This is a genomic window from Pseudomonas sp. GM78, assembly GCF_000282475.1.
Taxonomy (GTDB): domain Bacteria; phylum Pseudomonadota; class Gammaproteobacteria; order Pseudomonadales; family Pseudomonadaceae; genus Aquipseudomonas.
On sequence record NZ_AKJF01000125.1, the window covers coordinates 1 to 86,119 of the forward strand.

The window sequence follows — 86,119 nt, forward strand, 5'->3', positions numbered from 1 at the left end:
CCCCCGCCGTAACGGCTGCTCGGGTCTGACGCCGCCATGAGCCTGCAATTGAGTTTCGCGCAAGCCAGCGCCATCGGTCCACGCGATGAGAATCAGGATGCCTTGCGCCTCGTCACGCCGGCCCCGGCGCTGGCAGCCAGCAAAGGCTACCTGTTCGCCATCGCCGATGGCGTCAGCCAGTGTGCCGACGGTGGCCTGGCGGCTCGCTCGACCTTGCAGGCCCTGGCACTGGATTACTACGCCACGCCGGAAACCTGGGGCGTGGCCCAGGCACTGGATCGCCTGCTGCTGGCGCAAAACCGCTGGCTGCAGGCCAACGGCGCAGGCCAACCGTTGCTGACCACCGTCAGCGCCCTGGTGCTGCGTGGCCGGCGTTTTACCCTGGCCCATGTCGGCGATTGCCGGGTGTATCGCTGGCACGCCGAGCAGTTGCAGCGGGTCAGCGAAGATCATGTATGGGACCAACCGGGCATGCAGCATGTGCTCAAGCGTGCACTGGGTCTGGATCAGCACCTGGTGCTGGATTTTCTCGATGGCGAATTGCGCATCGATGAAAGCTTTCTGCTACTCAGTGACGGTGTATGGGCGGTCCTGGGCGACACCGCCATTGCGGCGATCCTGCGTGACCAACCGGACCTGGACAGCGCCGCGCAAACCCTGGTCAACGCCGCGCACCTGGCGGGCAGTCAGGATAACGCCAGCGCACTGCTGGTGCGGGTCGATGCCCTGGGTGAAGCGAACATCGGCGATGCATTGATCCATCTGCAGCAATGGCCGCTGCCCCCGGCACTGAAACCGGGCCAGGTGTTCGAGGGCTGGCAGATTGAAGGGATTCTCGGCCAGAGCCAGCAGTCGTTGCTCTATCGGGTACGCGACAGCCAGCAGCAGCCCTGGCTGCTGAAAACCCTGCCTCCTCGCCTGCATGACGATCATCAGGCCGGGCAAGCGTTGCTGTCCGAAGAGTGGTTCCTCAAGCGCGTGGCCGGGCGGCACTTCCCTGAAGTGCATGCGGCCAGCCAGCGCCAGCATCTGTACTACGTGATGCGTGAGTATTCGGGCTCGACCCTTGCGCAAGTGCATGAACAGATCGGACCCATGCCCCTGGCCCAATGGCGGGACGTGGCTGAACGCCTGCTGCGAGCGGTCGGCATGCTGCATCGACGGCAGATCCTGCATCGCGATATCAAGCCGCAGAACCTGCTGTCGGGGGACGACGGCGAGTTGCGCCTGCTGGATTTCGGCCTCGCCTACTGCCCTGGCCTGTCTGAGGACCAACCCAGCACCCTGCCCGGAACCCCCAGCTATATCGCCCCGGAAGCCTTTCGCGGCGATGCACCGACGGCGCAACAGGACCTGTATGCGGTGGGGGTGACTTTGTATTTTCTGCTCACCGGGCAATTTCCCTACGGTGAAATCGAAGCCTTTCAACGCCCTCGGTTCGGCGTTCCGGTCAGCGCCAGTCGCTACCGCCCCGACCTGCCGGAATGGATTGCGCAAAGCCTGGAACGCGCGGTGGCCGCAGACCCGGCGCAACGCTTTGAAACTGCCGAGGAGTGGTTGCGGCTGCTGGAACAGGGGGAGCGACGCAGTTTAAGCGTACGCCCCAGGCCATTGCTGGAGCGCGAACCGCTGAAGGTTTGGCGGACATTGGCCCTGCTGTCGCTGCTGGCGAACCTGGCGTTGCTGTTCCTGGTGTTCCATGGCTGAGCCTGCATTGCCGTTAAAACCGATCATCGTCATTTCGTGAGGAAAAACACTATGAACGCAAAAGTCTGGCTGGTGGGTGCAGGTCCCGGCGATCCTGAATTGCTGACCCTCAAGGCGGTGCGCGCATTGAAGGAAGCGGACGTGGTGCTGATCGATGACCTGGTCAATGGCGCGATACTCGAACACTGCCCTGAGGCGCGGGTCATTGCGGTGGGCAAACGCGGTGGTTGCCGCTCCACGCCGCAAGCGTTCATCCATCGCCTGATGTTGCGTTACGCCCGGCAGGGCAAATGCGTGGTGCGGCTCAAAGGGGGCGACCCGTGCATTTTCGGGCGCGGTGGCGAAGAGGCCCAGTGGTTGCGCGAGCGCGGGGTGGAGGCCGAGCTGGTCAATGGCATCACTGCCGGGCTCGCCGGCGCCACCCAATGCGATATTCCACTGACCCTGCGCGGTGTGGCGCGCGGCGTGACACTGGTCACCGCCCATACCCAGGACGGCAGCAGCCTGAACTGGCAGGCACTGGCCCAGGGTGGAACGACCCTGGTGATCTACATGGGCGTGGCCAAGCTCAGCGAAATCCGCGAGCAACTGTTGGCCGGAGGGATGGCGGAGGATACGCCGGTGGCGATGATCGAAAACGCTTCACTGCCCCATCAGCGTGAATGCAGGAGCGATCTGACGGCCATGGAGGAAGATGCCTACGCCTTCGAGCTGAAAAGCCCGGCCATATTGGTGATCGGTGCGGTTGCGGCTGGTGAACAGATCAAAGGATCGGAGCTTTTGCAGGATTCTGCGGAAACTGCGGCCTAGGCACACCGCAGGGTTTGGTCCACCTGTAGGAGCCAGGCTTGCCGGCGAACCAGACGCTGCGGTATGCCTGCTGCACCGCGTCATCGTTCTTCGCCGGCAAGCCTGGCTCCTACAGGGGCTCAAATCGCAGGCAAAGAAAAGCCCGGCCTGAGCCGGGCTTTTCTCAAAGCTGCGGGCTAATTACTTAGCTTGAGCTTCAACCTGCGCTTCTACGCGACGGTTTACAGCACGGCCAGCGTCAGTAGCGTTGTCAGCAACTGGGCGGGATTCGCCGTAGCCAACAGACTGAACGCGGGACGATTCAACACCGTACTGGTTGGTCAGAACTTGCTTAACGGCGTTTGCACGACGCTCGGACAGTTTCTGGTTGTAAGCGTCAGGACCGACGGAGTCAGTGTGACCTTCAACAGTGGTGCTGGTGGATGGGTACTGCTTCATGAAGTCAGCCAGGTTCTTGATGTCGCCGTAGCTGTTAGGCTTGACTACCGACTTGTCGAAGTCGAATTTCACGTCCAGCTCAACACGAACAACTTCAGCAACTGCTGGGCAGCCATCAGCGTCAACAGTTACGTTGGCTGGGGTGTCCGGGCACTTGTCAACGTTGTCGCACACGCCATCGTTGTCGCTGTCGGAGCAGACTTCTGGTGCTGGAACTGGAGCAGGAGCTGGCTTGGAGCCGCCACCGAAGTTCACACCGATACCGACGCTAGGAGCCCACTCGGTGTTGCCCTGGTCGATGTTGTACTGAGCTTCAACGCCAGCACGGGCGTAGAAGTTGTCGGTGAAGTACAGCTTGGCGCCGCCACCAACGTTGGCGAAGGTGGAACGGTTACGACCGTTCGAACCGTTCTGGTCGATGCTCTGGTCGGAGAAACCGGCCGAGACGTACGGACGCAGCATGTCGCCCGGGTTGTTGAAGTGGTACAGAGCATCCAGAGCGGTGTCCGCGCCTTTGATGTTCTGGCCAGAGTCGGAACGTACGTTGTGCACTTCGTCGTAAGCCAGACGCAGTTCAACGTCGTCGGTCAGGAAGTAACCAACAGAACCACCGAACAGATTGCCGTCGTTTTTGAAGTTACGGTCGCTGTCATAGTACTCTTTCTTTGCGAAGCCTTCGATTTCAACTGCGCCTTGGCCCTGTGCCAGAGCGCCGATCGAAGTGGCGGCAATAAGAGAACCAATGGCCAAGCCCAAGGTGTTTTTCAGTTTCATCCGTTAAATCCCCATCTGGTGATTGTGAAGCAGTCCCGCAAACCGGGGGACAACTCGGCGGCAAGTCTATCAGAACTTGCCTACACGTAAGAGATATTTGCGCCGAACTAAGTTTCAGCAATGCCTGCAAATTTCTCACGCAATTTATCTAGAGCGCGTTTGTACCGCATTTTTGTGGCGCTCAAGCCCATGTGCATGATGTCTGCGATCTCCTGAAACTCCAGCTCTGCGACAAATCGTAGCACCAGAATTTCGCGGTCAATCGGGTTCACATACACTAACCAGCGATCAAGTCCACCCTTCTCCTCGGGTTTCGGCGCCTTTTCTTCAGACGCTTCCTCGAGGGGGTCAAGACTCAAGGCGTCCATCAAGCGACGCTTTCGCCGTTCCTTCCGATACTGCGTAATGCACTCGTTGTACGTGATGCTATATAGCCATGTCTTGAACTTCGATTTGCCCTCGAAGTTCTTCAGGCCATACAGCACCTTCAACATGACCTCCTGACAGACATCATCAGCGTCGCGATCGTTCCCGAGATACCGTGCACAGACGTTAAATAATGTTCGTTGGTAACGCCGCATCAGTTCTTCATAGGCGCGCGTTACGTGAAACAGCTCGGTATGCGAGCGCGCGACCAACTCCTCATCAGAGAGCTCGCGGGGGTCGTAGCGCATGGATAGCGATTGGGCTTTATTCAAAACAAGTCGTGCCGACAGTCAGGTCAATGTCCGCCGCAGCCAGCATCAGGCGGCATTTTGCGGGGGCATACATTAGCAGGGTTTGCCGGGTTAGCGGCTACTCACATGCTGCTCGAGGAGGATCCGATTGGAAAGAGAGACTAGCTCACCCTCATCGGTCAGCAATGTAGTTTTAACCGTGCCGATCTCTTCGATCTGCCCTTCGACCTCTCCAACTCGCACTTGTTGCCCAACCTGGTACAACTCACGCACATAGATTCCCGCAAGAATCTGACCGGCAATTTCCCGGCTTCCCAACCCCATGGCCAGCGCAACCGCCAGACCAACGGTAATCAATACGATCACGATCACGTGGTTGAGCAGGTCAGTCTTGACCTCCAACTGACTGATCGCGACCGAAATACTGATGATGATCACCAGGCCCTGGGCAATTCTCCCAAGCCCCGAAGCGTAGTCCAGGCCTACGCCTTCTGCCGCTCCGCGCACCAGCCCATTGGCCAATTGCGCGAGCAAGACACCCACCAGCAGCACCAGCGCCGCGCCGAATACTTTCGGCAAATACAACGCAAGCATATCCAGCGTAGCTGAAACTCGCTCAAGTCCAAGGGATTCTGCGGCAGAAACCAGAAAAATCAGCAGAACGAACCAATAGACGATTTTGCCGATCAGCGTGGAGATAGGTACCTGAAGTCCCGCGCGGGACAACAATTTGGTCAAGCCGGTACCGCCCATCAAGCGATCCAGGCCCAATTTTGCGAGCAATTTCGACAGCAGGGTGTCCAGCAGCTTGGCTACGACAAAGCCGAGCAGGAGCACGACCAGTGCGCCAAACAGATTCGGAATGAAGTTCGCAACCTTGGTCCATAACGCAGTCATTGCAGTGACGAGGCTCTGTGTCCAGAGATCAAGTTCCATATTCAATCAGCCTTATCAGCGGTGCGAGCGGTAGGTTTACGAAGACGGGAGACCGGCGCGACATGGGCCGAACTGTTATTGAGGGCGATCATCAGGGCGGGCAACCAGCGGCCCAGCAGGCTGAACAAATCACCGGCGCCAACCTGGCGATTGGCGGTTTTCAGGACACGTCCCAGGCACGCATCGTCGTCCCGGGTGGACGGTGATGCCTTGAGCATGTCGCGCAAAGACTGTTCAAACGGATCGTGCATACGCACCTCTCGTGATGTCTGTGAAAGACGCGGTCAAATTTACCTGGGTCACATGGCGCACATTCAAACCCAGCGCAAACGTCGGAATAACCACCACTGCCCGAGCGCCACCGAGATCATCAGCAGGCAGGCGACGAGGAAGCCATAGGGGCTTTCTGAAAATGGAATGCCCCCGACGTTGATCCCCAAAAGACCGGTCAAAAAACTCATCGGCAAAAAAATCCCGGTGATGATGCCGAAGCGATACATGGTGCGGTTCATGCGCACGCTCAATCGTCGGTCTTCGGTCTCCAGGACCAGCCCCACGCGCTCCCGGGTTAATTCCAGCTCCTCGAGATAGCGGGTCAGGCTGTTGTTCAATTCGTTCCAGTAATCCCCATCGTCCTCGACGAACCAGGGCAATTTGATTCGTGTCAGCTGACCAAAAATGTCCCGCTGCGGAGCGAGAAACCGCTTCAACGCAGCAGCCCGGCGACGGATCTGCAAAACGGCACCGTGCTCGGGAGTATACCGTTCGTCGGAATCCAGCCTTTCCTCTTCCTCATCGACCACTTCCGAGAGGCAACTGACCAGGTCCTGCACCTTGTTGGTGAGGTACTGGGCCATGTAGAGAATGAGTTCGGAGGCGGTTTTCGGCCCCTTGCCTGCCTCCAGTTGCACCAGCAGTTCTTCAGTGGCACGCAACGGACGCAAACGCAGGGAAATCACCCGCTGGGCGGAGCCGAAGATGCGCACCGACACCATGTCTTCTGGCTCGGCCCCCGGATTGAGGTTTACCCCGCGCAAAAATAGCAGCAGCTCGCTGTCGGAAAGCTGTAGAAGACGCGGACGGGTGTTTTCTTCCAGCAGGAGGTCGCAGCTGAACTCACTCAGTCCGCTGGATTTGCGCAGCCAGGTCTGGGTTTGCGGGTGACTGCGATCCCAATGCAGCCACAGGCTTTCGTGGGCCTGCAGCTGCAATTCGTCGAGTTCTGTCCGGGCTATCGAACGCGCACCGCCTTTACCGTCCAGCACCAGGGCATGTACCAGCCCCCATTGCGCGTTTTCTTCCTCGAACATCCGCATTCCATTCTTCAAAAAAATCGGCTGAATCTTACTCAGGCATCTTCAGTGGGCTCGGCGAGACGATCACGCCGTTGTTGTCCGCATAAATGTAATGGCCGGGATGAAAGGTCACGCCGGCGAAGGTCACGGCAACATTCAGGTCGCCGATACCGCGCTTGTCGGTTTTCATCGGGTGGCTGGCCAATGCCTGGACCCCCAGGTCGGTTTGCGCGATGACGTCGACGTCACGGATGCAACCGTAGATCACCAGCCCTTCCCAGCCGTTTTTTGCGGCTTTCTCGGCGATCATATCGCCCAGCAACGCCCGGCGCAGGGAGCCTCCACCATCGACTACCAACACTTTGCCATTACCCTTGAGCTCGGCTTGCTCCTTGACCAGCGAGTTGTCTTCGAAGCACTTGATGGTCACGATCTCGCCGCCGAAGGAGTCCCGGCCACCGAAATTGCTGAACATCGGTTCCAGCACCTGCACCAGTTCAGGGTAGGCGTCGCACAGGTCAGGGGTGAGGTAATGGTTCATCGAGAAACTCCTGTAAAGAGGAAGAAAGCACGAACATCACTACTGATTCAGTCACGGAAAATGACCAGAACAGCTCAATGCGTCATATCTTAGCCGCAACCCGACCAGAGCGAAATGCCCTTGATAGAGCGTCCAGCTTAGATCGCCGCGGCCAAATCCGCTTGATCACCGAGCAACGGCGTCTGCTGATCCACCAGCCAGCGAGCGACCAACGGCCAGACTTCAGCCTGGGCAGCTTTGCTTACCAACATTTCCACATGACCGAAATTATCGGCAAAACCCTGCTCGCGTCCCAGGTTGATGAATTGCTTGTGCTCGGAACCCAGCTGGTCGAACAACTTGCGACAAGCCCAGGCCGGGTCCTGATGATCGCCCGCGGCGCTCACCGCCAGCACTGGCATCCTGACCTCGGCCAGGCCCGCCCACCAGTCCTTGTCGGCATCGCCAAAGCGCCCGAACAGACCGTACCAGCGCATGCTTTCCAGGGCCAGGCCAATCGGCTCGTCCTCCGGGCCACGCTTGAGCCGTGAACCGGACAGCTGGGCAAAGCGCTTGAGGATGAAACGACCACTCCATTCCACCGGTGGAATCTTCAGCGGCCAGTAGGTGCGGCTGACTTGCGTGCCAAAGAACGCCGCGGACGCGACCACGGGCTCGCCAATGTGTTGGCCGCCCAACGCCGCCGCCAGGGTGATACCGCCCAGCGAATGGCCGATCCAGTGCGGGACCTGGCCGCTTTGCTCGCGCACGAACGCGCCAATGGCGGGCAGATCGTAACGCGCGTAGTCGGCAACACGGTTCTTGCGATAGTTCTGGTTGCGCCGGGACAGGCCGTGACCGCGCATTTCCGCGATCCAGACATCGAATCCCAGGCGCGTCAGATAGGCTCCCAGGCCCAACCCCTTGGGGGAGAACCAGAAACGCCGATTGGAAAAACTGCCGTGCAACAGGATCACCGGCACGCCACGGGAGGCCGATTCATCAGCCATGCCAAGGCGCGTCACCGCCAATTCTACGGTGCCGTCGGGGCTGTTACCGGGTTTCAACCGGTAGACATCTTCGCTCAGATCACCGCGCCGCTCGGCGCTGATCAGGGCGACAGGAAACAGGTTGCTGCTGCTTTGCATAATCTCTTGCACAAAAAAGGGCGGCATCCGAAGGAGCCCGCCCTGCTTGAATCTCCAAGAACAGCCTACCCCTTGTAGGAGCACAGCTTGCTGGCGATGGCGATCTTGAAAACGCCATCGCGGGCAAGCCTCGCTCCTACAGGGAGTGAGCCGTTCACACCATCAAGCTTGCGCTTGACCTTCCGCCAGGAAGAACCAGGTTTCCAGTACGGAATCGGGGTTCAACGAAACGCTTTCGATGCCCTGCTCCATCAGCCACTTGGCCAGGTCCGGGTGGTCCGAAGGGCCCTGACCGCAAATACCGATGTACTTGCCAGCCTTGTTGCAGGCGGCAATGGCGTTGGCCAGCAGCTTCTTGACCGCAGGATTTCGCTCGTCGAACAGGTGCGCGATGATCCCGGAGTCACGGTCCAGGCCCAGGGTGAGCTGGGTCAGGTCGTTGGAGCCGATGGAGAAACCATCGAAGAATTCGAGGAATTCTTCAGCCAGGATCGCGTTGGACGGCAGTTCGCACATCATGATGACGCGCAGGCCGTTGTCGCCACGGGCCAGGCCGTTTTCGGCCAGCAGGTCCACTACCTGGCTCGCTTCGCCCAGGGTACGGACGAACGGCACCATGATTTCGACGTTGGTCAGGCCCATCTCGTTGCGCACGCGCTTCAGAGCACGGCACTCGAGCTCGAAGCAGTCGCGGAACGACTCGCTGATGTAACGCGAGGCGCCACGGAAGCCCAGCATCGGGTTCTCTTCTTCCGGCTCGTAGAGCTTGCCGCCGATCAGGTTGGCGTATTCGTTGGACTTGAAGTCCGACAGGCGCACGATGACCTTTTTCGGATAGAACGCGGCCGCCAGGGTGCTGATGCCTTCGACCAGTTTCTCGACGTAGAAGCCGACCGGGTCGTTGTAGCCGGCAATGCGCTTGTCGACGCTTTCCTTGATGTCCTGCGGCAGGCCGTCGTAGTTCAACAGCGCTTTAGGGTGCACGCCGATCATGCGGTTGATGATGAACTCCAGGCGGGCCAGGCCCACACCGGCGTTCGGCAGCTGCGCGAAGTCGAAGGCGCGGTCCGGGTTGCCGACGTTCATCATGATCTTGAACGGCAGATCAGGCATGGCGTCCACGGAGTTCTTCTTGATGTCGAAGCCCAGTTCGCCTTCGAAGATGAAACCGGTGTCGCCTTCAGCGCAGGAAACAGTCACGCCCTGGCCGTCTTTCAACAGCTGGGTGGCATTGCCGCAACCGACCACGGCCGGGATGCCCAGCTCACGGGCGATGATCGCCGCGTGGCAGGTACGGCCGCCACGGTTGGTGACGATGGCGCTGGCGCGCTTCATGACCGGTTCCCAGTCCGGGTCGGTCATGTCGGAGACCAGTACGTCGCCTGGCTGAACCTTGTCCATCTCGGACACGTCCTTGATGATGCGCACCTTGCCGGCGCCGATGCGCTGGCCAATGGCACGACCTTCGACCAGCACGGTGCCGGTTTCCTTCAACAGGTAACGTTCCATGACGTTGGCCTGGGTGCGGCTCTTCACGGTTTCCGGACGGGCCTGCACGATGTACAGCTTGCCGTCATCACCGTCCTTGGCCCACTCGATGTCCATCGGGCACTGGTAGTGCTTCTCGATGATCATCGCCTGCTTGGCCAGCTCGCTGACTTCGGCGTCGGTCAGGCAGAAACGCGCACGTTCGGCCTTGTCGACATCGACGGTCTTGACCGAACGACCGGCCTTGGCCTCGTCGCCGTAGATCATCTTGATGGCCTTGCTGCCCAGGTTGCGGCGCAGGATCGCCGGGCGACCGGCGGCCAGCGTGCCTTTGTGGACGTAGAATTCATCCGGGTTCACCGCGCCTTGTACGACGGTTTCACCCAGGCCGTAGGCGCCGGTGATGAACACCACGTCACGGAAGCCCGATTCGGTATCGAGGGTGAACATCACGCCAGCGGTGCCGGTTTCGGAGCGGACCATGCGCTGTACGCCGGCCGACAGGGCTACCAACTTGTGGTCGAAGCCCTGGTGCACGCGATAGGAAATCGCGCGATCGTTGAAAAGGGAGGCAAACACTTCCTTGGCGGCGCGAATGACGTTTTCGACACCACGGATGTTCAGGAAGGTTTCCTGCTGACCGGCGAAGGACGCATCAGGCAAGTCTTCGGCGGTAGCGGAAGAACGCACGGCCACGGCCACGTCGGGGTTACCGGCGGACAGCGCGGCGAACGCGGTGCGGATCTCGGTGTTCAGTTTTTCCGGGAACTCGGCTTCCATGATCCATTGGCGGATCTGGGCGCCGGTCTTGGCCAGGGCATTCACGTCGTCGACGTCCAGGGCATCCAGGGCGTCATGAATCTGCTGGTTCAGGCCGCTCAGTTCCAGGAAATCACGATATGCCTGAGCGGTCGTGGCGAAGCCACCGGGTACCGATACACCGGCACCCGCAAGATTGCTGATCATCTCGCCCAGGGATGCGTTCTTGCCCCCCACATGCTCAACATCGTGTTTGCCGAGCTTATCGAGGGAAACTACGTACTCTACCAAGGTGATCTCTCCACTAACTGTGTTGGAAAAGCTCAGAAGCCGGCTGCTCGGGGGAGCGTTTGCCAGCTGTATGGCCTGGACCTGGAAAATAAGTGAGAATGCGGGCCATTGGCGGCCGGCAAATCGCGCCTATCATATCCAAGAATCGTCACTAGCTTAAGGCCCAAGGTGCAAATGAAACGATCTGCTTTCTTTATCTCCGATGGCACCGGCATTACCGCCGAAACCCTCGGCCAAAGCCTTTTGGCGCAGTTCGAAAACATTACCTTCAGCAAATTCACGCGGCCGTACATCGACAGCGTGGATAAAGCGCGGGCCATGGTACAACAAATCAACAAAGCCGCCGAAACCGACGGCTTCCGTCCGATTATCTTCGATACCATCGTCAATCAGGACATTCGTGAGATCCTCGCGACTTCCAATGGTTTCATGATCGACATTTTCTCGACCTTCCTGGCGCCACTTGAACAGGAACTGACCGAGCATTCCTCCTATACCGTGGGCAAATCCCACTCCATCGGTGCCAACACCAATTACATGGAGCGTATCGAGGCGGTGAACTTCGCCCTCGACAACGACGACGGTGCCCGCACGCATTATTACGACAAGGCCGACCTGATCCTGGTGGGCGTATCGCGCTGCGGCAAGACCCCGACCTGCCTGTACATGGCCATGCAATTCGGCATCCGCGCGGCCAACTACCCGCTGACCGAAGACGACATGGAGCGCCTGCAACTGCCCAGCGCCCTGCGCGCCCACCAGCACAAGCTGTTCGGCCTGACCATCGACCCGGACCGTCTCACCGCGATCCGCAACGAGCGCAAGCCCAACAGCCGCTATTCGAGCTACGCCCAGTGCGAATTCGAAGTGCGCGAGGTGGAAAACCTGTTCCGCCGCGAGAACATTCCGAATATCAACTCCACGCATTTTTCGGTGGAAGAGATTTCCGCGAAAATCCTGGTGGAGAAAGGTGTGGAGCGGCGCTTCAAATAAATCTCTATCGCCTGTTCCGGCCTCATCGCCAGCAGGCTGGCACAGTTGATTTGTGCTCACCGCATATCCCCTGTGGGAGCCAGCCTGCTGGCGATTGAACGATAACGCGGTCTCCTAGATAACAAACATATCCACAAACCGGTTCACGGGCGTTGCCTCAAGCCGCGCCTGATCCTTGCACAACGCAAAAATCTCCTCGCTACGCTGCCCGGTAAATCGTGTCAGCAGGTTCGCCCTGAACTTCTCCTCCAACAACGGAATGCCCTCGGGACGGCGCCGACGGTGACCAATCGGGTACTCCACAATTGCGTTCCCGGTGCTGGTACCGTCCTTGAAAATCACCTCGATTGCATTGGCGATCGAGCGCTTGTCGGCTTCCAGGTATTCACGGGTGTAATCCGGGTTTTCGACGATGACCATCTTGTCGCGCAGCACATCGATGATCGGATGCGCCTTGTGAAAATCATCTTCGTAGTGCTCGGCTACCAGATTGCCGAAGGCCAGTGGCACCGCCGTCATGTACTGGATGCAATGATCGCGGTCGGCGGCATTGGCCAGCGGGCCGACCTTGGAAATGATACGGATCGCCGATTGATGGGTGGTGATGACGATCCTGTCGATTTCGTGCAGGCGATTGCGCACTTGCGGGTGCAGGGTCACCGCGGCTTCACAGGCGGTTTGCGCGTGGAATTCGGCGGGAAAACTGATCTTGAACAGCACGTTTTCCATCACATAACTGCCGTATGGCCGCGAGAAGCTGAACTGGCGCCTGTCTTGCGGCTTGAGCGCCAGGTCGTTGTTGGTGTGGCTGAACAGCACATCGTAAAAGCCCCACTGTTTGGCACTCAACACACCGGGAATGCCCATCTCGCCGCGCATGGCGATGTCCGCCAGGCGCACACCACGACTGGAGGCGTCGCCCGCCGCCCAGGACTTTCGCGACCCGGCATTCGGCGCATGGCGGTAGGTGCGCAATGCCTGGCCATCGGCAAAAGCGTGGGACAACGCCGAGAGCATCTGCTCACGATTGGCGCCCATGAGCTTGGCGGTGACCGCGGTGGAGGCGACTTTCACCAGGATGACGTGATCGAGGCCGACGCGGTTGAACGAGTTTTCCAGCGCGATCACGCCCTGAATCTCATGGGCCATGATCATCGCTTCGAGCACCGTACGAACGGTCAGCGGCGCCTCGCCATTGGCCAGGCGCTTTTGCGACAGGTGGTCAGCCACCGCCAGAATGCCGCCAAGGTTATCCGACGGATGGCCCCACTCGGCGGCGAGCCAGGTGTCGTTGTAGTCGAGCCAGCGCACGATGCAGCCGATGTCCCACGCGGCCTTGACCGGATCGAGTCGATAACTGGTGCCGGGGACCCGGGCGCCGAATGGCACGACGGTGCCTTCGACCACAGGCCCCAGGTGCTTGGTACATTCGGGAAAACGCAGGGCCAGCAGGCCGCAGCCCAAGGTATCGATCAGGCAATTGCGCGCGGTATTTAGCGCCTCTTCGGATTCGATCCTGTAGTTGAGGACGTAGTCGGCAATGTCCTGCAGGACCTGGTCGTAGTCGGGGCGGTTGTTGAGGTCGACGTTGGCGCTCATGTTCGATTCACTCGGCAAGTGGTTCGTTGATGGGACCTCGGTACAGGGATCGATCTCGGTTGCTGACAAGATTCTTATTGTTGAAATGCAGTCCACTGTGGGAGCGGGCTTGCCCGCGATGGCGGTACATCAGCCAACTTAAATGTTGAATGTGAAGGCCTCATCGCGGGCAAGCCCGCTCCCACAGGGATTTGTGGTGATGTCTGAATTTACGTTAGAACGAATCACCCGGCACGCGGACGAAACCTTCCATCAACACCCGTGCACTGCGGCTCATGATGGCTTTGTTCACGGTCCATTCGCCGTTCACCAGGCTGGCCTCGGCGCCGACGCGCAAAGTGCCCGATGGATGACCAAAGCGCACCGCGTTACGTTCCACACCGCCGGCCGCGAGGTTGACCAACGTGCCGGAAATCGCTGCCGCGGTGCCGATGGCCACTGCCGCCGTGCCCATCATCGCGTGGTGCAGCTTGCCCATGGACAGCGCGCGCACCAGCAGGTCGACATCGCCCGCCGCCACCGCTTTGCCGCTGGACGACACGTAATCCGCCGGTTTGGCGACGAACGCCACCTTCGGCGTGTGCTGTCGCTTGGCCGCTTCGTCGATGTTGGAAATCAGGCCCATGCGCAGTGCGCCGTAGGCACGGATGGTTTCGAACATCAGCAGTGCTTTCGGATCGCCGTTGATCGCGCCTTGCAGCTCGGTGCCCTTGTAGCCGATATCTTCGGCATTGACGAAGATGGTCGGGATGCCGGCGTTGATCATGGTTGCCTTGAAGGTCCCGACGCCGGGCACTTCCAGGTCATCCACGAGGTTGCCGGTAGGGAACATCGAACCGCCACCGCCCTCTTCTTCCGCTGCCGGATCGAGAAATTCGACCTGCACTTCCGCCGCCGGGAAGGTCACGCCGTCGAGTTCGAAATCACCGGTTTCCTGCACTTCGCCGTTGGTGATCGGCACGTGGGCGATGATGGTCTTGCCGATGTTGGCCTGCCATACGCGCACCACGGCAATGCCGTTGTGCGGAATGCGGCTGGCGTCCACCAGGCCGTTGCTGATGGCGAAAGAGCCAACCGCCGCGGTCAGGTTGCCGCAGTTGCCGCTCCAGTCGACGAATGGCTTGTCGATCGACACCTGGCCGAACAGGTAATCGACGTCGTGATCGGCCTTGGTGCTTTTCGACAGGATCACGGTTTTGCTGGTGCTGGACGTCGCGCCGCCCATGCCGTCGATTTGCTTGTCGTAGGGGTCGGGGCTACCGATCACGCGCAGCAACAGGGCGTCGCGGGCCGGGCCTGGTACCTGCGCTACTTCTGGCAGGTCTTTCAGGCTGAAGAACACGCCTTTACTGGTGCCGCCGCGCATGTAGGTAGCGGGGATCTTGATTTGCGGTGCGTGAGACATGAGTGCTCCTTCAAAAACAGGCACGGGACCCGAAGTCCCGTGCCTGCAAGCCTGTGTTAAACGGCAACCGCCGATTCTTCGAGGAAGTCCTGGGCGAAGCGTTGCAGCACGCCACCGGCCTCGTAGATCGACACTTCTTCAGCGGTGTCGAGGCGGCAGGTCACCGGCACATCGACGCGTTCGCCGTTCTTGCGATGGATCACCAGCGTCAGCTCGGCACGCGGGGTGCGATCGCCGATCACGTCGTAGGTTTCGCTGCCGTCGATGGCCAGGGTGTGACGGTTGGTGCCCGGCTTGAACTCCAGCGGCAACACACCCATGCCCACCAGGTTGGTGCGGTGAATGCGCTCGAACCCTTCGGCGGCGATCGCTTCCACACCCGCCAGGCGCACGCCTTTGGCTGCCCAGTCGCGGGACGAACCCTGACCGTAGTCGGCGCCGGCGATGATGATCAGCGGCTGCTTGCGATCCATGTAGGTCTCGATGGCTTCCCACATGCGCATCACTTTGCCTTCCGGCTCGACACGGGCCAGGGAGCCCTGCTTGACCTTGCCGTTTTCCACAACCATTTCGTTGAACAGTTTCGGGTTGGCGAAGGTTGCACGCTGCGCAGTCAAATGGTCGCCCCTATGAGTCGCGTAGGAGTTGAAGTCCTCTTCCGGCAGGCCCATTTTCGCCAAGTACTCACCCGCCGCACTATCAAGCATGATCGCGTTGGATGGCGACAGGTGATCGGTGGTGATGTTGTCCGGCAGCACCGCCAGCGGGCGCATGCCCTTGAGCGGACGCGCGCCAGCCAGTGCGCCTTCCCAGTACGGCGGACGGCGGATGTAGGTGCTCATTTCGCGCCAGTCGTAAAGCGGCGCGACTTTCGGGCCGGTGTCTTCGTGGATGGCGAACATCGGGATGTAGACCTGGCGGAACTGCTCCGGCTTCACCGAGGCTTTCACCACGGCGTCGATTTCTTCGTCGCTCGGCCAGATGTCTTTCAGGCGGATTTCCTTGCCGTCGACCACGCCCAGCACGTCTTTTTCGATGTCGAAGCGGATGGTGCCGGCGATGGCGTAAGCGACCACCAGTGGCGGCGAGGCCAGGAACGCTTGCTTGGCGTATGGGTGAATCCGCCCGTCGAAGTTGCGGTTGCCGGACAACACAGCGGTGGCGTACAGGTCACGGTCGATGATCTCTTGCTGGATCACCGGGTCCAGTGCACCGGACATGCCGTTGCAGGTGGTGCAGGCAAAGGCCACGACGCCGAAACCGAGTTGCTCCAGCTCATCCGTCAGGCCGGCTTCGTCGAGGTACAGGGCCACGGTTTTCGAGCCCGGCGCCAGGGACGACTTGACCCACGGCTTGCGGGTCAGGCCCAGCTTGTTGGCGTTGCGCGCCAGCAGGCCGGCGGCAATCACGTTGCGCGGGTTGCTGGTGTTGGTGCAGCTGGTGATGGCGGCGATGATCACAGCGCCGTCCGGCATTTGGCCTGGCACGTCTTCCCACTGGCCGGAGATGCCTTTGGCGGCCAGATCCGACACTGCCACACGGGCGTGCGGGTTGCTCGGGCCGGCCATGTTGCGCACCACCGAAGACAGGTCGAAGGTCAGGCCGCGCTCGTACTGCGCGCCCTTCAGGCTGTCGGCCCACAGGCCCGTGGTCTTGGCATAGTTCTCGACCAACTGCACCTGCTCGTCTTCACGGCCGGTGAGCTTGAGGTAGTCGATGGTTTGCTGGTCGATGTAGAACATCGCCGCGGTGGCGCCGTATTCCGGGGCCATGTTGGAGATGGTCGCGCGGTCGCCCAGGGTCAGGGCCGCGGCGCCTTCGCCGAAGAATTCCAGCCAGGCACCGACGACTTTTTGCTTGCGCAGGAACTCGGTCAGCGCCAGCACCATGTCGGTGGCGGTGATGCCCGGTTGCAGCTTGCCGGTGAGCTCGACGCCGACGCTTTCCGGCAGGCGCATCCACGATGCGCGGCCAAGCATCACGCTTTCGGCTTCCAGGCCACCGACACCGATGGCGATCACGCCCAGCGCATCGACGTGCGGGGTGTGGCTGTCGGTGCCGACGCAGGTGTCAGGGAACGCCACGCCGTCGCGCACCTGGATCACCGGAGACATTTTCTCCAGGTTGATCTGGTGCATGATGCCGTTGCCCGGCGGGATCACGTCGACGTTCTTGAACGCCTTCTTGGTCCAGTTGATGAAGTGGAAACGGTCTTCGTTGCGACGGTCTTCGATGGCGCGGTTCTTCTCGAACGCCTCCGGATCGAAGCCACCGCGCTCGACGGCCAGGGAGTGGTCGACGATCAGTTGCGTCGGCACCACCGGGTTGACTTGCGCCGGGTCGCCGCCCTGTTGGGCGATGGCGTCACGCAGGCCGGCGAGGTCCACCAGCGCGGTCTGGCCAAGAATGTCGTGGCACACCACACGGGCCGGGAACCACGGGAAGTCGAGGTCGCGCTTGCGCTCGATGAATTGCTTCAGGGATTCGGTCAGCGTGGCCGGGTCACAGCGACGCACCAGGTTTTCCGCCAGCACGCGGGAGGTGTACGGCAGGGTGTCATAGGCGCCGGGCTGGATGGCCTCGACCGCCGCGCGGACGTCGAAGTAATCCAGGTGGCTGCCGGGCAGCGGTTTACGGAATTCTGTGTTCATCGGTCAGGACTCGGTCACGGTAGTTTCAAAGGGTGGGGCCTGGCTAAGAGTTTGAATTGCACACTATCCACTGTGGGAGCGGGCTTGCCCGCGATGACTGAGTCACAGCCGACATAGTTGTCGACTGACCCACCGCTATCGCGGGCAAGCCCGCTCCCACAGGGATCTGCGTTGAATTCAGACCCCGGCTTCAGCCACCACCATTCAGCGTTGTTCGATTGGCACGAACTTGCGCTGTTCGACGCCGGTGTACTCGGCGCTCGGGCGGATGATGCGGTTGTTGGCGCGCTGTTCGTACACGTGGGCCGCCCAGCCGGTCAGGCGCGAGCAGACGAAGATCGGTGTGAACAACTTGGTCGGGATGCCCATGAAGTGGTACGCCGAGGCATGGTAGAAGTCGGCGTTCGGGAACAGCTTCTTTTGCTCCCACATGGTCTTGTCGATGGCTTCGGAGACCGGGAACAGCACCTTGTCACCCACTTCGTCGGCGAGTTTTTTCGACCAGCCCTTGATCACCTCGTTGCGCGGATCGCTGTCCTTATAGATCGCGTGGCCGAAGCCCATGATCTTGTCCTTGCGCTCGAGCATGCCGAGGGTGCCCTTGATCGCGTCTTCCGGCGAGCTGAAGCGTTCGATCATTTCCATCGCCGCTTCGTTGGCGCCACCGTGCAGTGGACCGCGCAGCGAGCCGATGGCCGCGGTGATGCAGGAGAACAGGTCGGACAGGGTCGAGGCACACACGCGCGCGGTGAAGGTCGAGGCGTTGAATTCGTGTTCCGCGTAGAGGATCAGCGAAACGTTCATCACCTTGACGTGCAACTCGCTTGGCTTCTTGCCGTGCAGCAGGTGCAGGAAGTGGCCACCGATGGACTGCTCGTCGCTCACGCAATCGATACGCTTGCCTTCGTGGCTGAAGCGATACCAGTAGGTCATGATCGCTGGGAACGCGGCCAGCAGGCGATCGGTCTTGTCGTGTTGTTCGGAGAAATCGTTCTCCGGCTCCAGGTTGCCCAGGAACGAGCAGCCGGTGCGCATCACGTCCATCGGGTGGGCGTCGGCGGGGATGCGTTCCAGCACTTCCTTGAGCGCTTGCGGCAGGTCGCGCAGCTTGCTCAATTTGCTGATGTAAGCGGCCAGTTGTGCCTTGGTCGGCAGTTCGCCGTACAGCAGCAGGTAAGCGACTTCTTCGAATTGTGCGTCAGCCGCCAGTTCGCGGACGTCGTAGCCGCGATAGGTCAGGCCTGCGCCCGACTGGCCCACGGTGGACAGTGCGGTTTGCCCGGCAACCTGGCCACGGAGCCCGGCGCCACTGAGTACTTTTGCTTCGGCCATTTCTGCCTCCAATTTTTAATTTTGTTAGGGAGTTATCCGACTTACTTCTTCGCCGCAAACAACGCATCGAGCTTCTGCTCGAAGGTGTGGTAGTCGATGCGATCGTAAAGTTCCATGCGGGTCTGCATGGTGTCGATGACGTTCTGTTGCGTGCCGTCGCGGCGGATCGCGGTGTAGACATTTTCCGCGGCCTTGTTCATGGCGCGGAAGGCCGACAGCGGGTACAGCACCAGGGACACGTCGGCAGCGGCGAGTTGCTCGGTGGTGTACAGCGGTGTTGCGCCGAATTCGGTGATGTTGGCCAGGATCGGCGCTTTCACACGGCTGGCGAACAGTTTGTACATCTCAAGTTCGGTGATGGCTTCCGGGAACACCATGTCGGCGCCGGCCTCGATGCACGCGGCGGCGCGATCCAGTGCCGATTCCAGGCCTTCCACCGCCAGGGCGTCGGTACGGGCCATGATCACGAAGCTGTCATCGGTACGGGCATCGACCGCCGCCTTGATGCGATCGACCATTTCCTGCTGGGTCACGATTTCCTTGTTAGGACGGTGACCGCAACGCTTGGCACCGACCTGGTCTTCGATGTGAATCGCCGCCGCGCCAAACTTGATCATCGACTTGACGGTACGGGCGACGTTGAACGCCGAGGAGCCGAAACCGGTGTCCACGTCCACCAGCAGCGGCAGGTCGCAGACGTCGGTGATGCGGCGCACGTCGGTCAGCACGTCATCCAGGCCGGTGATGCCCAGGTCCGGTACGCCGAGGGAGCCTGCAGCCACCCCGCCACCGGACAGGTAGATCGCCTTGAAACCGGCGCGCTTGGCCAGCAGTGCGTGGTTGGCGTTGATCGCGCCGACCACTTGCAATGGATGCTCGCTGGCGACCGCATCGCGGAAACGCTGGCCTGGTGTGCTCTTGTTCAAACTCATGACTCACCTCGTTTGGCTGTCGGGTTAGCGCCGTCCTGGTAATGACGGGCGATATTGCGTTTGGAGGCGCCGATGTGACGGCGCATCAACAACTCGGCCAGTTCACCGTCACGGTCGGCGATGGCATCGAGAATTCGGTGGTGTTCGGCAAAGGCCTGGTGCGGGCGATTGGGCGTGGTGGAAAACTGGATGCGGTACATGCGCACCAGTTGATAAAGCTCGCCGCAGAGCATTTGCGTCAGGGTGCGGTTACCGCTGCCCTGGATAATCCGGTAGTGGAAGTCGAAATCGCCTTCCTGCTGGTAGTAGCCACGGCCGGCCTGGAAGGCTTCGTCGCGTTCGTGGGTTTCAAGGACCCGGCGCAGTTCGTCGATTTCCTCGACGCTCATGCGCTCGGCGGCCAGGCGACAGGCCATGCCTTCGAGGGATTCGCGGATTTCGTAGAGCTCCAGCAGCTCGGCATGGTTGAGCGATACCACCCGCGCACCGACGTGCGGCACGCGCACCAGCAGGCGCTGGCCTTCCAGGCGGTGGATGGCTTCGCGCAACGGGCCACGGCTGATGCCATAGGTACGGGCCAGCTCCGGCTCGGAGATTTTGCTGCCCGGGGCGATCTCACCCTTGACGATGGCCGCCTGAATGCGCCGGAAGACGTTTTCGGAAAGCGTTTCCGAGTCGTCCTGGGCGGTAAGCGGGGGAGCCAGTTGATCCAGCATATTGTCGACACCTTGAAAGCTAGTGCGGCAAAAACTAACCAAAACTGCCGCCGCCGTCAAAGGATAATTAGATATTGTCGACAATCGTCTAATAACCGCCCGCACCATAACCAAGCAAAGCCCTATGCCCATCGCCGCCCGGCAGCGCTGGCACCATCAACCTGCCGTGCTAGAATGCCGCCCGCATTTGTTTGTCACATCTGCACTGTCTGTCATAAATAGCTGATAGGCATACGAGGAGCTTGCGCAGCGATGCCAGGGTCTTGAATCAAAGAACAGACCGCTGCGCACCAGGATTTATGAGACTCAAGCCCTTCCCGATCTTCCTTTTTCTTCTTTGCCTGCCCGGCTTTGCCGCCGCAGGGGAAAAGACCGTGTACGGCCTCAATGAATACGCATCGCTGGGCGGCATCGACCTCGAAGTGGCCGCCAAACTTGATACCGGGGCGAAAACCGCTTCGCTGAGTGCCCGCGACATCAAGCGTTTCAAACGCAATGGCGAGTCCTGGGTGCGCTTCTACCTGGCCATCGACGCCGCCCATTCGCACCCGATCGAACGACCGCTGGCCCGCGTCAGCAAGATCAAGCGCCGGGCCGGTGACTACGATCCGGAAGAGGGCAAGAAGTACACCGCCCGTCCGGTGATCGAGCTGGATATCTGCATGGGCTCAGCTTTACGCAGCATCGAAGTGAACCTGACCGACCGTAGTGCGTTCCAATACCCGCTCCTGATCGGCTCCGAAGCACTAAAACGCTTCGATGCGCTGGTCGACCCCAGTCTTAAATACGCTGCCGGCAAACCCGCCTGCGCCGCCGACGCTCATACCGCCGAGTAATTTAAATGCGCTCTCTTACCCTTCATCTGAAAATGCTGATCGCCATCCTGGTGGTGTTGGGCATTTCAGTCACGGCCTACCAGATCTTCGTACTCGGCATTCCCGTGACGGAAGACGCCACCGACGACTTGTGGAACATCGACGCCAAGGTCGAGTTCGTCGCCAGTGCCAAGGACCCGGTCAAGATCCAGATGTTCGTGCCGCCGTTGAGCCGCGACTACGTGAGCCTCAACGAAAGCTTCATCTCCAATAACTACGGCGTGGCCGTGAACCGTGTCGACGGCAACCGCAAGGTCACCTGGTCGGCGCGCCGGGCCAAAGGCAACCAGACACTTTATTACCGCCTGGTGCTGACCAAGCGCTACACCGCCGAAAAAGCCAAGATCAAGGGCCCGACCTTCCGCGACAGCATTGCCTTGGAAGGCCCTGAGAAACTCGCCGCCGAAGCGCTGCTGGCACCGATTCGCCAGCACTCGGCCGACGTCGAGACTTTCATCAGCGAAGCGATCAAGCGGGTCAACAACAGCAACGACGACAACGCCAAGATGCTCCTGGCCGGCGACCCGACACCGGCGCACAAGGCCAAGATCGTCGAACTGCTGCTGTCCATCGCCCACGTGCCGGTGGAAAAGGTCCATACCATTCGCCTGGTGGCCGACCAGCCGCAAACCCCGGAACTCTGGCTGCGCAGCTTCAATGGCACCGACTGGCTGTACTTCAACCCGGAAACCGGCGAACAGGGCCTGCCGACCGACCGCTTGCTGTGGTGGACGGGCGATGAAAACCTGATCACCGTCGATGGCGGCAAGAAGGCCACTGTGACCTTCAGCATGAACAACAGCGAAATGAACGCCATTCGCCTGGCCAAGCTGACCGACGAAAACACCGACGCCAACTTCCTCGAATACTCGCTGTACGGCCTGCCACTGCAAACCCAGCAGACTTTCATGATCATGGTGATGATCCCGATCGGCGTGCTGGTGATCCTGATCCTGCGCAACCTGATCGGCCTGCAGACCCTCGGTACCTTTACCCCGGTACTGATCGCCCTGGCCTTTCGCGAGACCCAGCTCGGCTTCGGGATCGTGCTGTTTACCATCATCACGGCGCTGGGGCTGTCGCTGCGTTCCTACCTTGAACACCTGAAGCTGCAGATGCTGCCGAGGCTGTCGGTGGTGCTGACGTTCGTGGTGGTGTTGATCGCGGCCATCAGCCTGCTCAGCCACAAGCTCGGCCTGGAGCGCGGACTGTCGGTGGCGCTGTTCCCGATGGTGATCCTGACCATGACCATCGAACGCCTGTCGATCACCTGGGAAGAACGCGGCGGCAGCCATGCCATGAAAGTGGCGATCGGCACGCTGTTCGCCGCGACGCTGGCGCACCTGATCATGACCATTCCGGAGCTGGTGTACTTCGTGTTCACCTTCCCGGCGATTCTGCTGATCATGGTGGGCTTCATGCTGGCCATGGGTCGCTACCGCGGCTACCGTTTGACCGAGCTGGTGCGTTTCAAGGCCTTCCTGAAGAAGGCTGACGCCTGATGTTCGGCTTCTGGAAGACCTGGAAAGCCCTGGAGGCCCGGGGCATCATGGGCATCAACCGACGTAACGCGGACTACGTGCTCAAGTACAACAAGCGCAGCCTGTACCCGATCGTCGATGACAAGATCATCACCAAGGAACGCGCGATTGCCGCTGGCATCCATGTGCCACAGCTATATGGCGTGATCTCCACCGAAAAGGAAATCGACAAGCTTGGCGAGATCATCGACGGGCGCACCGATTTCGTGATCAAGCCGGCCCAGGGCGCTGGCGGCGACGGCATCATCGTCATCGCCGACCGTTTCGAGGGCCGCTACCGCACGGTGTCCGGCAAGATCATCGGCCACGAAGAGCTCGAACACCATATCTCCAGCATCCTCACCGGCCTGTATTCCCTGGGCGGGCATCGCGACCGTGCACTGATCGAATACCGGGTGATCCCGGACCAGATCTTCAAGAGCATCAGCTACGAAGGTGTGCCGGACATTCGCATCATCGTATTGATGGGCTATCCGGTCATGGCCATGCTGCGCTTGCCCACCCGTCAGTCCGGCGGCAAGGCCAACCTGCACCAGGGCGCCATCGGTGTCGGTGTCGACCTGGCCACCGGCCTGACCCTGCGCGGCACCTGGCTGAACAACATCATTACCAAGCACCCGGACACCACCAACGCGGTGGATGGCGTGCAGCTGCCCTACTGGGACGGCTTCATGAAGCTCGCGGCAGGTTGTTACGAGCTGTGCGGGCTGGGCTACATCGGTGTCGACATGGTGCTGGACCAGGAGAAAGGCCCCCTGATCCTCGAGCTCAACGCAAGGCCCGGCCTGAACATCCAGATTGCCAATGATTGCGGCCTGACATTGCGCACCCATGCGGTCGAGGCGCGGCTGGAAGACTTGAAGGCACGTGGCGTGACAGAAACCGTCGAAGAACGCATGGCGTTTGTGCAGGAGATGTTCGGGCATATTCCGCCGGTCGAAGGTTGATCCCCCCTGCTGATCGTTCCCATGCTCTGCGTGGGAATGCAGCCCGGGACGCTCCACGTCCCAAAGCGGACGCAGAGCGTCCATTGAGGCATTCCTTTGCGGCGCGTGGGAACGATCGATTCCCCAACATCCCTCTAGGAGCAATTCCCCGAGGGGACTACAATCGCCACCCCGCCTCGATGGCTGATCCAACCCGCCCATGCTGACCTGTTCCGTACACCCGCTGCCCTATCGCGCCAACCCTGCCGACTACTTCGCGGCCATTCGGCATGCCCCCGGTGCCGTGCTGCTCGACAGCGGCCGCCCGAGTGCCGAACGCGGGCGCTTTGACCTGCTCAGCGCCTGGCCGCTGGAACAACTGGCGGTCGCGCCTGATGAACGTGGCAGCGATTTCCTGCAACGCCTTCGGGACAATCTGACGCGACTGGGAGAAGCATCGCTGCCCGCACCTTATGAGTTGCCGTTCGCCGGTGGCTTGATCGGTTACCTGAGTTACGACTTCGGCCGCCACCTGGAAAACCTGCCGAGCCAGGCCCTGGATGACCTGCAGTTGCCGGATGCGCGCTTCGGCCTGTACGACTGGGCGCTGATCAGCGATCACCACCAGGCCACCAGCCAATTGGTGTTTCACCCGACGCTGGCCGACAGCGAGCGCCAGCGCCTGATCCAGCTGTTCAGCCAGCCCGCCGCTGAAGCGCTCGAGCCGTTCAAGCTGCAAGCGCCGATGAATGCCGACCTGAACGCTGACCAGTATCGCCAGGCGATCGAGCGCATCCAGCAATACATCCAGGCCGGCGACTGTTATCAGGTCAATTTCGCCCAACGCTTCCGCGCGCCCTGCCAGGGTGATCCCTGGACGGCGTACTGCGCGTTGCGATTGGCGTGCCCAACGCCGTTTTCCGGCTTCCAGAGCCTGCCCGACGGCGGCGCGGTGCTGAGCCTGTCACCGGAGCGCTTCGTCAAAGTCAGCGAGCGTCATGTGGAAACCCGCCCGATCAAAGGCACGCGCCCACGCGGCCTGACCGCTGCCGAGGACGCGGCAAACGCCGCCGAACTGCTGGCCAGCCCCAAGGACCGCGCGGAAAACCTGATGATCGTCGACCTGTTGCGCAACGACCTCGGTCGCACCTGCCGCACCGGTTCAGTTCGTGTGCCTGAGTTGTTCAGCCTGGAAAGCTACCCGAATGTGCATCACCTGGTGAGCAGCGTGACCGGCGAACTGGCGGATGATCGGGATGCGCTGGACCTGATCGCCGGCAGCTTCCCGGGAGGCTCGATTACCGGCGCACCGAAAATTCGCTCGATGCAGATCATCGACGAGCTGGAGCCTACTCGGCGCGGACTGTATTGCGGCTCACTGTTGTACCTGGACGTGCGCGGCGAGATGGACAGCTCCATCGCGATTCGCAGCTTGCTGGTCAAGGATGGGCAGGTGTGTTGCTGGGGCGGCGGCGGGATCGTCGCCGATTCGGAGTGGCAGGCCGAGTATCAGGAGTCGATCACCAAGGTGAAGGTGTTGCTCGATACCCTGCAAAACCTGTAACCCACTGGGACGCGGAGCGTCCCGGGCTGCATTCCCACGCAGAGCGTGGGAACGATCATTGCGCAGCCTAGAGGCTCAAGGTACGGTTGGAAGCCTTGATGAATTCCTGCTTCAGTTCTTCAAACGTATGCACCGCCGGGAACTGCGGGAACTCGGCAATCACGTTGTCCGGCGCATGGAACAGAATCCCGGCGTCCGCCTCACCCAGCATGGTGGTGTCGTTGTAGGAATCCCCTGCTGCAATCACCCGGTAGTACAGGCTCTTGAACGCCAGCACCGACTGACGCTTCGGATCTTTCTGACGCAGCTGATAGCCGGTCACCCGACCGGTATCGTCAGTAACCAGACGATGGCAAAGCAAGGTCGGGAAGCCGAGCTGGCGCATCAGCGGCTGGGAAAACTCATAGAAGGTGTCCGACAGAATCACCACCTGGAAGCGCTCACGCAGCCAGTCGACGAACTCGACGGCACCCTCCAGCGGCTTGAGCGTGGCGATCACTTCCTGGATGTCGGCGAGCTTCAGGCCGTGCTCGTCGAGAATCCGCAAGCGCTGCTTCATCAGCACGTCGTAGTCGGGAATGTCCCGGGTGGTGGCCCTGAGGGATTCGATCCCGGTTTTTTCGGCGAAGGCGATCCAGATTTCCGGGACCAGCACACCTTCAAGATCCAGACAGGCAATTTCCACAAGACACTCCCATTGGTATTGTTTATTGAGTCGAGCGAGCCCGAACTCTAGCGACAACTCCCCCACCACGCAACGCACAGGACGCCCCGGCCAGTGCTGCTTTTTGTTAACATCGGCCCCATATAGAGCGCCCAGCGCCACCGACCTGTAGGAAGCCGCCCTGATGAGCCCAACGTTCGACGTCGTGGAACTCGCCACGACCTATGCCAACAAATCCGCCCAGGACATCCTGAAACTCGCTTTTGCCGAGTTCGGCGATGATCTGTGGATATCTTTCAGCGGCGCCGAAGACGTGGTGCTGGTGGACATGGCCTGGAAGCTGAACAAGAACGTCAAAGTGTTCAGCCTCGACACCGGCCGCTTGCATCCCGAAACCTACCGCTTCATCGATCAAGTGCGCGAGCACTACAAGATCGACATCGAACTGGTGTCGCCGGACTACACCAAACTCGAACCGTTCGTGAAAGAAAAAGGCCTGTTCAGTTTCTACAAGGACGGTCATGGCGAATGCTGCGGCATCCGCAAGATCGAACCGCTGCGTCGCAAGTTGTCTGGCGTGAAGGCCTGGGCCACCGGCCAACGCCGCGACCAGAGCCCGGGCACGCGCAGCGCCGTGGCTGTGATGGAAATCGATACCGCGTTCTCGACCCCGGAACGCACCCTGTACAAGTTCAACCCGCTGGCACAGATGACCAGCGAAGAGATCTGGGGTTACATCCGCATGCTGGAGCTGCCGTACAACAGCCTGCACGAACGCGGCTTCATCAGTATCGGCTGTGAGCCGTGCACCCGCCCGGTGTTGCCGAACCAGCACGAGCGTGAAGGCCGCTGGTGGTGGGAAGAAGCCACGCAGAAGGAATGCGGGCTGCATGCCGGCAATATCATCAGCAAGTCTTAACAGCGCTCTCACAGTAAATGTGTACACACAACTGTCACCATCGGTGCCATTTGTGTGTGCACTTTTTGTTTCCTCGCCCCAAAAAGTTACATTCCCCCGTCTGAAACGCCCTGCCACACCCCTCTGAAAAGCCACCCGTAGAAATAAATAACTGCTCGATCGGTCAGCTTATATCGCCCGTTTTTCAGCGGTTTGCCGCCCATTGATAACAAAACGAAATCAGCCGCACATTCCATATATTCAGGACTGGCACGCATCTCGCTTAAGTGCATACATGTTTTGTATACAATCAATCCAAAACATACACACTCTGATCCGCAAGCCTGAAGCGCCCTATCCCGTACAGGCTGCAGATGCCCCGTAACCAATGATATTCGCTACCCCGCGACGAAGATTTGTCGAGCCATTGCGCTCATGCACAGTCATCGCGGCATCGAGCATCAGGAGCCTGCCGGAATGCGTACAAGTCTTTCCAATAACAATATCGCGCTGGATCTACCCTCCCCCCACTCCACTCCAACCACCGGTGATCAAACACTGCAATGCCCCGTGGTACTGAGCCCTCGCCTGCATAACAAGGACCTGGCGCCGACCAAGGCCGAAGGTCGACGCTGGGGCCGCTACAGCATCTTCGCGCTGTGGACCAACGATGTGCACAACATCGCCAACTACTCGTTTGCCATTGGCCTTTACGCCCTGGGCCTGGGCGGCTGGCAGATTCTCCTGTCCCTGGGCATCGGCGCGGCGCTGGTGTACTGCTTCATGAACCTGTCGGGCTACATGGGCCAGAAGACCGGCGTGCCGTTTCCGGTCATCAGCCGGATCAGTTTCGGCATCCACGGCGCGCAAATTCCTGCCTTGATCCGCGCCGTGATCGCCATCGCCTGGTTCGGCATCCAGACGTACCTGGCCTCGGTCGTGTTCCGCGTCCTGCTGACCGCCATCCACCCCGGATTCGCCGAGTACGATCAGGATTCGATCCTCGGCCTGTCGAGCCTGGGCTGGGTGTGTTTCGTGGCGATCTGGCTGGTGCAGCTGGCGATCCTTGCCTACGGCATGGAAATGGTTCGGCGCTACGAGGCCTTTGCTGGCCCGGTGATCCTGCTGACCGTCGCTGCCCTCGCCGCGTGGATGTACTTCCAGGCCAATGCGACCATCGCCTGGTCGATCCGCGAGCCACTGAGCGGTGGCGAGATGTGGCGCAACATCTTTGCCGGCGGTGCGTTGTGGCTGGCGATCTACGGCACGCTGATCCTCAATTTCTGCGACTTCGCCCGCTCTTCGCCGTGCCGCAAGACCATCAAGGTCGGAAACTTCTGGGGCCTGCCGGTGAACATCCTGGTGTTTGCCGCCATCACCGTCCTGCTGTGTGGCGCGCAATTCCAGATCAATGGCCACATCATTGAAAGCCCTACCGAGATCATCGCCTCGATCCCCAATACCTTCTTTCTGGTCCTGGGCTGCCTGGCGTTCCTGATCGTCACTGTCGCGGTCAACATCATGGCCAACTTCGTCGCCCCGGCCTTTGTCCTCAGCAACCTGGCGCCCAAATACCTGACGTTCCGTCGTGCCGGGCTGATCAGCGCGACCATCGCCGTGCTGATCCTGCCATGGAACCTCTATAACAGCCCGCTGGTGATCGTCTACTTCCTCTCCGGCCTGGGCGCCCTGCTCGGTCCGCTGTACGGCGTGATCATGGTCGACTACTGGCTCGTACGAAAAGGCCAGGTCAACGTGCCGCAGTTGTACAGCGAAGACCCGAGCGGCGCCTATTACTACAGCCGCGGGGTCAACCTGCGCGCCGTGGCGGCCTTCATTCCCGCCGCACTGATCGCCATCGTCCTGGCGTTGGTGCCGGGTTTCCACCTGGTGTCGCCGTTCTCCTGGCTGATCGGTGCCGGGATTGCCGGGATGCTCTACCTGATCATCGCCAAGCGCCAACCTCACTACGCCGACGTCAGCGGTGAAGCCATCGCCGTAGACAACGTCAGCCATTGACTCCATCGCGGCCCGGCAGCGTCGGGCCGCTGAACCACCCGCTATAAGGAATTCCCATGCGTATTCTCGTGGTCAACGTCAACACCACCGAATCCATCACCCAGGCCATCGCCCGCTCGGCCCAGGCCGTAGCCGCGCCAGGCACGGAAATCGTTGGCCTGACGCCCTACTTCGGCGCCGACTCGGTCGAAGGCAACTTCGAAAGCTACCTGGCCGCGATTGCGGTGATGGATCGGGTCATGGCCTACGACCAGCCCTTCGATGCCGTCATCCAGGCCGGCTACGGCGAACACGGCCGTGAAGGCCTGCAGGAATTGCTCAACGTACCGGTGGTGGACATCACCGACGCGGCAGCGAGCACCGCGATGTTTCTCGGCCATGCCTACTCGGTCGTCACCACCCTCGACCGCACCGTTCCGTTGATCGAAGATCGCCTGAAACTGTCCGGGTTGTGGGACCGCTGTGCCTCGGTGCGGGCCAGTGGCCTGGCGGTGCTGGAACTGGAGCACGAGCCACAACGCGCGCTGGAGGCCATCGTGCATCAGGCTGAACTGGCGGTGACCCAGGACAAGGCCGAAGTGATTTGCCTGGGTTGTGGCGGCATGGCCGGGCTGGATGAGCAAATTCGCCAGCGCACCGGGGTGCCGGTCATCGATGGTGTGACGGCGGCGGTGACCATTGCCGAATCGCTGGTGCGGTTGGGGTTGTCGACGTCCAAGGTGCGGACATATGCGACCCCGCGGCCGAAGCACATCATTGGCTGGCCGGGGCGGTTTGGCAGATAGTCCGCGTTATCGTTCTTCGCGAGCAGGCTCACTCCTACAGGGGATTTGTGAGCGACACTGATCCCCTGTAGGAGTGAGCCTGCTCGCGATGGCCACACCTCGCTAATGAGCCAGACTCAAATAGCACTGAACCTCTGCCCCAACCCCTGCCCGGCAAACTGCTCGATAATGAAATCCACAAACGCCCGCGTCTTGCCCGGCAGCAGCTTGTGTTCAGCGTAATAGATAGAAATATTGCCATCATCGACATACCACTCCGGTAACACCCTCTCCAACGTCCCCGCCTCCAGATAACCCACGGCAAACGGCATACTCACCAGTGCAATGCCCAAGCCCTGGGCGGCCGTGGCGCAGGCCGCCTCCGAATCGCTCATGGTCATCCGCGCCTTGAGCGTCAGCGGGCTGTGTTGTCGGGTGCGGCTGGTCAACTGCCAGGAACGCACGCGGCCGGTCTGCGGCGAGCGGATGAGGATGCCGTCGTGAAGCTTGAGATCATCGGGTTCAAGGATCGCTTCGTGCGCCGCCAGGTAACCGGCTGAGGCCACCAACACGCGATGGGCCGGGGTCAGCTTGCGCGCCACCACCCCTTGAGGCAGTTCGAAGCCGCCACCAATCGCGGCGTCGAAACCCTGGGCGATCAGGTCGACCTGACGATTATCGAAATGCCAGTCCGGGTTGATCGCCGGAAAGCGCCGCAAAAACTCCCCGAGCAGCGGCACGATGTATAAACGCCCGAACACGGTGCCCATGCTGACTTTCAACGTGCCCGCTGGACGCCCCTCGGCGCTGGCGAGATTGGCCACGGCATTCTGGATCGTGTGCAGGCTGGCGCTGACTTCGCTTAAAAACAGCTGCCCGGCCTCGGTCAGCGTCAGGCTGCGGGTGCTGCGCTGAAACAACCGTACCCCCAGCCGAGCTTCCAGCTTGGCTACGCTCTTGCCCACGGCCGCCGGCGTCAGGCTCAAGCGTCGCGCGGCCTCGGCAAAGCTGCCGACCTCGGCACTGCGTACAAAGCATTCGATACTGCTGAAGGTTTCCATAGGCGCCATTATAAACCGTTGGTTTACACAGACTATCGCAATTGCCGTCTACTCAGCGTGTAATCCTGAATCGATACTAGGCTCCATCAACCGGGACATCTCGCCTCGGGACTTTGGAGATCGATATGACTACTCAGAACCTCAGCGGCAAAGTGGCTTTGATCCAGGGCGGTTCCCGCGGCATCGGCGCTGCCATCGTCAAACGCCTGGCCGCTGAAGGCGCGACGGTCGCCTTTACCTACGTGAGCTCCACGGCCAAGGCCGAAGAATTGCAAAACAGCATCACCCAGGGCGGCGGCAAAGCCCTGGCCATCAAGGCTGACAGCGCTGATGCCGAGGCCATTCGTGCCGCCGTAACGACCACCGTGGAAACGTTTGGGAAGCTGGATATCCTGGTGAATAACGCTGGCGTGCTGGCCGTTGCACCGTTGGAAGATTTCAAACTCGAAGACTTCGACCAGACCCTGGCGATCAACGTACGCAGCGTGTTCATCGCCACCCAGGCGGCGGCCAGGCACATGACCGAAGGCGGTCGAATCATCAACATCGGCAGCACCAACGCCGACCGCATGCCCTTTGCCGGTGGCGGCCCGTACGCCATGAGCAAAGCGGCGCTGGTTGGCCTGACCAAGGGCCTGGCCCGCGACCTCGGCCCTAAAGGCATCACCATCAACAACGTGCAGCCAGGCCCGGTTGATACCGACATGAACCCGGCCCACGGCGACTTCGCCGACAGCCTGATTCCGTTGATGGCCGTGGGGCGTTACGGTAAAGCCGAAGAGATCGCCAGTTTCGTCGCGTACCTGGTCGGCCCCGAAGCCGGCTACATCACCGGCGCGAGCCTGACCATCGACGGTGGCTTCGGCGCCTGATCCAGGTGAACTCACCGTGGGGGCGAGCAATCGCTCCCACGGTTTTGATCGTCAGGCCCAGTCGAGCGCTGGCAAGCCACAAGCACTCGGTTTGAACGCCTTCAGCGTACGAAGAATGCCATCGGCGTGTGCGTACTTTTCATCAGCCATCGCCGCATCCGGAATCGCAATTGCCGTCATCCCCGCCGCCTTGGCCGCCGTGACACCGAACGGCGAATCCTCGAACACCAGGCAATCCTGCGGCTCCACACCCAGGCGTCGCGCCGCCGTCAGGAAGATATCCGGCGCCGGTTTGGCCGCGCCGACTTCCGGGTCATCGGCCGTGACGATGAAATCGAACAAGGCGAACCACTCGCGATGCAAGGTGGTTTTCTGGCCGAACGACTGGCTCGAGGAACTGGTCCCCACCGCAATGGGAATGTTGTGCGCCTTCAAGTGCCGGACCAGCTGTTCTGCACCCGGCATCGCCTGGGCCTCAGGAAAACGCTCGCGCATCAGCGGTTCGCGAATCACCAGGAACTCTTCGGCGCTGATCGGCAAGTCCAACGCCTGCACCACATAGCGCGCCAAGTCACCTGCACCACGGCCGATGATGTTCTGTTTGACGCTCCAGTCGAACGTGCGGCCATAGAGCGCAGCGATCGTGGCCGTGACTTCGGTATAAATCCCCTCGGTGTCCAGCAGCAAGCCGTCCATATCGAAAATCACGGCCTTGATGGGGCCGAAGTCCTTAAGCGGTGAGTTCATCGCATCTGATCCGTTTTCATGGCATCCCAGGCGGCTCAGCTACGGCCGGTCCGTGACAGATTAAAGGTTTCAGCAGCATAACGAGCCGCCGTGGCCAAGAGCAACGGGAGCGTGACGCAAAAAGCCCGGCAAGCGCCGGGCCCGGGTCAGCTCACTGCGGTTGATCCTGTGTCAGGCTAACCGCCCGCTTTGTCTGTCCCGCTACTTGCGGCATTGCTACCTGATCCTCCAGACCCACTCCCAGAACCGCTCCCCATCGAACTGCCACCGCTGGTCGAACCGCTTCCTGTCTCCGGGCGAGTGCTGCTCCCATCGGCATCGCCTGCATTGCCATCCTTGATGGCGCCAGGCGGCAAAGCATGCTCCGGGCCAGAGCCAGCATTCATTTCGGTAGACGGTGGCATACCGCCCTTGTCGATGGGCGCATCGTTACCAGAGGACTGGGAAAAGGCCATGCCTGAACCGAGCGACAACAGACCGGCCACTGTCACGGCCAACCAACTTGACCTGATCATGTGCGTCTCCTTGAAGAGTTGCATACCTAATGTCTGGCAGCGGTGCATTGGCAGGGTTGCCACTCAATCGACAGGCGGTCTCGCCCGAGAAGTCGATCAGCTTGGCTCGCCGGACGCATCCTCTCCCGCGATGTCGGGATCGTTCGGGTCGGCTTCGACATCAGAACCCGTGCGTTTGAGGTCATCGTTGGGCACTTGCTCGACACCGGGCTCGTCATCGGGAGGCCGCTGATCGCGACTCAGGGAATCGGTAGGCGAAGGCAGGGGGTATTCGGGGGTGTCGTCGATGTCAGAGTCTTTCGGATCAGCGTTCATGGGGCACCTCTCAACGGACCTGTAAAGGCAGGCCCTGACCGTTGGAGGGAAAGTCGATCGTCAGGTTCGATCAGGGAGACCATCGGTTATGTTGCCGATCGAATCCGTCAGTGATGTTTGTTCTTGTGTTTGTGTTTGTGCTTGTGACCGCCACCGGAATGGGATCCACCATCGTCGCTACCCAGATTGTTGCCGACTGCACCACCGGCTGCGCCACCCAGGCCTGCGCCAATGGTCGAACCGGTTCTGCCACCCAGACTGTTACCGATCACCGAACCACCTGCTGAACCCAAGCCACCGCCCACCGCCGCTTCGGTGCGACTGCCCTTGGGTGCGCCGATCGCGCTACCGGCGGCGCCACCGACACCGGCACCAATCGCAGCGCCTGTGCTGCCGCCCATTTGTCCACCTACCACGTTGCCCAACGCACCACCAATACCGCCGCCAACGGCCGCGGTACCGTCTCCTGCAGCCAGTACGAACGGTGTAAACAACAATCCAAAAACAAACGCTGGCAACGTCAAGCGTCGAGCACCTGGGTATCGCACTTCCTTGCCTTTGGTTTTCGGGGTCATGGCACGCCTCGTATTCTATCGGGGGTATGGATCATTCGATGCAAAAATGCCAGAAACGTTCAAAAACGCAAAAGCCCGGCATCGAGCCGGGCTTTTGTTGTCGATCCCTGGGATCAGTGACGCTTGTGACCGTTGGCCAGGTTGCTGCCTACGCCGCCGCCCAAGGCGCCGCCCAGGCCTGCGCCGATGGTCGAACCGGTCTTGCCGCCCAGGCTGTTGCCGATCACCGAACCACCGGCAGCGCCCACGCCGCCACCGATGGCCGCGCTGGTACGGTGGCCTTTCTTGGCAGCAACCGCGCTGCCCGCCGCGCCTGCGACACCCGCACCAATCGCGGCACCGGTGCTGCCACCCATGCTTCGGCCAACGACGTTACCCAGCGCACCACCCAGGCCACCACCCAGGGCGGCAGTACCATCGCCGGCGATTGCACCTTGAGTAACCAGAAGACCCAGAACCAGAGCAGGCAGTGTGAAACGCATGACAGAAACCTCAAAAATAGGGGGTGAAATTCAAAGGGTCGAGATTGAATGCTTTAGAGGGAACAAAGTCCAGACATGCGCGCGCTCAACCTCGTTGTTAGCGACGGTTGGACAGCATTTTTGCAAAAGGTTTTATCGCAGGCAAAAAAAAGCCCGCTGGGGAACGGGCAGGGTGTTGCTTCTAACGGATGAGTTGAGCCTACGTTCGGCCTTGTGAAAAGTTTGTGAAAACTTTCCAGATTAAACATTCGTTCACACTTGCCCCTGCCACGCACAAAAAACCCCGTTCGATGACGGGGTTTGCTCGCGGGTCATTTACTTGCTGGCCGGTTCTGTAAGCTTGGGCAGGAATTTTCCCTTCAGCGCTCGACAAGCCTTGGTCTTGATCTTGAGGACCTTGACCTGATCTTCGCCAAAGCTGGCCACATACTCCGTCTGGCCGCATTGAACGTAGTTGTTGATCGGATATTCTGCGCCGTCGTCTTCGATATACGGTTCAGTCATCGCTTCACCCCTCTCAAAATACGGGATCGACACCGGCAAGCCCTTTGCCCGAAAAATATCGATCACCAAGGATTTTGAGACTAGCCGGTCATTAACGGACCTGTGGTTCAGACAACCGAATGCCCGACGAATGGGCGAAGTCTTTCAGAGCAGTTTCACCAACACCGCAGTGACGGTGGCTACCGTGCCCATTAGACCGATGGCCACCGCCACCGGGTACCAGAAGGTTTCCCGGGTCATCTTGCCCGCTTCGGCATTCAACTTGCGCTGCTCAGCTATCAGCTTGACGATTTCCACATGAACCTTTTCGAGTTCAGCCTGCTTCATGGTGAATTCCTGCATGGCGGGTACCTTTCCATCCTGGGTGGGTAACGTTGGGTGCTTGCATTCATTTTGCACCTGCATCACATCAAACGAACACTTTTTGCCCAGTTGATTTGTATCAGGGGGTAAGACTTGAAAGCAGCTCTCCACTTGACGCTCCAGCACGACTTCCCGCACGCCGATACCGTTTCCTACGGAAACTTCGGAAATGCCTTCGCTCAGTGACCTGATGGGTTCATTGGAGTGGCCGTGCCCAGAGTAGGATAAGATGCCAGCAAACCAGGCTCGCTGTGAGTAGCCCCGCATGACAGAAAACAGTCGGAACACCCCCCGTCTGATCAAGAAATACCCGAATCGCCGTCTGTATGACACGCACACCAGCAGTCATCTGACCCTTGCGGATATTCGCCAATTGGTCGTCGATAGAATTCCGTTCGAGGTGGTCGATGCCAAGACTGGCGAGAACCTGACACGGAGTATTTTGCTGCAGGTCATTCTGGAAGCCGAAAGCGGCGGTCAGCCGATATTTTCCAGCGAAATGCTGATGGGGATCATCCAGTTCTATGGTCCCTACCAGAGCGTCCTCGGCAGCTATCTGGATAAAAGCATCCAGACGGTCATCGACATCCAGTCCCAGACCGGCGCCCAGTCCTCCGAAACCTGGAGCGCGTTCATGCACCAGCAGGCACCGGTCATGCAGGACCTGATGCGCCAGTACGTCGACCAGTCAAAAGCGCTCTACCTGAACACCCAAAACCTGTTCGGAATGTTCGGCGCCATGCCGCCGGGCAAGCCAGGTGCCGATGGCGGGCCGAAAAAAAATGGCGATGGGGAGTAATCCCATCGCCATCCTGTAACCACGCTTACCAGACTTACTTGCTATCAGCCTTGCCACCAGCAGCGGTTTTGCCAGCTGCAACGGTCGCGGCGTCAAAATTGCTCTGGGCAACGTCAGCAGCCTGTTTTACCGCTTTTTGTGCACTTTCAAAAACGGCACCGGCATTGGCCAGCGACGATTTGAAACCGGCCACGACTGGCTCGGAGCCAGCCGGTGCATTCTTGCTGATCACTTCAACGAACTCTTGCACCTGCTGGGTGCCCGCCTCGAACTGACGCGAGGTCAGTTTGGCGATTTCCGAGTGAGTATCGACAATCAGCGCTTGCACTTGGCGATTGAAATTTACCAGGCGTTCGGCTTGCACATTTGGCTGGGTGAAAGACGCCTGGAGCTCAGCGAAGCCTTGTGGATCACGTACCGAAAGCAGCTTGCGAAGGCCGTCGAACTGCTCCTCGGTGGTGGCCTGCAGGGTCTTGAACTGCAACTGGCTCAGCTGCTCAACACTGGAGAAGATTTTGCCACTGATTTGCTGCAGGAGGTCGAGGTTGGCTTTCTGAGCGTCTTGAAATTTTTCCGCGTTGAAAAAAGACATGCTTGAATCTCCTGGTTAGAAGGCCGACTCGGGCCTGAGGACGCGATAGCGATCCTGCCGGTCATCGCGTTAGGCTTTATATTGCAGTGCACAATTTCTTTTGGCAACGATTTTTTGTGCGCCGCACAAAAGACTTTTCCTTCCTGTGGATATTCGCTATAGACTCCTGACATGCAGATCGTCAGGAGATCCCCATGGACCAGAAAGACATTAGTGCATCGCAACATGAAAAGCCCTCCTCACAACGCGGCCTGTGGGAACACCTGAGCCATCTGCAGCGCCTCAATGCGCTGAACGTCCTCGAGGCTGTGCGCCAGCGCCAGAAAAAAACCCTCGCACCCCTGAAACGAGGTCAACTCAGACAACCTACACCTGCTCAATGGCAGGAATATGTCATCGACTTCGGCCAACGCTGCCTGCTGTTCTGGGACACCCTGCGCCAACGCGGCGACAACAGGCTGGCCCATGAAAGCGCCGGGTATCCGCTGCTGCTCAAATTTGATCATGAAACCTTGATCGCAGGCCCTGATCTTCCACGCCCGGTCAACTTTTCGCTGCTGCGGATCCTCCCCGGCCCCGAGCAAAAAATCGACGGCAACAGCCAGGCGGTGATCATCATTGACCCGCGCGGCGGACATGGTTCGGGAATCGGCGGCTTCAAGCAGGATTCGATCATAGGTGAGAGCCTCAGGGCCGGGCACCCCACCTACTTCATCTCTTTCAGTCACTCGCCACAGCCCGGGCAAACCCTGGACGATATCGTCCAGGCCCAGGCCCGGTTCATCGAGACCGTCAGCGCCCTGCACCCGGTCAACAGCAAACCGATCATCATCGGCAACTGCCAGGCCGGCTGGGCCTTGATGGGACTGGCGGCCACACGACCGGAACTGCCGGGCCTGATCATTATCAACGGCGCGCCCTTGTCCTACTGGGCCGGCGTCAATGGACGCAATCCAATGCGCTATACCGGCGGCCTGCTGGGTGGCGGCTGGATGGCTCGCCTTGGCAGCGATTTGGGCAATGGCCGTTTTGACGGTACCTGGCTGGTCAGCAACTTCGAAAACCTGGACCCGGCCAATACCTATTGGGGCAAGTACTACCAGCTGTTCAGCCAGGTCGACAGCGAAGCTGCGCGCTTCCTCGACTTCGAACGCTGGTGGGGCAGCCCGACCCTGCTCAATGGCGAAGAGATCGAGATGATTGTCGATGATCTGTTCATCGGCAACCAATTGTCGGCTGGTCCCGACCGCAAGAGCAACGGTATCGACCTGAAACGGATCGAAGTGCCGGTGGTGGTGTTCTGTTCCTACGGCGACAACATCACCCCGCCCCAGCAGGCATTGAACTGGATCGCCGATGTCTATTCCAGCGATCTCGCCTTGCAGGAGGCAGGACGAACCATCGTCTACCTGCGGCATGCCAGCATCGGCCATTTGGGGATCTTTGTTTCCGGCCAGGTGGCGCGGCGCGAGCACCGAGGGTTGCTCGGCGCGGTTGAAGCCATCAATGCGCTGCCGCCGGGGCTGCATGAAATGCTGATTGACGACCTGCCGGCCCCTTCAGGCAGCGATGACGTGCAATACCAAGTGCGTTTCGAATCAAGGCGAATTGCCGACATCCACGATGACGACGAGCCGGCCCGTGATGACGATCGCGAATTCTCTTCGGTCGTGCGCGCCTCTGAAATCAACAGCGCGTTTTACGACGGATCAATACGTCCGTGGCTGCGTCAGATCATCAACGAGCCCATGGCCGAATGGATGCGCAGGACGCACCCCTTCCATCAACAGCAATTGTTTTGGAGTAGCTTGAATCCGGCGCTGTGGTGGTTGCCCGGGACAATTTCCACGGTCAACCGTAATCGTCGCCCCGTACACCAGGACAACCCGTTGCTGGCCTGGCAGGAGTTGTTCTCCAACCAGATACAAGACACCCTGAATGCGTACCGCGATGTGCGTGACGCTACTCAGGAGATCTGTTTTTACAGTATTTACGGCGCACTGGGCGCCTTCACCAGCACCCAGCCTGCGGGAAATCTCCAGGCGCCTGAGCCAAACGCCCAGTGAATCGGTTGTCACCCTGCAGGAGGCCCTCGTGGAACCCCATCTCTCAATGAGCCTTCACAGGAAATTAGCGGTGCATCCGTTCGACGTAGTCGCTGGAGAAGCCTGGGATCTTGTGATCCCCGCACCGACCGATAGCGCTCATGGGTCGCACCGGCACGATGTCCTTGAGCACAGGCAATGTCTCATGGGCACGATATTGTCCGGGGGTCATGCCAAACCAGCGGGTGCATGCCTTATGGAAGCTGCTGTGATCATGAAAGCCGAGCAGGTGCGTCACATGCTTGAGGTTGTAATGAGAGTGGCGCAAATAGAATTCGGCCATCTGCCGCCGCACATCGTTGAGCACATCCTTGAATTGCGTGCCGTCCTTCTCAAGGCCTCGTTGCAGCGTGCGCTTGCTGATGTTCAGAGCTGCCGCAATCGACTCCATGTCACATTGCCCTTGGCCTTGCCCCTGGCTCAAGCGTTCGGTCACCAGGCCGCGAATCCTGCCAACGATCGAGTAACCGGACAACAGGTCCAATTGAGCCACGGCAAAACTGTCATGCAGCGTGGCCAGCGCCTCGTTGGCCATGCTCAATGGCGTCAGGAGCTCCTGGCCATCGAACAGGATGCTGTCATAGGCCGCGCCGAAACTCAGCGGACAACCAAAAAGCCGCTGATGCTGCGACGTGTCTTCAGGCTCGGGATAAGTGAACTCCACACTCAAGGGTTGCGGTGACTTGCCACCTGCCAGCCAACGGCAGAAACCCAGCAGCGACGCCAGGGCGGCATCCGTGTATTGCCGGGGTTTGACCGAGCCATGTTGCTGATGATCGAGACTGGCCAATCGATAATGCTGCTCCTCCTGGACCAGGAAAAGGCTGAATCCGGTACCGATCAACGGGCTGAACCGCACCAGGCGTTCCAGCGCCCTTTTCAGGTTCGAACTGGACATCATCGTGTAACCCACGATCTGGAAACTGCTGGGATGGAACTCCCCGTAGGCTTTCAATCCGATATTGGGATCATTCGACGCCTCGGCCGCCAGCTCCCAAAGACGATAGATAACGCTTCGCTCGCAGAATGCTCCTGGTTTATTCACGAACCCGACATCCAGTCCCGCTTCCTCGCACAGCGCGGCGAGGTCGAGGCCCTGGGCCAAAAACGTATTCGCCAGCACGCTGGCATAACCTGAACTTATCCTATACATGGCGTCCTCAATGACCAGTGGAACCGAACGTCCTGTCCGGAGCCGATGCTGACACGTGTAGAACATATTTCAACTCTGTTGCAGAAATATTAACTATCCATTCAGTTCTAAGTATTGATCCAGTATAGGTACTCCTCGCTTTTTGCCACCCCCCTCCCTCCCCGCGTGGCACCGAAGGACAGGAGAACGTCACCTTCAAACACTTCCCGCACAGCCCATCGATAACCAACAATCCCCACTCCTGCAGCGCACAAAATGGAGTAGATGTATGGAATCGCGTAGTCGTATTGCTTTGGTAACGGGTGGTATGGGCGGTATTGGTACGGCAATCAGCCAACGTCTGTACAAGGAAGGATTCAAGGTAATCGTCGGCTGCAGTTCTGATTCCAGCCGCAAGAACGACTGGGCTGCCAGCCAGCGCGAGGCGGGTTATGAGTTCGAGTTCATCTATGGCGACGTCACCGATTGGGAGACCACCCGCAAGGCTTTCGAGATGGCTCGTGAACAATTCGGCCAGATCGATGTGCTGATCAACAACGCCGGCATCACCCGCGATGCGTCCTTTCGCAAGCTCACTCCAGAAGACTGGAACAGCGTGATCGGGACCAACCTGACAGGCCTGTTCAACACCACCAAGCAGGTCATTGAAGGCATGCTCTCCAAAGGTTGGGGCCGGGTCATCAATATCTCCTCGATCAACGGTCAGCGTGGCCAGTTCGGCCAGACCAACTACTCCGCCGCCAAGGCTGGCATCCATGGTTTCACCATGGCACTGGCCCGGGAAGTCTCCGGCAAGGGCGTGACCGTCAATACAGTTTCCCCAGGCTACATCCAGACCTCCATGACCGCGGCCATTCGCCCGGACATCCTCGAAGGCATGATCTCGGGCATCCCGGTGGGCCGCCTTGGCCTGCCGGAAGAGATCGCCTCGATCGTGGCCTGGCTGGCGTCCGATGAATCCGCCTACAGCACCGGTGCCGACTTCTCGGTAAACGGCGGCATGAACATGCAGTAACCCTGACCAGGGCATCAATGCCCTGGTTTGCTCGTCGAATTTTGTCTTTTCCATGAGGTCATGCATGAACGAAGTCGTAATCGTTGCCGCTACTCGTACCGCCATTGGCAGTTTCCAGGGTGCTTTGTCTGCAATTCCCGCGACCGAACTGGGTGCCGCAGTGATTCGCCGCCTGCTGGAGCAGTCGGGTGTCGAAGCTGCGCAAATTGATGAAGTGATCCTCGGCCAGGTCCTCACTGCCGGTGCCGGGCAAAACCCGGCACGCCAGACCGCGATCAAGGCTGGCTTGCCGCACACCACGCCTGCCCTGACCTTGAACAAGGTCTGCGGTTCCGGCCTCAAGGCGGTCCACCTCGCCGTCCAGGCCATCCGTTGCGGTGACGCGGAACTGATCATCGCTGGCGGCCAGGAAAACATGAGCCTGGCCCCCTATGTTCTACCCAAGGCCCGCACCGGCCTGCGCATGGGCCATGCGCAACTGCAGGACAGCATGATCCAGGATGGTCTGTGGGACGCCTTCAACGACTACCACATGGGCATCACCGCCGAGAACCTGGCGCAGAAATACGAAATCTCCCGTGAAGCACAGGATGCCTTCGCTGCCGCCTCGCAACAGAAGGCCGCCGCCGCCATCGAGGGCGGGCGTTTCCAGAGCGAAATCACCCCGATCCTGATCCCTCAGCGCAAGGGTGAACCACTGGCTTTCGACACCGACGAACAGCCGCGTGTCGACAGCACCGCGCAAGCCTTGGCAAAACTCAAGCCGGCCTTCCAGAAAGACGGCAGCGTGACCGCCGGCAACGCCTCGACCCTCAACGACGGTGCGGCCGTATTGCTGCTGGCCAGCGCCGCCAAAGCCCAGGCACTGGGCCTTCCGGTACTGGCCAGGATCAAGGCCTATGCCAGCGCCGGTGTGGACCCGTCGATCATGGGCATCGGCCCGGTCCCGGCGACACGCCTGACCCTGCAAAAGGCCGGCTGGAACGTCGAGGACCTGGACCTGATCGAAGCCAACGAAGCCTTCGCCGCCCAGGCGCTGGCGGTTGGCAAAGAGATGGGCTGGGACACCAGCAAAGTCAACGTCAACGGCGGCGCGATCGCCCTTGGCCATCCGATCGGCGCGTCGGGGGCACGGATCCTGGTGTCGCTGGTGCACGAACTGATCCGTCGCGATGGCAAGAAAGGACTGGCCACCTTGTGCATCGGTGGCGGACAAGGCGTCGGCCTGGCTATCGAACGCTAACCAACGGCATCCGAATAGCCAAGGCGCGGGCCTGGTCCCCTAGCTCCGCGCATCAGGCTGGCATCAGACAACGTTGCCCGCCTCCCTTGCCGTCGCTACGCCGCAATCCGGCATAGCGCGGCTTTTTTCTGCCCGGCACATCGGTATGAAATTCATGGACAACAACGCGCATACATTCAAAACCTTCTGGTCAGGACAGGTCCCGTTCATCGCGTCTATTGCAGTGCAACAACTGCGCCTGTGGGTGAACACCAACCCCTGGTTTTCCGGGCATGACCATGACACCTGGTTCAATCTACCTCGCGAAACCCTGGACAGCCTTCAAGCGGACTACCAGGTTGAATGGGCCCAACTGGGCCAAAAACTGCTGACCGGCCAGCCCTTCAGTTTCGATGATCGACGTTTTACCAGCGGCAACTGGAGCGCACCACTGTTCGGCTCCCTCGCCGCGTTTTACCTGCTCAACTCCAGCTTCCTATTGAAACTGCTCGACAAGCTGCTGATCGACGAAAAGAAAGCACGCCAACGTCTGCGCTACCTGGTGGAGCAAGCCATTGCCGCCAGCGCACCGAGCAATTTCCTGGCCAGTAACCCTGATGCGTTGCAGCGTGCGGTCGAGACCCAAGGTGCCAGCCTGATAACAGGGATGCAGCATCTGGCCAGTGACATGAATGAAGGCAAGATGCGCCAGTGCGATAGCGGCGCGTTCAAGGTTGGCGTCGACCTGGCCAATACCCCCGGCGAAGTCGTCTTCGAGAATCACATCTTTCAACTCATTCAGTACTACCCGCAAAGCGAAACCCAGTACAAGCAGCCGGTGCTCGTCGTACCGCCGTCGATCAACAAGTACTACATCCTTGATCTGCGCCCGGACAACTCGATGGTCCGCCACCTGCTGGAAAAGGGGCATCCCGTCTTCCTGGTGTCCTGGCGCAATTTTGACCAGGAACACGCGGGCACCACCTGGGATGACCTGATCGAGCACGGGGTGATCAACGCCCTGCAAGTCACCCGCGAGATCAGTGGCCAGCAGCGAATCAATTGCGTGGGCTTCTGCATCGGCGGCACCCTGTTGAGCACCGCACTGGCCGTACTGGCGGCACGTGGCGACCGCGAGATCGCCAGCCTGAGCCTGTTCGCCACGTTCCTGGATTATCTGGATACCGGCCCGATCGACATCTTCGTCGATGAAGAACTGGTGGCCTACCGCGAGCGCACCATTGGTGGTGTGAACGGCCCCATCGGCCTGTTCCGTGGCGAGGACATGGGCAATACCTTTTCCCTGCTGCGCCCCAACGAGCTGTGGTGGAACTACAACGTCGACAAATACCTCAAGGGGCAGAAGCCGATTCCACTGGATCTGCTGTTCTGGAACAACGACAGCACCAACCTTCCAGGGCCGATGTACTGCTGGTACCTGCGCCACACCTACCTGCAGAATGATTTGAAATCAGGCGAGCTGGAGTGCTGCGGGACCAAGCTGGATTTGCGTGCAATCGACGCTCCCGCCTACATCCTGGCCACCCATGACGATCACATCGTGCCGTGGAAGAGCGCCTACGCCAGCACCCACCTGCTTTCCGGGCCCAAGCGTTTCGTTTTGGGCGCTTCAGGGCACATCGCCGGTGTCGTCAATCCACCGGCCAAGCAGAAGCGTCATTACTGGACCAACAATCGGGTCACCAAAAACCCGGAGACCTGGTTCAAGAATGCCGAGCAGCAACCCGGTAGCTGGTGGAATGACTGGTTCAACTGGCTGGAGGGACACTCCGGCGAGCGCCAACCCGCGGTTGCGCACACCGGCAATGACAAATACCCGCCTCTGGAGCCGGCACCAGGCAGCTATGTAAAGCAATGAAAGACCGCTGTGGAGCAGAGCGGAACACTGCCTGCAACACAGCGGCTTGATCGCACAGGCGAAGATCAAATCACGCAAACGCAATAGATAGCCGCCGGTAAGCCCAACCGGCGGCACATCATTTGTTTGGGTACAAGGAGAGAGGCTCCATGAGCACCCCGTTTCGCATCAACGAAGCACTCTTGATTGCCGGCCAGGCATTCGAGCCATTTCAATGCGTCGCCTGGGCTCCGCAAGACGGTAATGGCGAACTGAGCCTGTCCGTCCTGGACCGGGCCAGCACGCGTATTTGTCGCAAACTGGTTCCAAGCAGTACCTATTCGGACCCGGCGCAACTGGAAAACCTGTTGCAAGAAGTGCGCGCCGAGTTGAGCCAGGGAGGCTACACGCTGCAGTCCTGGGCGATGCCAGGGTAAGCCTGCTCGCGGGCTGGAATTTTTTCCCGAAACGCAGAAACGAAAAAGCCCTGAATAATCAGGGCTTTTTCGTATAAATGTGGCGGTGAAGGAGAGATTCGAACTCTCGATACAGTTTCCTGTATACACACTTTCCAGGCGTGCTCCTTAAGCCACTCGGACACTTCACCGTATCTCTTCAAACAAGTTCTGTCTGTCGAGGCGCGCTAATGTAGTCGAAAGCTTTTCTGATGGCAAACATTTTTTTCAGAATTTTCATGCGCTTAACTCGCTTAGCTGTTTCTGGTTGCTCTGGGTCATGGCAAACCGGCCATTCTCCGGCCTGGCATCCCCCTCTATATAGCTGGCGATGCACAGCTGGCGGGCCGGGTGGCGCTTGCCGAAGGCTTGGAGCGTGACTGGCGAGTCAGTCACGGCGCTTTACCTGGCCGGTGGCGGTGAGTAACTTCTGCCCTACTTTACTGAAAGGATTAGCGTCATGAGTGAGTTGATTTCCTACCACCTCGAAGACGGTATCGCGACCCTGACCTTGAGCAACGGCAAGGTCAACGCCATCTCTCCGGACGTGATTGCGGCGTTCAACGCTGCGCTGGATCAGGCAGTGGCTGATCGCGCGGTGGTGATCATTACCGGTCAGCCAGGGATTCTGTCGGGCGGGTACGATCTGAAGGTCATGACGTCCGGCCCTAAAGAAGCCGTGGCGCTGGTGACTGCCGGCTCGACGCTGGCCCGTCGCCTGTTGTCGCACCCGTTCCCGGTGATTGTGGCCTGCCCTGGCCACGCCGTGGCCAAGGGCGCGTTTCTGCTGCTGTCCGCCGACTATCGCATCGGTGTCGACGGTCCGTTCAGCATTGGTCTGAACGAAGTACAGATCGGCATGACCATGCACCACGCCGGTATCGAGCTGGCCCGTGATCGCCTGCGCAAATCGGCGTTCCACCGCTCGGTGATCAACGGTGAAATGTTCAATCCGCAGTCTGCCGTGGATGCCGGTTTCCTTGACGTGGTGGTGTCGGCCGAGGAGCTGCAGGGTGCAGCACTGGCGGCGGCGCGTCAGTTGAAGAAGATCAACATGACCGCGCACAAGAACACCAAGCTCAAGGTACGCAAGGCACTGCTGGAAACCCTGGACAACGCAATCATGCTGGATCAGGAGCATATGGGTTAAGCCCCGACCCGCAGCAACGAAAAGCCCGACCGTCGTGTCGGGCTTTTCGTATGCGCCGCACTGAAAAGCCCTACAGCCGCTCTAGCACGCGTCTGACCCATCAGTCGGAAACATGCACTCAAACATCGCCTATCTCCCACCTATATAGTGGCAATTGCCGAAAACAGTGCACATCCGTACACTGCGCCACCTTTTGTCCCGGTGGGGCCTGCAAATGCTCTTCGCTTTACGTATGTCATTGATGGGCCTGCACTTTATAGTGGCGGGTGTGCTGGGCGTGGTGCTTGGCCTGTGTCGCCCGTTCAATCCGGACAACAGTCGCCTGTGCGCACGCCTCTATGCGTGGCCAGCGATGTGCATTCTGCGTCTGCGGGTAAAAGCCGACGTCGGGCCGTTGATGGATAAACCCGACAGTTGCGTGATCATCGCCAACCACCAGTCCAACTACGATCTATTTGTATTCGGCAACGTAGTGCCGCGTCGTACCGTGTGCATCGGTAAAAAGAGCCTGAAATGGGTGCCATTGTTCGGGCAGTTGTTCTGGCTGGCCGGCAATGTGTTGATCGACCGCGGCAATGCGCAGAAGGCGCGTCAGTCGATGTTGACCACCACCCACACCCTGCAAAACGAAGACACTTCGATCTGGGTATTCCCGGAGGGCACGCGCAATCTGGGCGAAGAGCTGTTGCCGTTCAAGAAAGGCGCCTTCCAGATGGCCATCGCGGCCGGGGTGCCCATCGTACCGGTGTGTGTCAGCAGCTACGTCAAACACATGCGCTTGAACCGCTGGCGCAGTGGGAAAATCCTGATCCGTTCCTTGCCGGCCATTCCTACTTCGGGATTGAGCCTGGATGACATGCCCATGCTGATGGCCCAGTGTCGCGAGCAGATGCGCGAATGCATCGATTCGATGGATCGGCAGTTGCAAGCTGCGTAATAAAGCAGTCTGCCAGTCGACAAATACATCGACTGGGCCGGCGCCTTCGCCGGCAAGCCGGCTCCTACAAGATTTCACTGACTCTCGGTAGCAGACAAGGCTAAGCTGAACGCTGCCAAGAAGAAGTGAATCAACATCATGGGTAGAGTTGTTGCTGCTGCGGTTTACAGCGCTGGTAAGAGAGTCACCAATATCACCCTCGACGAAGGCGCGGCCTGGGCTGCCAAACCTGGTCACTTTGTCTGGATCGGCCTTGAAGAGCCGAGCGCCGAGGAACTGTACAACCTGCAACGCCAGTTCAACCTGCATGAACTGGCCATTGAAGACGCCCTGGAAAAACACAGCCGCCCGAAGCTGGAAACCTTTGGCGATGCGCTGTTCATCGTCACGTATTCGCCCATCATGGAAGAGGGCAAACTCAAGTTCATCGAGACCCATATATTTGCCGGCAATGGCTACATCATCACCGCGCGCAACGGCCATTCGGCGTCCTACGCTCATGTCCGCCAGCGATGTGAGGCGCGTCCGTTGTTGCTGGAGCATGGGGAAGATTTCGTACTCTATGCCATCCTCGATTTCGTCATTGAAAACTACCAGCCGATGGGCGAAGCCATTCACGCGCAAATCGATGAGCTGGAACGCAACGTCATGTGCAGCTCGCTGAACGAGCGCGACATTCAAAAACTTCACAGCCTGCGCCGTGATGTATTGCGCTTGCGCCGGTTCGCGGCACCGATGGTGGAGATTGGCGAGGAACTGCAAAAGCTGAGTTTCCCCTTCATCGACAAGAACATGCGCCCGTACTTTCGCGATGTGCAGATTCACGTGACGCGGCAGATGGAAGACCTGACGACCCTGGCCGATATCGCCAGCCAGACCATCGAGGTCGGGGTGTTGCTGGAGGCGTCACGCCAGAGCGTGGTGCAGCGCAAGTTTGCCGCGTGGGCGGCGATCCTGGCGTTCCCGACGGCGGTGGCGGGGATTTACGGGATGAACTTCCAGAACATGCCGGAGTTGACCTGGCATTACGGGTATTTCGGGGTTCTGGCGTTTATCACGGTGGGGTGCGTGGGGTTGTGGGCGAGCTTCAAGAAGTCGGGGTGGCTGTAGGATAAACCGAGTCGTCTGTGAGATTCGCTGGCAAGCCAGCTCCTACAAAGGACGCGATTCCCTGTAGGAGCCGGCTTGCCGGCGAAGCTTTTAAACGGTTTCGGGTTTGTGCGCCACGAACCGCATCATCCACTCGGCAACCGTGGTGCCGTGATGTTCACCTTCCAGGCTCGCGATGCCTTTCGAATACACCTGCTCGCCCAGCGCCTGCTGGCGAATCTCCAGCAAGGCCCGGGAATAGTCGTGGATGAATTCCGGGTGCCCCTGGAAGCACAGCACCTGATCGTTGATGTGGTAGGCGGCAAACGGGCAGAAATCGCTGGAGGCGATCACCGTGGCGTTTTCCGGTAGCGAGGTGACCTGGTCCTGGTGGCTGATCAACAGGGTCAGCTCTTCCTTCACCGGGCTCATCCATGGCGCCTTGGCGGCGAGTTTGTATTTATGGGTGCCAACGCCCCAGCCTTGCGTCGCCCGTTCGCTTTTGCCACCCAGCAGCAGCGCCAGCAACTGATGGCCGAAGCACACGCCCAGCAGCTTGTCGCCGCGCTCGTAGCGCTTGAGCAAGTAGGTCTTGAGCGTTTCGATCCACGGGTCGGTGCCGAAGGAGTCGGCCTTGCTGCCGGTCACCAGGTAGGCGTCGAACGTCAGGTCATCGCTGGGATACTCGCCCTGCATCACGTTGTAGACGGTGAATTCGGCGGCGATGGGTTGCTGCGAAAACAGGTGTTTGAACATCTGCCCGTAGCCCTGATATTGGTCAACCAACTCCGGACGCAGGATGTCGGTTTCCAGAATGCAGATGCGTAACGACATAAAAAATACCTGACACGTGATGGGAATAATGCACACCCCAGAGCCTGCCTTGAAACACCGTGACAAGGCAAGCCCCGCAGTGTGTCACCGATCCCTAAAACGCCTCGCCCTTGGCGGCTTTTTCCAGCAGCAGGGCCGGCGGTGCAAAGCGCTCGCCGTATTGCCCGGCCAGGTACTGGGCGCGGGCGACGAAGTCCTTGACCCCGTATTGATTGATGAACTGCAGTGCACCGCCGGTCCAGGCAGCGAAGCCGATGCCGAAGATCGAACCGACGTTGGCATCCGCCGTCGACGTCAGCACGCCCTCCTCCACACAGAGCACGGTTTCGATGGCTTGCACGAACAGCAGGCGATCGCGTACATCCTTTGGCGAAATCTGCCCGTCAGCCTTTTCCAAGCGGGTTTTCAGTTCCGGCCATAAGTGTTTTTGCCCACCCGCCGGGTATTCATAGAAACCACCCCCAGCGGCCTTTCCCGCACGCTTGTATTCGCTCAGCAGCAAGTCAATCACGGCGTACGCCGGGTGCTCGACCAGCGCCTTGCCTTCTGCCTGCAAGTCCTTGGCGGTTTGCTGGCGGATATGGCTCATGAGGCTCAGGGAAACTTCGTCGGAGATCGCCAGAGGCCCGACCGGCATGCCGGCCTTGCGCGCCTCGGTCTCGATCATCGCCGCGCAGACGCCTTCACCCAGCATGGCAATGCCTTCATTGGTGAACGTGCCGAACACCCGGGACGTGAAGAAACCCCGACTGTCGTTGACCACTATCGGGGTTTTGCGGATTTGCAGGACGAAATCGAACCCGCGGGCCAGGGTTTCGTCGCTGGTGCTGGCGCCCTTGATGATTTCCACCAACGGCATTTTTTCCACGGGGCTGAAGAAATGCAGTCCGATGAACTTGCCCGGGTCTGGCACCGCCGTGGCCAGGCCACTGATCGGCAGGGTCGAGGTGTTGGAGGCGATCACTGCATCGGCGCCCACCACTTTTTGCGCGGCCGAGGAGACCCTGGCCTTCAACTCGCGGTCCTCGAATACCGCTTCGATGATCAGATCGCAGCCCGCCAGATCGGCATCGTTGTCCGTGGTATGGATGCGCGCCAGCACGGCTTCACGTTGCTCGATGCTGATCTGCCGGCGCGCCACTTTCTTGTCCAGCAACGCCGCCGAGTGCGCCTTGCCCTTCTCGGCCGCCGCCAGGTTGACGTCTTTGAGCACCACATCGATACCGGCAGAGGCGCTGACAAAAGCGATGCCCGCCCCCATCATCCCGGCGCCAAGTACGCCGACTTTTTTCGTCACGTAAGGTGCGAAGCCTTCGGGACGCGAACCTCCGGCATTGATCTGATTGAGCTGAAACCAGAAGGTGCCGATCAGGTTTTTCGAGACCTGGCCGGTGACCAGCTCCGTGAAGTAACGGGTTTCGATCAGGTGCGCGGTGTCGAAATCCACCTGGGCGCCCTCCACCGCGGCACACAGGATTTTCTCCGGCGCGGGCAGTGTGCCCTGGGTTTTACTGCGCAGGATCGACGGCGCAATCGCCAGCATCTGCGCGACTTTCGGGTTCGACGGCGTGCCACCGGGAATCTGATAGCCCTTCACGTCCCAACGCTGAACCGCCGTCGGGTTGGCCAAAATCCAGGTGCGCGCCTTGCTCAGCAGCGCCTCGCGATCGGTCGCCAGGTCATCGATCAAACCCGCCTGCAAGGCCTGCTGCGGGCGGATTTTCTTGCCTTCGAGCAGGTACGGCAGGGCTTTTTCAATGCCCAGCATGCGTACCATGCGCACCACCCCGCCGCCACCCGGCAGCAAGCCGAGGCTCACTTCCGGCAGGCCGAGCTGCACGGAGGTATCGTCCAGCGCAATGCGGTATTGGCAGGCCAGGCAGATTTCCCAGCCACCGCCCAACGCCGCGCCATTGATCGCGGCGACCACGGGTTTGCCGAGGGTTTCCAGGGTGCGCAGTTGGCCCTTGAGGCTCAGCACCATGTCGTAGAAAGCCTTGGCCTGGGGCTTTTCAACTTTGATCAGCTCATTAAGGTCGCCGCCGGCAAAGAAGGTTTTCTTGGCCGAGGTGATGATCACGCCAGCGATGCTGTCCTTGTCGGCCTGCAGACGGGCGACACAGTCGGCCATGGCCTCGCGGTACAGCGCATTCATGGTGTTGGCGCTCTGGCCCGGCAGGTCGATGGTCAGGACGACGATCCGGTCCTGGCCTTTTTCGTAGCGAATGGCTTGGCTCATAAACAGGTTCCTTGAAGACGGGGCTCAGAGGCGTTCAATGATGGTGGCAATGCCCATGCCGCCGCCGACACACAAAGTCGCCAGGCCATAGCGCAGGCTCCGGCTCTCCAGTTCATCAAGCAGCGTGCCGAGAATGGCGCAGCCTGTGGCGCCCAACGGGTGGCCCATGGCAATGGAGCCGCCGTTGACATTGACCTTGCCAGGGTCGACGGCCATGTCCCTGACGAACTTCAACACCACCGAGGCAAACGCCTCGTTGACCTCGAACAGATCAATGTCTTCGACCCGCAGCCCGGCCCTGGCCAACGCCTTGCGGGTGGCCGGCGCGGGGCCGGTGAGCATCAGGGTCGGGTCGGTGCTGGTGACTGCCGTGGCGACGATCCGCGCCCGTGGCTGCAAGCCCAGCGCCCGGCCCTTGGCCTCGGAGCCGATCAACATCAACGCCGCGCCGTCGACGATCCCGGAACTGTTGCCGGGGGTGTGCACATGATTGATCCGCTCCACCTGGCTGAAGACCCGCAGCGCAGTGGCGTCAAAACCCATTTGCCCGATCATTTCGAAACTCGGCTTGAGCTTGCCAAGGCCTTCCAGAGTCGATTCGGCGCGGATGAACTCGTCATGATCGAGCAGGATGATGCCGTTCTGGTCCTGCACCGGCACCAATGAGCGTTTGAACGACCCGTCGGCCCGCGCCCGTGCGGCTTTTTGTTGCGAGTGCAAGGCGTAGGCATCGACATCGTGGCGGCTGAAACCTTCAAGCGTGGCGATCAGATCGGCGCTCACGCCCTGTGGAATGAAATGGCCGTGCAGGTTGGTTTGCGGGTCCAGCGCCCAGGCCCCGCCGTCGCTACCCATAGGGACGCGCGACATTGACTCGACGCCGCCGACCACCACCAGGTCCTCGAAACCGGAACGGACTTTCATCGCCCCCAGGTTCACCGCCTCCAGCCCCGAGGCGCAGAACCGATTGATCTGCACACCGGCCACGCTGACGTCCCACTCCGCCACCTGGACCGCGGTCTTGGCAATGTCGGAGCCTTGATCGCCGATGGGCGTCACGCAACCGAGCACCACGTCATCGACCTGGCTGGTATCAAGGTCGGTTCGCTGTTGCAGCGCCGTGAGCAAGCCGGCCACCAGGCTCACCGGCTTGACGCTGTGCAAGGCACCGTTGGCCTTGCCTTTGCCCCGGGGCGTGCGTAACGCGTCGAAAATCAAAGCTTGGGTCATGACGTCCTCGAACCTGACTGTAGGAGCTGCCGAAGGCTGCGATCTTTTGATCGTGCAAAGAGCCTCCACCTTATTCCGAGCGGCCGGGGATTCAATGACCGCAGCGCTCAAGGGCATTGACGCTCACGCTCAGACGGACGGTCATCCAGCAGTCGGTGAACCGGTTCAGGACACGCAGGTGTCTAGCAAAAGGCCGCCCAAGAAGCTGGCAATAGGCCTCATGCCTTTTTAATAGGATTTGGTGAGAACACCATACTAAATGGATCTAAACCAAGCGTGACGCGGGCTCTAAGGTGAAGGTGTACGAAGTTGTCGTCGGGTTTTGCCGAGGCGCTCATCCTACAGGAAGTGCAACGTTTGCCGTCACGGAGATGTCCAGGCAGGCATCAGGAAATAACAAAAAAAAGGCGGTCAGCCATGTTCAAACAATCGAAAGTTCGTCAAGCCGGGCTCATTCTTTTCGCCACCACCCTGTTGTTGATTTTGCCGAACCTGACCAAGGTGATCGGTTAGTCGATCCTTAAAAAGACGACGGCAGATTTTCATCGCCATGTAAAAATCTGGCTGGCTCGCTTCCCGGGCCAGCGTGGCTGTGCCAACCTTTGCGGCACTTGCACGACATGGATGGCGATCATTTGAAAACGCTCATTGTGTTTGGGGCCCTGCTGCTCAGCACGCCTCTTCATGCCGCACAGCTGAACCTGGAGCTGGGCGCGAACAGTCGCACGTGGCAAACCGAGGAGCTGCTCAAGCACCCTCAGGTCCAGACCATCAACATCAGCAATGACGTGTCCTACAAGCGCGACATGACCTACCGCGCGGTGCCGCTCGCCGCGCTATTGACCGACATCAAGCCCGACGACCACCTGCAAGCCGTGGCGCTGGACGGCTTTGCCGCCGAGTTGTCGGCGGCGCCGCTGCTCAACACCCAGGGTGCGCGTGCCTGGCTGGCGATCGAAGATCCGGCCCAACCGTGGCCGCCGCTGGCTGAAGGCAAACATAGCGCCGGGCCGTTCTACCTGGTCTGGACCGATCCGCGTGCAGGCAACATCAGCCCTGAACAATGGCCGTTCGAGGTTGCCAGCATCAAGCGCATGGCCCCGGTGGCGGCGCGCTTCCCTGCCCTGCTGCCAGATCCTGCGTTGAAGGCAGACGACCCGGTGAACCAGGGCTTTGCGTTGTTTCAGAAGAACTGCCTGGCGTGCCATCGACTCAACGGCGCCGGGGATTCGCAGTTCGGCCCGGATCTGAATATTCCGTACAACCCGACCGAGTACTTTGGCGCGGATTTCCTCCAGCGTTATATCCGCGATCCGCAGAGTTTGCGCCAGTGGCCGCAGGCGAAAATGCCGGGGTTCTCGGCCGAGGTGCTGCCGGATGGGGATCTGCGGATGTTGGTGGGGTATTTGCAGCATATGGTCGGGCGCAAGATTAAGCCCTAAAGGTACCCAGTTCTGTAGGAGCAAAGCTTGCTCGCGATGACGGTGGGTCAGTTACAAAAATATTGACTGACAAACCGCCATCGCGAGCAAGCTTTGCTCCTACAGGGATTAGCGCCTTACTGTTGTTGCACCGAGATCACCGGCACAGGCGTTGGCGATACGAACACCTTCGCATGCATCTGCTCACACCCACCCCCGCGACGCATGCCGCGCACCGGGCAGGCGTCCAGGTAATCCAGGCCCACCGCCAGTTTCAGATGGCGCTCGGGACGCGCCAGTTCATTGGTCACATCGAAGCTGTACCAGGCGTCATCGAGCCAGGCTTCGGCCCAGGCATGGCTGGCCAGATGCTCGCTGTTTTCACTGTACAAATATCCCGACACATAACGCGCCGGCACGCCCAGGCTGCGGGCACAGGCGAGGAACGCGTGGGTGTGGTCCTGGCACACGCCCGAACGCCCGGCGAAAGCCTGGGCGGCGCTGGTGTCCACTTCGGTGGCGCCCGGCGTGTAGGTCATGTGCTGGTTCAGGCCATGCATCAAGTCGATCAGCGCCGTACGGTCGCGGCGCTGCTTGCAGGCCTTGTCGGCGAACGCGCGCAGCGCCGGGTCGGCTTCGGTCAGCCGGGTGAAGCGCAGGAACGGCAATGCCGACTGGCTCTCGTGCTCGGCTTCGCGCAACTTGTCGATGTCGACCTGGCCGCGGGCCCCGATGATGATCGCCTCGTGGGGTTCGTCCAGGGTCAGCACATGCAGGATGTTGCCGAACGGATCCAGTTGCGCGCGCACCGGCCGCGGCAGATCAAGCTGCCAGCTGAGCACGTGCTGGCGCTCGCTGTCGTGGGGGGTCAGCCGCAGGTACTGGATGCTCGCCCGCACCTGATCCTCGTAGTGATAGGTGGTCTCGTGGCTTATGGAAAGTCTCATGCAGCCTCCAGATAGGAACTGTGAATGGCGTTACCCAACTGGCGCACCAGCGGGATGAACTCGGTCAACCAGGCATGCAGGCCTTCGTCGAGGATTTCGGAGATGCCGGTGTAGCGCAAGCGCGCGTCCATCTCTGCCGCCAGGCGCTGTGCGGGGCGGCCATTGGCCCCCGGCAGTTGCGCGAGGATCTGGTCGATTTCTTCGGTGCAGGCCCGCAAGGAGCGCGGTACATCGGCCCGCAGCAACAGCAACTCGGCCACATGCCGGGCACCGGGGGCGTCACGGTAGATCTCGGTGTACGCCTCGAACGACGACAAGGCGCGCAGCAATGCACTCCACTGGTAGTAGGCGTGGGCCGTGCCGTCGCTGACCGCTTCGGCCTGATCGCCGGCCATTTCGTAGCGGGCATCGAGCAGACGCAACGTGTTGTCGGCCCTTTCGATGAACGTCCCCAGGCGTATGAAGCGGAACGCGTCATTGCGCATGATGGTGCCGTAGGACGCGCCACGGAACAGGTGGGAACGCTCCTTGATCCATTCGCAGAAACGGCTCATGCCATAGCGGCTCAGGCCCTGTTCGGCGATGCCGCGAATCTCAAGCCAGGTGGCGTTGATGTTTTCCCACATGTCGGCGGTGATGCGGCCACGCACTGCATGAGCACTGGCCCGTGCGGCACCGAGGCAGCTGTAGATGCTGGCCGGGTTGGCCGCGTCCAGGGCGAAGAAATGCAACAGCCGTTCGGCATGCAGCTCGCCGTGGCGTTCGAGGTAATCGTCCAGGGTGCCGGTAATCAATAACGGCATGGCCAATTCGTGCAGGCCGTTACCACGGCCATCCTGGGGCATCAGCGACAGCGAATAACTGATGTCGAGCATCCGTGCGAGGTTTTCCGCCCGCTCCAGGTAACGTGACATCCAATACAGATCCGAGGCAGTTCTACTTAACATGTCAGGCTTCCTTCAATCCTCGACCACCCAGGTGTCCTTGGTTCCGCCACCCTGGGAGGAGTTCACCACCAGGGAGCCTTCGCGCAGGGCGACACGGGTCAAACCGCCGGGCACGACCCGGGTTTCACGACCAGACAATACAAACGGACGCAGGTCGATGTGGCGTGGCGCGATGCCGCTTTCGACAAAGGTCGGACAGGTCGACAGCGACAGCGTCGGCTGTGCGATGTAGGCATGGGGCTTGGCGATGATGCGCGCGCGGAAGGCTTCGATTTCCGCCGCGGTCGCTGCTGGCCCCACCAGCATTCCGTAACCGCCGGAGCCCTGGGTTTCCTTGACCACCAGCTCTGGAAGATTGGCCAGCACGTGGGACAGTTCAGAAGGGTTGCGACACTGCCACGTGGGTACGTTTTTCAGGATCGGTTCTTCGTCCAGATAGAAACGGATCATGTCGGTGACGAACGGATACACCGACTTGTCGTCCGCCACCCCGGTACCGATGGCGTTGGCCAACACGACATTGCCGGAACGATAGGACGACAGCAGCCCCGGAACCCCAAGCATCGAGTCGGGATTGAACGCCAGCGGGTCGAGGTAGGCATCGTCGAGACGGCGGTAGATCACGTCGACGGCTTTCGGCCCGTCGGTCGTGCGCATGAATACCTTGTCGTCCCGCACGAACAGATCCGCACCCTCCACCAGCTCCACGCCCATTTCCCGCGCGAGGAACGCATGCTCGAAGAACGCGCTGTTGAAGCGCCCCGGCGTCAGCACCACGACACTCGGGTTATCGATGGGGCTTGAGCTTTTCAGGGTGTCGAGCAACAGGTTCGGGTAGTGGTCGATCGGGGCAATGCGCTGGGCCGCAAACAGTTCGGGGAACAGGCGCATCATCATCTTGCGGTCTTCGAGCATGTAGCTGACGCCGCTCGGTGTTCGAAGGTTGTCCTCGAGCACGTAGTAGGTGCCGTCGCCGTCGCGCACCAGGTCGACACCGGAAATGTGCGAATAGATATCGCGGTGCAGGTCCAGCCCCTGCATTGCCAACTGGTATTGCTCATTGGCCAGCACCTGCTCGGCCGGAATGATTCCGGCCTTGATGATGCGCTGCTCGTGGTACAGGTCGGCGAGGAACATGTTCAACGCCTTGACCCGCTGGATACAGCCGCGCTCGACCACGCGCCATTCACTGGCGGGGATGCTGCGCGGGATGGTGTCGAAGGGAATCAGGCGCTCTGTCCCCTGCTCATCACCGTAGAGCGTGAAGGTAATCCCGGCGCGATGAAATAACAGATCGGCCTCGCGTCGCCGTTGTGCCAGAAGCTCGTCAGGCGTCTCGGCCAGCCAACGGGCAAACTCCCGATAATGCGGGCGGACCTGGCCGCCGGCATCGTACATCTCATCAAAATAGGTGCGGATCATGCCGTACTCCTTGTCACCCGGACATCCAGGCCTTCGCAAGGCCCGTGCCATCGGCAGAAACGCTTATTTTTCAATCGGTTGGATAATCACCACGCGAGCACCGCACCAATCCTGTGCGGCAAATGCCCCAACCTGACTGCCCCCGCTTCATTGCAAGGCGTTGTTGTCGCCCATCACCAGCATAGACGCTGGGCGCCGGCTTGCCGGTGAAGGGGCGCCCGTGTTCGATTGCCATCGGCAAAAACGAAAACGGCCAACCCGAAGGTCAGCCGTCATTGCTGGTTGTCACTGTTCATAGGTTTATGCGAGTCGCCCTCGTACCTCCTGTTTCACACCCCAGCCTTCAATGATGCCGCCCAGTGGCTCGACCACGGCCTCGAAACCCTGTTCGAAATCGCCAATGTCGTCGTAAGTGGCATACATGACCTTGCACAACTCCAGCGCCCAGGCGCCATCGTCGCGCACACTGACTTGCGCATCCAGGGATTCACCACGGTGGAAATGACCTGCCGCTCTGCGTGCCCGCTCCTCGTCCGGAAAAATGGCGTAGAACTCGATGGGATGGAACCGGGAAAAGTCGAAACCGCCTTCTTTCATGCGGCGCAGCACACTGCTGCTGATGTCTTCTTGATAGGCTGTGCTCATGAAACGTCCTCCTCAAACTGATGGATAGACTTTCCGTACTCCCAGTGTGCGAACCCAAGGGTGCGCACCAATCGACAACCCGATGTCGACGGGAAACAAGCATGGAGCTGACAAGACCAGACCTTAGCGATCCATTCGCTGATCTCGATTGCAGAGTAGCCCCAAGATAGAGCCGCTGCCAAGGCCTGGTTCTGTTGTAGTCGATAACGAGAAGAGGTTCAGACGGGGGTGATGCTGCGAATTTCAATACTGTTCTGGGCTTTCAGGCTTTTGACGCCTGCATCGGAAGTGCGCCCCTCCAGATCGTTCAGATCCAGTTCGGCGGCCACGGGAAGGAACCGTTCCTTGATGAGTTTGGCGGCCTTTTCGTGACTCGGGCACTCCTCGCACTCGAAGACTTCGTCGATCAATTCACCATGATCATCCACGAAAGTGACTTTCCACTTTTGCATCGGTGCCTCCTCGATAAAACCCATGGATGGGCTTACACCTATCTCGACCCTGGACGCGGGGTAAATGTTCCGGCGAATCAACAATAGCAGGCGTCAGCAAAGGCTGCCTGACGCCCGGTACAGACGGTGTTCCCGGTCAGACGCGCACGTTCCCCCGGGGACCGGCAATCGCCCAGATGATCAGGCCCAGAACCGGCAGCAACAGGATCAACAGCACCCAGAAGATTTTCATCCCGGTTTCGGCACCGCTTTTCAACACGTTGATGATTGCCCAGATGTCCAAGGCAAGAATGATCAAGCCAACCAGGCTGTTGAACGTGGAACCCATGATGACGCTCCCGAAGAGTGATATGCCCTCTTAGGATAGCCGGCCCTGACCAGGGTTCCGTTTTTTTGACAGCTTTACCGGTTCAGACGTGGATCGCCACTTTCAAGGCTTCCAGCGAGGGCGCGGCGGCGATGCCGACTTCGGCGCACAGCTCGAGTACCCGTGGCACGGCATTGCCGTAGACCAGTACCACTTGCAGTTCATCGTCCAGCAACTGGCTGAAGTTCATCAGCGTGTAACCGCCGTTTTCCTTGTTCAGGCTGCTCATCTGCACCTGGATGCGATTCAGCGCGGTCAGGGCTTCGGTCTTGGCCAGCTGCTTGGGTTTGAGATTGAACTCCACTCCCGGGCCGAACGAGGCGACGATCTGGGCGAACAGGTCCACATAGGTGTCGGCCTGGAACAGCACGGTCTCGGGCAGGCTGCCAACCACTACCCACTCACCCAGCGGGATCGGGAAGCTGTCGTCGTAGTTGATGTCCGGGTTGGCGCCGAGGAAAGCCGCAGGATCTGCGTAAGCCTGGGCCGCTTCGTCAGCGACTTTCTCGATTTCGTCATCGGCCATGCACCCGGAGCTGATGTTGCTGATGAGTTCGATGAGGGCGGCTTTCATGGGGGCGGATCCTGTAGCAGGTAAATTTTCAGGGCGCGCAGGATAACGCATTACGCCCGGCGATGGCGGCTTGCAAGCAGGGCTCGCAATCTTGACCTGCATCAAGCGTTCTGCCCAACAATAGCGGCACAATAATGGCACCTTGCCAAAACTGTTTCCGCTATCAGAGAAGACCTCCATGGGTGCCTGGCTTAGCAACATCTCGCTGAAGTACAAATTCTGGGCGGTGAATGCCGTCGCCTTCGTCACCACGCTGCTGCTGGTGTTTTATGCCGTGCAACTCGAACAACAGGCCCGTAGCCATGCCGCCCGTGCATCGGCCGAGGCCCAGGCACGATTGCTTGCGGCCTGGCCGGCCGGGCAGCCGCTGCCCAGGGTCGAGAACCTGCTGACGTTCGATCGCGGCCAGGTACCACAGCTGAACGGACAGCCATTGCAGGCGCTGGCCGACGCCAACGGCTGGGTCGAGATCGACGCGCTGCCGTATTTCGGCGACAAGCTGCCGATCGGCGCCGAAGTCTTCACCCGCGCGGATGGCCAGCGGGTTGCGCTGGTTGCCCATGGCCCAAGCCTGGGCCAGGTGCTCGGCGAGCGTGCTGCCAACTATGCCCTGGCGGTGTTCATCCTGATGCTGGCGATGCTCGGTGCCTCACAGTTGTTGATCCGCTTTTTGCTCAGTCAGCTCAATACCCTCAAAGACGTGATGCTCCATGTTGAAAAAACCGGCGACCTGTCGGCCCGCGTCCCGCTGACCTGCAGCGACGAAGTCGGGCAGATGGCCAATGCGTTCAACGCCATGCAGGCCGGTTACCAGGGCGTGGTCAACACCGTTGCCAGCACGGTCCGACAACTGGACGAAGGCGCCGCACGCCTGGCCTCGAGCATGAATGAGGTGCGTCACGGCATGCTCGGCCAGCAGAGCGAAACCGATCAGGCGGCAACGGCGATCAATGAAATGACCGCCACCGTCTATCACATCGCCCAGCACGCCGGTGCCACCCGCGACCTGTCGCAATCTGCCGACACCCTGGCCGGCAGCGGACAGGAAGTGGTCATGCGGGTGCAGCGATCGATTGCCGGGCTGTCTACCGGGGTACAACAGACCGCCGAGATGATCCAGCGCCTGGCCGAGGACAGCCAGAAGATCAACGGCGTGGTCAATGTGATCCACAGCATTGCCGAGCAGACCAATCTGCTGGCGCTGAACGCCGCGATCGAAGCGGCCCGGGCCGGTGAAATGGGCCGTGGTTTTGCGGTGGTCGCCGATGAAGTGCGTAACCTGGCCAAGCGTGTACAAACCTCCACCGATGAAATCACCGTGATGGTGTCCGCCTTGCAATCAGGTACTCGCGACGCGGTGGACTTCATGCAGGAGAGTTCATTCAAGGCCGACGAATGCGTACAGCAGGCCCAGGAAGCTGGAGCCGCCTTGGCGCAGATCACCGGGGCCGTGGCGCAGATGCGCGAAAGCAACACCCAGATCGCCGTGGCGGCCGAGCAACAAAGCCAGGTGGCCGAAGAGATGAACCGGGCGGTGGTGAGCATCCGCGACGTGACCGAGAACACGGTGCGCCAGACCGTCAGTTCGGCAACCACCAGTGATGAGCTGGCGGTGTTGGCCGGGGAGTTGAGCACGGCGATCGGGCAGCTCAAGCTGTAACATCGATATTGAACATGACCGCTATCGCTTCGATAGCCAGGCTTGATTCGCCGCCTGCACTTACCGGGCCTATCCTTGATTCATGAGTTCAACATGGATCGAGGATCGGCATCATGGGTAAACGTCACCACAACCTTCCCGCCTGGCAATGGCGTGCGTACCCGAACAATCACCAGCACCCGGCCAATCTGGTGTTGCACCTGATTGCCGTGCCGTTGTTCATCGTCGCCTTCCTGCTGATCGCCTGCGGGGTGTTCAGCCTGAACCTGGCCAATTTCGCCATCGGCGTCATCGGTGTGATTGCCGCCCTGGGCTTGCAACGCCATGGCCATACTCTGGAGGCGCAAGCTTCAGAGCCGTTCAGCGATCGCAAGGATGCGGTGTCACGCTTGCTGGTCGAGCAATTTTTGACCTTCCCGCGATATTTCCTCAGTGGCGGCTGGTGGCGCGCCTGGAAGGAGCGCCACCGTCGTCATTGATCAGCCGAACACCGTCACCGTCTGCCGGCTCATGGCGATCAACCGCCCTTCCACGTCCCACAGCTTCGCGGCGGCATGGCCGTAGCCGTCGGCAGCATGCTCGGTTTCGACCAGGTATTTGCACCAGTCCAGGGTGCTCAGCTCCAGCAACGGCTGGACGAATTCGATGGTCCAGGTCAACGTGCTGCCCATCGCCGGCTTCTTCAGGAACGGCATCAGGGCCGGCGGCCAGGCATCCACCAGCGCCAGGATGTGCGCCTCGGTCACTGGCTCCTCCTTCACATCACCGCGCAAGCGCACCCAGCCGCCCATTTGACGGGAGGTATTGCCGGTGAACGGCAACCCGCCAACACTCCAGCGCATCGCCAGGTGCTGCATGAATTGCGGGAGCACGCCCTCGATGTAGGGCAGCTCCTGGCAGTCGTCCCAATGCTTCATCGCTGGCGCCGGCACAGCTTGCACCGCTACTTCCGATGGACGCGAGGCGCCAAAGCTGCCCTGGACCAGAGTGACCACCTGGCCGCCTTGCATCGCCCGGCCCAGCACCTGGCTTACAGCCTTGCCCTCGCGCAACACCTCGACCTCAAAACTGACCGGCACGTCGGGTTCGACCGGGCCGACGAAGGTGATCGCCAGCGAGCGCGCCGGCCGGTCCGCCGGCACCTTGGCGCGCATGGCTTCGTATTGCAGGGCAACCACCAGGCCGCCGAAACTGGCGCGGCCTTGCGCCCATCCAGCCGGGATCGACAGTTCCAGTGGCTGACGGCGGACAGCGTCGAGCAGATCGCAAAAGCGCATGAAGACCTCAAGGCAGGAAAAGGATGAAGGAATCTTAACCAGCTCACCGGGGCTGTACAGTGCCTATTCCGGTCAAATTGACTGACAGATGAGCCGCCTGCGCCTGTGTAGGAGCTGCCGCAGGCTGCGATCTTTTGATTTTAAAAACAAAGATCATAAGATCGCAGCCTGCGGCAGCTCCTACGGGGGCCGTGGTGGTGTCAGGATTTGAAACAGGCCTTGCTGAGCTTGTCCAGCACCCGGTCGGCGCGTTGTTCGGCCTCGGCCATGGTGGCTTGCCAAGCGGCGACACAAGGCTGCAAATCGGCTTCCTGTTCGGCCATGGCCAGCCACTGCACACAGTCGTGCCAGTCCCCCAGGGCGCCCTGGGCCGCTTTCAACCTGGGCATGGCGGCCTTGGGCAGGCGATCCAGTTCGGGGTAGGCATCGATACCATACCGCACGCGCTTGATCAGCAGGCGCAAACGATGACGGTCATGGGCCGGATCGTGCAGGGCGGTGTCGAGTTTCTTCCACTGTTTGCCCAGGCGCTTTTCGATGCGCTTGCCGATCCCCTTGAGCAACCCCTGGCGCTGGGCAGCGCGCAGGAATCGCGGGAAGGCATCGAGGATCATCAGCAGCTGCGCAAGCTCGCTACTGGTCGCCACCGCGGGATACGCCTTGGCCATTTGCACCATGCGCCGCTGCGCGGCTGGTGCTTGATCGTGCTCGAGCAAGTAAGCCGCCAACACCTCGCGATCGCGCAATGGCGTGGTCAGGTCGCCCACCCCGGATGCCGCCACTTCCAGCTGCTCGACCCCGGGCAAGCCCCGCAACGGCCGCAACAGGCTGCGCAACCGGCGCACCGTGGTGCGCAAGTCGTGCAGGGCCTCAGGGTCGGTGTGGGCACTCAAGCGTGCCTGACAGGCCAGCAGACGAACTTCCAGGCCCAGGACCCGGGCCACCAACCTGTCGATCATGGAATTTACTCCGTAAATAGCGGCAAGCTTCAAGCTTCAAGCGAACTGACTTGTAGCTTGCAGCTTATAACTTATAGCTGCTTCTCTTCTATCGCCCTGCGCGCGATTCACGAATGTAGAAACGCGCCTTCTCGGCCTTCTTCGAGCAGCCCTCGAAGCCTTCGAATTGCTGCTGGGTCTTGGCCGCGGTCAGCAGCGACAACGCCTTGGAGTAGCTGACGGTCCCGGCGAAACCTTCGGCCTTGGCCAGGTCCAGCTCACGCCATGCGGCATCGAGCTGGCTGCCGCAGCTGTCGCGGTAAGCGGTTTTGCCGGCACAACCGGCCAGTGCCAGGGCAATCAGTGGCACGCAGATCCAGGCTTTCATTTCTTACACCTCAAGATAGGTAAACAGTCATGCAGGTAGGACGGTCTGGCGGGCAAAAAGTGCCGTTCATCGCCAACGCAAATCCCGCGAGGCGAGAATACCCATCTGCCGCCAGGGAGTGTCGAAAAAACGACCCATTCGCGCGGCCGAACGACCTGACGATTGAAGCGCGCCCCTCGTTGGGTGCATTGTTGAACCATTCAGACGAGGGCGATCAATGAAAAAGCGTGTCGCACTGGTGTTGGGCTCGGGTGGAGCCCGGGGTTATGCCCATATCGGCGTCATCCAGGAAATCGAGCGGCGTGGCTACGATATCGCCTGTATCGCCGGTTGTTCCATGGGGGCGGTGGTCGGCGGGATCTACGCCGCCGGCAAACTCGATGATTATCGCGACTGGATCGAAAGCCTGGATTACCTCGATGTGTTGCGCCTGGTGGACGTCAGTTTTCGCCTGGGGGCCATCCGCGGGGAAAAGGTTTTCGGGCAGATCCGCAAGATCGTTGGCGAAATCAACATCGAAGACCTGCGCATCCCCTATACGGCGGTGGCCACCGACCTGACCAACCAGCAGGAAATCTGGTTCCAGGAAGGCTGCCTGCACCAGGCCATGCGTGCCTCGGCGGCGATTCCCAGCCTGTTTACGCCGGTGATGCAGGGCAATCGCATGCTGGTCGATGGCGGCATCCTCAACCCCTTGCCGATCGTGCCGGTGGTGTCCAGCCATTGCGACCTGATCATCGCCGTAAACCTCAACTCCACCAACCAGCGTCACTACCAGTTGCCAGTGATCCAGCGCCCGGCCGCGTTCAAGACCCGCTTCGACAGCCTGATCAGTTCCCTGGGCTCGAAGATGCCGTTCCGGCGCAAGCAGGCCGAACAATTGCTGCTACTGGAGAAGGAAGCGTTGATGGCCGAGGCGGCGGAGATCAACCCCTGGGTCGAGTCTGCCAAGCCGGAAGCCCAACAACCGGCGGCCGCACCTGAACGCGACGGTGCGCCGAAGTCCGCGACCGGGTCGTTCATCATCGACAACGTGGGGCCGGCGTCCCTGCTGGATTTGATCAACCAGAGTTTCGAGGTGATGCAGACCTCATTGGCGCAATACAAGATCGCCGGGTATCCGCCGGACATCCTGATCAACGTGCCGAAGCGGGTATGCCGGTTTTTCGAGTTCTACAAGGCGCCGGAGTTGATCGCGCTGGGACGCGAGATTGCGCGCGATACGCTGGATCGCTATGAGAATGAGCGGGATTCCTGAGGTTCTCGAGTGAATGTGAGGGCCCCATCGCGAGCAGGCTCGCTCCCACAAGGGTCTTGTGTGAGCGCCGAGATCCCTGTGGGAGCGAGCCTGCTCGCGATGGGGCCGGATCGGGCAACACAAAACTAGAGGCCACCCTCACTCAACAACCGATACCCCACCCCCGCCTCGGTCACGATGAACCGCGGCTGCGTCGGGTCATCCGCCAGTTTTTGGCGCAGGTGCCCAACCACGATCCGCAAGTAATGCGTGTCTTCGGTATGGGTCGGCCCCCAGATGTCCTTGAGCAGTTGCTGCTGGGTGATGACCCGTCCGGGGTGCCGTGCCAATTGCGCCAGCACCGCGTACTCCTTGCGGGTCAGCGCGACTTCGCTGCCATCGAGCAATACCCGGCGATAGGCCAGGTCCACCGTCAGCGGGCCGAAAGTCAGCGCCGCTTGCTGGGCCTCGCCCACCGGCGCCTGACGCAATAGCGCGCGAATCCGCGCGAGGAATTCCTGGATACCAAAGGGCTTGGTCACGTAGTCATTGGCGCCACCGTCCAGCGCCTCGACTTTCTGCCCTTCTGCGGCACGCACCGAGAGCACCAGCACCGGCACCGTCGACCATTCGCGAAACTCGCGCAGCACCTGTTGGCCGTCCATGTCCGGCAGGCCGAGGTCGAGCACCAGCAAGTCCGGTTTGTTCAATGCCGCTTGCGCCAGGCCTTCGGTGCCGGTACCGGCTTCCAGCACTTTATAGCCCTGGGAAGCGAGGCTGATGCGCAGGAATTTGCGGATTTGAGGTTCGTCGTCGATGACCAGGATGGTCGCGGTCTGGCTCATGGATTCACATCAACACAAAGAAGTGGCAAGAGAGTAACGCAAGCACGATCAGGCTTCACTTTCATAGCCTGGCTGAGCCTGCAACGGCAGGTGCAAGGTGATGCAGGTGCCGCGTCCCTCGATACCCTCGGCAACGCTGATCCGCCCGCCATGGGCACCGACCATGCCCTGACAGATCGCCAATCCCAACCCGGTACCCTGTCCGCCACGGTCGCCGCGGGCGGCGGTGTAGAACATGTCGAAAATCTTCGCCCGCTCCGCTTCCGGAATCCCCGGCCCTTCGTCGCTGACCGAGAAAAACAGCTCCGTGTCATCAGCCCCCGCGCGCACTTGCAGGCGCCCGTGGGACGGCGAGAAGCGCGCAGCGTTTTCCATCACGTTGACCAAGGCCTGCTCGATCAGCGCGGCGTGGACGAACAGCAGCGGCAGTTGCGCCGGCACTTCGGTAGTGACCTGCAACGGCGCCAATACCGCGCGCAGGCGATTGAGCGCACTGCCGACGATGTCCGCCGGCGATACCCAGTCCCGCGCCAGCTTCAACGCGCCGTGACCGAGGCGGGTCATGTCCAGCAGGTTTTGAATGTAGCGGTCGAGGCGTTCGGCCTCATCGCGGGTGCCTTCGAGCAACTCGCGGCGATCCTCCAGGGGAATGGCTTCGCCGAGGGCCAGCAGGCTGTCGATACTGCCGCGCATGGAGGTCAGTGGCGTGCGCAAATCATGGGACACCGACGCCAGCAAGGCACTGCGCAGTTGTTCGGTTTCGCCGTGCAACCGCGCGGCTTCCAGGTCATCGGCCAGCTGTGCACGGGCCAGCGCCTGGGCCAGCGGCTGGCTCAACGCGGTCAACAAACGCCGACGCTGGCCGCTCAAGGTCTGGCCTTCTTTCGCACACACACCGAGCAGCGCCAGCGGCCCCTCCTCCACCGACAATGGCCACCACCACCAACGACCGAACGGCAAGGTCCCGGTGCCCGCGCCCGCCGGTTGATCGTGCTGCCAGGCCCAATCCGCCGCGGCGCGTTCGGCTTCGGTGAATTCCAGCGGGCCACCGGTTTCGACTTTCCAGCCGCTCTGGCCGTCGCGGTCGAGCAGGCACAGTTGCACATCGCTCCAGCCGTTGAGGTGCTGGGCCGCCGCGCTGACCACCGCCTGACGATCGGTGGCGGCGGTGAGTTTGCGCGACAGGTCGAGCAGTTCGCTGGTCTCTTCCTGGGTATCACGAAGAGCCTGCAATTGCCGGCGCTGGCGTGCCGCGAGGTTGCCGGTGAGGGCCGCCATCAGCAGGAAGAACAGCAAGGTCAGCACGTCTTCTTCGCGCTGGATGCTGAAGGAAAAATTCGGCGGGATGAACAGAAAATCGTAGGTCAGGAACGACAGCGCCGCACAGGCCAGTGCCGGGCCAAGACTGCTGCGCACCGCCACCAGCAACACGGCGGCGAGGAACACCAGTGAGATGTTCGGCAACGGCAACACACTCGCCACCGCCCAGGCCAGGGCGCTGGCCAACAACGTCGCCACCACGGCCAGGGCGTAGTCGAACCCTACCTGCGACTGCATCGAACGCTGGCGTGGCTGATGCTGTTCATGCTCGGTGTCGAGCACGTTGATTTCCAGCCCGCGGGCATTGCGCAGCAGGCGCGCCGCCAGACCGCCACCGAACAATCGACGACGCAGGCGCGGCCGCGACTGGCCGACCAGCACCAGGCTGGCGCGGCGTTCGGCGGCGTGCTGGATCAGGGTTTTGGCCACCTCGCCGGCCCGCAGCAGCACCACTTCACCGCCGAGGCGTTCGGCCAGTTGCTGGGCACTCTGCAGGCGCAGCCGCGACTGCTCGTCACGCACGCTGCCGTTATCCACATGCACCAGGCTCCACGGCAGATGCCGACGTTGGGCGACGCGGCTGGCATGACGCACCAGGCGTTCGGCCTGGGTATCGCCATCGACGCCGACCAACAAGCGACCGCGCACCGTGGGCGCCGCTTGCCCCATCTGCCGGTAACCCTGGGTCAGGTCGTTATCGACCTGGGCGGCGGCCGTTTGCATCGCCAGTTCGCGCAGGGCGGTCAGGTTGGTCTGGGAGAAAAACGCATCGATCGCCGCCCGTGCCTGCTCCGGCACGTAGACCTTGCCGTCGCGCAGACGCTCGAGCAACTCCCGTGGCGGCAAGTCGATCAGCAGCAGTTCGTACGCTTCCTGCAACACCCAGTCCGGGAGAGTTTCGCGCACCTGTACGCCCGTGATGCCGCGCACCTGGTCATTCAGGCTTTCCAGGTGCTGGACGTTGACCGTGGTGTACACGTCAATGCCCGCAGCGAGCAGTTCCTGAATGTCCTGCCAGCGTTTTTCGTGACGGCTGCCGGGGGCGTTGGTGTGGGCCAGTTCGTCCACCAGCACCAGCCTGGGTTTGGCTGCGAGCAGACCATCGAGGTCCATTTCCTCGAGCTCCACGCCACGGTACAACGAGCGCACCAAGGGCAGTTGCGGCAAGCCGCCGAGCAACGCTTCGGTCTCGAAGCGACCATGGGTCTCGACCACGCCGGCGATGACTTTCACGCCTTGGCGCAGCTGGGTGTGGGCTGCCTGCAGCATGGCGTAGGTCTTGCCGACGCCGGGCGCGGCACCGAGGAAGACCTTGAGCCGGCCACGGCCATTGCGGGGCAGGTCTGCTAACAGCGCGTCGGCGCGGCCGGAGTCGCTCATTTGTCTTTGCCTTGTTCGACTATAAATGGGTGGCGCCTCAAAAGATCGCAGGCTTCGCCAGCTCCTTACATTGATCGTGGTGTCGCCCAGATCTCTGTAGGAGCTGCCGCAGGCTGCGATCTTTTGATCTACAGCTTTTCCAGCGCCAGATTCAACTCAAGCACATTCACAACCGGCGGACCTAATAATGGCTGCTCGATGTGGGCGTCCAGCAGTTGCTGCAGGGTCGCAACCGGCACGTTGCGCGCCGCCGCAACACGCGCCAGTTGATAGGCAATCGCCGCCGGTGGCAAGTGCGGATCAAGGCCGCTGCCGGAGGTGGTGACCATTGCCAGCGGTACCGCTCCCTGTCCTGGCACCAGCAGCTTATTGGCGTCGTCGATCACCCGAGTGGCCAGGGCCGGGTTGCTCGGCGACAGGTTGCTGGCGCTGCTCGAAACGGTGGCGAAGGCACCGGCCGATGGTCGCGGGTGGAACCAGGCGTCGCCGACGAATTCCTGGGCAATCAGCGATGAGCCGCGAACCTTGCCGTCGGCATCGTGCACCAGGCTGCCATTGGCTTGATCCGGGAAGGCGACCTGGGCCACGCCGGTGACCACCAGGGGATAGGCGACGCCGGTGATCAGGGTCATCAGGACCAGCAGGCTCAGGGCCGGGCGTATCATTGTGGACATTTCAAAATCCTCGAATTCGGTAAAGCGGTGTGCCTGGCACACCGCCCCAGGGTCAAACCAGATGCAACGCCGTCAACAGCATGTCGATGGCCTTGATGCCCACGAACGGCACCGCAATCCCGCCCAGGCCATAGATCAGCAAGTTGCGCCGCAACAACGCTGCCGCACTCGCCGCCTGCACGCGCACACCGCGCAACGCCAGGGGAATCAGCACCACGATGATCAGGGCGTTGAACACGATCGCCGAGAGAATCGCACTCTGCGGGCTGTGCAGCTGCATGACGTTCAACACGCCCAGTTGCGGGTAGATGGCGGCAAACAGGGCCGGCAGGATGGCGAAATACTTGGCCACGTCGTTGGCGATGGAAAAGGTCGTCAGCGCGCCACGGGTCACCAACAGTTCCTTGCCGATCTGCACCACGTCCAGCAGCTTGGTCGGGTCGCTGTCGAGGTCGACCATGTTCGCCGCCTCGCGCGCCGCCTGGGTGCCGTCGTTCATCGCCATGCCCACGTCCGCCTGGGCCAGGGCCGGGGCGTCGTTGGCGCCGTCGCCGCACATGGCCACCAGGCGACCGTCGTTTTGCTCGTGGCGGATGCGCGCCAGTTTTTTCTCCGGCGTGGCCTCGGCCAGCACGTCGTCCACGCCCGCTTCAGCCGCAATCGCCGCAGCGGTCAGCGGGTTGTCGCCGGTCACCATGACGGTGCGGATCCCGAGCTTGCGCAGCTCGGCGAAACGCTCGCGGATGCCGGGCTTGACCACGTCCTTGAGGTGGATCGCGCCCAGCAGTTTGCCGTCGACGCAGACCAGCAATGGTGTGCCGCCACTCTGGGCAATCTTGTCGATTTCCCGGGACAGGGCCGCAGGCAGGTCAGCACGCTGTTTGCCAACGAACGCCAGCAACGAATCCACGGCGCCCTTGCGGTACACGCGCCCCTGACAGTCAACACCGGACAAGCGGGTTTCGGCACTGAATGGCACCGCTGTCAGCGCCTCGGCAGCCGGCTCCGGTTGCGGGTGAGTGCCGCGCAGGTATTCGACGATCGACTTGCCTTCGGCGGTGTCGTCGGCCAGCGAAGCCAGCAAGGCGCCTTCAGCCAGTTCCCTGGCGGTGACGCCGGGCGCCGCATGCACCGCCGAGCAACGACGATTGCCGAAGGTGATGGTGCCGGTCTTGTCCAGCAGCAGGACGTGCACGTCCCCCGCCGCTTCCACCGCGCGACCGGACTTGGCGATCACGTTCAGGCGCACCAGGCGGTCCATGCCGGCGATACCGATGGCCGACAGCAAGCCGCCAATGGTGGTCGGGATCAGCGTGACCAATAACGCCACCAGGAACACCAGCGGCAGGCTGCCATTGGCGAAGTGGGCGAACGGCTGCAGCGTGACCACCACCAGCAGGAAGATCAGGGTCAGGCCGATCAACAGGATGTCGAGCGCCACTTCGTTCGGGGTTTTCTGGCGTTTGGCGCCTTCGACCAGGGCGATCATGCGGTCCAGGGTCGACTCGCCAGGGTTGGCGGTGATCTTCACCAACAGCCAGTCCGACACCAGCCGGGTGTTGCCGGTGACCGCCGAGCGGTCGCCGCCGGATTCACGGATCACCGGTGCCGATTCACCGGTGATCGCCGCTTCGTTGACCGCCGCGATGCCTTCGATCACTTCGCCGTCCCCGGGGATCATCTCCCCCGCTTCGACGCGCACCACATCGCCTTTGCGCAAGCTGGCGGCCGGCACCACTTGAAACCTGCCGCTGCTGGTTTGGCGCCGGGCGCTCAAGCCTTCGCTGCCGGCCTTGAGACTGTCGGCGCGGGCCTTGCCGCGACCTTCGGCCAGGGCTTCGGCGAAGTTGGCGAACAGCACGGTGAACCACAGCCACAGGGCAATTTGCGCGGCGACGAAGGTCGGTACCGCGGTGTCCGGCACGAAGCAGAGGACGGTGGTGAGGATCGCGGTCAGCTCGACCACCAGCATCACCGGCGCGCGCTGCAATTGCCGCGGGTCGAGCTTGACGAAGGCTTGTACCAGCGCCGGGCGCCACAGGGCCGAGATTGCGGTTTTCAGTTGTTCCGGCGCCTTGGCAGCGACCGGTTTGATTGCGGGCATATTCATCATCAGCTCCTTAGAAGCCCAAACTCAAGTGTTCAGCGATTGGGCCCAATGCCAGGGTCGGCAGGAAGGTCAGGCCGCCCACAAGCAAAATGGTCACGGTCAACAGGGTCACGAACAGCGGACCATGGGTCGGGAAGCTGTTCTGCCCGATCGGCGCGGTTTTCTTCGCCGCCAGGCTGCCGGCCAGGGCCAGTACCGGGAGGATGTAGCCGAAGCGACCGATCAACATGCCCAGGCCCAGCATCAGGTTGTGGAACGGAGTGTTGGCGCCGAAACCACCGAACGCGGAACCGTTGTTGGCACTGGCCGAGGTGTAGGCGTAGAGCAATTGGCTGAAACCATGGGGGCCGGGGTTGCTCACCGAGGCCACAGGCCCTGGCAGGCTGGCGGCGATCGCACCGAGGACCAGCACGCCGATCGGCATGACCAGCAAGGTCACCACCAACAGCTGCACCTCCCGGGCCTGCAGTTTCTTGCCCAGGTACTCCGGCGTGCGGCCGATCATCAGGCCGGCGAGGAACACCGCGATCAGCACGTTGAGCAACATGCCATAGAGCCCCGCGCCGACGCCGCCGAAGATCACTTCGCCGACCATCATGTTGACCAGCGCGACCATGCCGCTGAGCGGGTTGAGACTGTCATGCATGCCATTGACCGAACCGTTCGACGCTGCCGTGGTGGTCACCGACCACAGCACCGTGGCGGTGGTACCGAAACGCGCCTCCTTGCCTTCCAGCGGTGCAGTCTGCTCGACGGCGACGTTGGCCAGGGTCGGATTGGGTTGGTACTCAGCCCACAACGACGTCGCGCCGCCGATCAGGAATAGCGCCAGCATGCAGGCGATGATCGCGCGGCTCTGCCGCAGGTCCTTCACGTAATGGCCGAAGGTGAACACCAGCGCCACCGGGATCAGGATGATCGAGACGACTTCGAACAGGTTGCTCCAGGCCGTCGGGTTCTCGAACGGATGCGCCGAGTTGACGCCGAAGAAGCCACCTCCGTTGGTGCCCAATTGCTTGATCGCAATCTGGCTGGCGGCCGGGCCCAGCGGGATCACCTGATCGACACCCTGCACAGTCACGGCATTTACGTATTGCGCGAAGGTTTGCGGCACGCCCTGCCACACCAGGTACAGCGCCAGCAACAGGCACAGCGGCAACAAGCCGTAGAGCGTGGCGCGCGTCATGTCGACCCAGAAGTTGCCGAGCGATGCCGTGGATTTGCGACCGATGCCGCGACACAGCGCAACCAGAACGGCAAGACCGGTGGCAGCGCTGACGAAATTCTGCACGGTGAGGCCGACCATCTGGCTCAGGTAGCTCAGGGTCGCTTCGCCGCTATAGGACTGCCAGTTGGTATTGGTCATGAAGCTGACGGCGGTATTGAACGCTTGCGTCCACTCCTGGCCCGGCAGGTTTTGCGGGTTCAGCGGCAAGTGGTCCTGGAACAACAGGATCGCGAACAACAACACAAAACCCGCCAGGTTGAAGGCGAGCAAGGCCAGGGTGTACTTCTGCCAGCTCTGTTCGGCCTGCGGATCGACGCCGGCCAGGCGATAACAACCGCGTTCGACGGGTCCCAGGATCGGGGTCAGCCAGGTGCGCTGGCCTTCCATGACCTTGTAGTAGAAACGCCCGAGAAACGGCGCCGGCACCAGTACCAGGGCGAAAAACCCCAGGATCAGCCAATAGTCATAACTGTGCATAGCCGCTCCTAGTTCCGGTCCGCGCGCAACAGCGCAACCAACAGATAAATGAACAGCCCCACTGCCAACAGCAGTGACACTCCGTCCAGAACGCTCATGGAAGTTCTCCGTGTTACGGCGTATTGCCGCGTGTGGAGGTATTGTCGGCAGGGAGGCTGTAAAGGAACGAGACCGAGGGGTGTGGCGGGGCATAAAGAAAGCGTAAAGAGTGGATTTATACCGGCGTTACAGCGGTGTTCGGACTGGCCCCATCGCGGGCAAGCCCGCTCCCACAGTTTTTTGCAGTGTCTGGGCGAACGCATTCCCACTGTGGGAGCGAGCCTGCTCGCGAAGGCGGCATGACAGGCAACAATGCAGGGTGAACGACGCCGAACAGGCATAGAATGGAACCACTGCGAAACCCAATCGCTCAAAGTGGTATGCACGTTCGACAGGCGAAACCCTCGCCCGCCGACCGGCTTTCAAGGAGGTCCCATGCCCTGGTATGCCTGGTTGATTCTGGTGATTGCCATTGGCTCTATCGTTGGCGGTCTGATGTTGCTGCGCGACACCGCCCACAAGGTTGAGCTGACCGATGAACAGCGAAAACGCGTCGCCGAACGCAATGCGGAAATGGACGCCAAGGAAGCGAAGGACCGCTAGCTGAAAAATCGTCCGAAACCTGGCACGGCAATCGGACGATTTTCCTGCCGCTTCTGGGGTCAGGCCAACGAACAGCGATCAAAGAATCGTTCGCGCCCCAGCGCCATCAACGCTGCGCGCTTGTGTGGAAAGTCGAATTCCTTCTCGCAGTGAAACCCCTGCCCCTGCATGTGCCCGATCATCTTCGCGTTGTCGGCACGAGGTTCGGCGACCACCCGCCGGGTCCGTGAATCATCGAGAAACAGGTAGTGCACCAGCGCCGCCAGCCAGCTCGCCACCTTGTGCGGCCCCCGGTGATTTTCTTCCCCCACCAGCATATGGATGCCACGGTCGTAATCATCCGCATCATAGAAGGGTGCGATGCGATCTTCCTTGGCCCAGTAGGCTTCGAAATAGGCAAAGGGTTGATCGTCGAAACAACCGATCAACGTCAGGGTATGCGGATCGTCCTGGAGTTTGCCCAGGTAATCCCGATGCTGTTCGAGACTGCCCTGCTCCTGCCAGAAACTCGCCACCCGAGGGCTGTTCTGCCAGCGATTGAAGCGCGCAAGATCCTCGTCGATATCCACCGTGCGCAAGGAAATCCAGGCCCCCAGCCGGGCATCGAAACGCCTGTACACCTCACCACGCGGTTTCGGCGGACGCAGTGGGTGGCGCTTGCCGCCGCTGATGACCATCTGCTGTGGGTAACAGCCCGTCAGCGAGTGGCCCACCCACGGCTGTGGCAACTGCCAGAACAGGGTGCGTTCGCTACGGTATTGACCAACCGTTTCGGTAGGCACCAGCAATGCGCTGAGCAAGGCGGCAGGCGGAACTTCATCCAGTTGCCAGAACACTCGCTGGCAAGCAGGGTCACGGGCGAACAACCAATAACAAGCGGCCCAGACGCCTCGATTGTCGAGGATTGCTGCGCCCTCGTGCAGCTGCAGCAACAACTCGGGCTCACGCGTCAGCTGCAACTGGATCAGCGGCAGGCCTTCAAGACTGAGGCTCAGCCCGGTTGCGGTTTCATCGGCTACAAGATTGCTGCCGGTGGGTAAAGGCAGCGCAGTCAGCACATTCGGATTGGACATGGGTCGGGCTCACGATATTCGTCGACAGGTCAACGGTTGACGTGAGTGGAGCCTGGAAATTTAAGCGATACGCGACCTGCGGTGTCCGCTCAGTTACCCGGCACCGGCAATACCGCGATTTTATAGGGGTCGAAAATCTTCAGCATCTGGCCATTGTCGCGCAACCCTTGCAGCAACTTGCTGAAGGCCTCGCCGCTGATCGGTGCGGTCGGGCGCAGAATGGCGTAGTGGTGATAAATCTGGTCAACGCGCTCGGACACCAGCAACTCATTGGCGACTTTCGCGTTGCGCAGGAAGTAGTCGCTCAAGTAGGACCGCGTGACCAGGGCGATATCGGCGCGGCCACGCAGCACCATCAGCAGGTTGCTGTCATGGGAATAGGTCGAGGTGGCGTTGTAGTGAGTGGCGAGGTACTTGGGATCGGCATTGAAGTGGGCGAATTCGTAGTGGTACCCGCTGAACAATGCCAGGCGCTTGCCGGAGAGCTCGCTGAAGTAGCCTTGCTGGCGCTGGGGCAGGCGTTGCGCGACGAAGATCTCGGCATCTTCCAGGCCCATGTCGACGCTGGTATGGGGTATGTCCCTCCAGCCCCAGTCGGGATTCTCGAAAATCGCCATGTCCACCCGGCCTTGCTTGAAGTCACCAAAGCGGCGGGGAATGGAAGTGGGTACCAAGACGAACCGGTAGTCGCTTTGCAGGGAGTTGAGCGCCTCGACCAATTGCGGCAACAGGCCGGTGTCGGCACCGGACTCCGGGCGTACCGTATAGGGCGGAAAGTGTGCGGCACCGATGCGCACCAGTTGCGCGGCCTGGGTCGGCATGACTGATAACGCCGCGAGTACTGCCATTAAAAATCGCGAAGCCGTCCGTATTGGCGAAGACATCAAAACAACCCACTCCCTGAAATACTGCATCAATGCATTGAAGCCAGGCGGTTTCGCCCAGTTAGCCAGTTTCCTTACGACCCGCACACACGTCTTATTTGCCCGTCAGCACCAGAATCAAGGCCTCCTCGGCCAGTTGATCCAGGCTCATGCTGCCATCGGCACGGAACCAGGTGGTGGTCCAGGACAGCGCCCCGGTCAGGAAGCGCCGGGTGATAAACACATCGCCGCGGATAAAACCGGCGTTCTTGGCCTCACCCAGCACCTGCAGCCAGATGTCTTCATAGATATCGCGCAACGCCAGGACCCTGGCCTGCCCCTCATCGGACAGTGAACGCCATTCGTAGACCAGCACCGCCATCGCCTCGCCACTGCCGCCCATGATGGACTGCAATTCACAGCGAATCAGCGCCAGGACCCGCTCGCGCACGTTTTCGGCCTCGGCGATGGCCGCACGCATCAACGCGGTGTTGTAGAGAATGGTCTCCTCCATCACCGCCCGCAAGATCTCGTCCTTGCTTTTGAAGTGATGAAAAATACTCCCCGACTGGATGCCCACGGCACCGGCCAGGTCGCGCACGGTAGTACGCTCATAACCCTTGTTGCGAAACAGGTGGGCCGCCACTTGCAGCAACTTGCCCCGGGCGCAGTCCGGGTCGGTCAATTGCCCGCTGTCGACCAACTCGCGCATGACGCTCAAGGCTTTTTGCTCATCCACCCGTTCTCTCCTACAGTCGATCAGTCCAATGCCACGCTCCCCGCGAAAACATTGGGGCTGCGCTGGCAATTTAAGCAACTGGCGAGGACCAAGCAAGCGCTCGGGCAGAAGATAGTTGAGCCGTTTACAAACCAAGCGCTTGCTTGGTAGTCTCCCAACATTGTTGCCGGAGGTGGTTATGGAGTTGACTGCGCCAAGAACAATTCGCATCGGTTGCGCCAGTGCCTTCTGGGGCGACACCTCGACCGCCGCCGCGCAACTGGTGGAAGGCGGGCGCCTGGACTACCTGGTCTTCGATTACCTGGCCGAAATCACCCTGTCGATCATGGCTGGCGCACGGATGAAAGATCCCCAGGCCGGCTACGCCAACGACTTCATCGAAGTCCTCGCTCCTCTGCTCTCTCAACTAACCGAACAAAAGATCCGCGTCATCAGCAATGCCGGCGGGGTCAATCCACAAGCCTGTGCCGCTGCCCTGCAGGCAGCCTGCGACAAGGCTGGCGTCGCGCTGAAGATCGCCGTGCTGCTGGGCGATGACCTGCAACCGCAGTTCAAACAGCTGGCCCACCTCGGCATTCATGAAATGTTCAGCGCCGCCCCCCTGCCACCGATGTGTGTCTCGACCAACGCTTACCTGGGTGCGCCGGGCATCGTCGAAGCCCTGCGCCTGGGGGCGGACATCGTGATCACCGGGCGCGTGGTCGACAGCGCCGTGGTCAGTGGCGCGCTGGTGCATGAGTTCGGTTGGTCGTGGCACGACTACGACAAACTGGCCCAGGCGGCGCTGGCCGGGCACATCATCGAATGTGGCGCCCAATGCACCGGCGGCAACTTCACCGACTGGCGCGATGTACCCGATTACGAGCACATCGGTTTCCCCATCGTCGAAGTCAGCGCCGACAGCCAGTTCATCGTCAGCAAGCCCGAAGGCACGGGCGGCCTGGTCACATCCTTGACCGTGGGCGAACAGATGCTCTACGAGATCGGTGACCCGCGGGCCTATCTGCTGCCCGACGTGGTCTGCGATTTCACCCAGGTCAAACTCGTGCAGCAAGGCAGGAACGCGGTGCGGGTGCATGGCGCAAAAGGCTTGCCGCCCACCGCCCAGTACAAGGTCAGCGCCACGTACCCGGACGGTTTCCGCTGCACCGCCAGTTGCCTGATTGCCGGGATCGATGCGGTCGACAAGGCCCGCAGGGTCAGCGCTGCGATCATCGACAAGACTTCGCAGATGTTCAGCCAACGCGGCTGGGCACCCTACAGCGAGGTGAACATTGAACTGCTCGGCAGTGAAGCCACGTACGGCCCCCACGGCCAGCGCCAGGACAGCCGCGAAGTGGTGATCAAGCTCGCGGTGCGCCATGCGCACAAGCCGGCATTGATCCTGTTCTCCCGGGAAATCGCCCAGGCCGCCACCGGCATGGCGCCAGGGCTGACCGGGATCGTCGGCGGCCGGCCGACGGTGTATCCGCTGATCCGCTTGTTTTCGTTCCTGATCGACAAAACCGCCTGCACGCTGGAAATTGATCTCATGGGCCAGCGCCACCCGTGCGCCCTGCCCGCCCTCGATGTGCTCGACAGCGCCGACCTGCCCGTGCCATTTGAGCCACCCCGACCCACGGGACCGGCTGACGCCAGCGTCGCCTTGGTCAAGCTTGCGGTCGCCCGTTCCGGTGACAAGGGCAACCACAGCAACATCGGCGTCATGGCCCGCGAGCCGCAGTACCTGCCGTGGATTGCCGAAGCCCTGACCCCGGCAGTGATCGTCGACTGGATGAGCCATGTCCTCGACCCGATCCACGGGCGTGTCGAGCGCTGGTACCTGCCCGCCACCCACAGCCTGAATTTCCTCCTGGAAAACGCTTTGGGTGGCGGCGGCGTGGCCAGCCTGCGGATCGATCCGCAGGGCAAGGCCTTCGCCCAGCAACTGCTGGAGATCCAGATACCGGTGCCGCAGCGCATCGCCGACCAGGTCAACTAGAGGATTGCCGCCATGGCCTACGATTCGATTTTCAAAGCCGATCTGTTTGCCGGCCAGACCATCATCGTCACCGGTGGCGGCAGTGGCATTGGCCGCTGCACTGCCCACGAGCTGGCGGCCCTCGGTGCGCATGTGCTGCTGGTGGGGCGCAAGGCCGACAAGTTGAAAACCGTCGCGGCCGAGATCGCCGAAGACGGCGGCAAGGCCGACTGGGGTACCTGCGATATCCGTGAAGAAGAAGCGGTCACGCACCTTGTCAGCGAATTTATCCGCAAGCACGGCCCGATTCACGGCCTGGTCAACAACGCTGGCGGCCAGTACCCGTCGCCACTGGCCTCGATCAATCTGAAGGGTTTTGAAACGGTGATGCGCACCAATCTGTTGGGCGGATTCCTGATGGCCCGGGAAGTGTTCAACCAGTCCATGAGCAAGCACGGCGGCGCCATCGTCAACATGCTCGCCGACATGTGGGGCGGTATGCCCGGCATGGGCCACTCGGGCGCGGCGCGCTCCGGCATGGACAACCTGACCAAGACCGCCGCCTTCGAATGGGGGCACGCCGGGGTCCGGGTCAACGCCGTGGCGCCGGGCTGGATCGCGTCCAGCGGCATGGACACCTACGAAGGTGCGTTCAAGGCGGTGATTCCGACCTTGCGGGAACACGTGCCGCTCAAGCGCATCGGCACCGAATCGGAAGTCAGCGCGGCGATCGTTTTCCTGCTCAGCCCGGCCGCGGCGTTCATCAGCGGGAGCACCCTGCGCATCGACGGCGCGGCCAGCCTCGGCGGCCGGGCATGGCCGATTCACAAGGCGACCCACAGCGAGTCGTACAACGGCTTTCACCGTGCGTACTTGCCTGACGTCCTCAAGGACAAGGAATAACCCATGCCGGTGATCGAGTCGCAACTGGACCCCCACAGCGAACAGTTCGCCCGCCATCACATGGCGATGCTGGACGCCCTCGAGCAGGTTCGCAGACTTGAACAGAACCTGCTGGACAAGGCTGCCGAGGCCAGGCCCAGGTTCGAAAAACGCGGCCAGTTGCTGCCCCGCGAACGCCTCAACCTGTTGCTCGATCCTGGTGCGCCGTTTCTCGAACTGGCCAGCCTGGCCGGCTACAAGTTGCACGACGACAAGGACGGCAGTTCGGCCGGCGGCGGCCTGATCGCCGGGATCGGTTACGTGTCGGGGGTGCGGGTGCTGGTGGTGGCCAACAACAGTGCGATCAAGGGCGGCACCATTTCCCCCTCGGGCCTGAAAAAGTCCCTGCGCCTGCAACAGATCGCCATGGAAAACAAACTGCCGGTGATTACCCTCGCCGAGAGTGGCGGCGCCAACCTCAATTATGCGGCGGAGATTTTCGTCGAAGGCGCGCGCTGCTTTGCCAACCAGGCACGGATGTCGGCCATGGGCCTGCCGCAGATTACCGTGGTCCATGGCTCGGCGACGGCGGGCGGTGCCTATCAGCCGGGGCTGTCGGACTATGTGGTGGTGGTACGCGGCAAGGCCAAGCTGTTCCTGGCCGGCCCGCCTCTTTTGAAAGCGGCAACCGGAGAAGTCGCCACCGACGAGGAACTGGGCGGCGCCCAGATGCACGCGCAAACCGCCGGCACCGCCGAATACCTGGCCGAGAACGACGCCGACGGCGTGCGCCAGGTGCGCGAGATCGTCAGCCTGCTGCCCTGGAATGCGCGCTTGCCGGTGTTGCCTGCCAGGCAATGGCAGGAGCCGCTCTACCCCATCGACCAATTGCTGGGCCTGATCCCGGATGACCCGAAAAAACCCTACGACGTGCGCGAGATCATCGCCCGCATCGCCGATGGCTCGAACTTCCTCGAATTCAAGGCCGAGTTCGATCAGCAGACCGTTTGCGGCCAACTGCAAATCCAGGGCCGCGCCTGCGGATTCATCGGCAACAACGGTCCGATCACACCCAAGGGCGCGAGCAAGGCTGCGCAATTCATTCAGCTGTGCGACCAGAGCCAGACACCGCTGCTGTTTTTCCACAACACCACCGGCTTCATGGTCGGCACCGAATCGGAGCAGCAAGGGGTGATCAAGCACGGCGCAAAGATGATCCAGGCAGTGGCCAATGCCCGGGTGCCGAAACTGACCATCGTGGTGGGCGGCTCCTATGGCGCCGGCAACTACGCGATGTGCGGCCGTGGCCTGGACCCGCGTTTCATCTTCGCCTGGCCCAACAGCCGCACCGCCGTCATGGGCGGCGCCCAGGCCGGCAAGGTGCTGCGCATCGTCACCGAGGCCAAGCAGGCCAAGGACGGCCTGGTGCCCGACCCGAAAATGCTCGACATGCTCGAACAGGTTACCGCACAGAAACTCGACAGCCAGTCCACGGCGCTTTATGGCAGCGCCAATCTGTGGGACGACGGCCTGATCGATCCACGTGACACCCGTACCCTGCTCGGTTACTTGCTGGATATCTGTCACGAGGCCGAGGTGCGTTCGCTGCAAACCAACAGCTTCGGTGTCGCGCGTTTTTAGTTGATCGTTCCCACGCTCTGCGTGGGAATGCAGCCCGGGACGCTCCGCGTCCCAGAAGCGGACGCAGAGCGTCCATTGAGGCATTCCCACGCAGAGCGTGGGAACGAGCGGGTTCGTCAGGAGAACAACAAGAATGATCTTCACCCAGGAACACGAAGCACTGCGTCGCACCGTTCGCCAATTCGTGGATCACGAGATCAATCCTTACGTCGAGGAATGGGAAAAGGCCGGGCGCTTTCCGATCCACGAGATCTTTCGCAAGGCCGGCGACCTCGGCCTGCTGGGCATCAGCAAACCGGAAAAATTCGGCGGCATGGGCCTGGACTACAGCTACTCGATCGTCGCCGCCGAAGAGTTCGGCACCATTCATTGCGGTGGGATTCCCATGTCGATCGGCGTGCAGACCGACATGTGCACCCCGGCCCTGGCGCGTTTCGGTTCCGATGAGTTGCGCGAAGAGTTCCTGCGCCCGGCCATCAGCGGCGAGAAGGTCGGCTGCATCGGCGTCTCCGAAGTCGGCGCGGGCTCCGACGTGGCCGGCTTGAAAACCACCGCGCGCAAGGACGGCGACGATTACGTGATCAACGGCAGCAAGATGTGGATCACCAACTCGCCGAGCGCCGATTTCATCTGCCTGCTGGCCAACACCTCGGACGACAAACCGCACATCAACAAGTCGCTGATCATGGTGCCGATGACCACCCCGGGCATCAGCCTCAGTTCGCACCTGGACAAACTCGGCATGCGCAGCTCGGAAACCGCCCAGGTGTTTTTCGACAACGTGCGGGTGCCACAGCGCAATCGCATTGGTCATGAAGGCGCGGGGTTCATGATGCAGATGTTGCAGTTCCAGGAGGAACGCCTGTTCGGTGCGGCCAACATGATCAAGGGCCTGGAATATTGCGTCGACAGCACCATCGAGTATTGCAAGGAGCGCAAAACCTTCGGCAGTGCGCTGATCGACAACCAGGTCATTCACTTTCGCCTGGCCGAGTTGCAAACCGAGATCGAATGCCTGCGGGCGCTGGTCTATCAAGCCACCGAGCAATACATCAAGGGCCAGGACGTCACGCGCCTGGCGTCCATGGCCAAGCTCAAGGCCGGTCGCCTGGGCCGCGAGGTCAGCGACAGCTGCCTGCAATACTGGGGCGGCATGGGCTTCATGTGGGACAACCCGGTGGCGCGCGCCTACCGCGACGTGCGCCTGGTGTCGATCGGCGGCGGTGCCGACGAAATCATGCTGGGGATCATCTGCAAGCTCATGGGCATCCTGCCGGGGAAACACAAATGAGTACCCTGCCGGTTTGCCAGACCCTGCTGCTCGAACTGCACAACGGTGTGCTGCACATCACCCTCAATCGACCGGACTGTCGTAACGCTATGAGCCTGCAAATGGTCAGCGAACTGCGTGCGATGCTGGCGGCGGTGCACGATGACCGGGGGATCAGGGCCTTGGTGATCGGCGGTGCCGGCGGGCATTTCTGTGCCGGGGGCGACATCAAGGACATGGCCAACGCACGCACTCAAGGTCCGGGCGCGCACCGCGATTTGAATCGGTTGTTCGGTGCGTTGCTGCAAGAGGTGCAGCACGCGCCGCAAGTGGTGATCACTGTCCTGCAGGGCGCGGTGCTCGGTGGTGGTTTCGGCCTGGCCTGTGTCAGCGATATTGCCTTGGCCGATCACCAGGCGCAGTTCGGCCTGCCGGAAACCAGCCTCGGCCTGTTGCCAGCGCAGATTGCGCCGTTCGTGGTGCAGCGCATCGGCCTGACCCAGGCCCGCCGCCTGGCCCTGACCGCGGCACGTTTCGACGGCACCCAGGCACGGCGGATGGGGCTGGTGCATTTTGTCGAGCACGATGCCCAGGCGTTGGCCGAGCGCCTCGATGAGGTGCTGGCCCATGTGCTGTGTTGTGCGCCGCAAGCGAATGCGATGACCAAGAAACTTCTGCTGGCGAGTGCCGGACAACCGTCGGATGCCCTGCTGGATCAGGCAGCCGAATGGTTCAGCGACGCGCTGACCGGGGCGGAAGGGGTCGAGGGGACCCTGGCTTTTGTGCAAAAGCGGAAACCGGGGTGGGCCTCCTAAAAGCATCGCTGGCAAGCCAGCTCCCACAGGGATCTGCGCCGCACACAAAACCTGTGGGAGCTGCGGTGCGACGATTCGACTTGCCAGCGATGAGGCCTTCATATTCACCGCACATCAAAGGGAATGAACCATGCCCGGATTCAGCAAAATCCTGATCGCCAACCGCGGTGAAATCGCCTGCCGCATCCAGCGCACCGCCCAGGCTCTGGGCTACCGCACCGTCGCCGTATTCAGCGATGCCGACGCCGATGCCCTGCATGTGCAAATGGCCGACGAAGCGGTAAACATCGGCCCGGCCCCGGTGCAACAGTCCTACCTGAACACCCAGGCGCTCATCGACGCCGCCCGACGTACCGGGGCTGACGCCATTCATCCGGGCTACGGTTTCCTTTCGGAAAATACCGCTTTCGCCCGCGCCTGCCAGGACGCCGGCATCACCTTCATCGGGCCCAGCCCCGAAGCCATCGAACTGATGGGCAGCAAACGTCGGTCGAAAATCGCCATGCTCGCTGCCGGCGTGCCCTGCATCGAGGGTTATCAAGGGGCCGAACAGGACGATGCCACCCTCATCCGCGAAGCCGCCCGCATCGGCTACCCGCTGATGATCAAGGCCAGTGCCGGCGGTGGTGGGCGTGGCATGCGCCTGGTGCACGGCGCCAGCGAGATGGAGCAACAGCTGCGCAGCGCTCGCTCCGAAGCCTTGCACGGCTTTGGCAGTGACGAGCTGATCCTCGAGCAGGCGTTGATCGAACCGCGTCATGTCGAGGTGCAACTGTTCGGCGACTCGCACGGTAACCTGATCTACCTTGGCGAGCGCGATTGCTCGATCCAGCGTCGCCACCAGAAAGTCATCGAAGAGGCCCCCTGCCCCGTGATGACGAGTCAGTTGCGCCAGGCCATGGGCGAAGCGGCGCTCAAGGCCGGGCGCGCGGTCAACTATGTCGGCGCGGGCACGGTGGAATTCCTGCTGGATGCGCGCGGACAGTTTTATTTCCTGGAAATGAACACCCGGCTGCAAGTGGAACATCCGGTGACCGAACTCATCACCGGACTGGACCTGGTGGCCTGGCAGTTGAACATCGCCCAGGGGCAAGCGCTGCCGCTGCGTCAGGAGGACGTGCAACTCAAGGGACATGCCATGGAGGTGCGCTTGTACGCGGAGGACCCAGCCCAAGGTTTCCTGCCACAGACCGGACGCATCGTGGCATGGGAACCGTGCTTGCAGGACGGCGTGCGGGTCGACCATGGACTGGTCGAAGGCCAGGACATCAGCCCCTTCTACGACCCGATGCTGGGCAAAATCATCGCCCACGGCCAGACCCGCGAAGAGGCCCGGCGCAAGTTGCTGCGGGCCGTACAGGACTGCGTGCTGCTGGGGGTACAGAGCAACCAGCGCTTGCTCGCCAGCCTGCTGCAACATCCACAATTCATCGGCGGCGAATTCAGTACCGGCTTCATCGAGCAGCATTTCGCCGAGCATCCCTGTTTGCAGCGCCAGGTGCCGAGCGCCGAACAACTGGCGATTGCCGCGGCGCTGTTCTATCAGGCATCCGCACAGGCGCATCCAGTGGCATTGGCGGGTTGGCGCAACAACGCCAGCGTGCCCCTGCACTATCGCCTCGCACTGGACGATCAGGTCTGGCCGGTGGCGTTGCATGCGGTTCCCGGCGAGCCGCTGCGGATTGAAGTCGCCAGCCGCCACCTCGAACTGAAGACCATCCAGAGCGACGGCCGTTGGGCCACCCTGCAAATCGACGGCATCCGCCAGCGCCATGCCTACCGCCTGGAGGCCGGGCACCTCTGGTTGTACGCAGATTCAGGCAGCCTGCGCCTGGTGGATCGCACTCATGCGCCGGCCTGCAGCCAGGCCAGTGCCAGCTGCGGCACCCTCAAGGCGCCAATGGACGGTGCGGTCATCGACGTGTTGGTCAGTGAAGGCAGCAAGGTCAGCAAAGGCCAACTGCTGGTGGTGCTGGAAGCCATGAAAATGGAGCACCCGCTCAAATCGGGCATCGACGGCGTGCTCAAACGCTTGCAGGTGCAGGTCGGCGACCAGGTGAAAAACCGGCAGATTCTGCTGGAGGTCGAATAAGCCGCTAGGCGTAACCGCTGGCTTTGGCTACGCTCAAGCCCTATCAGCATGCGGATACCGGGAACCCTGCGATGCCTCACTGGTTGGTCATTGATCTGGAAGCCACCACCGATGAGGGTGGTTGGCCCATTACGGAAATGGAAATCATCGAAATCGGTGCCACCCTGGTGGATCACAAAGGCCGAGAGCTGGATTTTTTCCAGCGATTCGTGCGCCCGTTGCGGCGCCCTTTGTTGACGCCGTTTTGCCGGGAATTGACGCACATCACCCAGGCCAACATCGATGCCGCACAGCCCATGGGCGAAGTCTGGGCGGCGTTCGAGCGCTGGTTGGGCCAACATCACCCGCGGCTTGAAGGTTGGGTCAGCTGGGGCGACTACGATCGCAAACAGTTGCTCCAGGATTGGCAACGCCTGGCACTCGACAGCGCTTTGAGCCAGGTGCCGCACATGAATCTCAAGCAGCGCTTTGCCAAGGCCCGGCGCCTGGAACGACCGTTGGGGCTCAACGGCGCCCTGCAACTGGCGGGACTGCAGTTCAGCGGCCAGCAACACCGGGCGCTGGAAGACGCACGCAATACCGCGCGCCTGTTGCCCCTTGTCCTTGCGCTTTAGAGAGGTGACTAGGTCTTGGGCCTTGTGCATACTGGCCAGCCCTTTTTAGCCCTTTTCGAGGAATCGCCCATGTTTAAAGTCAACGAGTACTTCGACGGCACCGTCAAGTCGATCGCCTTTGGCACTGCTGAAGGTCCAGCGACCATCGGCGTCATGGCTCCGGGCGAATACGAGTTTGGCACCAGCCAGCGTGAAATCATGCACGTGGTGTCCGGCGCCCTGACCGTCAAGCTCCCGGACAGCAGCGACTGGGAAACCTTCGCCGCCGGCAGCCAGTTCAACGTGCCAGCCAACAGCAAGTTCCAGCTCAAAGTGGCCGTCGACACCGCCTACCTGTGCGAATACCGCGGCTAAAAACCCCGGGTTCACCGCAAAAAAATGCCCGTGTCCAGCGACACGGGCATTTTTCGTTGAAGGGCGTTTATTCGAGCACGCTGACCGGCATGCCGACTTCGAGCCGGCCATTGCCGTCGTTGACCAGATTCTGTCCAAACATTGCACCCTCGGCCTGGGCACGATACTTCTGCAAGGTGGCGAAGGGTTCGCGGTCGGCGCTACGCTCGCCGGTTTGCGGGTCGATGGTGGTCAGGATGCAGCGCGAACAGGACTTGACCACGCGGAATTCGACGTCGCCAATGCGCAGGCGCTTCCAGCCATCCTCGGCAAACGCTTCGCTGCCCTCTATCACCAGGTTTGGCCGGAAACGCAGCATCTCCATTGGGCGCCCGACCCGTTGCGATAAATCCTCTAGCGATGCCTGGCCGATCAGCAACAACGGGAAGCCATCGGCGAAGGCAACCTGATCGTCGTCCTTGCCGTAGCCCGATGCGGTGCTGCGTGCACGGTCCAGCGGCACCTGCACCAGGCGCGTCGGCTTGCCGATGAACCGGCTGACCCAGGCAGCCGCCGCATCGCCGGCATCAGGCACGCGCAAGCTGTCACGCCAGATGGTCACGCCCCGCAATTGAGCATCACTGGCGGGCAAGGCGACATCGATCGGCGCATGGCCGGGGGCGCTGAGGGTCAAACCACCCTCGGCATTCCACAACGCCGACAGCTGGCTCATCTGCGCCACCGCGCGCTGGGTCAGAAAGCGTCCGCTGGCTTCATCCACCAACATCCAGCGTCGATCGCCGTCCAGTCCCAGCTTGTCGAGGCCGACCTGTTGCAGGGTCTCCCCTTTGCCGGATTTCAACGGATAACGATACAGCGCGCTCAGACGCAACATGGCCAGCTCCCTGATGGACAAAACGCCACCCTATACGAGCTTGATCACCGAATCAAAGGTCAAGCCAAGGCGGCCTGACAGCCGACCTGTTGTTTGATGACGGAGTACATATCCATTGCTGCGGTAACGGCCACCTAGGGTTTCGCCCTTACGGCGA

80 protein-coding genes, 1 tRNA gene and 1 pseudogene are annotated in these 86,119 nt (G+C 60.9%); 33 read left to right on the plus strand and 49 right to left on the minus strand.

Annotation, left to right across the window (positions count from 1 at the left end):
• The first annotated feature begins 36 nt into the window (after positions 1-36).
• Both PMI35_RS11800 and cobA read left to right on the plus strand, forming a co-directional pair.
• A complete protein-coding gene (locus PMI35_RS11800; RefSeq protein ID WP_008061706.1) occupies positions 37-1,707 on the plus strand; it encodes a bifunctional protein-serine/threonine kinase/phosphatase in 1,671 nt (556 codons plus the stop codon).
• A gap of 51 nt (positions 1,708-1,758) precedes the next feature.
• Positions 1,759-2,517, plus strand: coding sequence for a uroporphyrinogen-III C-methyltransferase (cobA, locus tag PMI35_RS11795; protein WP_008061707.1), 759 nt, complete (start codon positions 1,759-1,761; stop codon positions 2,515-2,517).
• Positions 2,518-2,697: 180 nt separating this feature from the next.
• Here the strand turns inward: cobA and PMI35_RS11790 are convergent, their stop codons facing one another.
• The 8 genes from PMI35_RS11790 to ppsA form a co-directional block, all read right to left on the minus strand.
• A complete protein-coding gene (locus PMI35_RS11790) occupies positions 2,698-3,729 on the minus strand; it encodes an OmpA family protein (RefSeq protein WP_008061708.1) in 1,032 nt (343 codons plus the stop codon).
• A 107-nt stretch (positions 3,730-3,836) separates the two neighbouring features.
• Positions 3,837-4,427, minus strand: coding sequence for an RNA polymerase sigma factor SigX (gene sigX, locus PMI35_RS11785; RefSeq protein ID WP_075949123.1), 591 nt, complete (start codon positions 4,425-4,427; stop codon positions 3,837-3,839).
• A gap of 90 nt (positions 4,428-4,517) precedes the next feature.
• Positions 4,518-5,342 (minus strand): mechanosensitive ion channel family protein, encoded by an 825-nt coding sequence (locus tag PMI35_RS11780; RefSeq protein WP_008048604.1) that lies wholly within the window; start codon positions 5,340-5,342, stop codon positions 4,518-4,520.
• A 2-nt stretch (positions 5,343-5,344) separates the two neighbouring features.
• Positions 5,345-5,593 carry a hypothetical protein gene (locus PMI35_RS11775; protein ID WP_008061709.1) on the minus strand — a complete coding sequence of 83 codons (249 nt, stop codon included), beginning with the start codon at positions 5,591-5,593 and terminating at the stop codon, positions 5,345-5,347.
• A 63-nt stretch (positions 5,594-5,656) separates the two neighbouring features.
• Positions 5,657-6,652 (minus strand): zinc transporter ZntB, encoded by a 996-nt coding sequence (locus PMI35_RS11770; RefSeq protein WP_008061710.1) that lies wholly within the window; start codon positions 6,650-6,652, stop codon positions 5,657-5,659.
• 34 nt (positions 6,653-6,686) lie between these two features.
• Entirely contained in the window at positions 6,687-7,178 is a 492-nt protein-coding gene (rraA, locus tag PMI35_RS11765) for a ribonuclease E activity regulator RraA (RefSeq protein ID WP_008061717.1), read from the minus strand.
• Positions 7,179-7,315: 137 nt separating this feature from the next.
• The gene (locus PMI35_RS11760; RefSeq protein ID WP_032831791.1) at positions 7,316-8,305 is read right to left on the minus strand and encodes an alpha/beta fold hydrolase; all 990 of its coding nucleotides are present in this window, start codon (positions 8,303-8,305) and stop codon (positions 7,316-7,318) included.
• 162 nt (positions 8,306-8,467) lie between these two features.
• Complete coding sequence (gene ppsA, locus PMI35_RS11755; protein WP_008061719.1) at positions 8,468-10,843, minus strand: phosphoenolpyruvate synthase; 2,376 nt, start codon at positions 10,841-10,843, stop codon at positions 8,468-8,470.
• A gap of 174 nt (positions 10,844-11,017) precedes the next feature.
• Here ppsA and ppsR point away from each other — a divergent pair, with 174 nt between their 5' ends.
• Positions 11,018-11,836, plus strand: coding sequence for a posphoenolpyruvate synthetase regulatory kinase/phosphorylase PpsR (ppsR, locus tag PMI35_RS11750; RefSeq protein WP_008061720.1), 819 nt, complete (start codon positions 11,018-11,020; stop codon positions 11,834-11,836).
• 114 nt (positions 11,837-11,950) lie between these two features.
• Here ppsR and prpD read toward each other — a convergent pair whose 3' ends face one another.
• From prpD to PMI35_RS11720, 6 genes are all read right to left on the minus strand, one after another.
• Complete coding sequence (gene prpD / locus PMI35_RS11745) at positions 11,951-13,435, minus strand: 2-methylcitrate dehydratase (protein WP_008061721.1); 1,485 nt, start codon at positions 13,433-13,435, stop codon at positions 11,951-11,953.
• 214 nt (positions 13,436-13,649) lie between these two features.
• Positions 13,650-14,840: a 2-methylaconitate cis-trans isomerase PrpF gene (gene prpF / locus PMI35_RS11740; protein ID WP_008061722.1), complete on the minus strand. Its 1,191-nt coding sequence runs from the start codon at positions 14,838-14,840 to the stop codon at positions 13,650-13,652.
• 56 nt (positions 14,841-14,896) lie between these two features.
• Entirely contained in the window at positions 14,897-17,491 is a 2,595-nt protein-coding gene (gene acnD / locus PMI35_RS11735) for a Fe/S-dependent 2-methylisocitrate dehydratase AcnD (RefSeq protein WP_008061723.1), read from the minus strand.
• Between the two features lie 204 nt (positions 17,492-17,695).
• The gene (gene prpC / locus PMI35_RS11730) at positions 17,696-18,823 is read right to left on the minus strand and encodes a bifunctional 2-methylcitrate synthase/citrate synthase (RefSeq protein WP_008061724.1); all 1,128 of its coding nucleotides are present in this window, start codon (positions 18,821-18,823) and stop codon (positions 17,696-17,698) included.
• A 41-nt stretch (positions 18,824-18,864) separates the two neighbouring features.
• Entirely contained in the window at positions 18,865-19,755 is an 891-nt protein-coding gene (prpB, locus tag PMI35_RS11725; protein ID WP_008061726.1) for a methylisocitrate lyase, read from the minus strand.
• A complete protein-coding gene (locus PMI35_RS11720) occupies positions 19,752-20,468 on the minus strand; it encodes a GntR family transcriptional regulator (protein WP_177325082.1) in 717 nt (238 codons plus the stop codon). Before PMI35_RS11720 ends, prpB begins: the two co-directional genes overlap by 4 nt.
• Positions 20,469-20,770: 302 nt before the next feature.
• On the opposite strand from PMI35_RS11720, the gene rloA reads away from it, so the two are divergent.
• The 4 genes from rloA to pabB all read left to right on the plus strand — a co-directional run bounded on the left by rloA (position 20,771) and on the right by pabB (position 25,377).
• Positions 20,771-21,307 carry a retropepsin-like aspartic peptidase RloA gene (gene rloA, locus PMI35_RS11715; protein ID WP_008061741.1) on the plus strand — a complete coding sequence of 179 codons (537 nt, stop codon included), beginning with the start codon at positions 20,771-20,773 and terminating at the stop codon, positions 21,305-21,307.
• Positions 21,308-21,312: 5 nt separating this feature from the next.
• Positions 21,313-22,848: an osmotic stress tolerance membrane protein RloB gene (gene rloB, locus PMI35_RS11710; RefSeq protein WP_008061743.1), complete on the plus strand. Its 1,536-nt coding sequence runs from the start codon at positions 21,313-21,315 to the stop codon at positions 22,846-22,848.
• Positions 22,848-23,834: an alpha-L-glutamate ligase-like protein gene (locus tag PMI35_RS11705; RefSeq protein ID WP_008061746.1), complete on the plus strand. Its 987-nt coding sequence runs from the start codon at positions 22,848-22,850 to the stop codon at positions 23,832-23,834. The genes rloB and PMI35_RS11705 overlap by 1 nt, the downstream gene beginning before the upstream one ends.
• 199 nt (positions 23,835-24,033) lie before the next feature.
• Positions 24,034-25,377 (plus strand): aminodeoxychorismate synthase component I, encoded by a 1,344-nt coding sequence (pabB, locus tag PMI35_RS11700; protein ID WP_008061747.1) that lies wholly within the window; start codon positions 24,034-24,036, stop codon positions 25,375-25,377.
• Between the two features lie 67 nt (positions 25,378-25,444).
• Here the strand turns inward: pabB and thrH are convergent, their stop codons facing one another.
• Complete coding sequence (gene thrH / locus PMI35_RS11695) at positions 25,445-26,062, minus strand: bifunctional phosphoserine phosphatase/homoserine phosphotransferase ThrH (protein WP_008061753.1); 618 nt, start codon at positions 26,060-26,062, stop codon at positions 25,445-25,447.
• Positions 26,063-26,225: 163 nt separating this feature from the next.
• Here thrH and PMI35_RS11690 point away from each other — a divergent pair, with 163 nt between their 5' ends.
• From PMI35_RS11690 to PMI35_RS11680, 3 genes are all read left to right on the plus strand, one after another.
• On the plus strand, positions 26,226-26,960 hold the full coding sequence (locus tag PMI35_RS11690) for a phosphoadenylyl-sulfate reductase (RefSeq protein ID WP_008061755.1): 735 nt from the start codon (positions 26,226-26,228) through the stop codon (positions 26,958-26,960).
• 456 nt (positions 26,961-27,416) lie between these two features.
• Positions 27,417-28,958 carry an NCS1 family nucleobase:cation symporter-1 gene (locus PMI35_RS11685; protein ID WP_008061756.1) on the plus strand — a complete coding sequence of 514 codons (1,542 nt, stop codon included), beginning with the start codon at positions 27,417-27,419 and terminating at the stop codon, positions 28,956-28,958.
• 56 nt (positions 28,959-29,014) lie between these two features.
• Positions 29,015-29,743 (plus strand): aspartate/glutamate racemase family protein, encoded by a 729-nt coding sequence (locus PMI35_RS11680; RefSeq protein ID WP_008061757.1) that lies wholly within the window; start codon positions 29,015-29,017, stop codon positions 29,741-29,743.
• Positions 29,744-29,859: 116 nt separating this feature from the next.
• Here PMI35_RS11680 and PMI35_RS11675 read toward each other — a convergent pair whose 3' ends face one another.
• Positions 29,860-30,783, minus strand: coding sequence for a LysR family transcriptional regulator (locus PMI35_RS11675; RefSeq protein ID WP_008061758.1), 924 nt, complete (start codon positions 30,781-30,783; stop codon positions 29,860-29,862).
• Positions 30,784-30,908: 125 nt separating this feature from the next.
• On the opposite strand from PMI35_RS11675, the gene PMI35_RS11670 reads away from it, so the two are divergent.
• Positions 30,909-31,655 (plus strand): 3-oxoacyl-ACP reductase family protein, encoded by a 747-nt coding sequence (locus tag PMI35_RS11670; protein WP_008061760.1) that lies wholly within the window; start codon positions 30,909-30,911, stop codon positions 31,653-31,655.
• A 51-nt stretch (positions 31,656-31,706) separates the two neighbouring features.
• Here PMI35_RS11670 and PMI35_RS11665 read toward each other — a convergent pair whose 3' ends face one another.
• The 6 genes from PMI35_RS11665 to PMI35_RS11640 form a co-directional block, all read right to left on the minus strand.
• Complete coding sequence (locus PMI35_RS11665) at positions 31,707-32,402, minus strand: HAD-IA family hydrolase (RefSeq protein WP_008061762.1); 696 nt, start codon at positions 32,400-32,402, stop codon at positions 31,707-31,709.
• A 611-nt stretch (positions 32,403-33,013) separates the two neighbouring features.
• Positions 33,014-33,232: a hypothetical protein gene (locus tag PMI35_RS11660; RefSeq protein WP_008061776.1), complete on the minus strand. Its 219-nt coding sequence runs from the start codon at positions 33,230-33,232 to the stop codon at positions 33,014-33,016.
• A gap of 107 nt (positions 33,233-33,339) precedes the next feature.
• Complete coding sequence (locus PMI35_RS11655; protein ID WP_008061777.1) at positions 33,340-33,807, minus strand: glycine zipper domain-containing protein; 468 nt, start codon at positions 33,805-33,807, stop codon at positions 33,340-33,342.
• A gap of 113 nt (positions 33,808-33,920) precedes the next feature.
• Positions 33,921-34,289 (minus strand): hypothetical protein, encoded by a 369-nt coding sequence (locus PMI35_RS11650; RefSeq protein WP_008061778.1) that lies wholly within the window; start codon positions 34,287-34,289, stop codon positions 33,921-33,923.
• Positions 34,290-34,604: 315 nt separating this feature from the next.
• Positions 34,605-34,793 (minus strand): hypothetical protein, encoded by a 189-nt coding sequence (locus PMI35_RS11645; protein WP_008061779.1) that lies wholly within the window; start codon positions 34,791-34,793, stop codon positions 34,605-34,607.
• A gap of 144 nt (positions 34,794-34,937) precedes the next feature.
• Complete coding sequence (locus tag PMI35_RS11640; protein WP_008061780.1) at positions 34,938-35,120, minus strand: hypothetical protein; 183 nt, start codon at positions 35,118-35,120, stop codon at positions 34,938-34,940.
• Positions 35,121-35,421: 301 nt separating this feature from the next.
• Here PMI35_RS11640 and phaR point away from each other — a divergent pair, with 301 nt between their 5' ends.
• Positions 35,422-35,955, plus strand: a complete 534-nt coding sequence (gene phaR / locus PMI35_RS11635) for a polyhydroxyalkanoate synthesis repressor PhaR (RefSeq protein ID WP_008061781.1) — start codon at positions 35,422-35,424, stop codon at positions 35,953-35,955.
• 34 nt (positions 35,956-35,989) lie between these two features.
• On the opposite strand, the gene phaP is transcribed toward phaR, so the two are convergent.
• Complete coding sequence (gene phaP / locus PMI35_RS11630) at positions 35,990-36,547, minus strand: TIGR01841 family phasin (protein ID WP_008061783.1); 558 nt, start codon at positions 36,545-36,547, stop codon at positions 35,990-35,992.
• Between the two features lie 194 nt (positions 36,548-36,741).
• Here phaP and PMI35_RS11625 point away from each other — a divergent pair, with 194 nt between their 5' ends.
• On the plus strand, positions 36,742-38,613 hold the full coding sequence (locus PMI35_RS11625) for a DUF3141 domain-containing protein (protein WP_008061784.1): 1,872 nt from the start codon (positions 36,742-36,744) through the stop codon (positions 38,611-38,613).
• A 64-nt stretch (positions 38,614-38,677) separates the two neighbouring features.
• On the opposite strand, the gene PMI35_RS11620 is transcribed toward PMI35_RS11625, so the two are convergent.
• Positions 38,678-39,805 carry an AraC family transcriptional regulator gene (locus tag PMI35_RS11620; protein WP_008061785.1) on the minus strand — a complete coding sequence of 376 codons (1,128 nt, stop codon included), beginning with the start codon at positions 39,803-39,805 and terminating at the stop codon, positions 38,678-38,680.
• Between the two features lie 268 nt (positions 39,806-40,073).
• On the opposite strand from PMI35_RS11620, the gene phbB reads away from it, so the two are divergent.
• The 4 genes from phbB to PMI35_RS11600 all read left to right on the plus strand — a co-directional run bounded on the left by phbB (position 40,074) and on the right by PMI35_RS11600 (position 44,337).
• The gene (phbB, locus tag PMI35_RS11615) at positions 40,074-40,820 is read left to right on the plus strand and encodes an acetoacetyl-CoA reductase (protein ID WP_008061786.1); all 747 of its coding nucleotides are present in this window, start codon (positions 40,074-40,076) and stop codon (positions 40,818-40,820) included.
• Positions 40,821-40,884: 64 nt separating this feature from the next.
• A complete protein-coding gene (locus tag PMI35_RS11610; RefSeq protein WP_008061787.1) occupies positions 40,885-42,063 on the plus strand; it encodes an acetyl-CoA C-acetyltransferase in 1,179 nt (392 codons plus the stop codon).
• Positions 42,064-42,217: 154 nt separating this feature from the next.
• Positions 42,218-43,921, plus strand: a complete 1,704-nt coding sequence (gene phaC / locus PMI35_RS11605; RefSeq protein WP_032831793.1) for a class I poly(R)-hydroxyalkanoic acid synthase — start codon at positions 42,218-42,220, stop codon at positions 43,919-43,921.
• 149 nt (positions 43,922-44,070) lie between these two features.
• Positions 44,071-44,337, plus strand: coding sequence for a hypothetical protein (locus tag PMI35_RS11600; protein WP_008061789.1), 267 nt, complete (start codon positions 44,071-44,073; stop codon positions 44,335-44,337).
• An 80-nt stretch (positions 44,338-44,417) separates the two neighbouring features.
• Here PMI35_RS11600 and PMI35_RS11595 read toward each other — a convergent pair.
• Positions 44,418-44,507 (minus strand) — tRNA-Ser (locus PMI35_RS11595).
• Between the two features lie 85 nt (positions 44,508-44,592).
• Positions 44,593-44,751, minus strand: coding sequence for a hypothetical protein (locus PMI35_RS34705; RefSeq protein ID WP_157295724.1), 159 nt, complete (start codon positions 44,749-44,751; stop codon positions 44,593-44,595).
• Positions 44,752-44,815: 64 nt separating this feature from the next.
• Between PMI35_RS34705 and PMI35_RS11590 the strand changes: the two genes are divergently transcribed.
• The 3 genes from PMI35_RS11590 to PMI35_RS11580 all read left to right on the plus strand — a co-directional run bounded on the left by PMI35_RS11590 (position 44,816) and on the right by PMI35_RS11580 (position 47,552).
• Positions 44,816-45,505, plus strand: a complete 690-nt coding sequence (locus tag PMI35_RS11590; protein ID WP_008061790.1) for a crotonase/enoyl-CoA hydratase family protein — start codon at positions 44,816-44,818, stop codon at positions 45,503-45,505.
• A 214-nt stretch (positions 45,506-45,719) separates the two neighbouring features.
• On the plus strand, positions 45,720-46,442 hold the full coding sequence (locus PMI35_RS11585) for a lysophospholipid acyltransferase family protein (protein ID WP_008061791.1): 723 nt from the start codon (positions 45,720-45,722) through the stop codon (positions 46,440-46,442).
• A gap of 138 nt (positions 46,443-46,580) precedes the next feature.
• On the plus strand, positions 46,581-47,552 hold the full coding sequence (locus tag PMI35_RS11580) for a magnesium and cobalt transport protein CorA (protein WP_008061792.1): 972 nt from the start codon (positions 46,581-46,583) through the stop codon (positions 47,550-47,552).
• Between the two features lie 90 nt (positions 47,553-47,642).
• On the opposite strand, the gene PMI35_RS11575 is transcribed toward PMI35_RS11580, so the two are convergent.
• The 3 genes from PMI35_RS11575 to PMI35_RS11565 all read right to left on the minus strand — a co-directional run bounded on the left by PMI35_RS11575 (position 47,643) and on the right by PMI35_RS11565 (position 51,834).
• Entirely contained in the window at positions 47,643-48,365 is a 723-nt protein-coding gene (locus PMI35_RS11575) for an amidotransferase (RefSeq protein ID WP_008061793.1), read from the minus strand.
• A gap of 94 nt (positions 48,366-48,459) precedes the next feature.
• Positions 48,460-50,604 carry a 3-hydroxyacyl-CoA dehydrogenase NAD-binding domain-containing protein gene (locus tag PMI35_RS11570; RefSeq protein ID WP_008061795.1) on the minus strand — a complete coding sequence of 715 codons (2,145 nt, stop codon included), beginning with the start codon at positions 50,602-50,604 and terminating at the stop codon, positions 48,460-48,462.
• A 24-nt stretch (positions 50,605-50,628) separates the two neighbouring features.
• Positions 50,629-51,834: an acetyl-CoA C-acetyltransferase gene (locus tag PMI35_RS11565; RefSeq protein ID WP_008061797.1), complete on the minus strand. Its 1,206-nt coding sequence runs from the start codon at positions 51,832-51,834 to the stop codon at positions 50,629-50,631.
• A gap of 620 nt (positions 51,835-52,454) precedes the next feature.
• Here PMI35_RS11565 and PMI35_RS11560 point away from each other — a divergent pair.
• On the plus strand, positions 52,455-53,276 hold the full coding sequence (locus PMI35_RS11560; RefSeq protein WP_008061800.1) for a c-type cytochrome: 822 nt from the start codon (positions 52,455-52,457) through the stop codon (positions 53,274-53,276).
• 116 nt (positions 53,277-53,392) lie between these two features.
• Here the strand turns inward: PMI35_RS11560 and PMI35_RS11555 are convergent, their stop codons facing one another.
• The 7 genes from PMI35_RS11555 to PMI35_RS11525 all read right to left on the minus strand — a co-directional run bounded on the left by PMI35_RS11555 (position 53,393) and on the right by PMI35_RS11525 (position 58,609).
• On the minus strand, positions 53,393-54,202 hold the full coding sequence (locus PMI35_RS11555; RefSeq protein WP_008061802.1) for a transglutaminase family protein: 810 nt from the start codon (positions 54,200-54,202) through the stop codon (positions 53,393-53,395).
• Positions 54,199-55,149, minus strand: coding sequence for an alpha-E domain-containing protein (locus PMI35_RS11550; RefSeq protein WP_008061804.1), 951 nt, complete (start codon positions 55,147-55,149; stop codon positions 54,199-54,201). Before PMI35_RS11550 ends, PMI35_RS11555 begins: the two co-directional genes overlap by 4 nt.
• Before the next feature lie 12 nt (positions 55,150-55,161).
• A complete protein-coding gene (locus PMI35_RS11545; protein ID WP_008061806.1) occupies positions 55,162-56,571 on the minus strand; it encodes a circularly permuted type 2 ATP-grasp protein in 1,410 nt (469 codons plus the stop codon).
• A gap of 300 nt (positions 56,572-56,871) precedes the next feature.
• Positions 56,872-57,216 carry a ribonuclease E inhibitor RraB gene (locus PMI35_RS11540; protein ID WP_007971898.1) on the minus strand — a complete coding sequence of 115 codons (345 nt, stop codon included), beginning with the start codon at positions 57,214-57,216 and terminating at the stop codon, positions 56,872-56,874.
• A 218-nt stretch (positions 57,217-57,434) separates the two neighbouring features.
• Positions 57,435-57,668 carry a hypothetical protein gene (locus PMI35_RS11535; protein WP_008061809.1) on the minus strand — a complete coding sequence of 78 codons (234 nt, stop codon included), beginning with the start codon at positions 57,666-57,668 and terminating at the stop codon, positions 57,435-57,437.
• Positions 57,669-57,804: 136 nt separating this feature from the next.
• A complete protein-coding gene (locus tag PMI35_RS11530; protein WP_008061810.1) occupies positions 57,805-57,996 on the minus strand; it encodes a PLDc N-terminal domain-containing protein in 192 nt (63 codons plus the stop codon).
• An 82-nt stretch (positions 57,997-58,078) separates the two neighbouring features.
• On the minus strand, positions 58,079-58,609 hold the full coding sequence (locus tag PMI35_RS11525) for a hypothetical protein (protein ID WP_008061812.1): 531 nt from the start codon (positions 58,607-58,609) through the stop codon (positions 58,079-58,081).
• 178 nt (positions 58,610-58,787) lie between these two features.
• Between PMI35_RS11525 and PMI35_RS11520 the strand changes: the two genes are divergently transcribed.
• Positions 58,788-60,269 carry a methyl-accepting chemotaxis protein gene (locus tag PMI35_RS11520; protein ID WP_008061814.1) on the plus strand — a complete coding sequence of 494 codons (1,482 nt, stop codon included), beginning with the start codon at positions 58,788-58,790 and terminating at the stop codon, positions 60,267-60,269.
• 113 nt (positions 60,270-60,382) lie between these two features.
• Positions 60,383-60,748 carry an Mpo1-like protein gene (locus PMI35_RS11515; RefSeq protein WP_008061816.1) on the plus strand — a complete coding sequence of 122 codons (366 nt, stop codon included), beginning with the start codon at positions 60,383-60,385 and terminating at the stop codon, positions 60,746-60,748.
• Here PMI35_RS11515 and PMI35_RS11510 read toward each other — a convergent pair whose 3' ends face one another.
• The 3 genes from PMI35_RS11510 to PMI35_RS11500 form a co-directional block, all read right to left on the minus strand.
• Positions 60,749-61,546 (minus strand): acyl-CoA thioesterase, encoded by a 798-nt coding sequence (locus PMI35_RS11510; protein ID WP_008061818.1) that lies wholly within the window; start codon positions 61,544-61,546, stop codon positions 60,749-60,751. It lies immediately after the preceding gene.
• 200 nt (positions 61,547-61,746) lie between these two features.
• Positions 61,747-62,505, minus strand: a complete 759-nt coding sequence (locus PMI35_RS11505) for a CHAD domain-containing protein (RefSeq protein ID WP_008061820.1) — start codon at positions 62,503-62,505, stop codon at positions 61,747-61,749.
• A gap of 88 nt (positions 62,506-62,593) precedes the next feature.
• Positions 62,594-62,872, minus strand: coding sequence for a hypothetical protein (locus PMI35_RS11500; RefSeq protein ID WP_008061821.1), 279 nt, complete (start codon positions 62,870-62,872; stop codon positions 62,594-62,596).
• A gap of 217 nt (positions 62,873-63,089) precedes the next feature.
• Here PMI35_RS11500 and PMI35_RS11495 point away from each other — a divergent pair, with 217 nt between their 5' ends.
• Positions 63,090-64,130, plus strand: coding sequence for a patatin-like phospholipase family protein (locus tag PMI35_RS11495; RefSeq protein ID WP_008061822.1), 1,041 nt, complete (start codon positions 63,090-63,092; stop codon positions 64,128-64,130).
• Positions 64,131-64,255: 125 nt separating this feature from the next.
• On the opposite strand, the gene PMI35_RS11490 is transcribed toward PMI35_RS11495, so the two are convergent.
• The 6 genes and pseudogenes from PMI35_RS11490 to kdpF all read right to left on the minus strand — a co-directional run bounded on the left by PMI35_RS11490 (position 64,256) and on the right by kdpF (position 72,241).
• The gene (locus tag PMI35_RS11490; protein WP_008061823.1) at positions 64,256-64,954 is read right to left on the minus strand and encodes a response regulator; all 699 of its coding nucleotides are present in this window, start codon (positions 64,952-64,954) and stop codon (positions 64,256-64,258) included.
• Between the two features lie 48 nt (positions 64,955-65,002).
• Positions 65,003-67,654 carry a sensor histidine kinase gene (locus PMI35_RS11485; RefSeq protein ID WP_008061824.1) on the minus strand — a complete coding sequence of 884 codons (2,652 nt, stop codon included), beginning with the start codon at positions 67,652-67,654 and terminating at the stop codon, positions 65,003-65,005.
• 128 nt (positions 67,655-67,782) lie between these two features.
• A complete protein-coding gene (gene kdpC, locus PMI35_RS11480; protein WP_008061825.1) occupies positions 67,783-68,328 on the minus strand; it encodes a potassium-transporting ATPase subunit KdpC in 546 nt (181 codons plus the stop codon).
• A gap of 52 nt (positions 68,329-68,380) precedes the next feature.
• A pseudogene (gene kdpB, locus PMI35_RS11475) lies at positions 68,381-70,434 on the minus strand (potassium-transporting ATPase subunit KdpB).
• A gap of 14 nt (positions 70,435-70,448) precedes the next feature.
• Complete coding sequence (gene kdpA, locus PMI35_RS11470; RefSeq protein ID WP_008061834.1) at positions 70,449-72,143, minus strand: potassium-transporting ATPase subunit KdpA; 1,695 nt, start codon at positions 72,141-72,143, stop codon at positions 70,449-70,451.
• Between the two features lie 8 nt (positions 72,144-72,151).
• Complete coding sequence (gene kdpF, locus PMI35_RS33450; protein ID WP_007899818.1) at positions 72,152-72,241, minus strand: K(+)-transporting ATPase subunit F; 90 nt, start codon at positions 72,239-72,241, stop codon at positions 72,152-72,154.
• Positions 72,242-72,617: 376 nt separating this feature from the next.
• Between kdpF and PMI35_RS34100 the strand changes: the two genes are divergently transcribed.
• The gene (locus tag PMI35_RS34100; RefSeq protein ID WP_008061836.1) at positions 72,618-72,785 is read left to right on the plus strand and encodes a DUF2897 family protein; all 168 of its coding nucleotides are present in this window, start codon (positions 72,618-72,620) and stop codon (positions 72,783-72,785) included.
• A gap of 59 nt (positions 72,786-72,844) precedes the next feature.
• Here PMI35_RS34100 and PMI35_RS11465 read toward each other — a convergent pair whose 3' ends face one another.
• The 3 genes from PMI35_RS11465 to PMI35_RS11455 form a co-directional block, all read right to left on the minus strand.
• Complete coding sequence (locus PMI35_RS11465) at positions 72,845-73,858, minus strand: GNAT family N-acetyltransferase (protein WP_008061837.1); 1,014 nt, start codon at positions 73,856-73,858, stop codon at positions 72,845-72,847.
• Between the two features lie 89 nt (positions 73,859-73,947).
• On the minus strand, positions 73,948-74,742 hold the full coding sequence (locus PMI35_RS11460) for a substrate-binding periplasmic protein (RefSeq protein WP_177325081.1): 795 nt from the start codon (positions 74,740-74,742) through the stop codon (positions 73,948-73,950).
• Positions 74,743-74,836: 94 nt separating this feature from the next.
• The gene (locus PMI35_RS11455; RefSeq protein ID WP_008061842.1) at positions 74,837-75,460 is read right to left on the minus strand and encodes a TetR/AcrR family transcriptional regulator; all 624 of its coding nucleotides are present in this window, start codon (positions 75,458-75,460) and stop codon (positions 74,837-74,839) included.
• 178 nt (positions 75,461-75,638) lie between these two features.
• Between PMI35_RS11455 and PMI35_RS11450 the strand changes: the two genes are divergently transcribed.
• From PMI35_RS11450 to ppnP, 8 genes are all read left to right on the plus strand, one after another.
• A complete protein-coding gene (locus PMI35_RS11450; protein ID WP_008061844.1) occupies positions 75,639-77,441 on the plus strand; it encodes an acyclic terpene utilization AtuA family protein in 1,803 nt (600 codons plus the stop codon).
• A 12-nt stretch (positions 77,442-77,453) separates the two neighbouring features.
• Positions 77,454-78,323: an SDR family oxidoreductase gene (locus PMI35_RS11445; protein ID WP_008061846.1), complete on the plus strand. Its 870-nt coding sequence runs from the start codon at positions 77,454-77,456 to the stop codon at positions 78,321-78,323.
• A 3-nt stretch (positions 78,324-78,326) separates the two neighbouring features.
• Positions 78,327-79,943, plus strand: coding sequence for a geranyl-CoA carboxylase subunit beta (gene atuC / locus PMI35_RS11440; RefSeq protein WP_008061848.1), 1,617 nt, complete (start codon positions 78,327-78,329; stop codon positions 79,941-79,943).
• A 133-nt stretch (positions 79,944-80,076) separates the two neighbouring features.
• Positions 80,077-81,234: a citronellyl-CoA dehydrogenase gene (atuD, locus tag PMI35_RS11435; protein ID WP_008061849.1), complete on the plus strand. Its 1,158-nt coding sequence runs from the start codon at positions 80,077-80,079 to the stop codon at positions 81,232-81,234.
• Positions 81,231-82,028 carry an enoyl-CoA hydratase/isomerase family protein gene (locus tag PMI35_RS11430; protein WP_008061851.1) on the plus strand — a complete coding sequence of 266 codons (798 nt, stop codon included), beginning with the start codon at positions 81,231-81,233 and terminating at the stop codon, positions 82,026-82,028. The genes atuD and PMI35_RS11430 overlap by 4 nt, the downstream gene beginning before the upstream one ends.
• 130 nt (positions 82,029-82,158) lie before the next feature.
• A complete protein-coding gene (locus PMI35_RS11425; RefSeq protein ID WP_008061853.1) occupies positions 82,159-84,120 on the plus strand; it encodes an acetyl/propionyl/methylcrotonyl-CoA carboxylase subunit alpha in 1,962 nt (653 codons plus the stop codon).
• Between the two features lie 71 nt (positions 84,121-84,191).
• Entirely contained in the window at positions 84,192-84,734 is a 543-nt protein-coding gene (locus PMI35_RS11420) for an exonuclease domain-containing protein (RefSeq protein WP_008061855.1), read from the plus strand.
• Between the two features lie 69 nt (positions 84,735-84,803).
• A complete protein-coding gene (gene ppnP / locus PMI35_RS11415; RefSeq protein ID WP_007940055.1) occupies positions 84,804-85,088 on the plus strand; it encodes a pyrimidine/purine nucleoside phosphorylase in 285 nt (94 codons plus the stop codon).
• Positions 85,089-85,155: 67 nt separating this feature from the next.
• Here ppnP and PMI35_RS11410 read toward each other — a convergent pair whose 3' ends face one another.
• Positions 85,156-85,962 carry an MOSC domain-containing protein gene (locus tag PMI35_RS11410; protein WP_008061856.1) on the minus strand — a complete coding sequence of 269 codons (807 nt, stop codon included), beginning with the start codon at positions 85,960-85,962 and terminating at the stop codon, positions 85,156-85,158.
• Positions 85,963-86,119 lie beyond the last annotated feature (157 nt).

Coding starts and splice junctions, on each gene's coding strand:
- atuD (WP_008061849.1), top strand. CDS start 80,077: ATGATCTTCACCCAGGAACACGAAGCACTGCGTCGCACCGTTCGCCAA.
- PMI35_RS11410 (WP_008061856.1), bottom strand. CDS start 85,962: ATGTTGCGTCTGAGCGCGCTGTATCGTTATCCGTTGAAATCCGGCAAA.
- PMI35_RS11555 (WP_008061802.1), bottom strand. CDS start 54,202: ATGAGACTTTCCATAAGCCACGAGACCACCTATCACTACGAGGATCAG.
- PMI35_RS11620 (WP_008061785.1), bottom strand. CDS start 39,805: ATGTATAGGATAAGTTCAGGTTATGCCAGCGTGCTGGCGAATACGTTT.
- PMI35_RS11510 (WP_008061818.1), bottom strand. CDS start 61,546: ATGCGCTTTTGCGATCTGCTCGACGCTGTCCGCCGTCAGCCACTGGAA.
- PMI35_RS11525 (WP_008061812.1), bottom strand. CDS start 58,609: ATGAAAGCCGCCCTCATCGAACTCATCAGCAACATCAGCTCCGGGTGC.
- prpF (WP_008061722.1), bottom strand. CDS start 14,840: ATGTCTCACGCACCGCAAATCAAGATCCCCGCTACCTACATGCGCGGC.
- PMI35_RS11705 (WP_008061746.1), top strand. CDS start 22,848: ATGTTCGGCTTCTGGAAGACCTGGAAAGCCCTGGAGGCCCGGGGCATC.
- PMI35_RS11790 (WP_008061708.1), bottom strand. CDS start 3,729: ATGAAACTGAAAAACACCTTGGGCTTGGCCATTGGTTCTCTTATTGCC.
- PMI35_RS11675 (WP_008061758.1), bottom strand. CDS start 30,783: ATGGAAACCTTCAGCAGTATCGAATGCTTTGTACGCAGTGCCGAGGTC.
- ppnP (WP_007940055.1), top strand. CDS start 84,804: ATGTTTAAAGTCAACGAGTACTTCGACGGCACCGTCAAGTCGATCGCC.
- PMI35_RS11490 (WP_008061823.1), bottom strand. CDS start 64,954: ATGAGCCAGACCGCGACCATCCTGGTCATCGACGACGAACCTCAAATC.
- PMI35_RS11655 (WP_008061777.1), bottom strand. CDS start 33,807: ATGACCCCGAAAACCAAAGGCAAGGAAGTGCGATACCCAGGTGCTCGA.
- PMI35_RS11650 (WP_008061778.1), bottom strand. CDS start 34,289: ATGCGTTTCACACTGCCTGCTCTGGTTCTGGGTCTTCTGGTTACTCAA.
- kdpA (WP_008061834.1), bottom strand. CDS start 72,143: ATGCACAGTTATGACTATTGGCTGATCCTGGGGTTTTTCGCCCTGGTA.
- cobA (WP_008061707.1), top strand. CDS start 1,759: ATGAACGCAAAAGTCTGGCTGGTGGGTGCAGGTCCCGGCGATCCTGAA.
- PMI35_RS11560 (WP_008061800.1), top strand. CDS start 52,455: ATGGATGGCGATCATTTGAAAACGCTCATTGTGTTTGGGGCCCTGCTG.
- PMI35_RS11545 (WP_008061806.1), bottom strand. CDS start 56,571: ATGATCCGCACCTATTTTGATGAGATGTACGATGCCGGCGGCCAGGTC.
- PMI35_RS11430 (WP_008061851.1), top strand. CDS start 81,231: ATGAGTACCCTGCCGGTTTGCCAGACCCTGCTGCTCGAACTGCACAAC.
- PMI35_RS11500 (WP_008061821.1), bottom strand. CDS start 62,872: ATGAAAGCCTGGATCTGCGTGCCACTGATTGCCCTGGCACTGGCCGGT.
- PMI35_RS11800 (WP_008061706.1), top strand. CDS start 37: ATGAGCCTGCAATTGAGTTTCGCGCAAGCCAGCGCCATCGGTCCACGC.
- PMI35_RS11515 (WP_008061816.1), top strand. CDS start 60,383: ATGGGTAAACGTCACCACAACCTTCCCGCCTGGCAATGGCGTGCGTAC.
- PMI35_RS11505 (WP_008061820.1), bottom strand. CDS start 62,505: ATGATCGACAGGTTGGTGGCCCGGGTCCTGGGCCTGGAAGTTCGTCTG.
- prpC (WP_008061724.1), bottom strand. CDS start 18,823: ATGGCCGAAGCAAAAGTACTCAGTGGCGCCGGGCTCCGTGGCCAGGTT.
- PMI35_RS34100 (WP_008061836.1), top strand. CDS start 72,618: ATGCCCTGGTATGCCTGGTTGATTCTGGTGATTGCCATTGGCTCTATC.
- PMI35_RS11600 (WP_008061789.1), top strand. CDS start 44,071: ATGAGCACCCCGTTTCGCATCAACGAAGCACTCTTGATTGCCGGCCAG.
- PMI35_RS11535 (WP_008061809.1), bottom strand. CDS start 57,668: ATGCAAAAGTGGAAAGTCACTTTCGTGGATGATCATGGTGAATTGATC.
- atuC (WP_008061848.1), top strand. CDS start 78,327: ATGCCGGTGATCGAGTCGCAACTGGACCCCCACAGCGAACAGTTCGCC.
- PMI35_RS11520 (WP_008061814.1), top strand. CDS start 58,788: ATGGGTGCCTGGCTTAGCAACATCTCGCTGAAGTACAAATTCTGGGCG.
- PMI35_RS11575 (WP_008061793.1), bottom strand. CDS start 48,365: ATGTCGTTACGCATCTGCATTCTGGAAACCGACATCCTGCGTCCGGAG.
- PMI35_RS11610 (WP_008061787.1), top strand. CDS start 40,885: ATGAACGAAGTCGTAATCGTTGCCGCTACTCGTACCGCCATTGGCAGT.
- PMI35_RS11550 (WP_008061804.1), bottom strand. CDS start 55,149: ATGTTAAGTAGAACTGCCTCGGATCTGTATTGGATGTCACGTTACCTG.
- PMI35_RS11495 (WP_008061822.1), top strand. CDS start 63,090: ATGAAAAAGCGTGTCGCACTGGTGTTGGGCTCGGGTGGAGCCCGGGGT.
- phaC (WP_032831793.1), top strand. CDS start 42,218: ATGGACAACAACGCGCATACATTCAAAACCTTCTGGTCAGGACAGGTC.
- PMI35_RS11460 (WP_177325081.1), bottom strand. CDS start 74,742: ATGTCTTCGCCAATACGGACGGCTTCGCGATTTTTAATGGCAGTACTC.
- PMI35_RS11625 (WP_008061784.1), top strand. CDS start 36,742: ATGGACCAGAAAGACATTAGTGCATCGCAACATGAAAAGCCCTCCTCA.
- PMI35_RS11540 (WP_007971898.1), bottom strand. CDS start 57,216: ATGAGCACAGCCTATCAAGAAGACATCAGCAGCAGTGTGCTGCGCCGC.
- PMI35_RS11690 (WP_008061755.1), top strand. CDS start 26,226: ATGAGCCCAACGTTCGACGTCGTGGAACTCGCCACGACCTATGCCAAC.
- PMI35_RS11450 (WP_008061844.1), top strand. CDS start 75,639: ATGGAGTTGACTGCGCCAAGAACAATTCGCATCGGTTGCGCCAGTGCC.
- PMI35_RS11530 (WP_008061810.1), bottom strand. CDS start 57,996: ATGGGTTCCACGTTCAACAGCCTGGTTGGCTTGATCATTCTTGCCTTG.
- PMI35_RS11425 (WP_008061853.1), top strand. CDS start 82,159: ATGCCCGGATTCAGCAAAATCCTGATCGCCAACCGCGGTGAAATCGCC.
- ppsR (WP_008061720.1), top strand. CDS start 11,018: ATGAAACGATCTGCTTTCTTTATCTCCGATGGCACCGGCATTACCGCC.
- PMI35_RS11565 (WP_008061797.1), bottom strand. CDS start 51,834: ATGACCCAAGCTTTGATTTTCGACGCGTTACGCACGCCCCGGGGCAAA.
- PMI35_RS11645 (WP_008061779.1), bottom strand. CDS start 34,793: ATGACTGAACCGTATATCGAAGACGACGGCGCAGAATATCCGATCAAC.
- PMI35_RS11590 (WP_008061790.1), top strand. CDS start 44,816: ATGAGTGAGTTGATTTCCTACCACCTCGAAGACGGTATCGCGACCCTG.
- PMI35_RS11570 (WP_008061795.1), bottom strand. CDS start 50,604: ATGAGCCAAGCCATTCGCTACGAAAAAGGCCAGGACCGGATCGTCGTC.
- PMI35_RS11760 (WP_032831791.1), bottom strand. CDS start 8,305: ATGCAAAGCAGCAGCAACCTGTTTCCTGTCGCCCTGATCAGCGCCGAG.
- PMI35_RS11465 (WP_008061837.1), bottom strand. CDS start 73,858: ATGTCCAATCCGAATGTGCTGACTGCGCTGCCTTTACCCACCGGCAGC.
- prpD (WP_008061721.1), bottom strand. CDS start 13,435: ATGAGCGCCAACGTCGACCTCAACAACCGCCCCGACTACGACCAGGTC.
- PMI35_RS11670 (WP_008061760.1), top strand. CDS start 30,909: ATGACTACTCAGAACCTCAGCGGCAAAGTGGCTTTGATCCAGGGCGGT.
- acnD (WP_008061723.1), bottom strand. CDS start 17,491: ATGAACACAGAATTCCGTAAACCGCTGCCCGGCAGCCACCTGGATTAC.
- PMI35_RS11660 (WP_008061776.1), bottom strand. CDS start 33,232: ATGAACGCTGATCCGAAAGACTCTGACATCGACGACACCCCCGAATAC.
- phaP (WP_008061783.1), bottom strand. CDS start 36,547: ATGTCTTTTTTCAACGCGGAAAAATTTCAAGACGCTCAGAAAGCCAAC.
- PMI35_RS11680 (WP_008061757.1), top strand. CDS start 29,015: ATGCGTATTCTCGTGGTCAACGTCAACACCACCGAATCCATCACCCAG.
- PMI35_RS11445 (WP_008061846.1), top strand. CDS start 77,454: ATGGCCTACGATTCGATTTTCAAAGCCGATCTGTTTGCCGGCCAGACC.
- PMI35_RS11770 (WP_008061710.1), bottom strand. CDS start 6,652: ATGTTCGAGGAAGAAAACGCGCAATGGGGGCTGGTACATGCCCTGGTG.
- phaR (WP_008061781.1), top strand. CDS start 35,422: ATGACAGAAAACAGTCGGAACACCCCCCGTCTGATCAAGAAATACCCG.
- pabB (WP_008061747.1), top strand. CDS start 24,034: ATGCTGACCTGTTCCGTACACCCGCTGCCCTATCGCGCCAACCCTGCC.
- rloB (WP_008061743.1), top strand. CDS start 21,313: ATGCGCTCTCTTACCCTTCATCTGAAAATGCTGATCGCCATCCTGGTG.
- PMI35_RS11780 (WP_008048604.1), bottom strand. CDS start 5,342: ATGGAACTTGATCTCTGGACACAGAGCCTCGTCACTGCAATGACTGCG.
- PMI35_RS11420 (WP_008061855.1), top strand. CDS start 84,192: ATGCCTCACTGGTTGGTCATTGATCTGGAAGCCACCACCGATGAGGGT.
- PMI35_RS11580 (WP_008061792.1), top strand. CDS start 46,581: ATGGGTAGAGTTGTTGCTGCTGCGGTTTACAGCGCTGGTAAGAGAGTC.
- PMI35_RS11665 (WP_008061762.1), bottom strand. CDS start 32,402: ATGAACTCACCGCTTAAGGACTTCGGCCCCATCAAGGCCGTGATTTTC.
- PMI35_RS11640 (WP_008061780.1), bottom strand. CDS start 35,120: ATGAAGCAGGCTGAACTCGAAAAGGTTCATGTGGAAATCGTCAAGCTG.
- kdpF (WP_007899818.1), bottom strand. CDS start 72,241: ATGAGCGTTCTGGACGGAGTGTCACTGCTGTTGGCAGTGGGGCTGTTC.
- prpB (WP_008061726.1), bottom strand. CDS start 19,755: ATGAGTTTGAACAAGAGCACACCAGGCCAGCGTTTCCGCGATGCGGTC.
- phbB (WP_008061786.1), top strand. CDS start 40,074: ATGGAATCGCGTAGTCGTATTGCTTTGGTAACGGGTGGTATGGGCGGT.
- PMI35_RS11585 (WP_008061791.1), top strand. CDS start 45,720: ATGCTCTTCGCTTTACGTATGTCATTGATGGGCCTGCACTTTATAGTG.
- rloA (WP_008061741.1), top strand. CDS start 20,771: ATGAGACTCAAGCCCTTCCCGATCTTCCTTTTTCTTCTTTGCCTGCCC.
- PMI35_RS11485 (WP_008061824.1), bottom strand. CDS start 67,654: ATGAGCGACTCCGGCCGCGCCGACGCGCTGTTAGCAGACCTGCCCCGC.
- rraA (WP_008061717.1), bottom strand. CDS start 7,178: ATGAACCATTACCTCACCCCTGACCTGTGCGACGCCTACCCTGAACTG.
- PMI35_RS11775 (WP_008061709.1), bottom strand. CDS start 5,593: ATGCACGATCCGTTTGAACAGTCTTTGCGCGACATGCTCAAGGCATCA.
- kdpC (WP_008061825.1), bottom strand. CDS start 68,328: ATGTCCACAATGATACGCCCGGCCCTGAGCCTGCTGGTCCTGATGACC.
- PMI35_RS11685 (WP_008061756.1), top strand. CDS start 27,417: ATGCGTACAAGTCTTTCCAATAACAATATCGCGCTGGATCTACCCTCC.